77 protein-coding genes, 1 tRNA gene and 2 pseudogenes (1 of these 80 only partly in view) are annotated in these 84,403 nt (G+C 61.0%); 41 read left to right on the forward strand and 39 right to left on the reverse strand.

The genetic code is table 11. The features are described 5' to 3' along the window. Positions 1-1,968, forward strand: partial view of a bifunctional lysylphosphatidylglycerol flippase/synthetase MprF gene (gene mprF, locus ACZ9BX_RS19685; protein WP_476219737.1) — the 3' portion only. The gene continues 636 nt to the left of window position 1, outside the view; only the last 1,968 of its 2,604 coding nucleotides appear in the window; its start codon lies beyond the left edge, outside the window; the stop codon is at positions 1,966-1,968. Next, on the forward strand, positions 1,965-3,344 hold the full coding sequence (locus tag ACZ9BX_RS19690) for a virulence factor family protein (protein WP_476219739.1): 1,380 nt from the start codon (positions 1,965-1,967) through the stop codon (positions 3,342-3,344). The genes mprF and ACZ9BX_RS19690 overlap by 4 nt, the downstream gene beginning before the upstream one ends. Here the strand turns inward: ACZ9BX_RS19690 and ACZ9BX_RS19695 are convergent. The 7 genes from ACZ9BX_RS19695 to ruvC all read right to left on the reverse strand — a co-directional run bounded on the left by ACZ9BX_RS19695 (position 3,341) and on the right by ruvC (position 7,218). Then, the gene (locus ACZ9BX_RS19695; RefSeq protein ID WP_476219740.1) at positions 3,341-3,904 is read right to left on the reverse strand and encodes a DinB family protein; all 564 of its coding nucleotides are present in this window, start codon (positions 3,902-3,904) and stop codon (positions 3,341-3,343) included. The two genes, ACZ9BX_RS19690 and ACZ9BX_RS19695, sit on opposite strands and share 4 nt — an antisense overlap. Positions 3,905-4,046: 142 nt before the next feature. Next, entirely contained in the window at positions 4,047-5,087 is a 1,041-nt protein-coding gene (ruvB, locus tag ACZ9BX_RS19700; RefSeq protein WP_027508100.1) for a Holliday junction branch migration DNA helicase RuvB, read from the reverse strand. Beyond that, complete coding sequence (locus ACZ9BX_RS19705; RefSeq protein WP_476219742.1) at positions 5,084-5,356, reverse strand: hypothetical protein; 273 nt, start codon at positions 5,354-5,356, stop codon at positions 5,084-5,086. The genes ruvB and ACZ9BX_RS19705 overlap by 4 nt, the downstream gene beginning before the upstream one ends. Beyond that, positions 5,353-5,967, reverse strand: coding sequence for a Holliday junction branch migration protein RuvA (ruvA, locus tag ACZ9BX_RS19710; RefSeq protein WP_476219743.1), 615 nt, complete (start codon positions 5,965-5,967; stop codon positions 5,353-5,355). The genes ACZ9BX_RS19705 and ruvA overlap by 4 nt, the downstream gene beginning before the upstream one ends. Before the next feature lie 11 nt (positions 5,968-5,978). Then, entirely contained in the window at positions 5,979-6,392 is a 414-nt protein-coding gene (locus tag ACZ9BX_RS19715) for a type II toxin-antitoxin system VapC family toxin (RefSeq protein ID WP_476219745.1), read from the reverse strand. Next, entirely contained in the window at positions 6,392-6,643 is a 252-nt protein-coding gene (locus ACZ9BX_RS19720; protein ID WP_027508104.1) for an AbrB/MazE/SpoVT family DNA-binding domain-containing protein, read from the reverse strand. The genes ACZ9BX_RS19715 and ACZ9BX_RS19720 overlap by 1 nt, the downstream gene beginning before the upstream one ends. Before the next feature lie 62 nt (positions 6,644-6,705). Beyond that, the gene (gene ruvC, locus ACZ9BX_RS19725) at positions 6,706-7,218 is read right to left on the reverse strand and encodes a crossover junction endodeoxyribonuclease RuvC (RefSeq protein ID WP_027508105.1); all 513 of its coding nucleotides are present in this window, start codon (positions 7,216-7,218) and stop codon (positions 6,706-6,708) included. A gap of 234 nt (positions 7,219-7,452) precedes the next feature. Between ruvC and ACZ9BX_RS19730 the strand changes: the two genes are divergently transcribed. Both ACZ9BX_RS19730 and ACZ9BX_RS19735 read left to right on the forward strand, forming a co-directional pair. Continuing rightward, a complete protein-coding gene (locus ACZ9BX_RS19730; RefSeq protein WP_476219749.1) occupies positions 7,453-9,780 on the forward strand; it encodes a methyl-accepting chemotaxis protein in 2,328 nt (775 codons plus the stop codon). 115 nt (positions 9,781-9,895) lie between these two features. Then, the gene (locus ACZ9BX_RS19735) at positions 9,896-10,897 is read left to right on the forward strand and encodes an LLM class flavin-dependent oxidoreductase (protein ID WP_476219751.1); all 1,002 of its coding nucleotides are present in this window, start codon (positions 9,896-9,898) and stop codon (positions 10,895-10,897) included. 57 nt (positions 10,898-10,954) lie between these two features. On the opposite strand, the gene ACZ9BX_RS19740 is transcribed toward ACZ9BX_RS19735, so the two are convergent. Continuing rightward, entirely contained in the window at positions 10,955-11,701 is a 747-nt protein-coding gene (locus ACZ9BX_RS19740) for a YebC/PmpR family DNA-binding transcriptional regulator (RefSeq protein WP_476219753.1), read from the reverse strand. A 175-nt stretch (positions 11,702-11,876) separates the two neighbouring features. Between ACZ9BX_RS19740 and ACZ9BX_RS19745 the strand changes: the two genes are divergently transcribed. Continuing rightward, a complete protein-coding gene (locus ACZ9BX_RS19745) occupies positions 11,877-12,380 on the forward strand; it encodes a pyridoxamine 5'-phosphate oxidase family protein (RefSeq protein ID WP_476219755.1) in 504 nt (167 codons plus the stop codon). Between the two features lie 40 nt (positions 12,381-12,420). Here ACZ9BX_RS19745 and ACZ9BX_RS19750 read toward each other — a convergent pair whose 3' ends face one another. From ACZ9BX_RS19750 to ACZ9BX_RS19775, 6 genes are all read right to left on the reverse strand, one after another. Continuing rightward, positions 12,421-13,260 (reverse strand): MBL fold metallo-hydrolase, encoded by an 840-nt coding sequence (locus ACZ9BX_RS19750; RefSeq protein WP_476219757.1) that lies wholly within the window; start codon positions 13,258-13,260, stop codon positions 12,421-12,423. A 135-nt stretch (positions 13,261-13,395) separates the two neighbouring features. Continuing rightward, complete coding sequence (locus tag ACZ9BX_RS19755) at positions 13,396-14,220, reverse strand: TIGR00282 family metallophosphoesterase (RefSeq protein WP_132562546.1); 825 nt, start codon at positions 14,218-14,220, stop codon at positions 13,396-13,398. A 3-nt stretch (positions 14,221-14,223) separates the two neighbouring features. After that, complete coding sequence (locus tag ACZ9BX_RS19760) at positions 14,224-14,820, reverse strand: 5-formyltetrahydrofolate cyclo-ligase (protein ID WP_476219759.1); 597 nt, start codon at positions 14,818-14,820, stop codon at positions 14,224-14,226. Between the two features lie 70 nt (positions 14,821-14,890). Continuing rightward, entirely contained in the window at positions 14,891-15,799 is a 909-nt protein-coding gene (locus tag ACZ9BX_RS19765; protein WP_476219761.1) for an NAD-dependent epimerase/dehydratase family protein, read from the reverse strand. Next, entirely contained in the window at positions 15,796-16,644 is an 849-nt protein-coding gene (locus tag ACZ9BX_RS19770; RefSeq protein ID WP_476219763.1) for a glycosyltransferase, read from the reverse strand. The genes ACZ9BX_RS19765 and ACZ9BX_RS19770 overlap by 4 nt, the downstream gene beginning before the upstream one ends. A 2-nt stretch (positions 16,645-16,646) precedes the next feature. After that, the gene (locus ACZ9BX_RS19775) at positions 16,647-17,867 is read right to left on the reverse strand and encodes an NAD-dependent epimerase/dehydratase family protein (RefSeq protein WP_476219765.1); all 1,221 of its coding nucleotides are present in this window, start codon (positions 17,865-17,867) and stop codon (positions 16,647-16,649) included. A 115-nt stretch (positions 17,868-17,982) separates the two neighbouring features. Between ACZ9BX_RS19775 and ybgC the strand changes: the two genes are divergently transcribed. From ybgC to serA, 20 genes are all read left to right on the forward strand, one after another. Continuing rightward, positions 17,983-18,438, forward strand: a complete 456-nt coding sequence (ybgC, locus tag ACZ9BX_RS19780) for a tol-pal system-associated acyl-CoA thioesterase (protein ID WP_476220076.1) — start codon at positions 17,983-17,985, stop codon at positions 18,436-18,438. A gap of 393 nt (positions 18,439-18,831) precedes the next feature. Then, entirely contained in the window at positions 18,832-19,551 is a 720-nt protein-coding gene (tolQ, locus tag ACZ9BX_RS19785; RefSeq protein WP_027508117.1) for a protein TolQ, read from the forward strand. Positions 19,552-19,569: 18 nt separating this feature from the next. After that, positions 19,570-20,025: a protein TolR gene (tolR, locus tag ACZ9BX_RS19790; protein WP_022715756.1), complete on the forward strand. Its 456-nt coding sequence runs from the start codon at positions 19,570-19,572 to the stop codon at positions 20,023-20,025. An 8-nt stretch (positions 20,026-20,033) separates the two neighbouring features. Further along, positions 20,034-21,161, forward strand: a complete 1,128-nt coding sequence (locus ACZ9BX_RS19795) for a hypothetical protein (RefSeq protein WP_476219768.1) — start codon at positions 20,034-20,036, stop codon at positions 21,159-21,161. A 21-nt stretch (positions 21,162-21,182) separates the two neighbouring features. Then, positions 21,183-22,493 carry a Tol-Pal system beta propeller repeat protein TolB gene (tolB, locus tag ACZ9BX_RS19800; protein ID WP_476219770.1) on the forward strand — a complete coding sequence of 437 codons (1,311 nt, stop codon included), beginning with the start codon at positions 21,183-21,185 and terminating at the stop codon, positions 22,491-22,493. Between the two features lie 156 nt (positions 22,494-22,649). Beyond that, on the forward strand, positions 22,650-23,180 hold the full coding sequence (gene pal / locus ACZ9BX_RS19805) for a peptidoglycan-associated lipoprotein Pal (RefSeq protein ID WP_476219772.1): 531 nt from the start codon (positions 22,650-22,652) through the stop codon (positions 23,178-23,180). Positions 23,181-23,340: 160 nt separating this feature from the next. Next, positions 23,341-24,357, forward strand: a complete 1,017-nt coding sequence (gene ybgF, locus ACZ9BX_RS19810; RefSeq protein WP_476219774.1) for a tol-pal system protein YbgF — start codon at positions 23,341-23,343, stop codon at positions 24,355-24,357. Between the two features lie 11 nt (positions 24,358-24,368). Continuing rightward, complete coding sequence (tilS, locus tag ACZ9BX_RS19815; protein WP_476219776.1) at positions 24,369-25,835, forward strand: tRNA lysidine(34) synthetase TilS; 1,467 nt, start codon at positions 24,369-24,371, stop codon at positions 25,833-25,835. A gap of 98 nt (positions 25,836-25,933) precedes the next feature. Beyond that, complete coding sequence (ftsH, locus tag ACZ9BX_RS19820; protein ID WP_132562528.1) at positions 25,934-27,865, forward strand: ATP-dependent zinc metalloprotease FtsH; 1,932 nt, start codon at positions 25,934-25,936, stop codon at positions 27,863-27,865. A 244-nt stretch (positions 27,866-28,109) separates the two neighbouring features. Continuing rightward, complete coding sequence (gene glmM, locus ACZ9BX_RS19825) at positions 28,110-29,462, forward strand: phosphoglucosamine mutase (protein WP_476219779.1); 1,353 nt, start codon at positions 28,110-28,112, stop codon at positions 29,460-29,462. A 130-nt stretch (positions 29,463-29,592) separates the two neighbouring features. Next, positions 29,593-30,843, forward strand: a complete 1,251-nt coding sequence (locus tag ACZ9BX_RS19830) for an RNA-guided endonuclease InsQ/TnpB family protein (RefSeq protein ID WP_476219781.1) — start codon at positions 29,593-29,595, stop codon at positions 30,841-30,843. Between the two features lie 264 nt (positions 30,844-31,107). Beyond that, positions 31,108-31,494 (forward strand): c-type cytochrome, encoded by a 387-nt coding sequence (locus tag ACZ9BX_RS19835; protein WP_132568723.1) that lies wholly within the window; start codon positions 31,108-31,110, stop codon positions 31,492-31,494. A 131-nt stretch (positions 31,495-31,625) separates the two neighbouring features. Next, positions 31,626-32,450 carry a cytochrome c oxidase subunit II gene (locus ACZ9BX_RS19840; RefSeq protein WP_132568722.1) on the forward strand — a complete coding sequence of 275 codons (825 nt, stop codon included), beginning with the start codon at positions 31,626-31,628 and terminating at the stop codon, positions 32,448-32,450. A gap of 32 nt (positions 32,451-32,482) precedes the next feature. Continuing rightward, positions 32,483-34,258 (forward strand): cytochrome c oxidase subunit I, encoded by a 1,776-nt coding sequence (ctaD, locus tag ACZ9BX_RS19845; RefSeq protein WP_476219784.1) that lies wholly within the window; start codon positions 32,483-32,485, stop codon positions 34,256-34,258. Continuing rightward, positions 34,255-34,962 (forward strand): cytochrome c oxidase subunit 3, encoded by a 708-nt coding sequence (locus ACZ9BX_RS19850; protein ID WP_476219786.1) that lies wholly within the window; start codon positions 34,255-34,257, stop codon positions 34,960-34,962. Before ctaD ends, ACZ9BX_RS19850 begins: the two co-directional genes overlap by 4 nt. Before the next feature lie 10 nt (positions 34,963-34,972). Then, positions 34,973-35,695, forward strand: coding sequence for a heme-copper oxidase subunit III family protein (locus tag ACZ9BX_RS19855; protein ID WP_476219788.1), 723 nt, complete (start codon positions 34,973-34,975; stop codon positions 35,693-35,695). An 8-nt stretch (positions 35,696-35,703) separates the two neighbouring features. After that, a complete protein-coding gene (locus ACZ9BX_RS19860; RefSeq protein ID WP_476219790.1) occupies positions 35,704-36,036 on the forward strand; it encodes a cytochrome C oxidase subunit IV family protein in 333 nt (110 codons plus the stop codon). A gap of 217 nt (positions 36,037-36,253) precedes the next feature. Next, entirely contained in the window at positions 36,254-37,084 is an 831-nt protein-coding gene (locus ACZ9BX_RS19865) for an outer membrane protein (RefSeq protein WP_476219792.1), read from the forward strand. A gap of 181 nt (positions 37,085-37,265) precedes the next feature. Then, positions 37,266-38,444 (forward strand): phosphoserine transaminase, encoded by a 1,179-nt coding sequence (locus ACZ9BX_RS19870; protein WP_476219794.1) that lies wholly within the window; start codon positions 37,266-37,268, stop codon positions 38,442-38,444. Positions 38,445-38,528: 84 nt separating this feature from the next. Continuing rightward, a complete protein-coding gene (serA, locus tag ACZ9BX_RS19875; protein WP_132568713.1) occupies positions 38,529-40,124 on the forward strand; it encodes a phosphoglycerate dehydrogenase in 1,596 nt (531 codons plus the stop codon). 86 nt (positions 40,125-40,210) lie between these two features. Here serA and ACZ9BX_RS19880 read toward each other — a convergent pair whose 3' ends face one another. Together ACZ9BX_RS19880 and ACZ9BX_RS19885 are read right to left on the reverse strand one after the other, a co-directional pair. After that, entirely contained in the window at positions 40,211-40,711 is a 501-nt protein-coding gene (locus tag ACZ9BX_RS19880) for a YidB family protein (protein ID WP_476219796.1), read from the reverse strand. 124 nt (positions 40,712-40,835) lie between these two features. After that, positions 40,836-43,037 (reverse strand): heavy metal translocating P-type ATPase, encoded by a 2,202-nt coding sequence (locus tag ACZ9BX_RS19885; RefSeq protein ID WP_476219798.1) that lies wholly within the window; start codon positions 43,035-43,037, stop codon positions 40,836-40,838. 70 nt (positions 43,038-43,107) lie between these two features. Here ACZ9BX_RS19885 and ACZ9BX_RS19890 point away from each other — a divergent pair, with 70 nt between their 5' ends. Then, the gene (locus ACZ9BX_RS19890; protein ID WP_476219800.1) at positions 43,108-43,530 is read left to right on the forward strand and encodes a MerR family transcriptional regulator; all 423 of its coding nucleotides are present in this window, start codon (positions 43,108-43,110) and stop codon (positions 43,528-43,530) included. Between the two features lie 45 nt (positions 43,531-43,575). Here the strand turns inward: ACZ9BX_RS19890 and ACZ9BX_RS19895 are convergent, their stop codons facing one another. The 3 genes from ACZ9BX_RS19895 to ACZ9BX_RS19905 are packed head-to-tail and all read right to left on the reverse strand — an operon-like array spanning position 43,576 to position 45,815. Next, positions 43,576-44,247, reverse strand: coding sequence for a phosphoribosyltransferase (locus tag ACZ9BX_RS19895; protein ID WP_476219802.1), 672 nt, complete (start codon positions 44,245-44,247; stop codon positions 43,576-43,578). A gap of 2 nt (positions 44,248-44,249) precedes the next feature. Further along, positions 44,250-45,581, reverse strand: coding sequence for an erythromycin esterase family protein (locus ACZ9BX_RS19900; protein ID WP_476219804.1), 1,332 nt, complete (start codon positions 45,579-45,581; stop codon positions 44,250-44,252). Positions 45,582-45,608: 27 nt separating this feature from the next. Further along, positions 45,609-45,815, reverse strand: coding sequence for a hypothetical protein (locus tag ACZ9BX_RS19905; protein ID WP_027508139.1), 207 nt, complete (start codon positions 45,813-45,815; stop codon positions 45,609-45,611). 251 nt (positions 45,816-46,066) lie between these two features. Here ACZ9BX_RS19905 and ACZ9BX_RS19910 point away from each other — a divergent pair, with 251 nt between their 5' ends. The 4 genes from ACZ9BX_RS19910 to ACZ9BX_RS19925 all read left to right on the forward strand — a co-directional run bounded on the left by ACZ9BX_RS19910 (position 46,067) and on the right by ACZ9BX_RS19925 (position 50,905). Continuing rightward, positions 46,067-48,145, forward strand: coding sequence for a putative bifunctional diguanylate cyclase/phosphodiesterase (locus ACZ9BX_RS19910; RefSeq protein WP_476219806.1), 2,079 nt, complete (start codon positions 46,067-46,069; stop codon positions 48,143-48,145). A gap of 86 nt (positions 48,146-48,231) precedes the next feature. Continuing rightward, positions 48,232-49,332, forward strand: a complete 1,101-nt coding sequence (locus tag ACZ9BX_RS19915) for a mechanosensitive ion channel family protein (protein WP_476219807.1) — start codon at positions 48,232-48,234, stop codon at positions 49,330-49,332. A gap of 165 nt (positions 49,333-49,497) precedes the next feature. After that, positions 49,498-50,697, forward strand: a complete 1,200-nt coding sequence (gene mnmA / locus ACZ9BX_RS19920) for a tRNA 2-thiouridine(34) synthase MnmA (RefSeq protein ID WP_476219809.1) — start codon at positions 49,498-49,500, stop codon at positions 50,695-50,697. 131 nt (positions 50,698-50,828) lie between these two features. Then, positions 50,829-50,905 (forward strand) — tRNA-Met (locus ACZ9BX_RS19925). A 151-nt stretch (positions 50,906-51,056) separates the two neighbouring features. On the opposite strand, the gene ACZ9BX_RS19930 is transcribed toward ACZ9BX_RS19925, so the two are convergent. After that, positions 51,057-51,269: a hypothetical protein gene (locus ACZ9BX_RS19930; protein ID WP_476219811.1), complete on the reverse strand. Its 213-nt coding sequence runs from the start codon at positions 51,267-51,269 to the stop codon at positions 51,057-51,059. An 894-nt stretch (positions 51,270-52,163) separates the two neighbouring features. On the opposite strand from ACZ9BX_RS19930, the gene ACZ9BX_RS19935 reads away from it, so the two are divergent. After that, positions 52,164-52,370 carry a hypothetical protein gene (locus ACZ9BX_RS19935; RefSeq protein ID WP_476219813.1) on the forward strand — a complete coding sequence of 69 codons (207 nt, stop codon included), beginning with the start codon at positions 52,164-52,166 and terminating at the stop codon, positions 52,368-52,370. 191 nt (positions 52,371-52,561) lie between these two features. After that, positions 52,562-52,897 carry a hypothetical protein gene (locus ACZ9BX_RS19940; protein ID WP_087005591.1) on the forward strand — a complete coding sequence of 112 codons (336 nt, stop codon included), beginning with the start codon at positions 52,562-52,564 and terminating at the stop codon, positions 52,895-52,897. A 318-nt stretch (positions 52,898-53,215) separates the two neighbouring features. On the opposite strand, the gene ACZ9BX_RS19945 is transcribed toward ACZ9BX_RS19940, so the two are convergent. Beyond that, positions 53,216-53,773, reverse strand: a complete 558-nt coding sequence (locus ACZ9BX_RS19945) for a histidine phosphatase family protein (protein WP_476219816.1) — start codon at positions 53,771-53,773, stop codon at positions 53,216-53,218. 211 nt (positions 53,774-53,984) lie between these two features. Between ACZ9BX_RS19945 and ACZ9BX_RS19950 the strand changes: the two genes are divergently transcribed. From ACZ9BX_RS19950 to ACZ9BX_RS19960, 3 genes are all read left to right on the forward strand, one after another. Continuing rightward, positions 53,985-54,194, forward strand: coding sequence for a CbtB domain-containing protein (locus ACZ9BX_RS19950; protein ID WP_027508197.1), 210 nt, complete (start codon positions 53,985-53,987; stop codon positions 54,192-54,194). A gap of 12 nt (positions 54,195-54,206) precedes the next feature. Next, positions 54,207-54,941, forward strand: a complete 735-nt coding sequence (locus tag ACZ9BX_RS19955; protein ID WP_476219818.1) for a CbtA family protein — start codon at positions 54,207-54,209, stop codon at positions 54,939-54,941. A gap of 114 nt (positions 54,942-55,055) precedes the next feature. Further along, complete coding sequence (locus ACZ9BX_RS19960) at positions 55,056-55,670, forward strand: hypothetical protein (RefSeq protein ID WP_476220078.1); 615 nt, start codon at positions 55,056-55,058, stop codon at positions 55,668-55,670. On the opposite strand, the gene ACZ9BX_RS19965 is transcribed toward ACZ9BX_RS19960, so the two are convergent. Next, positions 55,655-56,317 carry a sulfite oxidase-like oxidoreductase gene (locus tag ACZ9BX_RS19965; RefSeq protein WP_476219819.1) on the reverse strand — a complete coding sequence of 221 codons (663 nt, stop codon included), beginning with the start codon at positions 56,315-56,317 and terminating at the stop codon, positions 55,655-55,657. The genes ACZ9BX_RS19960 and ACZ9BX_RS19965 overlap by 16 nt on opposite strands. Before the next feature lie 152 nt (positions 56,318-56,469). Between ACZ9BX_RS19965 and ACZ9BX_RS19970 the strand changes: the two genes are divergently transcribed. From ACZ9BX_RS19970 to ACZ9BX_RS19995, 6 genes are all read left to right on the forward strand, one after another. After that, positions 56,470-58,302, forward strand: coding sequence for a sensor histidine kinase (locus ACZ9BX_RS19970; protein WP_476220079.1), 1,833 nt, complete (start codon positions 56,470-56,472; stop codon positions 58,300-58,302). Further along, on the forward strand, positions 58,299-59,627 hold the full coding sequence (locus ACZ9BX_RS19975; RefSeq protein WP_027508202.1) for a sigma-54-dependent transcriptional regulator: 1,329 nt from the start codon (positions 58,299-58,301) through the stop codon (positions 59,625-59,627). Before ACZ9BX_RS19970 ends, ACZ9BX_RS19975 begins: the two co-directional genes overlap by 4 nt. 199 nt (positions 59,628-59,826) lie before the next feature. Continuing rightward, complete coding sequence (locus ACZ9BX_RS19980) at positions 59,827-60,810, forward strand: tripartite tricarboxylate transporter substrate-binding protein (protein WP_476219821.1); 984 nt, start codon at positions 59,827-59,829, stop codon at positions 60,808-60,810. Between the two features lie 198 nt (positions 60,811-61,008). After that, on the forward strand, positions 61,009-61,470 hold the full coding sequence (locus ACZ9BX_RS19985) for a tripartite tricarboxylate transporter TctB family protein (RefSeq protein WP_027508204.1): 462 nt from the start codon (positions 61,009-61,011) through the stop codon (positions 61,468-61,470). Between the two features lie 9 nt (positions 61,471-61,479). After that, on the forward strand, positions 61,480-62,985 hold the full coding sequence (locus tag ACZ9BX_RS19990; RefSeq protein WP_476219823.1) for a tripartite tricarboxylate transporter permease: 1,506 nt from the start codon (positions 61,480-61,482) through the stop codon (positions 62,983-62,985). Between the two features lie 85 nt (positions 62,986-63,070). After that, positions 63,071-64,240 (forward strand): M20 aminoacylase family protein, encoded by a 1,170-nt coding sequence (locus tag ACZ9BX_RS19995; RefSeq protein WP_027508206.1) that lies wholly within the window; start codon positions 63,071-63,073, stop codon positions 64,238-64,240. 119 nt (positions 64,241-64,359) lie between these two features. Here the strand turns inward: ACZ9BX_RS19995 and ACZ9BX_RS20000 are convergent, their stop codons facing one another. From ACZ9BX_RS20000 to ACZ9BX_RS20080, 17 genes and pseudogenes are all read right to left on the reverse strand, one after another. Beyond that, positions 64,360-66,147, reverse strand: coding sequence for an adenine deaminase (locus tag ACZ9BX_RS20000; protein ID WP_476219824.1), 1,788 nt, complete (start codon positions 66,145-66,147; stop codon positions 64,360-64,362). Beyond that, positions 66,144-67,065: pseudogene (locus ACZ9BX_RS20005) on the reverse strand (nucleoside hydrolase). The gene ACZ9BX_RS20000 and the pseudogene ACZ9BX_RS20005 overlap by 4 nt, the downstream one beginning before the upstream one ends. A gap of 5 nt (positions 67,066-67,070) precedes the next feature. Beyond that, on the reverse strand, positions 67,071-68,093 hold the full coding sequence (locus tag ACZ9BX_RS20010) for an ABC transporter ATP-binding protein (RefSeq protein WP_476219826.1): 1,023 nt from the start codon (positions 68,091-68,093) through the stop codon (positions 67,071-67,073). After that, a pseudogene (locus ACZ9BX_RS20015) lies at positions 68,086-68,866 on the reverse strand (ABC transporter permease). The gene ACZ9BX_RS20010 and the pseudogene ACZ9BX_RS20015 overlap by 8 nt, the downstream one beginning before the upstream one ends. After that, positions 68,863-69,690 (reverse strand): ABC transporter permease, encoded by an 828-nt coding sequence (locus ACZ9BX_RS20020; protein WP_476219828.1) that lies wholly within the window; start codon positions 69,688-69,690, stop codon positions 68,863-68,865. Before ACZ9BX_RS20020 ends, ACZ9BX_RS20015 begins: the two are co-directional and overlap by 4 nt. Positions 69,691-69,763: 73 nt before the next feature. Further along, positions 69,764-70,786 (reverse strand): ABC transporter substrate-binding protein, encoded by a 1,023-nt coding sequence (locus tag ACZ9BX_RS20025; RefSeq protein WP_476219830.1) that lies wholly within the window; start codon positions 70,784-70,786, stop codon positions 69,764-69,766. Further along, the gene (locus ACZ9BX_RS20030; protein WP_476219832.1) at positions 70,783-71,832 is read right to left on the reverse strand and encodes a LacI family DNA-binding transcriptional regulator; all 1,050 of its coding nucleotides are present in this window, start codon (positions 71,830-71,832) and stop codon (positions 70,783-70,785) included. The genes ACZ9BX_RS20025 and ACZ9BX_RS20030 overlap by 4 nt, the downstream gene beginning before the upstream one ends. A 164-nt stretch (positions 71,833-71,996) precedes the next feature. Beyond that, positions 71,997-73,439, reverse strand: a complete 1,443-nt coding sequence (locus ACZ9BX_RS20035) for an efflux transporter outer membrane subunit (protein WP_476219833.1) — start codon at positions 73,437-73,439, stop codon at positions 71,997-71,999. 158 nt (positions 73,440-73,597) lie between these two features. Beyond that, positions 73,598-76,702, reverse strand: coding sequence for an efflux RND transporter permease subunit (locus ACZ9BX_RS20040; protein WP_476219835.1), 3,105 nt, complete (start codon positions 76,700-76,702; stop codon positions 73,598-73,600). A gap of 47 nt (positions 76,703-76,749) precedes the next feature. Continuing rightward, positions 76,750-77,970 (reverse strand): efflux RND transporter periplasmic adaptor subunit, encoded by a 1,221-nt coding sequence (locus tag ACZ9BX_RS20045; protein ID WP_476219837.1) that lies wholly within the window; start codon positions 77,968-77,970, stop codon positions 76,750-76,752. 156 nt (positions 77,971-78,126) lie between these two features. Continuing rightward, positions 78,127-78,729, reverse strand: a complete 603-nt coding sequence (locus ACZ9BX_RS20050; protein WP_087005906.1) for a TetR family transcriptional regulator — start codon at positions 78,727-78,729, stop codon at positions 78,127-78,129. 111 nt (positions 78,730-78,840) lie between these two features. Then, positions 78,841-79,785 carry a phosphoribosylaminoimidazolesuccinocarboxamide synthase gene (locus tag ACZ9BX_RS20055; RefSeq protein WP_476219839.1) on the reverse strand — a complete coding sequence of 315 codons (945 nt, stop codon included), beginning with the start codon at positions 79,783-79,785 and terminating at the stop codon, positions 78,841-78,843. 75 nt (positions 79,786-79,860) lie between these two features. Then, entirely contained in the window at positions 79,861-81,606 is a 1,746-nt protein-coding gene (locus ACZ9BX_RS20060) for an SLC13 family permease (RefSeq protein WP_476219841.1), read from the reverse strand. 102 nt (positions 81,607-81,708) lie between these two features. Continuing rightward, positions 81,709-82,404, reverse strand: a complete 696-nt coding sequence (locus ACZ9BX_RS20065) for a phosphoribosyltransferase (protein ID WP_476220080.1) — start codon at positions 82,402-82,404, stop codon at positions 81,709-81,711. Between the two features lie 5 nt (positions 82,405-82,409). Continuing rightward, a complete protein-coding gene (locus ACZ9BX_RS20070) occupies positions 82,410-83,216 on the reverse strand; it encodes a pseudouridine synthase (protein WP_476219843.1) in 807 nt (268 codons plus the stop codon). Between the two features lie 178 nt (positions 83,217-83,394). After that, positions 83,395-83,601 (reverse strand): hypothetical protein, encoded by a 207-nt coding sequence (locus tag ACZ9BX_RS20075; RefSeq protein WP_476219845.1) that lies wholly within the window; start codon positions 83,599-83,601, stop codon positions 83,395-83,397. A 150-nt stretch (positions 83,602-83,751) separates the two neighbouring features. After that, positions 83,752-84,090, reverse strand: a complete 339-nt coding sequence (locus tag ACZ9BX_RS20080) for a hypothetical protein (RefSeq protein ID WP_476219847.1) — start codon at positions 84,088-84,090, stop codon at positions 83,752-83,754. Positions 84,091-84,403 lie beyond the last annotated feature (313 nt).

Raw genomic sequence — 84,403 nt, forward strand, 5'->3', positions numbered from 1 at the left:
GCAATCCGCCTGCCGGATTCGCGCACGTGGTCGCGCCAGTTCCTCGTGACCGCCTTCGATATCGCGACTTCGGCCACGGTTCTTTATGTTCTGCTGCCGCAAACGGCGATCGGCTGGCCGGTGTTTCTTGCAGTCTATGCGATTGCCGTCGGGCTCGGGGTGCTAAGCCATGTGCCGGCTGGGCTTGGCGTTTTCGAGACCGTGATCATCGCTGCGCTCGGGAGCGCCGTAAATGTCGATGCGGTTCTCGGTTCGCTGGTCCTCTACCGGCTGATCTATCATGTGCTGCCGCTTCTGATCGCCGTGCTTGCGGTGTCGGCGACCGAATTTCGGCGCTTTGTCGATCATCCGGCGGCTTCCAGCATCCGGCGCATCGGCGGACGGCTGACGCCGCAGCTGCTTTCGGCCCTGACGCTCCTTCTGGGCGCCATGCTGATCTTTTCGAGCGTCACGCCGACGCCGGATCAGAATCTCGAATTCCTCGCCAATTATCTGCCGCTGCCGATCGTCGAGGGCGCGCACTTCCTCTCCAGTTTGATGGGTCTGGCGTTGGTCGTTGCCGCGCGCGGTCTCGGTCAGCGGTTGGATGGCGCCTGGCTGGTGGCGGTCATCGCCGCGGTCGCCGCGCTGGCGCTTTCGCTGCTCAAGGCCGTAGCACTTGTGGAGGCGGTGTTCCTCGCCTTCCTTATTTTCAGCCTGATTGTCAGCCGCCGACTATTCACCCGTCATGCCTCGCTGCTGAACCAGGCGCTAACGGCATCATGGATGACGGCGATTGCCGTGATCTGCGTCGGCGCTGTCGTCATCCTGCTCTTCGTCTACCGCGATGTGGAATACAGCAACGAGCTCTGGTGGCAGTTCGAATTCACCGGCGAGGCGCCGCGCGGGCTGCGCGCCATTCTCGGCCTCACGATCATCTCCTCGGCAATTGCGATCTTCAGCCTGCTGCGCCCCGCCGCCTTCAAGCCGGAGCCCGCGACGGAGGAGGCGCTCCGGCGCGCGGTCGAGATCGTCAGGACGCAGAATGATGCCGACGCCAATCTCGTGCGCATGGGCGACAAGAGCATCATGTTTTCCGAGGAGGGGGATGCTTTCATCATGTATGGCCGACAGGGCCGCTCCTGGATCGCGCTCTTCGATCCCATCGGGGCAAAGCACGCGACGCCGGAACTCGTCTGGCGCTTCGTCGAGGCAGCGCGGGCGGCCGGCTGCCGGGCGGTGTTCTATCAGATTTCTCCAGTACTTCTCTCCCACTGCGCCGATGCGGGGCTGCGTGCCTTCAAGCTCGGCGAGCTGGCCGTCGCCGATCTGACGAACTTTGAAATGAAGGGCGGCAAATGGGCGAACCTGCGGCAGACCGCAGCGCGCGCGCAGCGCGACGGGCTGGAGTTCGAAGTCATCCCGCCCGAGGCGGTGCCCGGTATCATCAATGACCTTGCGGCGGTTTCGAATGCCTGGCTCGAACATCACAACGCCAAGGAGAAAGGCTTCTCGCTCGGCGCCTTCGAACCGGGCTACGCAAGCGCCCAGCCGGTCGGCGTGTTGAAGAAGGATGGCAAGATCGTCGCTTTCGCCAATATTCTGGTCACCGAGACGAAGTCGGAAGGCACGATCGACCTGATGCGCTTTTCGCCGGAGGCGCCCAGGGGTTCGATGGACTTCCTCTTCGTGCGGATCATGGAATATCTGCACGGCGAGGGCTACACGCACTTCAACCTCGGCATGGCGCCGCTTTCGGGCATGTCCAAGCGCGAGACGGCACCGGTCTGGGATCGCATCGGCAGCACGGTCTTCGAACACGGCGAGCGCTTCTACAATTTCAAAGGCCTTCGCGCATTCAAATCAAAATTTCATCCGCACTGGCAGCCGCGCTATCTTGCGGTCTCCGGAGGGGGCAATCCGATGATTGCGTTGATGGACGCGACCCTTCTCATCGGCGGCGGATTGAGAGGAGTCGTCAGGAAATGATCAGAGGATATATTCTCGCAGCCGCATGCGTGCTTGCGCTGACAGCGCCGGCTGCCGCTGCCGAGGAAACCACGCAGAGTTTCGAAGCCGGGCTCATTCCCTCGCCGCACATCTTCCTGCCGGACGGCGACGTCACCGGCGCGGTGATGCTGATTTCGGATGGCGCCGGCTGGGGCGACAAGGAAAAGGCGGAGGCCGACAGTCTGGTGCAGGAGGGCACTGTCGTCATCGGCGTCGACTTCCCGTCCTATATGGATGCACTGCGCAAGTATGATCTCAGCGAGAACGATGGCTGCATCTATCTGGTTTCCGACATCGAGTCGCTTAGCCAGCAGGTGCAGCGCGCCGCGGGCAACAGCGCCTATCATCTGCCGATAATCGCCGGTATCGGCGAGGGCGGCGCATTGGCGCTGGCGATTGCGGCGCAGACGCCGGATGCGACGATCGGCCGAACGCTGGCTGTGGATCCGGTCGCCGGCATTCCTCTGACCCAACAGCTCTGCACGCCGGCCTCGAAGAAGACCGTCGACGGCAGGATGGTCTACGGCCTTGCTAGAGGCGGCCTTCCGAACCCGATCATTGCCGCCTTCACCTCCGCCGCGCCGGAAGACGGACGCATGCATGCCGAGGCACTGAAGAAGGATCATCCGGAAATCGAGATTCGCGATGCCGGGGATGATGCCGAGACGACGCTTTCAGACATCTTGGAAGACCTGATCGCGGCCTCCGGAAGTACAGACAATCCGCTCGGACTGCCGCTTGCCGTGCTTGATGCCAAGCCGTCCATGGACACCATGGCCATCATCTATTCCGGCGATGGTGGCTGGCGCGATATCGACAAGGAAGTGGGTGCGGCGCTGCAGAAAGAGGGCATTCCCGTCGTCGGCGTCGACTCGCTTCATTATTTCTGGTCGGAGCGCCAGCCCCAGGAGACGGCCGACGATCTGGCGAAGATCATTGAATTTTATCGCAAGCAGTGGAAGGTGAAGCACGTTCTTCTGATCGGTTACTCTTTCGGAGCCGATGTCGTGCCTGCCACCTACAACAGGCTGAAGGCTGCCGACAAAGCGGCGATCGCCCAGGTGTCGCTGCTCTCGCTGTCGCATGAGGTGGACTACGTGATTTCCGTCATGGGCTGGCTCGGCCAAAAGACCGAGGGTGCTGCCGGCGACCCGGTCGATGATCTGAAGGCCATCGGCCCAAAGCTTGTGCAATGTATCTACGGTAAGGACGACGATGACGAGGTCGCCTGCCCCGCACTGAAGGATAGCGGCGCCGATGTCGTCGAGCTGCCGGGCGATCATCACTTCGACGAGAATTACGATCTGCTGACTAAGACGATCGTCGACCGTCTGAAATCGCAGCTTGCCGATTAACGCATCAGCGTCTCTTCGCTCCAACCCAGAGCGGCTATCTCGGCGCTGCGAAACGTCGCGTCGTCGTTGACGATGAACTCGTCAAGCTGTGGCGGCTTCACACTAGTTCCGGCGAGCATCGCATGCGCTTGGCCGCGATGATGCGTCTGGTGCTGGAAAAGGTGGCTCAGCACGTCGTCCGCCCGCTCTTTCTGGACGCGGCCGGCGCGCTGGAGATCGATGACGGCCGCAAGCCTTTCCGGTGTCAGGGCTTCGCAGAATGCCACGAGGCGCTGATCGACCTTGCGCTGCTCGGCAGCAAGCGAGGCGGCCGTATCGAAGGGCTCGTCGACTTCCCAGGCTTTCGGACCAAGAGTGCCGCCCTCGAGCGCATCGACATAGAACCAGTCGACGGTGATGATGTGGTTCAGCGTCGACTTGATCGAGGGAAAGAAGCTTACGCGCTCCGCCTCGAACTCCCCGGGACGCAGGGACGCGCAGGCGGCAAGTAAGCGACGGTTCGCAAGCGCATTGCTATAGGCAAGCTTGCGCAACACCCGGCACGGATCGAAACTTGGCATCGCGCATCCTCCTCTTCAGGTTCTTTCGAATACAACTTGGGACAGTTCCTCGGATCGCGATTGCCGCCGCCAATGAGATGAGGTGGCGCGGCGCCCACGACACTGCCGCCGAGAATCTTCATAAACCCCGTCGGGTGATCACTCAATCGCCTTCCTGAAACAGCCGGAACTGTGCGGCTTCGAGGTCCTTCGGGGGCTGCATACCGAGATGTTTCCAGGCCGTTGCGGTCAGCACACGGCCACGCGGCGTGCGCTGGATGAAGCCCTGCTGGATCATGTAAGGTTCGATGATGTCCTCGATCGCGTCGCGCGGTTCAGAGAGGCCAGCGGCGATCGTTTCGATGCCGACCGGGCCGCCGCCGAAATTGACGGCGATCATGTTGAGATAGCGCTTGTCGAGCTGGTCGAGGCCGACGCTGTCGACGAGCAGGCGGGTGAGCGCCTCGTCGGCGATCTCGCGGGTGACGGCTTCGGCCTTGGCGACTTCGGCGAAATCGCGCACGCGGCGAAGCAGCCGGCCGGCGATGCGCGGCGTGCCGCGGGCGCGGCGCGCAATTTCGCGGGCGCCGTCGTCGGTCATCGGCAGATTCATGAGGCGGGCGCCGCGGCGCACGATCAGTTCCAGTTCTTCCACGGTGTAGAAGCTCAGACGCACCGGAATGCCGAAGCGGTCGCGAAGGGGCGTCGTCAGGAGGCCGAGGCGCGTGGTCGCGGCAACGAGGGTGAATTTCGAGAGATCGATCTTCACCGAGCGGGCGGCCGGGCCTTCGCCGATGATGAGGTCCAGCTGGAAATCCTCCATCGCTGGATACAGGATTTCCTCGACGGCCGGGCTCAGGCGGTGGATCTCATCGATGAAGAGTACGTCGCGCTCTTCGAGATTCGTCAGCAGCGCCGCAAGGTCGCCGGCTTTCGCGATAACCGGGCCGGACGTGGAGCGGAAGTTGACTCCGAGCTCCTTCGCCATGATCTGCGCCAGCGTCGTCTTGCCGAGGCCCGGCGGCCCCACGAAGAGGACATGGTCCAGCGCCTCGCCGCGGTTCTTGGCGGCTTCGATGAAGACCTTCAGATTCGCTCGCGCCTCCGCCTGGCCGGTGAACTCGTCCAGCGACTGCGGACGCAGCGTCACATCCAGATCTTCGCCCCGCTTTTCCGGCGATATCAGGCGGGCAGGTTCGGTCATGCGAGAAGTTCCATTCCGGGAATCGCCCTAGCAGCCTTGCGATCAAATGTGATGACTTTCCGGCAACCGTCCCGGAGACCTGCCCACACGACGAGATAATCGGCGAGATTCGTTTCCGGGGGGCTCTGCGCCGCTACCAATATATTCAGTTCATCGGCATGCTCAACGACAACTTCAGCGGAAGCCAGAAGCAAGCGAAGCATCTCAATGATCTGCGGTTGCGGGTAACTCAAACCATCATGGCAAGAAACCGGGTTTTCGCCAATCACCGCGCCAATTCCCTCAATCCCAACCTGATCAGTTTCGCGCTGTCAGCACCTTCGCCTGCCGTTTTCATCGCAGCAGCAACAGCATTGGCGGCCTGGTCACGCGAATAGCCGAGATTCGTCAACGCAGAGACGGCATCGGAGACGGGTGCCGAAGCGACACCTTCGCCAAGTTCCTGCTTGAGACCGATATTGATCGCCTCGCCGGCAAAGGCGGGGGCCTTGTTCTTCAACTCGGTGACGATACGTACCGCGACCTTCGGGCCGACACCCTGAGCGCGGGAGACGGCCGTTCTGTCCTGCAGGGCGATGGCATTGGCAAGTTCGCTCGGCGTCAGGATGGAGAGGATGGCGAGCGCCACCTTCGCGCCGACACCCTGGACGCTTTGCAGCAGGTTGAACCATTCGCGCTCCAACGCGGTCATGAAGCCGAAGAGCTTCAGCTGGTCTTCACGCACATAAGTCTCGATGAAAAGCGCGCAAGCTTCTCCCGGCGAACCGAGCCTCGACAGCGTGCGGCCGGAGCAATTGGCGACGTAGCAAACGCCGTGGACGTCGACAAGTACATGGTCGTCGCCGATTTCGTCGATGGTGCCTTTGAGCTTGCCGATCATGAAGAGGTCCGTCAGGGATGGGTTTCGGGTGTAATGAGGTCGAGCGATGGGAAATAGGAATGGTAGCCTTTGGAATCACGGGTCAGAACCGTGTAGCCGCGGATCGCCGCATGCGCGCCAATTAGAAAATCGGGAAGAATGCTCTCACGCTCGCCGCCTGATTTCCGATAGACGCGGAAGGCGGCGGCGGCCGCAAACGCAGCGGCCCAAGGCAGATTCTCGCGGCGGAATTCATCCTGCGGCAGCAGGCGATCCACTTCGTCCATATCGCGATAGCGCACGGAAAACTCCGAGTAGATGATCGGGTTTATCAGGACCGGACCGCGCTTGAAGACGTCCAAAGCACGCTGGCGTGACCAGCCATGCCAATCGGATGTCGGGATCGCAAGGTCGACGAGAACGTTGGTGTCGATCAACGTTGCCATCAGCGGTCCCGCGTCATCGACATAAGTTCTTCGGCATCGATTGCCTGGTCGCCGGTTCCTTCAAGCCGATCGAGGGATTGCATGAAGCGATCGAGACGACCGCGATCTTCCAATTCCTGCTTTCCATTCTTTGGTGCAAGAATCAACTTTCCACCCTCAACCGAAAAGATCACCTCGCTGTTTAGCTCTATACCTGCAAGCTCACGCAGGTCGCGAGGGATAGTGACTTGGCCCTTTGAGGTAACGCGCATCTGATTGCTCCACTGATGCGGTAAGAATTATCATTACTAATAGAACAAGGCAAGAACGCATGTCAGCCGGCCACTGCCGCCAGGCGCATCCTGCTGCTGCCGCGGTTATGGGCATGGCAGATGGCGATGGCGAGCGCATCGGCGGCGTCGTTGCCTTTGAACTCAACTTTCGGCATCAGGATTTTCAGCATCATGTGGATTTGTTGCTTCTCACCGTGGCCCACACCGATGACGGCCTTCTTGACGGCATTGGGTGCATATTCCGATACCTGCAGCCCGGCGCGCGCCGGCACGAGCATCGCAATGCCGCGGGCTTGGCCGAGCTTCAGGGTCGCAACCGCATCCTTGTTGACGAAAGTCTGCTCAACGGCTGCCTCATCCGGCTTGTAACCATGCACGATTTCGGCGAGTCCGTCGTGCAACTGGCAGAGGCGGGAGGCGAGGTCCATGTCGCCGTCGGAGGTCACTGTTCCGGAGGCCACGAAGCGCAGCGAATTGCCGAGCGTGTCGATAATTCCCCAGCCGGTGCGGCGCAGACCGGGATCGATGCCGATGATGCGAATCGTATTTTGCATAGTTCACCTTATTGCGGTTGCAAAATAACTGCCACCAATATGTGAACAAAGCAAAAACATTCCCTCTTTTGTAGGAGGCCGTTTACCACGAATTAAATCCGATGCCTGAAATCTAGTCCCTTCAAATGTGAGAGGAGCTGCCTTTTGCAAAAGGTTAAGGCTCCCCGTGTTCTGTTTTCGGTCAAGCTGGCAGGGATTGCGCTGCCGGCAAGCCGCTCCGGAAGGGTTGTTGTCATGGCTCAGAGATTTCAGTCCCTGTCCTTTAAGGTTATCGCGACATTCATCCTGCTCACGGCACTGGCTGTGAGCGCGATCAGCGTTCTCGGCTATTTCACCAGCAGCCGCATCTCGGATGCGCAGGCTCTGAAGGCCAAGGAAAGTGTTCTCATCTTCCGCGGCGACATGCTGCAGGACCAACTAGGGCAGCTTGAGAACCAGGCGAGTTCCATTGCGCGCATAGAGGCGCTGCAGATGTCGATCACCAGCCTGAAAAGCGGCTGGAAGACGATCGAAAAATCGTCGGGCGACGCGCGAGGCGACCTCAAAAAGGTGTTCATCACCAACAATCCGAATCCGGCGGATCAGCGTGAGAGGCTGATGAAGCCGGAAGGGCCGAGCGGCTTCTACTACTCGAACCACGAGAAGACCCAGGGCGAAGTCGCCCGCGACCTAGAGAACACCGCCTTCAGCGACTTGCTGATTGCCGATCTCGACGGCTCGGTTCTCTATTCCTACAAGAAGGACGATAATTTCGCCGAGAACCTGAAGGCCGATCCATGGAAGGCGACAGGTGCGGGTATTGCATTTGCAAAAGCGGTCGAGAACACGGCCAAGGCGACGGACAATTCCGCGCCGACTGCATTCTCGGGTCTGCGGGTCGATTCCTCCAGTGGCAAGTCGGCGATCTTCTATGCAGTGCCGATCATCAAGCTCGGTCAGGCGAAGGGCATCATCCTTTTCAAGGTGCGCAATGATATCATCACCAGCATCCTGGCAAAGGGTATAGTTTCCGGCAGCACGGCTCAGGCTGCCATTATTTCCAGTGACGGTTCTGCGGTCGGGCTCAATACCGAAGGCCGGCTTGCGACGCTTGACACGGCGCCGTTCACCTTCGTGAAGGACGCGCTTGCAAGCAGCAACGGCATGACAGTCGACGACTTTGCGCGCCCCGACGGCACCGCCCGGGCCTATGTCCGCTCCATCGCCTATCAGGGCGAGCGGTTCCTCGTCGTCGAAAGCGTGCTCGTCAGCGAGCTCAATGCTGGTTCGATCGAGATCGCGACGCTGCTGACCATGATTGGCCTCGCAGCGCTTGTCGTCATGGCGATTGCCACGGGCCTCATCACCAAGTTGCTCTTCTCGCCGCTTGCGCGCCTTGCCTGCAATACCCGCGAGGTGGCCGGCGGCAAGCTGGATGTCGAGATCGGCAGCCAGAACCGTCAGGACGAAATCGGCACGATGGCCAAGGCGCTTGCCCGATTCAGGCAATCACTGATCGAAAGCCGCGAGCTGGAAGCGGCAAGTGCTGCAACCCGCGCCCGCGCCGAGCGCGACCGTCAAGAAAACCTTGCTCTTCGCGAAGCTGAAGCGAAAACCTTGCAAGATGTCGTCCAGGCTCTGGATGAGGGTCTGCATCATCTGGCGAACGGCGACCTTGCCTACCAGATCGAGACGAGTTTCCCGAACGAGCTTGAAGGCCTGCGCGTCAACTTCAACGAGGCGCTCGCCACGCTCAGCGAGACGATGACGGCGATCGGCGGCAACTCCATGGCAGTGCGCTCCGGCTCGGAAGAGATGCGGACCGGCGCCGACGACCTTGCCCGACGCACCGAGCGCCAGGCTGCGTCGATCACCGAAACGGCCAATGCGATCGATGCGATCACCCAGTCCGTTCGCGTCCAGATCCAACGCGCTGAACAGGCGGAGCGCATTGCCCGCGACGCGAAAAAGGAGACCACCGGCTCCGGCGAGATCATGCGTGAGACCATTGCGGCGATGGAGGCGATCCAGTCCTCATCGCGGCAGATCAACACGATCATCTCCGTCATCGACGACATCGCATTCCAGACGAACCTGCTGGCCCTCAATGCCGGCGTCGAAGCGGCCCGCGCCGGTGAATCCGGCAAGGGCTTTGCGGTCGTTGCGATGGAAGTGCGTGAACTGGCGCAGCGTTCATCGAGCGCCGCCAAGGAGATCGCGAGCCTGCTGCAGAAATCGACCCATGAGGTTGAGACGGGCGTGTCGCTTGTCGAGCGGGCAGGTGTGGCGCTGACGGGCATCGGCAGCCATGTCGAGCACATCAATGGCCAGGTTCACGAGATCATGGAATCGACCCGTGAAGAGGCGGATACGCTGCGCCAGATCAACAAGGCCGTTTCCGAACTCGACTCGATGACGCAGCAGAATGCCGCGATGGTGGAGGAAACGACAGCCGCGATCCACCGCCTTGCGGCCGAGGCCGTGGAGATGGACCGCCAGCTCGGCAATTTCACGCTGCCGCACGATCATCATCATCACGGCGCCGAAATCCACATTCTTCGGCACCGGCGGCACACGGCTTGAAATAGCGAGATCGAGGGTCGGGAAACCGGCCCTTTTTCTTTGTCCGCGGGATTTGGAATGAGCGATTCCAGAACCTACATAGACCTGTCCTTCCAATCACCGGCAGGTTTTCTTTATGGTTCCCTTTTCCATTCTCGATCTTTCGCCCGTTGCCGAAGGCACGACGATCCAGCAATCCTTCGAAGGCTCGGCGCGCATGGCGCAGAAAGCGGAGGAGTGCGGCTACAAGCGCTTCTGGCTGGCGGAGCATCACGGCATGCCGGGTGTCGCGAGTGCCGCGACTGCGGTCGTCATCAGCCATGTCGGCGCCGCGACAAACCACATTCGCATCGGCTCGGGCGGAATCATGCTGCCCAACCATTCGCCGCTGGTGATCGCCGAGCAGTTCGGCACATTGTCGGCGCTTTTTCCGGGCCGCGTCGATCTCGGGCTCGGTCGCGCTCCCGGCACGGATATGCGGACGGCGCAGGCGCTCCGTCGCAATCTGGAGGCGGGCGCCCACAATTTCCCGAACGATATCGTCGAGCTGCAGCAGCTACTGGGTGAGCCGGTTGAGAACCAGGCGATCCTTGCCGTTCCAGGCTACAGTTCGCATGTGCCGATCTGGCTGCTTGGCTCCAGTCTTTATAGCGCCCAGCTGGCGGCGATGCTCGGCCTGCCCTATGCCTTCGCCTCGCATTTCGCACCGGATTTGCTGCTCGATGCGATCGACATCTACCGCAGCAAGTTCCAGCCTTCGGCCTCGCTCGACCAGCCTTATGTGATGGCCGGCGTCATGGGCTCCGTCGCGCCGACGGATGAGGAAGCGCAGTATCATTTCACCTCCGCGCAGCAGCAATTCGTCAACCTGCGCCGCAACGTCCGTGGTCCGTTTCCGCGGCCGGTCGAGGACATGCAAGGCTTCTGGTCGCCGATGGAGAAACTGAATGTCGAGCACACACTACGCTACGCGGTCGTCGGTTCACCGAAGACGGCAGAGGCGAAGCTCACCGAATTCCTGAAGGAGACCGGGGCGGACGAGGTCATCATCTCCATGCCGATACACGACATCGAGGCGCGGTTGAGATCGGTCGAGCTGTTTGCAGGACTGAGGAATTTCATGAGAGTTGCGGCTTAAGACAAAAGACCCGCCAGCGTTTCCGCAGCCGGGTCTTCAATTCGTTCGTTGGAATGCTCAAGCCGAAAGCTTGGCGAGCACTTCCTCGGAAACCTCGAAGTTCGAATAGACGTTCTGCACGTCGTCGTCGTCGTCCAGGCTGTCGATGAGCTTCATCAGCGACTGGGCCTTTTCCTCGTCCACTGGCACGCTGTTCTGGGCGCGCCAGACGGCCTTGACGGTTTCGGCTTCGCCAAGCGTGCCTTCCAGCGCCTTGGCGACTTCGCCGAGGGATTCGAAGGCGCAGGTGATGGTGTGGCCTTCCCCGTCGGTCTCGACGTCATCGGCGCCGGCTTCGATCGCGGCTTCCATGACCGTGTCGGCATCGCCGGCCGATAGCTTGTAGGTGATCTCGCCGACGTGATCGAAGGAGAAGGAAACCGAGCCTGTTTCGCCGAGCGCGCCGCCCGCCTTGGTGAAGATTGAGCGGACGTTGGAGGCGGTGCGGTTGCGGTTGTCTGTCAGCGCCTCGACGATGATCGCCGTGCCGCCTGGGCCATAGCCTTCGTAGCGGACTTCGTCGTAGTTCTCGCTATCGGCGCCTGCCGCCTTCTTGATGGCGCGGTCGATATTGTCCTTCGGCATGGACTGTGCCTTGGCGTTCTGGATTGCTAGGCGCAGGCGGGCGTTCATCGTCGGGTCGGGCAGGCCGGCCTTGGCTGCAACGGTGATTTCACGCGCGAGCTTGGAGAACATTTTCGACCGCACGGCATCCTGACGGCCCTTGCGATGCATGATGTTTTTAAACTGTGAATGGCCAGCCATGGCACCCCTGTTCACGTCTCATTGTTCGGAATGGACGGCCTTATAAGAGCGAAGCGGACCGCATTCAAGGGAAAAGCAGCTTGTTCCTGAGTCCCTGGGTGGGCGAAAAGCTGCGGAACAAAGCGGCAGACGTGACGTTTGAAGGCTTGAAAAGCCCGAAGGGAAGGGGAAGGCCATGGCAAGCTTTAGCGAAGCGCGCGAACATCCGGCACAGCAGCTTTGGGATCAGGTGAACGATGTTTCGGCAGGAATGCTCGGCATCGATGGCGTCGACATGCACATGCAGCCGATGGCTCCGCATGCCGATCCGAAGACAAATACCATCTGGTTCTATACAAAATCCGATGCCGACATTGCCCGCGCCGTCAAACCGGGAACGCGTGCGCATTTCTGCGTCATAGGCAAGGATCACGACTACCACGCCAGCCTGGCAGGCAAGATCGAGGTCCGGCCGGATCCTTCGAGGATCGGGCAGTATTGGAATTCGGTCGTTGCCGCCTGGTACGAGAACGGCAAGAAGGATCCGAAGCTGACAATGCTTGCCATGCATGTGGACGATGCCGAGATCTGGGTTTCGATCGGCAGCAAGCTGAAGTTCGGCTGGGAGATCGCGAAGGCCAATCTCAGTGACGACAAGATGCCCGACGTGGGCATCAAACGGCATCTGCAATTTGCCTAATGCCGACAGAGCCCAGAGGTCTCAGGCTTTCTGGTCTCCTCTATAGAGCGCCCTTCATGACATAAATGAGCGGCTTCCTGGGGAGGGATCGCATGGAAACGGTAATCGTGTCGTCAGGCGCATAGCTGATGTCGAAATCCTTACCGAACATCGACACAAAGCGCTCGACCGGCGGGCCGCGGCGGTGCATCGGCAGGATCAGCGACGAGCGCAGGCGCTTGATGACGCGGCTCATGCTGTCGGCGCCCATAGTCAGGCCGCCGTCGACCGGCACCATGACGATATCCAGGCGGCCGATCTCGGTATAGTGGGCATCGGTCAGTTCATAGTGTAGGTGACCGAGATGGCCGATGCAGAGGCCGGCGATCTCGAAGATGAAGATTGAGTTTCCATCGTTCTGCGGCGCGCTGTAGCCGCCGCGGATATCCGTCGTGACGTTGCGGATATAGGCATCGCCGATCATCAGGTCGATGTCTGCCTTTTCGCCGGGCACATCGCTCCAGCCATGCAGCACGTGCTTGATCGCCGGATCTGGCGTCAGCGTGTAGTGCGTTGTGTGCGCCCGGTTCATCGTCACCACGTCAGGCGTCACGACCGGCCGGTACCAGCCGTTGAAATCCGTTGCGATGACGATGCCGCCCGGCGTTTCGATTTCGAAGGTGGAATGCCCAAGGAAGGTCAGCTTGACATCCTCGCCTTCCGAAACTGCAGGCATGATAGGCGCGTCGCCGGAAAAGCTCACGAATGTGGCCTTGGGGGTTGCCTGGGCGATCGCTTGGCACTGACTGACGGGTTTGGGTTCGGTTTGTGCGGCCGCCGCGCGGGGCAGGGCAAAGGGCACGAGGCATGCGATAGCGAGGATAAGCAATTGCGGCTTCATGCCACCCCTCCGGCGCTTTCACGGTGCGCCGAGGATGCGGCAAGGCACCGCGGCGGTCCAGATGGAGAGCGCTCACAATTGCGTGTTGGGTGGATGGGTGGCGTGCCGTGCCGCGTAATGAGGCGTGCCGTTCGCCTACCGCCAGAATTCCGGAATCGTCTCCGCCAGCCGCGGACCAATCCGCAGCGGCGCGATCTTTTCCGCAAGCCCGGTGGCATCGGAAATCTCGACGCCGACGCCGCAGATCGTGGCAGGGCCGGTGGCGGCTTCCATACGTCCCTTCGGCATCTTGGAGATGAAGCGGTTCAGCGGCTCTTCCTTGTCCATGCCGAGCGAAGAGTCGTAGTCGCCACACATGCCGGCATCCGACATATAGGCCGTGCCGCCGTTCAATATCTGATGGTCGGCAGTCGGCACATGCGTATGCGTGCCGACGACGAAGGTGGCGCGGCCGTCGACGAAATGGCCGAAGCACTGCTTTTCGCTCGTTGCCTCCGCATGGAAGTCGAAGATGATCGCATCGGCCTGTTCCTTGAGCGGGCAGGCGTCGAGGATCGTCTCGGCGGATTTGAAGGGATCGTCGAGCTCCGGATGCATGAAGACGCGGCCCATGATGTTTGCCACGAGCACGCGTGCTCCGTTTCGCGCATAAAAGAGTCCCGAGCCGCGGCCGGGCGTTCCCTGCGGGTAATTAGCCGGGCGGAGGAACTGATCGTGGCGGCCCGCAAAGGCGACCGCTTCCTTCTGGTCCCAGACGTGGTTGCCGGTGGTGACGACGTCGGCTCCCGCATTGATCGTCTCGAGGAAGATGTCTTCCGTGATGCCGAAACCGCCCGCGGCATTTTCGCCGTTGACGATCACGAAGTCGAGTTTTAGGTCGGAAACCAGGCCGGGCAGGCGATCCCATACCGCCGTCCGCCCCGTCTTGCCGACCATGTCACCCAGAAAAAGCAGACGCATTCCTTATCCGATCCAAGAAGCAAAAAAGCGAAGGCCGCTTTCTGTCAGGATGGCATCCAGGCTTATGTCATGCGGCTCGTCGGGCACATGTGCCACTTCCTGGCAGTCGAATGCAATGCCGATCAGCTTCGGACGCACGCCTTTTTGCCGCAGACGGTGGATTGCGCGGTCGTAGTGACCAGCGCCGTAGCCGATGCGGTGGCCGCGATCGTCGAAGGCCGACAGTGGCACGAGCATGATTTCCGGATCGAGAACCGCGGCCTCCGGTCCCGGTCCGGCAGTGCCGAAGCCTGTGGCAACGAGCGGCTCGCCACGCAGGAGCTCACGGAAGACGATCATCTGACGGTCGAGGATGGCCGGAACGCAGAGGCGGGCTCCGCGCGCCTGAAAGCGCGCCATCAGCGGCCGGATATCGGCCTCCGAGCGGATCGGCATGAAGCCCGAAATGATCGTGCCGGGATCGAAAGCCACGGCCTCGCCCGCGTGCTCCGCCATTGCCAAGCTCTTCTCGATACGCGCCTCAAGCGGGATTACGTCGCGCAGCGCGAGCCGTTCGGCACGCATCTGGGCTTTGAGTTCCTTGGATATCGTCTGCTGCATGGACCGGACCATAAACCGCTGGCGGGCCTTTGCAATCCCGTGACAGCGGCACTGGCTTTGGTGGAGCCGATTAGATTTGGTGAAATTTGCGTTGCTGCAATGCGCCTGTCAGTTGCCGGATCGTTTGCTCGAACAGCGCCTTGCCGCCCAGCAGCCAGCCAAGCGCCTCCAGTTTTTCGGTGCTCATCTGACCGACGGCAGCCTTGTCTGCTGAGGCAGGCAGAGGATTCGGGCAGCCGGTTTCCCGCTGCACGACCGACAGGATATCGCGGGTATCGGCGACGACGTCAGAAACATTGAAGACCTCGCCGGAGATGCGGGCGCTTTCCGTCTCCAGCATCAGCCGCACGGCGCGGCCGAGGTCGCGGCCGTGAACTTCCGTTCCGGCCCGGACGGGCGCCGGCCTGCCGCTGAGGTAATCGTCGATGAGGCCGGACCATTTGTTCGGAAGCAGGTCGCCGTAGACGCCGGTGGCGCGCAGGCTGGCCGCCGCGAAGCCCGGTCCGGCCAGATGGGCGAGCGCTCGCTCGCCGGCGAGCTTCACCTCCCCATAAAGCGTGTCTGGCTCCGGCAGCATGTCCTCTGTCAGGACGGTGCCGGGCGCTGCGTTCTGATAGACGGCACGACTGGAGATGAAGATACAGCGGCGGGTGCCGGCGCGCCTGGCGGTGTCGAAGAGCTTCACCGTGCCGTCAAGGTTCAGGCGGCTGAAGCCTCCCGGATCATCGCCTTCGCCGCCACGATATTGTCCGAGCAGGTGGCTGAAAGCGGCATGCACGAAGAAATAGGCGTCGTCGAAGGCCTCGATGTGTTCCTTGTCGGGATCGAGCGAAAGCGGGGCGAATTCGACGGGACGCGAGAACAGGCGGGGCAATGGCGCGCGGCGTCCGCCGATGATGACCGAATATCCGGCGGCAAGCAGCTCTTCGACGATATAGCGTCCCACCAAGCCCGTCCCGCCAGATACCAATACCTTCATGCCGTCTCCGGATTCGTCATGGCCGCAATATCCGGCAGGTCATTGCCGGCATGGACGGAGTGCCAGAACTCGATCAGCGGCTTGAGAATCGCCGCCTTCGGATGATCCTTCTCCCATGGCTTTTCATATTGGTAATGCAGGACTGAAATGCTCTTCCAGTCCCAAAGCGCGGGCATGGTGAACCATACATATTGCAGCATGTTGAAATAGACGGGCAGGCCGTGCCAATCCGGGAAGAAGGCCTGGAGGAAGGTCTGATCGGTCCGCTGCCAGAAGGCGTCGGGCTGGTCGAGCATGGTGAGCATCCGGCCAAACGTTTCCTCGGAAGGCCTCGCGACGAAGACGCCGGAATTCATGCGGCGGAAGTCGGCCAGTGTTTCATAGACATTGGGGGCGGCGGAAAATTCGGGGTAGCCGAAGAGCTTGTCGATATTCTTCAACACGATGGCATCAGCGTCGATGAAGACGACGCGCTCATATTCGGTCAACTGCCAGAGGCGCAGCTTGCAGAAATTGTCGAGCGGCGAATGAAAATCCGGCTTGCGACCCTTGGTGAAGGGGGCGGCGGAATGGAGCTGGCCGCGGGCATGACGCTCGTTGAAGGCATCGGAAAGCGGAAGGTGCGCGACTTCGATGAGGCGGCAGCCGAGATCAGCAAGTGGGGCGAGGGTGCTTCCCTTCACGCCGCCGGTATGCAGCACGACGATATCGGCCGCGGTCTTTGTGAGCCGGAGGGAGCGCGCTAGCGCGGTCGCGCCCATGACATAGTCTGCATTCGTGACGAGGGTGATGTAGGCATGGCGGGATGAGGGCGTTTTTTGTGGGTTGACGGAGATCACTTCCATACTCACGACACCGATTTCAGCCGCTTGCCTTCCGGGTCGCGGTTGATCGTGGCGGCGATGTCCTTCGTCCACGCAGAGACGGCGGGAACGCGGGAGCGATCGACGCGGTAGGCAAATTTCCTGGCGACGTCGACGATCTCGCTGAGCAGGCCGGCTTCGAGCGTGATCGGATCGAGCCCCAGATCGCGGAATTTCTCGTTCCTGACGATCAGATCGTTTTCCGGCGCTTCCTTGCGGGGGTTGGGAAGCCAGGCGATCTTTGCGCCGCTCATCCTGGCGATCATCTCGGCAAGATCGCGCACACGGTGTGTCTCAGTCATCTGATTGAAGATCTCGACACGGGAGCCGCGGGCCGGCGGGTTCTTCAGCGCAAGCTCGATGCAGCGGACAGAATCCTGGATATGGATGAAGGCGCGCGTCTGTCCGCCTGTGCCGTGGATGGTGAGCGGATAACCGATTGCCGCTTGGATGAGAAATCGGTTCAGCACGGTGCCATAGTCGCCGTCATAATCGAAACGGTTGATCAGTTGCGGATGGCGGCGTGTCTGTTCGGTGTGCGTGCCCCACACGATGCCCTGGTGCAGGTCGGTGATGCGCAGCGCGTCGTTCTTCGCATAGAACTGGAGGAGCAGCTGATCCAGGCACTTGGTCATATGGTAAATCGAGCCGGGATTGGACGGATAGAGGATTTCCTGGCTCGCCATCTCGCCATCTGCCGTTTCGACGCCGACGGTCAGGTAGCCCTCGGGGATCGCGGCGCCGACCGTCGAATAGCCGTAGACGCCCATCGTGCCGAGGTGGATCAAATGGGCGTCAAACTGCAATTCGACGAGTGCATTCAAAAGGTTATGCGTGGCGCTGACGTTGTTGTTGACGGTGTAGTTTTTGTGCCGGTCGCTCTTCATCGAATAGGGCGCGGCGCGCTGTTCGGCGAAATGGACGATGGCATCCGGCCGGTTTTCGGCAAGCCACTTCTTGAGAAGCTCGTAGTCCTTGGCGAGGTCGATCAGATTGAAATGGATGCGCCGCCCGGTTTCGGCATGCCAGATGCGGGTGCGCTCCTGAATGGAATCCATCGGCGTCAGTGATTGCACGCCGAGTTCGGTATCGATCCAGCGCCGCGAGAGATTGTCGAGAATGTGGACGTCATGCCCCGCGTCCGAGAGATGCAGCGATGTCGGCCAGCCAATGAACCCATCTCCGCCCATCACCGCAATCTTCATGGCATTGCCTCCTGTATGTTCATCCACTATCGGGAATACTTAAGAATTGTGACGATTGTTCAAAGCTAGGGCGTTGCTGCGCCTCGCCAACAGGCATGCGAGTTTGGAGAAAATTATGGCGGATAACGGCTTTTCCATTTCAGGCAAGCTGACGGAGACGGGGCACCAGCTGATCCAGCGCGTCTACTATGAAGACACCGATTTCTCCGGCTTGGTCTATCATGCGCGCTACCTGCATTTCCTCGAGCGCGGCCGTACCGACTATCTGCGCTGCCTGGGCGTCGAGCAGCGTGAGCTGATCACCGCCGACGAGGAAGGGCTTGTCTTCGTCGTTCACCGTATGGAAATCGACTTCAGAAACCCGGCGCGCATGGACGATATTCTCACCATCGTCACGTGCACCGAGAAGGCCGGCGGCGCGAAGATGGTGCTCAGCCAAGAAATCCGCCGCGGCGAAACGCCGCTTATCGCCGCCAAAGTGATCATCGCCGTCATCAACGCCAAGGGAAGGCCGCGCCGGTTGCCAGAGGCGTTGGCGAGGCGGATGCAAATCGAGACGCAAGACGGCTAAACGCGCGTTCCAGACATGCAGAATTGAGCAAACGCGGGCCTTGCAAAAACATGACTTTCATGTGAAGGAATTCAGCGCTGCAAGGATTGCGCGGCATTCCGTCGCCGGACTTCGGTCTCTTCGTGCCAAGCCGGGAAGAAAAATTCAGCTGGTTAAGCTTTGCCGTCATACTCTGGCACTAACGATCTATTAACCATAATAGTGTCTTACTTGGAAAGTCAGAGATTGTGCGGTGCACGCCTTCCTTTGACCAAATTTGACGGCAAGGAAGGCGGAAGAAGAGCTTTAAGCTTGACCAGGGCTTTGGGCGGCGGTCGCCAGACAATTCTTGCGAGATCACTTTCTGTGCCGCCCGGTCAAGCACCGGGCGTTTGGATTCGGGGATTTTGATAAATGGAACAAGTAGGATTGGCAGCAGCAACGGCCGACGTCAGCCTCTGGTCGTTGTTCATGCAGGCAGGCATCGTCGTCAAGCTGGTCATGCTCGGGCTGATCGCAGCCTCCGTCTGGACTTGGGCGATCGTCATCGACAAATATCTGGCCTATGGCCGCGCCCGGCGCCAGTTCGACAAGTTCGAGCAGGTCTTCTGGTCGGGGCAGTCGCTGGAAGAGCTCTACCGCACGCTTTCCGAACGCAACAATACCGGCCTTGCTTCGATCTTCGTTGCCGCCATGCGCGAGTGGAAGAAGTCCTTCGAACGCGGTGCGCGCTCGCCGATCGGTCTGCAGATGCGTATCGACCGGGCGATGGACGTGACGCTCGCCCGTGAAACGGAATTTCTTTCCGCCCGCCTCGGCTCGCTCGCGACGATCGGTTCGGCCGGTCCGTTCATTGGTCTCTTCGGTACGGTCGTCGGTATCATGACTTCGTTCCAGGCAATCGCCGGTTCGAAGTCGACCAACCTCGCGGTCGTTGCCCCGGGTATCGCCGAAGCGCTTCTCGCCACCGCGATCGGCCTCGTGGCCGCTATCCCGGCGGTTATCGCCTACAACAAGTTCTCCGCGGATGCCGGCAAGCTCTCTGGCCGCATGGAAGGCTTTGCGGACGAGTTCTCCGCCATCCTTTCGCGCCAGATCGATGAGAAGCTGCAGCCGCGTCAGGCCGCACAATAACCGACGGAGTACACGATTATGGGTATGGCTGTTGGAGGCAATAACGGCGGAGGCGGCGGTCGCCGCCGCCGTGGTGGCCGGAACAAGGGTGTTATTTCCGAGATCAACGTGACGCCGCTCGTCGACGTCATGCTCGTGCTGCTCATCATCTTCATGGTGGCGGCGCCGATGATGACCGTCGGCGTGCCGATCGACCTGCCGGAAACGCAGGCCAAGGCGCTCAATTCCGAAACGCAGCCGATCACCATTTCCGTCAAGAACGACGGCGCGGTGTTCCTGCAGGAAACGCCGATCCCGGCCGAAGAGATCGCCGCCAAGCTCGAGGCGATCGCGACCACGGGCTACAACGAACGCATCTTCGTGCGTGGTGATGCGACGGCGCCTTACGGCGTGATCGCCGATGTCATGGCGCGCATCCAGGGTGCGGGCTTCAAGAATATCGGTCTCGTCACCCAGCAGAAGAAGGACCAGTAGAAAGCAAGATGAAGACCAGTGTCGTCACATCTGCTGTTCTGCACGGACTGGTGCTCGCCGCGGCTCTGGTGACCATTGGTTCGCCGGAGTCGTTCAAGGTCGATGACTTCGAAGCGATGCCGGTCGATCTGGTGCCGGTCGAATCGATCACCCAGATGCAGCAGGGTGACAAGACGGCAAAGCCGAACGACAAGCCGGCACCGAAGCCGACTTCCAAACCTGCTGATGTTGCGGACGCCGAGAACCTCGGCGACAACAAGATCGACCTAAAGACGCCGCCGATCCCGAACGCGAAGCCGAACAACAACGAGAGCACCGCGGCACCGAAAGCCGTCGAGAAGCCGCTTCCCCAGAATGATCCCGTTCCCAACGAGGTGAAGGAGATCATGAAGGAGGATACGGTCGTCGATGAGCCGAAGGCGGTCGCGTCGATCCCGGAAACCAAGCCGGAGGTTGCACCGACCCCGCCGAAGCCGGAAGAAATGCCTGCCGAACCAGCCGAGCCGCCGAAGCCGGAAGCCGAGGCGCTGCCGGACAACGTTCCGACGCCGGTCGCCAAGCCGCAGGTGAAGCCGCCGGAGCAGAAGCCCGCGGAAAAACCGCCGGAAAAGGCGCAGGACCAGCAGAAGACGGCCGACAAGCAGCCTGACAAGAAGAAAGCCGACAAAGTGCAGGAGAAGGCGAAGGCCTCGTCCTCGAAGCAGAGCGATTTCAATGCCGACGACATTGCAGCGCTGTTGAACAAGCAGGATCCGTCGAACGGCGGCGCGAAGCGCTCGACGGAAGTCGCCTCGCTGGGTGCCAAGAAGTCGAACAATACCGGCTCCAAACTCAGCATGAGCGAGATGGATGCGCTGCGCAACGCGATTGCCGGCAACTGGCAGATCATTCCCGGCCTTGCGGACATGGACCAGGTCCGCATCACCGTCCACATGAAGTTGGACGAGAATGGCGAGATCATCGGAGACCCCGAGGTCGAAGCGACCGGCGGCAACGAATCCACGCGCCGGGCACTTGCTGGCGGTGCCTATCGTGCCGTCAAACGGTCTGCTCCGTTCACCAACCTTCCGAAAGACAAATATGACGCGTGGAGCGAAGTCATCGTGAACTTCGACCCCAGTCAGATGGCCCTTTAAATGCTGAAAGGCTTGTTCCTCATGACCAAGTGTTCCCTCTTCCGCGCCTTCATGGTGGCTCTCGGCATGGCTGCGACAGCGGCTATCGCGACGCCTGCACACGCGCTTGTCGAGATCAACATCAACAAGGGCAACGTCGAGCCGCTGCCGATCGCCATCACCGATTTCCTGCAGGGCGACATCGGCGCGCAGGTCTCTCAGGTGATTGCAGCCGACCTGCAGCGCTCCGGCCTCTTCGCGCCAGTCAACAAGAATGCCTTCATCGAGAAGATCTCCAATCCGGATGCAGCTCCGCGCTTCGAGGACTGGAAGGTCATCAACGCGCAGGCGCTCGTGACCGGCCGGGTTACGCAGGAAGGCGATGGCCGCCTTCGCGCCGAGTTCCGTCTCTGGGACACTTTTGCCGGCCAGCAGATGACCGGCCAGCAATTCTACACACAGCCGGAAAACTGGCGCCGTGTCGCCCATATCATCGCGGATGCGATCTATAAGCAGATCACCGGCGAAGAGGGCTATTTCGATACCCGCGTGGTCTTTGTCTCCGAATCGGGCACGAAGCAGCAGCGCAAGCGCCAGCTTGCGATCATGGACCAGGACGGCTTCAATGTGCGCACGCTGACGGATGGCAGCGACCTCGTTCTGACGCCGCGCTTCTCGCCGAACCGGCAGGAAGTGACCTACATGTCTTTCGCCAACCAGCAACCGCGCGTCTACCTGCTGCAGCTCGAAACCGGGCAGCGCGAGGTCGTCGGCAACTTCCCGGGCATGACCTTCTCGCCGCGCTTCTCGCCGGATGGCCAGAAGGTGGTGATGAGCCTTCAGCAGGAAGGCAACGCCAACATCTACACGATGGATCTGCGTTCGCGCACGACGACGCGCCTGACCTCGACGGCAGCGATCGATACCTCGCCGTCCTATTCGCCGGACGGCGGGCGCATCGTTTTCGAAAGCGACCGCGGCGGCAAGCAGCAGATTTACGTGATGAACGCCGACGGCTCCGGCCAGACGCGTATCTCGTTCGGCGACGGCAACTATTCGACACCGGTCTGGTCGCCGCGCGGCGATCTGATCGCCTTTACCAAGCAAGCCGGCGGAAAATTCTCGATCGGCGTAATGAAACCGGACGGTTCGGGCGAGCGCATTCTGACGACGGGCTTCCACAACGAAGGCCCGACCTGGGCGCCGAACGGCCGTGTCCTGATGTTCTTCCGCCAGCCGGCTGGTGCCGGCGGTCCGCAGCTCTATTCGATCGATCTGACAGGCTACAACGAGCAGGCCATCAAGACGCCGACCTACGCGTCCGACCCAGCCTGGTCGCCACTGCTTGAGTAGTGGATGAGCCGGATTTCGCCTTCTTGTCGCCGCAAAGTGCTGGAATTGGCCGATGCAGGGACAAATCAACAAATCATTAACCATACTTCTTGAACGCCGATTAACCGAGTACGGTTACAGTCCGGCAACCCTGATAAATCGCAAGGAGACCCGGCCATGAGCCGAATTCACACCCCGGCAATGAGCCGTATGCAGAGTTTCGCCCGCAATCCCGTCATGATCGCACTCGTTGCCGGTCTGGCGCTTGCTGGCTGCGCCAACAAGAAAAACATGGCCAACAGCGCTGGCGACCTGGGGCTCGGTGCAGGCGCCGCAACGCCGGGTTCGGCTCAGGATTTCACCGTCAACGTCGGCGACCGCATCTTCTTCGACACGGACTCGACCTCGATCCGCGCGGATGCTGCGCAGACGCTCGACCGCCAGGCACAGTGGCTCGGCCGCTACCCGAACTATGCGATTACCGTCGAAGGCCATGCCGACGAGCGCGGCACGCGTGAATACAACCTCGCTCTCGGCGCCCGCCGTGCTGCCGCCACCAAGGATTACCTTGCTTCGCGCGGCGTTCCGGCTCAGCGCCTGAAGACGATCTCCTACGGTAAGGAACGTCCGGTCGCCGTCTGCGACGATATTTCCTGCTGGTCGCAAAACCGCCGTGCAGTCACCGTTCTCGGCGGCGCTGGCATGTAACTGCCTGGAATATATTGTGCTTGCAAAGGCGGCTCCTTCGCGGGCCGCCTTTTCTTTTCGACCACACTTTGGCCAGACTCCGTTGCTTTTTGAAGGCAATTGGAAAAACTCCTGTTCGTGCCATCGAGGCGCGAAGAATCACTGGGACAGGACGAAACCTATGAAGAAACTTGTCGTGGCAGGCTTGCTCTGCCTTGCGGCCGTTACCGGAACCGAGCGAGCGGCTTATCCCGCTTCGTTTCTCGGCTTGAACCTTGGCGGCAAGCCTGCGCAGAGCCAGACGCAGACGCCGCCGCCCGTCAACGTGCAGAGCAGCAGCGCGGAAATGCGCGTGCAGCAGCTTGAAGAGCAGTTGCGCCAGCTGAACGGCCGCATCGAAGAAATGAGCTTCCAGATCCTGCAGATGCAGGAATCGCTGCGCAAGACGCAGGAAGACAACGAATTCCGTTTCCAGGATCTGGAAAAGAGCGGCGGTGCTGCTGGAGCGAAGGGCGGCACGAAGAAGAGCGAGGCCGATATGCAGCCCCCGGCTTCCGGCCAGGCCGATGCACGTTCCCAGCGCCAGGACGACGTCGCGACGATCATCGAAACACCGCAGGGAGCCGAAACGGCTCCCTCCAACGACGTTCCCGCGAACAGCGGTTTCGGCCAGCCTCCGCAGCAACTGGGTTCGATCCAGTTCGATCAGAACGGCAATCCGATCGGCGGCAGCGTGAACGAGAACGCGGAAGTCGGCTCAGCGCCGCTTCCGGACCTGAACGCTGGTACGTCGCCGCAGCAGACCGCATCTCTCGGCAGCGAGACCGATCAGTACAAGGCCGCTTACGGTCACGTCCTTTCCGGCGACTACGCGATTGCTGAAGAGCAGTTCACGCAGTATATCGCGCAGTATCCGGGAAGCGCCCGGGCTGCCGATGCCAATTTCTGGCTGGGCGAGGCGCTCTATTCCCAGGGCAAGTTCAATGAGGCCGCCAAGACCTTCCTGAATGCCCACAAGAAATACGGTTCCTCCGAGAAAGCGCCCGAAATGCTGCTGAAGCTCGGCATGTCGCTGGCGGCTCTCGATAACAACGACACCGCCTGCGCGACGCTCAAGGAAGTCACCAAGCGTTACCCGAAGGCCTCGCGCGCCGTCATAAGCAAGGTCGCGAGCGAACAGAAGCGCCTCTCCTGCTGAGGATTTCCGGTTTGTCTCCGGAAACCGTACTTTCGCCCGAGGCAGCGGCCCGCCGCTTTCTCTGTTCGCTTGCCAGCCCCACGCGCATTCTCGTCGCGATCTCCGGTGGCAGCGATTCGACCGGCCTGCTTCTTGCCCTTTCCGAAGCGCTGAAGGCCGAACCCAATTCGAAAATCTCCCTCTGCGCCGCGACGATCGACCACGATCTGCGTGCAGAATCGGCAGATGAGGCGCGTTACGTCGCAGCCTTATGCAAATCGCTTGATGTGCCGCACGCAACGCGTGTCTGGCGTGGCCCCAAACCAAAAACCGGCATCATGGCTGCCGCCCGCGAAGCGCGCTACGAACTGCTCGCGGATGCCACGGCAGAACTTGAAGCCAATCTCATCGTGACCGCACATACGCTGGACGATCAGCGGGAGACGCGGGCGATGCGCGGCGCGCGTAGCGATAGTCTTTCCATCGGGATCGCCGATGCCGTCCTCTTTGATCGCCGTATCTGGATTACCCGGCCGTTTCTGTCGTGCCTGCGCGCTGATATCCGGACATTTCTCTCGGCCCGAGCCGCTCCCTGGTTCGATGATCCAAGCAATGAAGATCTGAAATACGAACGCGTGCGGACGCGCGCGACATTGGCGGGTGAGGGCGCCCCGGAGCCTGAGGCTGGCGAAGCCGATGTCCGGCTGGAGCTTTCACGGCAAGCCGCCCTGTGGCTCGACCGTCATTTTACCCTTCCGTGCGAAGGGCTGGGTTGCGTGACGGAAAAGGGACTTGAGGCTCCCGTCGACGTGCTCCGCTATGCGCTTGGCCGTCTCGCGGCCGTTTTCGGCGGACAGCGCTTTGCGCCGGGCCGCAAACAGATGGACCGCATTCTTGGTTTCGTCAGCACCGGCGCGCCCGGACGCATGACCGCAAGCAGAGTGATCTTGGACCTGCGGCGCGATGGCCTTTACCTTGCGCGCGAAAGCCGCGGCATCTTGCCACTGGTCGTAGCGCCCGGGGAGTGCTGTGTGTGGGATGGGCGGTTTGAAGTCAGGAATGAATGTGGAGTGGCCGTTCAGATTGAAGCGGGTGCCACATACGATCCCTTATTCCTGTACTTGTCACAAGAATCCGGTGCACCCAAGTCCTTGGGCGCGAGAGACTCCTCTTCAAGCTCTGGTGCGTCATTCACCGCGCGGACGCGCGGTGGCTGGATCCCTGTGACAAGCACAGGGATGAGGGAGGAGCAGATAAAACGCCTCCCCAAGGCCGCATTGAAGCGCGCGATCGCCGCATCACCGATAGTGCTGCCGACCAGCGGCGTGTCCCTTTCGGCGGAATCGGCGCCATCGATCAGCGTCACCCCGTATTTCGCGCCTTTCGACCGCTTTTTGACACGATTTGATCTCATCTTTGCTGAAAGCCTCGCGGCGGCCTTTGGAACGGACCCCTATCCAAGCCCGCCTTTAGGTCTTATTGACGGAAAAACCATCTGACAGAGCGGATCGCCTTGGCAACGGCACAGCGCAACCCTATGTTAGAAGCCAAATAAGACGGCTGCCATGAGGCGGTTGTTGCAGTGCTGGGAAGTTCAATGAACCCTAACTTACGAAATTTCGCCTTGTGGGCAATCATAGCGCTTCTGCTGATTGCCCTTTTCAGCATGTTCCAGACGACGCCGGCGCAAACCGGCTCGCGAGACATTCCATATTCGCAGTTCCTGCGTGAGGTCGATGCGGGTCGCGTCAAGGAGGTCGTCGTCACAGGCAATCGTGTCTCGGGAAGCTATGTTGAAAACGGCACCACTTTCCAGACCTATTCTCCAGTCATCGACGACAACTTGCTCGAACGCCTGCAGTCGAAGAACGTCCTGGTTTCAGCGCGGCCGGAAACCGACGGTTCGTCGGGCTTCCTGAGCTATCTCGGCACGTTGCTGCCGATGCTGCTCATTCTCGGCGTCTGGCTGTTCTTCATGCGGCAGATGCAAGGCGGTTCGCGCGGCGCGATGGGCTTCGGCAAATCGAAGGCCAAGCTGCTCACGGAGGCCCATGGACGCGTGACGTTCGATGACGTCGCAGGCGTCGACGAGGCCAAGCAGGACTTGGAAGAAATCGTCGAATTCCTCCGCGACCCGCAGAAGTTCCAGCGCCTCGGCGGCAAGATTCCGCGCGGCGTGCTGCTTGTCGGCCCTCCGGGTACAGGTAAGACGCTGCTCGCCCGCTCCGTTGCCGGCGAAGCCAATGTTCCGTTCTTTACCATCTCGGGTTCCGACTTCGTCGAAATGTTCGTCGGTGTCGGCGCAAGCCGCGTCCGCGACATGTTCGAGCAAGCGAAGAAGAATGCGCCCTGCATCATCTTCATCGACGAAATCGACGCCGTCGGCCGCCATCGTGGGGCCGGTCTCGGTGGTGGTAACGACGAGCGCGAGCAGACGCTCAACCAGTTGCTCGTCGAGATGGACGGCTTCGAGGCCAATGAAGGCATCATCCTGATCGCGGCGACTAACCGTCCCGACGTTCTCGACCCGGCGCTCTTGCGTCCCGGCCGCTTCGACCGCCAGGTCGTCGTTCCGAACCCGGATATCGTCGGCCGCGAACGCATCCTGAAGGTTCATGCCCGCAACGTGCCGCTGGCGCCGAATGTCGATCTCAAGGTTCTTGCCCGCGGTACGCCCGGTTTCTCCGGTGCTGACCTCATGAACCTCGTCAACGAAGCGGCGCTGATGGCTGCACGCCGCAACAAGCGCGTCGTCACTATGCAGGAGTTCGAGGACGCCAAGGACAAGATCATGATGGGCGCCGAACGCCGCTCCTCGGCCATGACCGAGGCGGAAAAGAAGCTCACGGCCTATCACGAAGCCGGCCACGCGATCACGGCGCTCAACGTTGCCGTTGCCGACCCGTTGCACAAGGCGACGATCATTCCGCGCGGGCGTTCACTCGGCATGGTTATGCAGCTTCCCGAGGGCGACCGTTACTCGATGAGCTACAAGTGGATGGTCTCGCGCCTCTGCATCATGATGGGTGGCCGTGTGGCGGAAGAGCTGACCTTCGGCAAGGAGAACATCACCTCCGGTGCTTCTTCGGATATCGAACAGGCGACGAAGCTTGCCCGCGCCATGGTCACGCAGTGGGGCTTCTCCGACCAGCTCGGGCAGGTCTCCTACGGCGAGAACCAGCAGGAAGTGTTCCTCGGCCACTCCGTTTCGCAAACGCAGAACGTGTCGGAAGCGACAGCTCAGAAGATCGATAACGAAGTGCGCCGCCTGATCGATGAAGCCTATCAGCAGGCGCGCGATATCCTCACCGAGAAGCACGACGATTTCGTCGCGCTTGCCGAAGGCCTGCTTGAATACGAGACGCTGACCGGAGAGGAAATCAAGGCGCTCCTCCGCGGCGAAAAGCCTGCTCGCGACCTCGGTGACGATACGCCGCCGAGCCGCGGTTCGGCCGTGCCGAAAACCGGCATACGCCCGGCTTCCAAGGGCGACGAGCCGGAAGCAGGGCTCGAGCCTCAGCCGCATTGACGGAAAGCAACTTGAAGAAACAAAGGCCGGATTTTCCAGCAGGAGATCCGGCCTTTTTCCGTCGGTAACGGGATATAATCAATTTTCTTGGTAATTTACGTGATGGCGCCTGCGATTTGTGGCATGCCGCTGTCATAAGCAGGCCGCAATGGGGCTTTGTATTCGGGCGATTCGTCCCTTTGGCTGAATTTACTTAGTGCATTGCGCAGCCTACGTTGGGCGCGTTGAGAATGTAGAGGTCGATATGAAAAGACGTTACTTCGGCACGGACGGGATTCGCGGGCAGTCGAACATCTTCCCGATGACGCCGGATCTGGCGATGCGGGTCGGCATTGCAGTCGGAACGATCTTCCGCCGCGGCAATCACCGCCATCGCGTTGTCATTGGAAAGGATACGCGTCTCTCAGGCTATATGCTGGAAAACGCCATGGTCGCAGGGTTCACAGCGGCCGGTGTCGATGCCTTCGTTCTCGGTCCGATCCCGACGCCTGCCGTCGCCATGCTGACGCGTTCCCTGCGTTGCGATATCGGCGTCATGATTTCCGCCTCGCACAATCCGTACGAGGATAACGGCATCAAGCTCTTCGGTCCCGACGGCTACAAGCTTTCCGACGATATCGAGATGCAGATCGAAGACCTGATGGAGAAGGATCTCCACACGCAGCTCGCCAAGGCCGACGACATCGGCCGCGCCAAGCGCATCGACGGCGTGCATGACCGCTACATCGAGCATGCGAAGCGCACGCTGCCGCGCGATGTCACGCTACAGGGCCTGAGGGTTGCGATCGACTGCGCCAACGGTGCCGCCTATAAAGTGGCACCGGCTGTGCTTTGGGAACTCGGCGCCGATGTCGTTACGATCGGCAATGAGCCGAACGGCATCAACATCAATCTCAACTGCGGTTCCACCAGCCCGGTCGCTCTGCAGAAAAAGGTCGACGAAGTGCGGGCCGATATCGGCATCGCGCTCGACGGCGATGCCGACCGGGTCATCATCGTGGATGAAAACGGCGCGATCGTCGACGGCGACCAGCTGATGGCGGTGATCGCAGAAAGCTGGGCGGAGAACCAGCAGCTTCGCGGCAACGGCATCGTTGCGACTGTGATGTCGAACCTCGGCCTGGAACGCTTTCTCGAAGGCAAGGGGATGGGTCTTGCCCGCACCAAGGTCGGCGACCGCTACGTCGTCGAGCATATGCGCCAGCACAATTTCAACGTCGGCGGCGAGCAGTCCGGGCACATCGTACTCTCGGACTACGGCACGACCGGCGATGGTCTTGTTGCCGCGCTGCAGATCCTTGCTGCCGTTAAGCGTACCGGCAAGACCGTCAGTGAAGTCTGCCGCCGCTTCGAGCCGGTGCCGCAGCTTCTGCGCAATGTCCGCATTTCCGGCGGCAAGCCGCTGGAAAACCTGCAGGTGCAGCAGGCGATCGCCGATGCGGAAGCCGAACTTTCCAAGAACGGCCGCCTCGTCATCCGCCCCTCCGGCACCGAACCGCTGATCCGGGTCATGGCAGAAGGCGACGACCGGGCGCAGATCGAGCGCATCGTCAACGACCTGATCGGCACGATCTCGGGCGTCCGTACCGCCGCTTGATTCTGCCGCTGATCGGAACGTGTCCGCCGCAAACCTCGTCCTTCCGGGCGGGGTAAGGCGGACGGGACGCCGTTAACCATGTTCCGGTCCGGCATCCGCCGGCGCTTGCGGAACATATGAAGAACATCCTATGGTCGTTCCGATGAAGGAACGGCTGGGCTACCGATACAGGATCTACCCGGACGCGCGGCAGGCGCGGCTGTTCCGCCAGACCGTCGGCTGCTGCCGCCTCGTCTACAACCTCTGCCTCGAGCAGCGGAGCATGGCGTATGCGATGCCGTCCAGGCACCGCCTGTCCTCGTTCGACCAGATCAAGGAACTGCCGGGCCTGAAGGCCCATCTGCCGTTCCTCAAGGACGTTCCGAACCACTGCCTGCAGCAGGCGGCCGTCGACCTCGACAAGGCGTTCAAGAACTTCTTCAAGGGCCACGCGGCGTACCCGAAGGCGAGACGGAAGTTCCAGAACGAATCCTTCCGCTTCCCAGACCCGAAGCAGATCTCCTTCGGTGAGAAGGGAATCCTGCTGCCGAAGGCGGGCTGGGTGAAGCTCGTTCTCCATCGGCCCTTCCTCGGCGAGGTGAAGAACGTCACGGTCTCCGCCGACGGCGACCACTGGTACGTCGCGGTGCAGACCGAGCGTGAGGTCGACGAGCCTGCGAGCGTGCTCGACCTGCCGGATCTCGTCGAGCTCGGGGGCGACCTCGGCGTGGTCAACGCGCTCGCGCTCTCCGACGGCACGGTCTACGACCTGCCAAGAATGACCGAGAAGGAGAAGCGCAGGGAGGCGAACCTCGCCAGGCGCGTCTCGCGCCGCAGGAGGGGTTCGAAGAACCGTCTGCGGGCGCAGCGCGATCTCAGGCGGTTCAGGGCCAGGATCGTCCGGCGCAGACGGGACGCGAAGCATAAGATGACGACCGACGTCGTCAGTCGCTGCGACGTCCTCTATCTCGAGGACCTGAAGCTGAAGAACATGACCGCCTCGGCCAAGGGGACCGTCGAGGAGCCGGGCACCAACGTCGCGCAGAAGTCCGGACTGAACCGGGCGATCCTCGACGTGTCGCCCGGAGCGACGCGTCTGCAGTTCGAATACAAGATGCGCCGCCGCGGCGGCGCCGTCTTCTACGTCAACCCCGCACGGACGTCGCAGCGATGCGCCGAGTGCGGGCATGTCGATCCGAAGAACCGGATCGACCGCGACCGGTTCGAATGCGTCAGATGCGGCCACGCCGCCTGCGCCGACCACAACGCCGGCCGCAACATTCTTCATCTGGGCCGCAAGGCCCGAACCGGAGGACATCCGGGGATGGCCTGTGGATCGAACCTCGCTGGAGGTCGGAAGCAGGAAGAAGACGGTAGCAGTCAGGTCGCGCAAGCGGCCTGATCAAGACCAGAAGCTCCGGCCTTCAGGCCGGGGAGTAGTCACGATCGATCAAAGGCGGTGTATTGCGCCGGCTTTTTTTATGTCCGCGTCACCCGCTTCCGCACAATCTCATTGGATGAATTGACTTATCGGCGTGGAGGCATAGCTTTTTCTTGATCGCAGAAGTGTCACCCGCCTGCAGCGGCGACAATACGGCAAAGCCATATTGCGATACGGAGATGGCGCCGGCCGTCGTTTCAGGCAACCTGGGAGGATTGGGTTGTCATGCGGTATCGCGTTCTTTTAGCCGGCTTATGGGTTGCCATGCTTCCTGCTTTCGGCGTGAATGCCCAAGAGGGCGACGCCGCGGCGGGCGAGACGGTCTTCAAGAAATGTGCCATCTGTCATAACGCCGACACGGACAAGAATAAGGTCGGCCCGTCGCTGAACCGGATCCTTGGCAGGAAGGCGGGGACGCACCCCAGTTTCAGCTATTCTCCGGCAATGAAGAAAGCAGGCGAGGGTGGTCTGGTTTGGGACGAGGCGACACTGCGCGATTACCTGCACGATCCCAAGGGGAAAATAAAGGGAACGAAGATGGTGTTTGTTGGCCTGAAAGACGACAGCGAGATCACCAATCTCATCGCTTATCTGAAGCAGTTTTCCCAATAGCACAGAAACGCCCGCACAGGACCGCTTTCGCCGTCGTCATTGTCCACACGACTTGTTCGTGAGATAATGCTAAAAATACATCGACGGATTGCGGATTTCACCCAGGCGGGTCGCGGTTCAAGGAGCAGGCAATGGCTATCGTGCTGGTTCTGGTTCTGCTGGTCGTGGGATCCGTCGTGTTCCATCTGCTGAGCCCGTGGTGGTGGACGCCGATCGCCTCCAACTGGAGCTACATCGACGACACCATCATGATCACCTTTGCGATCACTGGTCTGGTGTTCGTGGCGGTGGGTTCCTTCATGGCCTATTGCGTGTTCCGGTTCCGGCACAAACCCGGAAACCGGGCCGCCTATGAGCCGGAAAACAGGCGGCTGGAGATATGGCTTGCGGTGGTCACCTCCGTCGGGGTTGCCGCGATGCTCGCGCCCGGGCTCGTCGTGTGGAACCAGTTCATTACCGTGCCCGCTGATGCGCACCAGATCGAGGTCGTCGCTCAGCAGTGGCAGTGGAGTTTCCGGATGCCGGGCGCAGACGGACGGATGGGGAAGGCCGATACCCGCGAGGTCAATCCGGAGAATCCCCTTGGCCTGAACAAGAACGACACTGCCGGCCTGGATGACGTGATCGTTGAGGGAGGCGAATTGCACGTGCCGATCGGCAAGCCGGTCAAGGTCCTGCTTCGCTCGATCGACGTCGTTCACGATTTCTATGTGCCCGAGTTCCGGGCAAAGATGGACATGATCCCCGGCATGGTGACCTATTTCTGGTTTACGCCGACACGGACAGGAACGTTCGAAATCCTTTGCGCCGAGCTGTGCGGCGTCGGGCATTCGCAGATGCGCGGAACGGTCATGGTCGATGAGGAGGTCGCCTACCAGTCCTGGCTGGAGGAGCAGACGACATTCACGCAGATGCTGGCATCGGGGGAAGCGCAGCCGGCAGAACAGGCGCAGTAGCCTATCGGAGGAACAGGGAGGACGGACATATTATGGTCGATATTCGATCGGGCGCCGGGGAGGTCATCCCGCCTGCGGAAGTCGAGGATGTGGAACTTTACCATCCGAGGAGCTGGTGGACGAAATATGTCTTCAGCCAGGATGCCAAGATCATTGCCGTCCAATATTCGGTGACGGCGATGTCGATCGGTTTCGTGGCGCTCGTCCTGTCCTGGCTGATGCGCCTGCAGCTTGCCTTTCCCGGTTACTTCGCTTTCATCGATGCGGAGCACTATTATCAGTTCATCACCATGCATGGCATGATCATGGTGATCTATCTTCTCACCGCGTTGTTTCTCGGCGGCTTCGGAAACTACCTCATTCCCCTGATGCTCGGTGCCAGGGACATGGTGTTTCCCTATGCCAACATGCTGAGCTACTGGATTTATCTGCTCGCCGTGCTGGTGCTGGTCGCCGGATTTTTCGCGCCCGGCGGACCAACCGGCGCCGGCTGGACGCTTTATCCGCCGCAAGCCATCCTGTCAGGCACCCCAGGTGGGCAGGACTGGGGCATCATTCTCATGCTCTCGTCACTGATCCTGTTCATCATCGGCTTCACGATGGGCGGCCTGAACTATGTGGTGACCGTGCTGCAGGGAAGGGCGCGCGGCATGACGCTGATGCGCATGCCGCTGACGGTGTGGGGAATCTTCACCGCGACGGTCATGGCGCTGCTCGCCTTTCCAGCACTTTTCGTCGCTGCCGTCATGATGCTGTTCGACCGGCTGCTCGGGACGAGCTTCTTCATGCCCGCCATCGTGGAGATGGGCACGCAGCTGCAGCAGGGTGGCGGCAGCCCTATACTTTTTCAGCACCTCTTCTGGTTCTTCGGTCATCCCGAGGTCTATATCGTGGCGCTTCCCGCCTTCGGGATCGTCTCGGATCTCATCAGCACGCATGCGCGGAAGAACATCTTCGGCTACCGCATGATGGTTTGGGCGATCCTGATCATCGGGGCGCTCAGCTTCATCGTCTGGGCGCATCACATGTATGTCAGCGGCATGAACCCAAATTTCGGCTTCTTCTTCGCCGTCACGACGCTGATCATAGCGGTGCCGACCGCGATCAAGGTCTACAACTGGGTGCTGACGCTCTGGCGCGGCGATATCCACCTGACGCTGCCGATGCTCTTTGCGCTCGCCTTCATCATAACCTTCGTCAACGGCGGCCTGACGGGGCTGTTCCTCGGCAATGTGGTCGTCGACGTACCACTGTCGGATACGATGTTCGTCGTCGCGCATTTCCATATGGTGATGGGCGTGGCGCCGATCCTGGTCATCTTCGGTGCGATCTATCACTGGTATCCGAAAGTGACCGGGCGCATGCTGGATGAGGTGCTAGGGCAAATTCATTTCTGGATCACTTTCGTCGGCACCTATGCGATCTTCTTTCCCATGCATTACCTCGGCCTCGTGGGCGTGCCGCGCCGCTATTACGAGCTCGGCGAAACGGCCTTTGTTCCGCCGTCCGCCGCCCCGCTGAATGTCTTCATCACGGTTGCCGCGCTGATCGTCGGCGCAGCGCAGATCGTCTTCCTTTTCAATCTGATCCGGAGCCTTTTCAGGGGCCGGGAAGCCGGCGGCAATCCGTGGCATGCGACGACGCTGGAATGGCAGACGCCGCAGACCCCGCCTGTGCACGGCAACTGGGGCAAGGAACTGCCGGTGGTCTACCGCTGGGCGTATGATTACAGCGTGCCGGGCAATGACCAGGACTTCCTTCCGCAGAATGATCCAGGCACCGGCAGGACGGCGGGAGCAGCCTCATGAGCGTCATGCTGATCTTCCTGGCTGTGATCGCGGTCATCGTTTTTTGGTGGATGGCTCAACACCGGCTGACCTCCAAGCCGTGGCTGGAAGTGGGGCTGGTGACGGATTCGTCCCGTGAAAAGCGGCTGGCGATCGAGCCCGCCCGTGTCGGCCTCGGCATTTTCCTCGCTGTGGTCGGCGCTCTCTTTACGCTTCTCATCAGCGCCTATTTCATGCGGATGGCGGCAACCGACTGGTGGGCGACGCCCATTCCGCGACTGCTCTGGGTCAACACCGCCATGCTCGCGCTTAGCAGCGCGGCGCTCGAATGGGCCAAGCTCGAGGCACGCCGCGACCGTAGCGACACCATGCGGGCCGCGCTTCTGTTGGGGCTGGCAACGGCGGTCCTCTTTCTCACCGGACAGGTCATGGCATGGCGGGAACTTGGCGCAGCAGGGTATGTATTGGCCGACAATCCCGCCAACAGCTTCTTCTACATGCTGACCGGCCTGCACGGCCTGCACATCCTGGGCGGTCTCGCGGTGCTCGGCCGGACGACGGGCAGGGCCTTCGACGGTCATTTCCCTGCCCGCAGGCTGCACCTCAGCCTCGATCTCTGCGCCGTCTACTGGCATTTCATGCTTTTCGTCTGGGTGGTTCTCTTCGCACTCTTTGCCGGCTGGGCGAATGATTTCGTCGATCTCTGCCGCCAGCTGATTTCGTGAGGGATGAAGGATGGCTGAATATACGCAAGCAGAAACCGGCGGAACGCTCCAGCGGCCCGAAGGCATTCGCGGGATCGCGGCGGATCTTTCGTCCGACCAGCGGGCGTTCAAGAACGTCTCGTGGGGGAAAGCCATGATGTGGATATTCCTCCTCAGCGACACCTTCGTCTTCGGCTGCTTCCTTCTTGCCTATATGACCGCGCGCATGTCGACGCCCGTCAACTGGCCCAATCCCAGCGAGGTCTTCGCACTCGAAATCGGCGGACAGGAATTGCCGCTGATCCTGATTGCCATCATGACGTTCATCCTCATCAGCAGCAGCGGTACGATGGCGATGGCCGTCAATTTCGGATACCGCCGCGAGCGCGGCCGGACGGCGGCCCTGATGCTGCTGACAGCGGTTCTCGGCGCGACATTCGTCGGCATGCAGGCGTTTGAATGGACGAAGCTGATCTCGGAGGGCGTAAGGCCCTGGGGGAACCCGTGGGGTGCTGCGCAATTCGGCTCATCGTTCTTCATGATAACCGGATTTCACGGCACCCATGTCACCTTCGGCGTGATCTTCCTTATCATCATCTCGCGAAAGGTCTGGCGGGGTGATTTCGACACGGAGCGGCGCGGCTTTTTCACCAGCCGCAAGGGCAATTACGAGATCGTCGAGATCATGGGCCTTTACTGGCACTTCGTCGATCTCGTCTGGGTATTCATTTTCGCATTCTTCTACTTGTGGTGAGGACAGCCATGGCACAGGCGCAAGCGCATTCCGGACAGCAGCACCCGGTCAAGCTCTATCTCCTAGTCTGGGGCCTGCTCTTCGTCCTCAGCACCTTCTCCTACCTCGTCGATTATTTCGGAATCCAGGGCTATGCGCGATGGGTCCTGATCTTGCTCTTCATGGTGCTGAAGGCGGGCCTGATCGTCGCCGTTTTCATGCACATGGCCTGGGAGCGGCTGGCGCTTGTTTACGCGATCCTCCTGCCGCCGATCCTGGTACTTGTTTTCGTCGCGATGATGGTTTCTGAGTCGAACTACACGATCTTCACGCGGTTGACCTTCTCCAGCGTTGGTCTCTAACATAGCTGCCTGTTGAATTTTAGATAATCAAGAATTGTTCGGCTCCAGCTTGGTCCCCTTAAATTCAATGGGCTCCACAGCCATGTTCTTTGGTAAAATATGTAGTTAATGTTTAGGGTTAAGCAGCTTTTAACGTTTCCGATTCATTATCCATGCAAAGCGTATCAGGTTGGCAGGGAGTCCGCTCTGCCAATGCAACTGGATTCTGGAGTGGATCATGAAAAGAAGCTTGTTCGGCATCTTTGCCGCATTGCTTGTCACATCAAATGCACTTGCGGCCGATCTAGCTCCTGTCGAGCCGGAAATGCCGCCGGAAGTCGCGGTGACTGAATCGACCGGCTGGTATCTGCGCGGCGATGTCGGTTACGGCTTCACTGACCTGCGCGGCGCCCGCTACTTCCAGGGCAGCAACGCCAACGAGATCGATTTCGAAAGCGCCGAGTTGCGTGATTCCTGGACGGTTGGAGGCGGTGTCGGTTACCAGGTGAACAACTATTTCCGGACGGATCTGACGCTGGATTATCTGACCAAGGCTGATTTCCGCGGCTCGACGGTCGGCCAGTGCGGTTTTCCGCTCGAAGCCTGCACCTCAAGGGACGTCTCTTCTCTGACGGCTTGGACGCTGATGGCCAACGCTTATGTCGACCTCGGCACCTACGGTGTCTTTACACCTTATGTCGGTGGCGGTATCGGCGGCTCCTACGTCAAATGGAAGAACCTGAGCAATGTTTCCTGCCAGGATGACGGCGGCGGTTGCGATGGCGAAGTAACCCATGGCGGCCGCGGCAGCTGGCGCTTCAGCTATGCGCTGATGGCCGGCGCTTCGATTGACGTGACCTGCAACGTCAAGGCGGATATCGGCTACCGCTTCCTGCATGTGGATGGCGGCAGCATGTTTGGCTACGCGAGCAACGGCGGTCCGGGCCGCGACAAGGGCTTCAACGTTCACGAAGCCCGCGTCGGCGCCCGTTACCTTTTCGGCGGATGCCAGCAGGCGAGCTACGAGCCGCCGCCGGAAATTCCGCTGCAGCAGCCGGTCTACAAGTAAGATTGATACCGCAATCCGAAAGCCGTCCTTTGGGCGGCTTTTTGATTTTGCCCCATCGCGCCTGCGTCAAAAAATCCTCAGCCTGCGACACTTCCCCGTTGACTATAACGAACGTCATCTATATCCACGGCGGCGGGACACTCCTCCCCAACGAGGAGCTATCTATCTGGAAGGATAGCACATGGCGAAGACCGCGAAGCCGGACGTACGTCCGCAAAATACTCATTTCTCTTCTGGCCCCTGCTCGAAGCGCCCCGGTTGGACGCTCGATGCTCTTTCCGACGCGGCTCTCGGCCGTTCGCACCGCGCGAAAGTCGGCAAGACGAAGCTGAAGCAGGCCATCGATCTTACCCGCGAAATCCTGGAAGTGCCGGCGGACTATCGCATCGGCATCGTCCCGGCTTCCGACACCGGCGCCGTCGAAATGGCGCTCTGGTCGCTGCTCGGTGAGCGCGGCGTCGATATGCTCGCCTGGGAAAGCTTCGGCGCAGGTTGGGTTACCGATGTCGTCAAGCAATTGAAACTCAAGGATGTTCGAAGGCTCGAAGCCGGTTACGGCGAGCTTCCAGATCTCTCCACCGTCGATTTCGACCGCGACGTGGTCTTCACCTGGAACGGTACGACTTCTGGCGTCCGAGTTCCGAACGGTGATTTCATCCCGGCCGACCGCAAGGGCTTGACGATCTGCGATGCGACGTCTGCCGCTTTCGCGCAGAACCTCGATTTCGCCAAGCTCGATGTCGTCACTTTCTCCTGGCAGAAAGTTCTCGGCGGCGAGGGCGCACATGGCGTCATCATCCTTTCCCCGCGTGCTGTCGAACGCCTACTGACCTATACGCCGGCCTGGCCGCTGCCGAAAATCTTCCGCATGACCTCGGGCGGCAAACTCTCCGAAGGCATTTTCCAAGGCGAAACCATCAACACGCCGTCCATGCTCTGCGTCGAGGACTATCTCGATGCGCTGCTCTGGGCAAAGCAGATCGGCGGCCTCAGGGCGCTGATGGCGAGAGCCGACGCGAATGCCAAGGTCATCGCCGATTTCGTTGCGGCCAACGATTGGATCGCCAACCTGGCTGCGAAGCCGGAGACGGCGTCGAACACGTCGGTCTGCCTGAAGATCGTCGACAAGGAAGTTGCGGCACTCGATGCCGACGGCCAGGCGAATTTCGCCAAGGGCATCGTTTCGCTGCTCGAGAAGGAAGGTGTCGCTTATGACATCGGCCATTATCGCGACGCGCCGTCCGGTCTGCGTATCTGGGCGGGCGCCACGATCGAGACCGCTGACATGCAGAAGCTGATGCCTTGGCTTTCCTGGGCCTTCGAGACGCAGAAGGTGACGCTTTCACAGGTTGCTGCCTGACGTGATCGCATCCGGCTCCGCTTAGTGAGCGGAGCCTCGCATTCCCATTTTACCATCGCTGAACACTTTTGAAGGAAGCCCCCAATGGCACCTCGCGTTCTCGTATCCGACGAATTGTCGGAAACCGCCGTCCAGATTTTCCGCGACCGCGGCGTCGAAGTCGATTTCCAGCCGCAGCTCGGCAAGGATAAGGACAAGCTCGCCGAAATCATCGGCAACTATGATGGCCTTGCCATCCGCTCGGCCACCAAGGCGACGGAAAAGCTGATCGCTGCCGCGACCAACCTCAAGGTCATAGGTCGTGCCGGCATCGGGGTCGACAACGTCGACATCCCAGCTGCCTCGCGCCGCGGCATCATTGTCATGAATACCCCCTTCGGCAACTCGATCACGACCGCCGAGCACGCGATCGCCCTGATGTTTGCCGTTGCCCGCCAGCTGCCGCAGGCCGATGCCTCGACGCAGGCCGGTAAGTGGGAGAAGTCGAAATTCATGGGTGTCGAAATCACCGGCAAGACGCTCGGCGTCATCGGCGCCGGCAATATCGGCTCGATCGTCTGTGCCCGCGCCATCGGTCTCAAGATGCACGTCCTCGCCTATGACCCGTTCCTCTCCAAGGAGCGCGCCGAGGAGATGGGCGTTGTCAAGGTCGAGCTGGACGAACTGCTCGCCAAGGCGGATTTCATCACGCTGCACGTGCCGATGACCGACAAGACGCGCGGTATCCTTGGTGCTGAAAACCTCGCCAAGACGAAACCCGGCGTGCGCATCATCAACTGCGCCCGCGGCGGCCTCGTTGACGAGGCAGCACTTGCCGAAGCGATCAAGTCCGGCCATGTCGCGGGTGCGGCCTTCGACGTCTTCGAAGTCGAGCCTGCCAAGGAAAGCCCGCTCTTCGGCCTGCCGAACGTCGTCTGCACGCCGCATCTCGGCGCATCGACCACCGAAGCGCAGGAAAACGTCGCCCTGCAGGTTGCCGAGCAGATGGCGGACTATCTGATCAAGGGAGCGGTTTCCAACGCTATCAACATGCCGTCGATTACGGCTGAAGAGGCACCGATCCTGAAGCCGTTCATCAAGCTCGCCGACGTTCTCGGCGCTTTCGTCGGCCAGGTTACCGATGAACCGATCAAGGAAATCGAGATCCTCTACGACGGCGCCACGGCGAACATGAATACCCGGGCGTTGACGAGCGCGCTGCTGGCCGGTCTGATCCGCACGCAGGTTGCCGACGTCAACATGGTTTCGGCACCGATCATGATCAAGGAAAAGGGCATCGTGCTCTCCGAGGTCAAGCGCGACAAGACCGGTGTCTTCGACGGCTACATCAAGCTCACGGTGACTACAGAGAGCATGACGCGCGCGATCGCCGGCACCGTGTTCTCGGACGGCAAGCCGCGCTTCATCCAGATCAAGGGCATCAATCTCGACGCCGATGTCGGCAGTCATATGGTCTATATTGCCAACACCGACGTTCCCGGCATGATCGGCTTCATCGGCACGACGCTCGGGGAAGCAGGCGTCAACATCGCCAACTTCCAGCTCGGCCGCGACAAGCAGGGTGGTGATGCGATCGCGCTCCTCTATGTCGACGGCCCGATCGGCGACGATGTTCTCGTGAAACTGACAGCTCACCCGGCAATCCGGCAGGCGAAGCATCTGGTCTTTCCGGTCGACTGAAAATTTCCTCCCAAGAAAAAATACCAAAGCCCGGCGCAGGGGACTGCGCCGGGCAAAGTTTTTAAATGGCTGGAATCGGACAGCAATCAGATCGAAAAGTTGGCGCTGTTCGGAATCTGACCTTGTGGTGTCAGGTCGTCGACGGCCTTTGGTAGGTCTTTCGAAAGGCGTCTCAGAATCTCGTCCTCGCTCAAGCCCGTCTTTGAGGTGAGTTCCCCGATCACGTCCGGGCCGAGCGCCTGCGAGAGCTGGCGGTCGTCGATCGGCTTGTTCGCGCCGGGCGATACCCATGAATCCGCCGTATCACCATAGCCGTTCTTGGTGAACTGATCGAGCAAGCCGCCAAGGCCGCCGCTCAGGACTCCGCCGGCGGAGCCGCCCTTGACGAGGTCACCAAGGCCGCCGAGGAGTCCGCCCAAGCCTTCGCCAGAAGACTGCGAAGGTGTTCCGGCAGTTTCCGTGCCAGCTGGCTGCGGTTGTGCGCCGTCCTGTGTCATCTCCCGAAGCGTTGCGGCAATCTTGTCGCGGTTCTGGTAGCCGACGACGGCAAGGATGCCGAGCAATGCCGTAAGATTTCTGCGGTCCATGATGTCCTCCCGTTGAGATTTGCCCAGACCTGCATTCGACAAATGCAGCCGGACTCGGGAATGCGCGGACCGCAATATGGTTCCCGCGTCATCGAAAATTCATCACAAGCTGTGGTTGGCTGCGCTATCGTACCGGCCGCAGCAAACGCAGCGCATTCATAGTCACCAGCACAGTGGCGCCCGTGTCGGCGAGGATCGCGGGCCAGAGGCCTGTGAGGCCGATGACGGTCGTGACGAGGAAGACCGCCTTCAGGCCGAGCGCGATGGCAATGTTTTCGAAGATGTTGCGCATTGTCCGCTTGGAAAGCTCGATCATCGCCGCCACGTCGCCGACGCGTCCATGCAGGACCGCCGCATCGGCAGCCTCCAGTGCCACGTCCGTTCCGCCGCCCATGGCGATGCCGACGTCTGCGGCCGCCAGGGCAGGGGCGTCATTGATGCCGTCGCCGACCTTGGCGACGACGAAGCCTTCGCGCTTCAGCTCGCCGACGATACGCTGCTTGTCTCCGGGCATGAGCTCGGCTCGGACATCGATATCAAGCTGTTCGCCGATCGCCTTTGCCGTGCGCTCGTTGTCGCCGGTCAGCATGACGATCCGGACGCCGGCATCGGTCAGCATCTTGAGACCAACCTTTGCATCTCGGCGCGGCTCGTCGCGCATGGCGATGAGACCAGCTGCTTTTCCGTCGACGAGGAGAACCGACACGCTTTTGCCCTGTTCGTTCAATGCAGCGATGCATTCCTCCTGTTCCGCCGTCAGCGCGCCCGTCGCGCGGGCGGCAGACGGAGAGAGAAGGTCAAGCCTTTCGCCGCCGACGCGTCCGGTCATGCCCTTGCCCGGAATGGCCTCCACCTCGAATGCAGGCGGTACGGGTACCTTGTCGCTCTTTGCCCGATCGAGGATTGCCAATGCGAGAGGATGGCTGGAGTTTCTTTCCAGGACGGCGGTGCGCGAAAGCACCTGAGCCGCCGTCAATTCGAAGGCCACGATGTCGGTCACCTTCGGCTTGCCTTCGGTTAGCGTACCGGTCTTGTCGAGCGCGACGGCGGTAATCTTGCCGAGTGTTTCCAGAACAGTGCCACCCTTCATCAGCAATCCATGCCGGGCGCCTGCCGATAGCGAAGCGGCGATTGCAGCGGGCGTCGAGATCACCAGAGCACAGGGGCAGCCTATCAGCAGGATCGCCAGTCCCTTATAGATCCATTCGTCCCAGGCGCCATCGGCAAGGAGCGGCGGGATGATCGCGACCAATGCCGCAGCCGCGACGACGCCCGGCGTGTAGTAGCGCGAGAAGCGGTCGATGAAACGTTCGGTCGGCGCTTTCGATTCCTGCGCTTCTTCGACGAGTTTGATGACGCGGGCGATCGTGTTGTCGGCGCTTGCGGCGGTTACCTTGACACGGAGCGCCGCATCGCGGTTCACCGTTCCGGCAAAGACCGTGTCATCGGTACCTTTACGCACCGGAACGCTTTCGCCTGTCACCGGCGCCTCGTCGATTGCGCTTTCGCCCGAGACGATGACGCCGTCGGCGGAAATCCGGTCACCCGGGCGGACGAGGATCACGGAACCAACGGCGAGGGTCTCCGCCGGTACTTCGCGCGTCTCGCCGTTTTGCTCCAGCAAGGCATTTTTTGGCACGAGCGTCGTCAGCGATTGAATGCTCGCCCGCGCCTTTCCGGCGGCCACGCCCTCCAGCAGTTCGCCGACCAGAAACAGGAAAACGACGGCCGCGGCCTCCTCTCCGGCGTCGATGACGATGGCGCCGATTGCGGCGATCGTCATCAGCATCTCGATCGAAAACGGCGTTCCGGACAGTACCGCCGTAATCGCGCGGCGGGCGATCGGCACAAGACCGATCAGCACGGCTGCAATAAAGGCGTAGGAGGCGATCGCCGGAAGCAGATGCCCCACAGCATAAGCCGCGGCAAGAGCCGCACCGGATGCGATCGTCAGCCGTCCTTTCCTGCTTTGCCACCAGAAGGCGCCCATAGGTCCATGGTCACTGCTATGAAGTTCTGTGGCTTCCTTTTCAGGATGCACATGTGTAGGGCTGGTGTGATCATGGTTATGGTCTTGCGCTGCGTGGTCGTGATCCGGCGCTTTCCCTGTCATCGGCACCACTGAGTAGCCGAGGCCGGTTACCTTTTTTTCGATCGCCGTCAGATCACTGGTCCCGTCGTGGCTGATGGTCATCGTGCCGGCGGTCACGGAGACGGAGACGTCCTCGACACCGGCAACACGGCGGACTGCCGTGTTGATCTTTGCCGCGCAGGATGCGCAGTCCATGCCGCCAACTTTGTATTTTGCCCGAGCCGCTTCAGCCATTTCGGATTCCTTGTTCTTCAGCAGCAATCTTCCTACATGCTCTAGCGACTAGAGGTGCAAGAGGAAAATCATGAAAAAGATCACGATCGGCGATGCGGCTCGCCAGAGCGGGGTGAAGGTTCCGACGATCCGCTATTACGAAAGCATCGGGCTGCTGGCGGTACCCAGCCGCAGCGAGGGCAACCAGCGCTCCTATGAGCCTGCCGATATCCGTCGGCTTGCCTTCATCCGCCATGCCCGCGAACTCGGCTTCGAGGTCGGTTCCATCCGAACCTTGCTGTCGCTGCAGGACGACCCCGATCAATCCTGCGCTTCGGCCGATGCGATCGCCAAGGCCAGGCTCATCGAGGTCGAGCAGCGCATCCGCAGCCTGATGGCGTTGAAAGCCGAGCTGGAGATCATGGTTGAAGGCTGCGGCCACGGCCGGGTGGACCAGTGCCGGGTCATCGAAGTCCTTGCCGATCACGGCCAGTGCATGCACCCACACCATTGAACTGGAATGCGAAGGAAACAAGCAAAGCGGAAGCGGTGAATCGTCTCAGCTTTTCGGGACGTCACCGTATTCGGCCGCCGCCGCAAGCAGCGCGGTGACTTCACTATCGCTGGTCTGGTCGAAATGGTCGTAGTGAAGGCTGACTGCCTGCAGGTCCTCAGGTGCGGACAGGCAGAAGATTTCATCGACTTCCGCTTTCAGCTCCTCGATTACCGTCCACGGTGCAACCGGAACTGCAAGCGTGACATGGCCCGCCTCCGCTTGTCGCAGTGCCTTTAATGCGGCCTTCACCGATGCGCCCGTGGCGATACCATCGTCGACGAGAATGATGCTCCGGTTCGCAAGCTCAGTCGGAGGGCGATCGCCGAGATAGATTTTCCGGCGCCTCTCTATCTCTTCGAGCTGGCGAGTTGCCTCCTTTTCGAAATAATCGAGCGACGCACCGCAAAAGGCGAAGACATCTTCGTTCATCACGCGTTGCGGATTTTGTCCGTCGACGACGGCGCCGATGGCGTATTCCGGATAGCCGGGAGCCCCGATCTTGCGGACAAGCAGAATATCGAGGGGTGCGTGCAGGCAACGCGCGAGTTCGAATGCGACGGGAACGCCGCCGCGCGGTAGACCGAGCACAACCGGGTCATCGCTTCGTGAGCCGATGGCTTCGGCGAGCTTTCTGCCCGCGTCGGCGCGATTGCGAAAGCGTGGGGTGTTCTGCATGATCACAGTCCGAACGGATAGGTTTCGGGTACGCCTTGCGGACGCACGGCGGCAAGCGGATTTACGGCCTTCGTTTCTTCAAACCAAAGGTAGCAGTCGAACTGCTCCGGAAGCACTGCTTCGAAATAGTGGCTGTAGAATTCGCTGTCCGGCCTGTAAACGACGCCGATGGCGCGCTCCAGCCGCCGTTCCGACAAGATTTCGCGCACTGCCCGATCCCGGGTTCCCCGCAGATCTGTCAGCGATCTCGGTATCGCGGTCTGCCGGAAAACACGCTCGTAAGAGTCCGGACGCGACGGGATGACGATCTTGATCTTCGCCGGTTGATCCCAATCATCGGCGGCGGCTACCGTACCGCGGTCTGTCCCGAAGCCGACGAGAAGGGCCTCGTCGCCATAAGCAATCCGGGCAAGCTCCCCGATGTTGAACTGGCCATCCCAGCCCATGGCGGTCGCAGCGGCGTTGCCGATGTGCGAGTTGTGGGCCCACACGACGACCCGTGCGTCTGGCCGGTGTTCCATCAATCTCTGGAGCGTTTCGAACATGTGCTTGTCGCGCAGATTCCAGGAATCGTTGCTGCTCCGGTACATCGCCCGGTAGTAGTGTTCGGCCGTCGCGACGATACGCGCATTTTGAGCCGCATCGAGAAAGTCCTCGCCGTCAGCGGCGGCATAGTCGAGCTCGCGGGTGAGCAGTTCCTGCAATTGGGCGACGACGGCCGGTTCGCATTCCTCCTGAACGCCGGAAAGGATGGCACGGGCATAACCCGCGGGCCGCTCCTGCCAAGGCGTCAGGCAGGCGTAACGGCGGCAGGCTTCCATCGCCTCCTCAGGGTCGATGCGCTGGAGATAATCGAGCACTGCCTTGATCGAGCTGTTCAGCGAATAAATATCCACGCCACGGAATTCGACGCGCCGGTTCGGCTCAAGGCTCTCATTATAGCTGCGCAGCCACGAGACGAACTGCTCGAATTCGGCATTGCGCCACATCCAATCCGGAAAACGTATAAAGGACTCGGCATCGTAGATCCGCGCGTTCCGATGACGCACATGGCGGTCGATACGCTCTGCATCGGGCCAATCGGCTTCGACGGCGATGATGTTGAAGCCGTGATTTTCGATGAGGTTACGGGTTATTGCCGCGCGCGCCCGGTAGAACTCCGCTGTGCCATGCGTTGCCTCGCCGAGGAGAACGACTTTCGAGCCGTCGACGTAAGGATCGAAGAAAGCGCCGAATTCGATCATATTGGCGGGATCAGGCAGGAGCTGGCATGCATGGCGGATGGCATGCGCGACGCCGTCCGCTTGATTCGGTTTAAGCTCCAGGAGAGTCACGTGAGCCTCCTTTCGAAATATGATCTTCTATTTGTTCGTACGGCCGCGATGGCGGGGATCAATACCGCCCTGCGGTGTTGTATCGTTCGCAACGTCTCCTTCGACGGTATTCTCTCCCCGCAGCGTCTCATCGTCCGGCGGCGTGGAAATGCCGCGCGAGCGACCGATGCCAGGATCGTCGGTCAGATCGCGGTCGCTCGGTTTGGTCGTCTTGGGATGCTTGGCCGAGGTCATGATCAGCTCCCTTCATCTTCGCGGCGATTTGCGAAGCGGCTGGTTTTGCCGCGTTGCAGTCTCAGGGTTCTCCCTAGAAAACAAACTGCTCGGCGGATTGTTCCTGAGGCTATGAAATGGCTCCCGACTGCCTAATCAGCATGCGTCCGCCTAAAGTTTAGGCGATCTATGATTCTGATTTTATTTAGTTTTTCCCCCTATAAACAGCTCGATATTTTCTTTGAACGCATTCATTGCCCACGGCCGTAACCTTGAAAAAGTCCGCTGAGATCATAGTCCCGAATGACGATTTCCGTTCCCTGTTTAAGACGCATCCGTCACCGATGTGGGTCTATGATCCGGAAACGTTGCACTTCCTGAACGTCAACGATGCTGTGCTGGACCTTTACGGTTTCGCGCTGGATGATTTTGCTGCCATGACAGTGCTCGATATCCGGCCAGCTGCCGAGCGAGCGCGCATGCTGAAGGCTGTCGAAACGCGCACCGACATCGAAAAGGCTGAGCGCTGGACGCATCTCAAGGCCAATGGCGAGACCTTCGAAGTGCTGACCTACGGACGCGAGGTTCGCTTCGACGGAAAGAGCGCCATCCTGGCGATCGTGCAGGACCGCACGGAGGTCAACGCCGCCAAACGCCAGCTGACGGATACGCGCTCGCTACTCGACAGCATTGTCGACAACCTTCCGGTCGGTGTTTTCGTCAAGGACATGGCGCAGGACGGCCGCTATATCCTCTTCAACGAGGCCTGCAGCGTCATTGTCGGCCGCGCGACGGACGAGGTGCTCGGCAGCACCGACCGCACGATCTTTCCGGCGGCGCAAACGGCGATCCTCCGCGAGCAGGACAGCCGTGCCTTTGACGCCGGCGGAACGATCAGCTTCGAAGAAACAATCCATGGGCTTGATGGGGTCAAGCGTATCCTGAGGACGGCGAAAAAGGCGTTGCCGGCTCCCGAAGGCAGTCCGCCGCGCTATCTGCTCGGTATCTCACAGGACGTGACGGAAGAGCGGGCCTTCGAAGCGAAGCTTGCCCACATGGCAATGAACGATTCGCTGACCGGCCTGCCGAACCGGGCGGCCTTCGCCCAGCATATTGAATTGCATGCTGCCGCAGCGACGGAGGCTTCTCCGATCGCGCTTCTTTATCTCGATGTCGACCATTTCAAGCACATCAACGATAGCAAGGGACACGCCGCTGGCGATACGCTTCTGTGCCAGGTTGCGAAGCGCCTTTCCGCGTTGGCGCAGGAGAACGATCTCGTCGCCCGCCTCGGCGGTGACGAATTCGCCCTTGTCCTGAAGCTTGCGGAGGTTGGCCGCGCCGAGCGATTTGCCGAACAGCTTCTCGCGCTGCTTTCCGCGCCTTTCGATCTCGATGGCGTCAACGAGCATGTCACCTGCAGCATCGGGATTGCGCTGGCACCGGAGCATGCCGAGGATGCCGATGTACTGATGCGCCATGCCGATCTTGCGCTCTATGCCGCGAAGGCGAGCGGCCGGTCGACCTATCGCTTCTATGAAGCCGAGATGCGGCTCGAAGCAGAGCGGTGGCACCAGTTGAGCATCGAGCTTCGCGATGCGCTGGAGAAAAATCAATTCGAATTGCACTATCAGCCGATCGTGAGACTGGAAGACGACGGTCTTGCAGGCTTCGAAGCGCTCATCCGCTGGCACCATCCGCTGCGCGGCCTGGTGGCGCCCACGGAGTTCATTCCGATCGCCGAGGAAACGGGGCTGATCGTTCCGATCGGCGAATGGGTGCTGCGCGAAGCTTGCCGTACTGCTGCTTCGTGGCCCGGTCATCTGAGGATCGCGGTCAACCTCTCAGTCAGCCAGTTCCGCCACAATAGCCTTCTGTCGACCGTTGTCGCCGCCCTTGACGGCAGCTGCCTGCCGCCGGAGCGGCTGGAAGTAGAGATCACGGAGTCCGTCTTCCTCGCCGATGTCGAGCTGAGCCTGCCATTGCTGCGCGCATTGAAGGAGCTCGGCATTCGTATCGCGATCGATGATTTCGGCACCGGCTATTCCTCCTTCAGCTATCTTCGCGCCTTTGCCTTCGACAAGATCAAGCTTGATCGCAGCTTCGTGGCCGGCATCGAGAACGATGCTGGCAGTCTCGCCATCATCCGAGCAGTCGTCGGCATCGGCTCTGGCTTCAATGCGACAACGCTTGCCGAAGGCGTCGAAACAAAAGAGCAGCTCAAGAGGCTGAAGCAGGAGGGCTTCGGAGAAGCCCAGGGTTATCTGCTCGGTAAGGCCATGCCACCAGCGCGCGCCGAAGAATTGATCTACGGTACGGCCTCAAAGCGGCGCATCGCCGTCAACGGTTGAAATTGTGCATCCTTCGCAGCCTTGCGTTGCTCCCTGTATGAATTTTTGCCCTTTTCCATATTGCACAGCACCCTAAGTGCCGCTTCATGTCCGACCTTGTGAATGATATTCGCGCCCACGGCATCTGGCTGCCCGATTGGGTGGCCAGCATTCTCATCTTTGCTGTCGTAGTGGCGCTCGCGCTTTTTTTCCATCGTGTGGCTTTCCGGCTCCTGAAACACCTCGTCGCCTCGCGCGATCTCTTCTGGCGGTCGCTGGTTTCCCGGCTTGAGGGCATGGCGCGGCTGGCAATTCTGGCTGCGGCGCTCGGCTTTGCCGCCACGGTTTCGCCGCTCACGGAATATCAGGCCTCGACGCTGCGACACGTGCTGCTGATCGTCTTCATCATCCTGGTTGCGTGGATGGTGAAGACCGCCAAGCATATCTGGATGACGGTCTATCTGCGGCGCTTCAAGCTGGACGCCGAGGACAATCTACTCGCGCGCAAGCATGTCACACAATCGCGGATCATCGAGCGGATCGCGGATATGATCATCGTCGTCGTGACGATCGCGGCCTGTATGATGACCTTCGACGCGGTTAAGCAATATGGCGTCAGCCTGCTCGCATCCGCCGGCGTTGCCGGCATCGTCGTCGGCCTGGCATTGCAGCCGGTCCTGAAAAATCTCTTCGCCGGCATACAGCTTGCGATCACACAACCAATCCGCATCGACGACGCGCTTCTGGTCGAGGGCGAATGGGGCAATGTCGAGGAGATCACCTCGACTTACGTCGTGGTGAAAATATGGGACTGGCGCCGCCTCGTCCTGCCGCTCAGCTATTTCATCGAGAACCCTTTCCAGAACTGGACGCGCGAAAGCGCATCGCTGATCGGCACGGTCATGATCTATCTCGATTACAGCGTGCCGGTCTCCGCGATCCGCGCCAAGGTGGAGGAGACACTGGCCGGCTCCAAGCTCTGGGACCGGAGAGTGATCAACGTCGCCGTCACCGATTTCAGGGAGAGCGTCATGGAAATCCGCATCCTCGCCTCCGCCTCGAATTCCGGGCGAACCTTCGATCTGCGCTGCGAGATCCGCGAAAAGCTGATCGATTTCATCCAGCGCGAATATCCGCAAGCCTTGCCGCAGGTCAGAGCGGTGCTGGAGGGCCGGGAGGAGAGAGGGCGCAAGGCGGCAGCGGAATAGCCCGGCGCGGTCCTGCAAATCCCCGCCTCTTGCGCAAAACCCCAATCCTTTCTATATCCACGGCCACGAAAGCCCGGCGGACGAGCCCGCCGGAAGAGCAGGAAATCCACCGCATTTGCAGGGCAAACGGCGGAGCAAAACAAGCACTGAATTGGCAGCACCCCCGTGAACACACTGGATTTTGACAAGAAGCCGGAAGATACGCGCGTTGTCGTCGCCATGTCGGGCGGCGTCGACAGTTCCGTCGTCGCCGGTATCCTGAAGCGCCAGGGCTACGATGTGCTCGGCATTACGCTGCAGCTTTACGACCACGGCGCGGCCGTTCACCGCGCCGGCTCCTGCTGCGCCGGACAGGACATCGACGATGCGCGCCGGGTCTGCGAAACGCTTGGCATTCCGCATTACGTGCTCGATTACGAGAAGCGCTTCCGCGACACGGTCATCAATCCTTTCATGGAAAGCTATGTCGCCGGTGAAACGCCGATCCCCTGCGTGTCCTGCAATCAGACCGTCAAGTTCGCAGATCTTCTGGCGACCGCCAAGGAACTGGGTGCCGACGCGCTGGCGACAGGCCATTACATCCGTTCGCGGCCGAATCCGGCGTCCGGCAATCCCGGCCGCCGCGCGCTTTACCGCCCGGCCGATGCCGATCGCGACCAGAGCTATTTCCTGTTCGCGACCACCCAGGAGCAGATCGATTATCTGCGCTTCCCGCTCGGCGGGCTGCCGAAGGCCGAGACGCGCAGGCTTGCCGAAGAGATGGGTCTAGCCGTTGCCAAGAAGGCGGACAGTCAGGACATCTGCTTCGTGCCGCAGGGCAAGTATTCCGATATCATCACCAAGCTGAAGCCGAACTCGGCACTTGCCGGCGAGATCGTGCATCTCGACGGCCGCGTGCTCGGAAGCCATGACGGCATCCTGCACTACACGATCGGGCAGCGCCGCGGCATCGGCGTTGCGACGGGCGAGCCGCTCTACGTCGTCTTTCTCGATGCGCGCTCGCGCCGCGTCATAGTCGGACCGAAGGAGGCGCTCGAGACGCATCGCGTCTATCTTCGTGACGTCAACTGGCTTGGCGACGAGCCGCTTTTGGACGCCGTTGCTGGCGAGGGGTTTGCCTGCTACGCCAAGGTTCGCTCCACCAGGGCACCGGCGCCCGCCGTTCTGCGTGCTGATGCAGATGGCATCTATGTCGACCTGACCGTCGGCGAGGCCGGCGTGGCACCCGGCCAGGCCTGCGCGCTCTACTCGGCGCCGGGCGACGACGCCCGCGTCTATGGCGGGGGCTTCGTCGAGCGTTCCGAGCGCGAGCCGGCGGCCGAAGCCTCGTTGAAGGCCCTGCTTTCCCGCCCTGTCGCCGCCTGAACCCGACGCAAAACGGCATATTGTAAAGCCGCCGTTTTCTTGATGTCACCTGCTTGACACCAAGCCGGACCGCACCTTATAAGCCGCTCATCCCACGAGCCGTCGCTTTGCGAACGGCATCGTTGACCAGTGGCGGAGTAGCTCAGTAGGTCAGAGCAGAGGAATCATAATCCTTGTGTCGGGGGTTCAAATCCCTCCTCCGCTACCACACGTCCTTGGTCCATACCGGAGACATCGGTAACAGGTCGTAGCCTGTAGCCGGTCGCGAAATTCCGGAAATTTGACGCTGGTTCCGGAATTTTCGAAAAAGCATTTCCCGCCAGCGGTACAAGGCAGGTGCTTAATCTACGGGCCGGTTGTTACTGCTCGATCCGCATACAACGGCCAAGAGCCTCCGACAGCGCTTCAGGCGAGTGTTCGCCTGAGATCACCAGACCCACTGCTGTCGTCATGGCTACGCGGCCGCGGCCGCTCTCTATCAGGACACGATGATCTTCGCACCACTGGCGAACCACTGTTGTGACCAGCTCGATTTCATTTTCATTGAGCGGAAGAAGGTCTAGAAGAGACATCTATAGCCCCTCCAATAATGGCAAGAGCGCAACGAGTCTCTCAACCGGTCTCAGCCGTTAAACTCGGGGCCGGCAAGGCAGCATACGCCCGCCATGTCGTGATGCAATACGTTCATAGCGCACAGGAACCTTTTGATGCGCTTTGCATTTATCATCTGTCGCGCGACGAGCTCGCCCGTTAATCGCGGCTGGCGTCCGTACCCCGTTCGCCCAGCGAAGTCGCGTGATGCCTGTGCTGTAGGATCCAGACAACCGCAGCCAGGATGCGGCAGGGCTCGTCTCAAACCTCTCAATGGCGAGCCCGGTCGTTGTCCCGCGGCAGACAAATTCGTCATCTTTGTGAATGTCCTGGCAGAGCGGTCAGCCCTCCATCACATAAATCGTGGCGTCGTCCTGCTTATCGCGCAATCCCTTGTAGGAGGAATGCCGCCCGATGCGCGGGAAGCCTTCAGTTCGCATGCGCAATAATTAACGGAATGCCGCAGAGGTGTCGAGCGCGGGCTACAATGCTGAGGCGATCTTTGCATCGCACGTGGCTTTCGTGTCGGTTGATGAATTAAGCCATCGGACGACTTTGGAACTTTCAACCGCCTCAAATGTTGAGCAGAATGGATCGTGCGGCCAAGCTCTCCTGTAACCGTGCTTCCCTCTTGCACGTGGCTGTGCGGTCCGCCTCAATCTCCGAGTATCGGTATGATAGGGTACGGAAACCATGGTCCGTATGATGCGTTCCCGACGTTCCTCTTTGTCAACAAATAGCCCCGATTCGTTGGGGCTCTTTGTGGTGAAGGAGCGAAGTGATTACGCGCACCGAAACTCACGCGAGATATAAACTTCTGGCTCGATGGACACTACTCGGATGGCATCACCTATCGAGTTGAGCAGGATTGCCCAGTGGTAGATGAGCTCGCATCGATCTCTGCCAACATGAGTAATTTTCAATCGGTTGCCATCATGATTGATGACGTCCGGTGCTTCCTCCCTGAGAACTGGGAAACCTATCGTTACCCCGATATTTCACAGTTGATCGACTGGGCGAAGCAAAGGGAATTCTATTGGCGAATAGAGCACGATATTTTCATTATGAAAAATCGTGTTTGACCCCTTTCGCGCGTCGCGCGGGCGCCAGGGAGCTGTCTTCTACTCCCGCGCCGCCTGCGCTTGATGAGCGCCATTGTCACCCCGGTATGATCAGTTCCCTTGCTATTTCTTGCTTCCCCGGGTTGATAGGTGCTTGGAACCAAGCGGGTGGCATTTTCGTTTTCCTTTCGGCGTTCAAGAAAGGAAATCCAATGCAGGTCGTCGGAACACAGGTTATCCCCCTTGGGGGCGGGAAGGCTGGCTTTACGGTCGAATTCGTCGGCGACGGCGGCGAGGTCGTTTCCGTCCAGTTGAGGAACGATGCTGAACGCTCGCTCAATCGCCAGAATGCCATAGAAAAGGCGAAAGAACTGATGAGCCAGATCGCATCCGTCAAGACGCCGGAGGGCGGGACGATGAGCGTCAAGCTGAGCGCGCGCGCGTCTCACGATCGTTTGACGCTCGAGGAGCAGCTTGACGAGGGGCTCGAGGATACGTTTCCGGCCAGCGATCCAGTGTCGGTGACGGGCACGACTATCAAGCACTAAAATGAATGTCCTGGTAGTTCTGAAATTCCCGTTCGATAGAGACTTAAAGAAAAGGCGAGCAGTTTGACAACTGCTCGCCTTTTCTGCCTATGTCATCAGCAACGGAACGCTGATGACAAGGCCGACGAGAATAACGGCGGTCGCGATCCGCAAAAGACGCATGCGCCGTGTACGCTCCCCACTCCAATCATAGGTCATGGCCTGTCTCCTCGGGGCAAGGACTTAGCGCCCGGTAAACCGGGTTCAATAGCTATGACGCAACTTGCTTGCGTAAGGCTGATCTAATTTAATGCTTGAAAAATTAGCGAAATAACGACTTCAGCCGCCGAAGCGAAGTACCCAGCGGCTGCCATTATGGGTCATGCGGATGACGGATAAGGGTTCGATATCCACAAGCCAGAAAGAGGAGAGCGGGGCCTTCAGCACGTTCAGGATAGCAGTGCGTATGAGCGCGGCATGACTGACGGCGACGACATGGCCGCCGAGCGCTGCTTGCATTTCCATCCATTTGGCCGGCCGCTCTGCGAGTTTACTGATGCTTTCGCCGCCATGCGGTGCCGATTCCGGGTCGCTCATCCAGGCGAGCAGGTTGTCGGGCTCCTGCGTCTGCAGGTCGGCGATCGCCGCTCCGCTCCACCGGCCGTAATCGCAGTCGGCAAGCAGCGAATCGGGAAGAGAGCTGAGCGAGAGCGCTTCTGCGGTTTGGCGCGTGCGCAGCGCCGGACTTGTGAGGACGCGATCGGCCCGCTGTAGCTGACCGGCAATCGCCCGCGTCTTCGCGACGGCGTTTTCCTCAAGCGGTTCGTCTAGCGGAAAGCGGCCGCTACGGCCGGCGCTCGTCAGGTCGTGGCAGATCCAGGTGAGCCGGGTATGCACGTTCCTTTGTTCTCCGGAAATGCGATGGGGAGCCAGATGAAGTCTCGTTGACAGTTCTCCGCGCGTAGATATAACGGTCATGTTGCGGGTTTGGAAGCCGGTGAAAATCCGGCGCGGTCGCGCCACTGTGACCAGTCTGCGAAAGCAGGCTGGAAGTCAGACCCTACCGTACAACGCTCTTTCTACTGAACGCGTCTTCCAGGAGGAAAACATGTCTGACACCACTTTCGCGCCCGTCGCAGCACCAGCGCCGATCCCGGTAGGGGAAATCCTGCCTTGGGCGATCTTCGGCGGCCTGCTGATGATCATCGCCATCTATTTCGTCGGCACGGAAGAGGGCGCCATGGCGCTGTTTTCCGGCGGCTACGTCCACGAATTCGTGCATGACGGCCGCCACCTTCTCGGCTTCCCCTGCCACTAAAGGACGACAGACATGGTTGGAACTCTTTTGCTCCGTGGCATGCTCGCGGGGGCGGTCGCTGGCATTCTGGTGTTTGCCTTTGCCTATACATTCGGCGAGCCGCTGGTCGATCAGGCGATTGCCTTCGAGGAAGCCGCTGCCCGGGCCGCCGGCGAAGCTGCCGAGCCTGAACTCGTCAGCCGTGCCACACAGGCCGGTCTCGGCCTCTTCACCGGCGTGATGACTTATGCGATTGCTGTCGGCGGCCTCTTCTCGCTCGCCTTCACCTTCGTTCACGGCCGTTTCAGCCAGCTCAGCGCCCGTGGCACAGCCGCGGTGATCGCGCTTGCCGCTTTCGTTGCAATCGTCCTCGTTCCTGCGGTCAAATACCCGGCCAACCCGCCGGCGGTCGGCAGTCCGGATACGATCGGCGTGCGCACCGAGCTTTTCTTCCTGATGATCGTCGTTTCCGTTGCCTCGCTCATCGCCGCGGTGGCGCTGGCGCGCAATCTTTCGGCACGTTTCGGCATTTGGAACGCTGCGATCCTCGCGGGTGCCGCCTATCTCGTCTTCATTGGCCTCGTTCAGTACATGCTGCCGCCGATCAACGAGATACCGGAGTATTATTCGGCGACGGTGCTCTGGCGCTTCCGCACGACATCGCTCGGCATGCACGTCATCCTGTGGGCGGCGCTCGGGATCGTCTTCGGAGCGCTAGCCGAACGCCGTCTGGCGCTACGGGCGGGTATGCGTCCGGCGTTCCGGTGATCCGGACTTAGTGCGTTGCCTCTTAGTGGGCTCTTCAAAAGAGAACTCCTCATTCCTGTGACGAACACAGGGATGAGGGAACACTTGGCAACATTGCGGCGATCTCGTCCGCCGATGGGGGCGAAGCGATGGGTGGCAAGACTAAGTCTGACGGCACTTTTTTTGTCCGTCACCGGCAGCGCACTCGCCCACAGCAGCAACTCCGCTGGCAGCCATGCCGGCATCCCGATCCCGGAAATCTCGCATGGCGAGATGGCGGTGATGGCGGAATACCGGGATCGGATCATCGATCTTGCCTCGCGGGCGACCGATACCAACGAGCCGTTCCGGCGGGTGCTGAACTATGCGCGGATCCAGTATTCCTACTGCTTCTGGGGCCGAATGCCCGGCAGCGTGACGGACGAGCGCAGCCCGTTCAACGAATGCGCCCATGCTTATCTCGCGGCAACCAAGGCCGTGCTGATCGCCATGGGCGACATGCCGCGGGAAGCCGATGCGGCATCGGCGATCATTACAGATGCCGATGCCGAGATGGTACGGCGCGGACTTTCGCTGATCACCTGCCGCTTCAGTGGCGAGACATTCAACACGGCGAATGTCGTGCGCCCGCGCTGGAGCGAGATTCCGATGCACGCGGCAAGCATGGCGTCGCTATCGGCGCTTATGGGCATTCTCTTAGGCGTGTTCTTTGCGGCCAAGCGCCTGCTTAGCGGTCAGTCGGCCGAATAGCGCTGCTCGCGCCACGGGTCGCCATACATGTGGTAGCCGTTCTTCTCCCAGAAGCCGGCGTGGTCGGCGGGGATGAGGTCGATGCGGCAAAGCCACTTGGCGCTTTTCCAGAAGTAGAGATGCGGCACGACCAAGCGCATTGGACCGCCGTGATCGCGCGTCAGCGGCCGGCCTTCCCACGACGTTGCAAGGATGGCTTCTTCGGCTGCGAAATCGGCGAGCGGCAGATTGGTCGTATAGCCGTCATGGCTCGTCAGCATCACGTAATTGGCTTCCGGCTTCGGCATTGCGAGATCGAGGAGGTCGCGTGTCGAGACGCCCTTCCATTCGTTGTCATAGCGCGACCATGTGGTGACGCAGTGAATGTCGCTGATCTTCGTGCTTTGTTCGAGCGTCTGAAAGGCGGTCCAGCTGAAGTCGAGCGGCGTTTCGACGAGCCCGCGCACCTCCAGCCGCCATGTGTCCAGTGAAATAACCGGCTGCTGGCCGAGGTCGAGAACCGGCCAGTTCTTGACGAGATGCTGGCCGGGCGGCAGACGCTCGGTTTCCGGACGGCTGATGCGGCCGGTGAGAAACTTGCCCTCGGCAGCCCAGCGGCGCTTCGAGGTGGTGAGTTTGCTGTCGGCGGGGTTCTGCTCGTCGCTCATGCAGGGTATCCTCATCGCGTTGGCGCAATAGGATATCCAGGCCCCGTGCGAGTCAAGACAATCCGCCTCTTGGAAATCCGGTATCCGGTCATTAGACTTGACGTGTCGGGTATGCCTCTCGGGGGAGGAGGCGCAAAGGGGAGGAGCCGGACCTGTCGTCCAGACACAGGCTGATATTCGCGCTGTTTTCGGTGCCGTTTGTCGTCTTCGCGTTCTTCTATTATGGCGGGGCGGTGGCGACGCGCGCCTATATGGGCGAGGCGTCATCCCAAGGCGGAACGGCGCTCAGGTTGGCGGTTTCCGCGCTCAGCGGCCACCTCAACCGCTATGAGGCGCTGCCGGCGTTGATTGCCGATCACGACAACATCAAGGAACTAGTCAGCCGCCCGGACGACCAAGTGTTGCGCGATGCGGCGAATCTCTATCTCAAAGAGATCAACGGGCTTCTGAAATCCTCCGATATCTATGTGATCAAGCCGGATGGCGAGACGATCGCGGCAAGCAACTTCGACCTGCCGGCCAGCTTCATCGGCGAGAATTTCAGCTACCGGCCCTATTTCCAGGATGCGCTTGCCGGGCGCCAGTCCCGGTTCTATGCGCTGGGAACCACCTCACTGAAACGCGGATATTATTTCGCCTCGCCGATCCATGCGGATGCCGAAATCCGCGGCGTTATCGTCTTCAAGGTCGATATCGACATGATCGAGGCTTCGTGGGGCGACGGCGAATACCGCATCTTCGTGTCGGATCCCGAAGGCATCATCTTCATGTCGGGCAAGCCGGATTGGCTCTATAACGGCATTTTGCCGCTGACGGCAGACCGCATCGCGCGCACCGGAGCGTCGCGCCGCTACGCGAACGCGCGGTTGACCGCGCTGCCGATCACGCGCAGCCATTTCGAAGAGCATGAGCTGATGTCGCTTGTCGAAGAAGGCATGCAAAAGGAATACCTCGTGCTCTCGCACTATATGCCGGCCGAGGACTGGACCGTGAACGTACTGATGGATACCGGTTCCATCCGCACGCAGGCGCGCACCGCACTTGGCGCCGTCTTCCTCATTCTCTGCATCGCCGGGCTGGCGATCGCAATCTTCCGGCAGCGGCGGATGCGGCTCAACGAGCGCATGCATCTGCAGGCGGAAGCGCGCAACGAGTTGGAGCGGCGCGTCGAGGAGCGCACCGCCGACCTTGCCCGCGTCAACAGCCGTATCGAAGAGGAGATCGCCGAGCGGCGGCTGACCGAGCAGCAGCTTCGCCAGACTCAGGCCGATCTAATCCAGGCAGGCAAGCTCGCCGGGCTTGGCCAGATGTCGGCGGCACTCTCGCATGAGTTCAACCAGCCGCTTGCCGCAGCAAAGACCTATACGGACAGCGCGGCCGTGCTCCTGGATCGCGGGCGGACGGCGGAGGCACAGGACAATATCCAGCGTATCGGCGGGCTCATCGACCGCATGGCATCCATCAGCAAGCATCTGCGCAACTTCGCCCGTAAGCCGAACGAGAAGCTCGGCCCGGTGCCGCTTGATGAAGCGATCCGCGATACGCTGGAGATCATCGCCTGGCGGCTGAAGGCGGCAGATGCCGACTTGCGGGTCGATCTCGGCCCCCGTCCTCCCGTCGTCCGTGCCGGGTCCGTACGCCTGCAGCAGGTTCTGGTGAATGTGATTTCGAACGCGGCCGACGCCGTTGAAGGTCTCGAAGACCGGCGGATCGAGGTGACGGCCCTGGAGGAGAAGGGCAAAGTGGTGCTGACGGTACGCGATCATGGACCGGGCGTGCCGGCGGCGATCGCCGAGCGCATCTTCGATCCCTTCTTTACAACCAAGGGCGTTGGCAAGGGACTGGGGCTCGGGCTTTCGATTTCCTACAATATCATCAAGGATTTCGGCGGCAGCCTGATGGCTGCCAGTCATCCGGAAGGAGGTGCCGTGTTCCGCATCGATCTGCAATCGGCGGCCGGTATGATGCCAGAGGCGGCGGAATGAGTGAGCAGAAGATCTTGCTGGTGGACGACGAAGAGGAGCTGCGCCGGTCGACGGCGCAGGCACTGGAGCTTTCGGGCTTCAGCGTCGAGACGTTTTCCACCGCCGACCATGTGCTGGAGCTGATCGGCTATAGTTTTGCAGGGGTCGTCGTCAGTGATATCCGGATGCCCGGCACCGACGGCATGACGCTGATGCAGAAGATCCGCGAGATCGACGTGGAAGTGCCGGTTATCCTCGTCACGGGCCATGGCGACGTGCAGCTGGCGGTAAAGGCGATGCGCGAGGGCGCTTATGATTTCATCGAAAAGCCGTTCACGCCGCAGATGCTGGCGGGAGTGATAAGGCGGGCCATGGAGCGCCGCAGCCTCGTGCTGGAAAACCGCGTGCTCAGGGCCGTTGCCGGGAAACGCGACGATATCGAAGCGCGTCTGCCGGGCCGCACGCAGGTGATGGTGGATTTGCGCTATCGCATCCGCGCGATCGGGGCGAGCGATGCCGATACGCTGATTGTCGGCGAGACGGGAGCGGGTAAGGAGGTCGTCGCGCGGGCGCTGCATGACATCAGTGCCCGGGCGAGCCGGCCGTTCATAGCCATCAACTGCGCGGCGCTGCCCGCAAACCTGATCGAGAGCGAACTTTTCGGCCACGAAGCCGGTGCGTTTCCCGGTGCAGTACGGCCTCGCTATGGCAAGTTCGAGCACGGGCGCGGGGGCACGATCCTGCTCGATGAAATCGGGTCGATGCCGTTTGATTTGCAAGCGAAATTCCTGCGCGTGCTGCAGGAGCGGGTCATCTCCCGCCTCGGCTCGAACGACATCGTGCCGCTCGACGTGCGCTTCATCGCGACCAGCAAGGTCGATCTCGAAGTCGAAGTCGCTGCGGGACGCTTCCGCGCCGACCTTCTCTACAGACTGAATGTCGCGACGCTGCACGTACCGGCACTGGCGCAACGGCGGCCGGATATCCCGCTGCTGTTCCTCCAACTCGTCCGCGAGGCGGCCGCACGCTACGGCCGTGACGAGATGGCGGTACCACCCGAGGTGATTTCCGACATCGCCCAGCGGGATTGGCCTGGCAATGTGCGCGAGTTGCGCAATGCCGCGGACCGCTTCGTGCTCGGCCTCGACGGCGAGCGGCAGTTGGGCGAGGTCAGCGGCCTTGCCGATCGAGTCGCGGAGTTCGAGCGTAGCGTGATCGCCAGTGCGCTTGTAGCGCATGGCGGCAGCCTCAAACCGGTCTACGAGTCGCTGCAGATTTCCCGGAAGACACTGTACGAAAAGATGCAGAAATACGGGCTGGACAAGAAGCTACTCGTCTCCGAGTAGGCGAATGGGTGGATTTCCACACATCATCAAACCCGTTTGTTTCCGAATCGACCCATGCTGCGCCGCACACGTGAGGAATTCGCGCGAAGGGGAGGGCGGGGCTGATTGCGGTAGCAGGTTCAGGACGTGCTAATGGCCTTATTCGCATTGGCGCGTGGGAAGCGTCGGTGGTATTTTGTTTTCATCAGGGAGGAAAAAGATGAAAATCCTGAAAGCCATGCTTGGCATGACGGCGGCCGTTGCCGTCTCGCTTCTCGCAAACGGCGCATCCGCGCAGACCTATCCAGAGCGCACAATCACGATGGTCGTGCCCTTCTCGGCCGGCGGCCCGACCGATACGGTTGCCCGCCTCGTTGCCGAATCCATGTCCAAGGACCTCGGCCAGCAGATCGTCATCGAAAACGTCGGCGGCGCGGGCGGTACGCTCGGCGCGGGACGGGTGGCCGCAGGCAGCCCGGATGGCTACACCATCCTCCTGCACCACATCGGCATGGCGACCAGCGCCACGCTCTACCGCAAGCTTGCCTATGAGACGCTCGGCGCCTTCGATTATGTCGGCCTCGTCACCGAGGTTCCGATGACGATCGTTGCCCGCAAGGATCTGGAGCCGAAGGACCTGAAAAGTCTGATCGATTATGTGAAGGCGAACAAGGATACGGTGACCTACGCCAATGCCGGCATCGGCGCCGCCTCGCATCTTTGCGGCATGATGTTCATGAGCGCGATCCAGACGCCGTTGACGACTGTCCCTTACAAGGGCACCGGCCCGGCGATGACCGACCTTCTCGGCGGCCAGGTCGACATCATGTGCGACCAGACGACCAACACGACGAAGCAGATCAAGGGCGGCACGATCAAGGCTTACGCCGTCACCTCGCCGAAGCGTCTCGACGTCCTGAAGGATATCCCGACGGCCGTCGAAGCCGGTCTGCCCGGTTTTGAAGTCGGCATCTGGCACGGCATCTACACACCGAAGGGTACGCCGGCAGAGGTCAACGAGCGTCTGTCGAAGTCGCTGCAAGTGGCGTTGAAGGACCAGAACGTTGCAGCTCGCTTCGCGGAACTCGGCACTGCGCCGTCGGCGGAAGCCGACGCTACGCCTGCCGCCCTGAAGGCGAAGCTTGAAGGCGAAATCGCTCGCTGGAAGCCGGTGATCGACGCTGCCGGCGAGTATGCCGACTGAGGCGTAGTGCCATTTGGCCCCCTCACCCTAACCCTCTCCCCGCTGGGGAGAGGAGACTCTGGTAAGCATTCGGCATGACTTCCGTGAGCGGGAACAGTGCCACACGTCCCTTCTCCCCGGCGGGGAGAAGGTGGCGGCAGCCAGATGAGTGAGAACCACTTGCGCTGAGGGAAACCATCTCCAACCCACGGAGACACCATGAAATCGGTTAGTTTCGATGCCACCAATGTCATCTGCGGCGCACTGCTCGTCGCGACCGGCGCATTTTTTGCGATCCAATCCTACAGTCTCGATTTGGGGACGACGCTCCGCATGGGCCCGGGCTACTTCCCGCTGCTGCTTTCAGCGGTGCTGATCATTCTCGGCGCGGCCGTCTTTGTTCAAGCGATCCGCGCGCAGGGCGAGCCGATGGGGCCGCTTGCCTGGCGCGGCATGCTGTTCATCCTGCCTGCGCCGATCTTTTTCGGGCTGACGGTCCGGGGGCTGGGATTCGTGCCTTCGATCTTCCTGACCGCTTTCATTGCCTGCTTCGCCTCGCATCGGATGACGGTGCTCCGCGCGATTTTGCTCTCGGCTCTGCTGACGGCCTTTTCCGTCGGTGTTTTCAGTTACGGTCTCGGATTGCCGTTCGAGCGTTTTGGCCCCTGGGTCCGGTTCTAGGAGGCCGCGATGGAACTTTTCAGCAATCTGGCACTCGGTTTCGCGACGGCGGCAACGCCGGCCAATCTTCTCTTCTGTCTGATTGGCGTTCTGCTCGGTACGCTGATCGGCGTGCTGCCCGGCATCGGCGCCACGGCGACGATCGCCATGCTTCTGCCGATCACTTTCCAGCTTGAGCCGGTGTCTTCGCTCATCATGCTCGCCGGCATTTATTATGGCGCGCAGTATGGCGGTTCGACGACGGCGATCCTGATCAACATGCCGGGCGAATCCTCCTCCGCGGTGACCGCCATCGACGGCTATCAGATGGCGCGGCGCGGCAGGGCGGGGGCGGCGCTTGCGATCGCAGCGCTCGGTTCCTTCTTCGCCGGCACGGTTTCGACCTTCCTTGTCGCGATCTTCGCGCCGCCGCTGACCGATATCGCCCTGCGCTTCGGCGCTGCGGAATATTTCTCGCTGATGGTTGTCGGCCTGGTGTCGTCGATCGCGCTGGCCCACGGTTCCGTCATCAAGGCACTGGCGATGGTGGTGCTCGGGCTGCTGCTGGGCCTCGTTGGCACGGATATCTATACCGGCACACCACGCTTCACGCTCGGCATCCGCGAATATGCGGACGGCTTGAATTTCGTGGCACTTGCTGTCGGTGTCTTCGGCATCGCCGAAATTCTGCGCAACCTGGAAGGGGAGAAGAACCGAACGGTTGTGATAGCAAAGGTCTCCGGCCTGCTGCCTTCACGCGAAGAATTCAAGGAGATGATCGCGCCAGTGCTTCGTGGCACAGCGATCGGCTCGGCTCTCGGCATCCTGCCGGGCGGCGGCGCGATCCTCGCGTCCTTTGCCTCCTATACGGTCGAGAAGCGGATCTCGAACAAGCCGAAGGAATTCGGCCAGGGTGCAGTTGCCGGCGTCGCAGGCCCAGAGTCGGCCAACAATGCCGGCGCGCAGACCTCGTTCATTCCGCTTCTCACACTCGGCATCCCGGCCAATCCGGTGATGGCGCTGATGATTGGTGCGATGATCATTCAGGGGATCGTGCCGGGACCGAACGTCGCGACCGAGCAGCCGGCGCTCTTCTGGGGCATCATCGCCTCGATGTGGATCGGAAATCTGATGCTCGTCGTCCTCAACCTGCCGCTGATCGGGCTCTGGGTGAAGCTGCTGACAGTGCCGTATTACGTGCTCTTCCCGATCATCATGGCCTTCTGCTCGATCGGGGTCTACAGCGTCAATTCCAACGTCTACGACCTCTATGCCGTCGCCTTCTTTGGGTTCATCGGCTACCTCCTCGCCAAGCTCAGATGCGAGCCGGCGCCGTTGCTGCTCGGTTTCGTGCTGGGTCCGCTGCTCGAAGAAAACCTGCGGCGGGCGATGATCCTTTCGCGGGGCGATCCGATGACCTTCGTTTCGAGGCCGATCAGCGCGGTCCTTCTTGCGATCGCCGCGGCAGTCCTCATCGTCGTCTTCCTGCCGAGCGTGAAGAAGAAGCGCGAAGAGGTCTTCGTCGAGGAGGGTTGAAGTTCGCCGCTCTTTGTTGAACAAAGGATAACCCGACGCGGGCGCCGTTTTGGCGCCCGTTTCGCATGACAGGACATCCAGGCCCATGAACATCCCCGCACGGATCAAGGACGATCTGGCCTTTCTCACATCGCTGCGCCGCGATCTGCATGCCCATCCGGAGCTCGGCTTCGAGGAGGAGCGCACGAGTGGCATCGTGGCGAAGCTGCTGGAGGAAGCGGGCATCAAGGTGCATCGCGGCCTTGGAGGCACGGGGGTCGTTGGCACACTGCAAGTGGGAAACGGCACGCGAGTGATCGGCCTTCGCGCGGATATGGATGCGCTCGCGATGCCGGAGATCGCCGAGCGACCGTACAGATCGACCATGCCCGGCAAGATGCATGCCTGCGGACATGATGGACATACCGCCATGCTGCTCGGCGCGGCGCGTCATCTGGCGGCGAGCACGGGCTTTTCGGGCACCGTGCATTTCATTTTCCAGCCGGCGGAGGAAGGCAGAGGTGGTGCAAGGCGGATGGTGGAAGAGGGGCTTTTCGAACTCTTCCCTTGCGATGCCGTCTACGGTCTGCACAACCTGCCGGGGCTTGCCGTCGATGAGATTGCGGTGGTCGAGGGGCCGCAGCTTGCCTCTTCGGATAGCTGGCGCATCACCTTTCGCGGAACGGGCACGCACGGCGCAAAGCCACATCTTGGACGCGACCCGATTACCGCAGCAGGCACATTCCTTGCCTCGCTGCAGACGATCGTCGGCCGTGTCGTCGACCCGCTGCAGCCAGCCGTCGTAAGCGCATGTTCGCTGCAGGCGGGTGACCCGAAGGCGCTTAACGTGATCCCGGACGTGGTCGAGATCGGCGGGACCGCGCGGGCCTATTCCGCCAACGTGCGCGACCAGCTTGAGCAGGAGATCGGCCGCCTCGCTGAGGGTACGGCGGTGATGTATGGCATTGCCGCTGACTATCAATTCGAGCGGCGCATTCCGCCGGTCGTCAACGATGCCGACGCGACGCAGCGGGCGGTGGCTGCCGCACGGGCAGTGTTTGGAGAGAAGGTGCGCACCAGCTTTCCGCCTTCGACGGCTGGGGACGACTTCGCCTTCTTCGAACAGAATGCGCCGGGCTGTTACGTGTGGCTCGGAAACGGGCCTGCCATTGATGGCGCTTTGCACCACAATACCGCTTATGACTTCAACGATGATGCGCTTGGGTATGGTGCGGCCTATTGGGTGAAGCTGGTAGAGCAGGAACTGGTGGCGTAGGCAGCTTTGCGGTAGCCCCTCTTCTCCCCAGCGGGGTCCGAAGGACGGATCGAGACCGTTGGCTCGACCCTGGTCGGCCCAAAGGGCCGGATGAGGGGGAGCGGTAACTCCCGCTTCAGCTACAAAATTTCCAACACGGGTCCCTCGAGCAGCTTCCCGGTCAAAACATCTGCAATTCCCCGATCCGTCTGATGCGGACCGGCGTTGCAGGCGAGCGTTGCGCCGAAGCAGGCCTTGAAGACGAGGTAGGGTGGCTGCCAGTCGACGATCTTTTCCATTGCCTTGCGGATGTTGCGGAAGGCGGAGGCGGCGTCCTCCAGCGAAATTTCGGTGACGAGGCCGGAAAGCGGCAGGGGGAGCACTGCTTCGATCTGGCCATCCCTGGCGACAGCCATGCCGCCACCGGCGGCGATGACGGCGTTAGCGGCAGCCGCCATATCCTGCGTATTGCCGCCAAAAACGGTGAGGTTGTGGCTGTCGTGCGAGACCGTGGTGCAGAAAGCACCCCGCCATTCACCCCAGCCCGTCAGGAACCCAATACGCGGGCGGCCATCCGCCTTGCCATGGCGATGGGCGACGGCGATCATGGCGCTGCCCGGCGGCGGCACGACGAAGCCGTCTTTCACCTCGGCTTCGGCCTCGCCCCATTGCGTGAAGCGCGGTTGGTCGATGGTGGCGACGCGGACGCGGTGGCCTTTCGACGGCATTTTGAAATCGTCTTCGCTCAGCGGCGAGAGTTTCACAGAATTGACGAGCGGCGTCGCGTCGAGTGAATGGACCGGCGACGTGAGCCTGCCGTTCTGTGCCATCACGCGGCCGTTGGCAATGACCGTGCGAGCCTTGAAATCCTGCAGGTCTTCGAAGAGGACGATATCCGCGCGGCGCCCGGCGGCGATCAGCCCGAGGTCGGTGCGCTTCAGCCGCTGGGCGGCATTGAAGGTCGCGGCACAAAGCGCCCATTCAGGCTTCAGACCGTAGCGCACCAGACGGCGGATGACGTCATCCAGGCCGCCATCCCTTTCGAGCTCATCCGGGAAGACATCGTCGGTGCAGAGCGTCACCGTCGGTGGCATGTGGCCGATGCCGTTCAGCGCTTCGACGAATTCTTCCAGGAGATGATCATGCGAACCGCGAAGCTCGATCGTCATCCCGGCGGCGAGCTTGGAAAGAAGGTCGGCGCCGGAGGTCAGCTCGTGATCGGAGGTGATGCCGGCCGCCATGAAGGCGTTGAGGTCGGCGCCTTCCAGACCCCGGGCATGGCCGCAGACGAGCTTTCCGGAGGCGAGGCCGGCATTGACAATCGCGCTCATGCGCGGATCGCCATCGATGACGCCGCGCATGTTCATGACTTCGGCGACGCCGCCGAGCGCCGGCGAGCGCAGCATCCCGGCAACCACCGGAGCATCAAAGTCGGCGCCTGCCATTTCCAGATCGGGCACCGAAGGCACGCAAGATGGTGCGAGCAGGATCATGCGCAGCGGCAGAACGCGGGACGCCTCGATCGCCCAACGTACGCCGTCAAGGCCTTGCACATTGGCGAATTCGTGCGGATCCCAAAGGATCGTCGCCACGCCGCGCGGCAGGACCGCCGCGGTATATTCGGCGGGCGTTACCATCGAGCTTTCGATATGCATATGCGTATCGATCAGGCCGGGTGTAACGAACGTGCCACTGGCATCGATGATTTCGGTCGCGTCGGTGCGGCTGCCCGGCGCATGCACGCTGGCGATCAGCGCACCGACGAGGCCGATGTCCGCATCGCGGAAGCGGCTGGTGACCACGTCGAGCAGTTTGCCGCCGGCGATCAGCACGTCGAATGGAGCCGCACCCCTCGCCGCCGCAACGGCGCGGGCGCGCAGCGAAGGATCATTGATATCTGCGGGTTCCCGGCCAAGTTCAGCGTTCATTTGCGGGCCTCATTGAGCAGGGCTGCGAGGATGATGGTGCGCGCCCTCTCGGCATCGATATCAGCAGCGAACTGGGTGTTGAACGTGGCATGCGTGGCGCGCGTTTCGACGACCGTGCGGCCGCGGGTCAAAGACCCTGCCAGCTCGACATCGATGCGGGCAGCGCGGAAGCTCACCGCATCCGGTGCCACGAAGGCGACGGCGGCACACGGATCATAAATCGCCATGGCCGGGCGGCCGCGGCTGGTGCCAATGCGGATATAACCGGCAAGCATGTCGGCGAGCAAGTCGGCGTTGGCGCCACCCGCGGCACGTATAGGCTCGACGTCTTTCGGCTCGGCGAGCACCTTGCGGCAGAGGTCGAGATCGACCATGCGCAGCGGCAGGCTGTGGGCAATGACGATCGCGAGCGCTTCGGGATCGGCAAAAGCGTTGAATTCCGCCGAGGCCGTATGATTGCCAGCGGTGACGCCGCCGCCCATCCAGGTGAGTTCGGTGATGCGGGCGGCAAGATCCGGACGTGCGAGTGCTACGGCCGCGATATTCGTCAGCGGGCCAAGGGCCAGTATGCGCCGCGGACCGTCAGCCTCAAGCCAGGCGGCAGAGCGCGGTGAAGGCGTCGCTTTGCGGAAGTGCCGGGGCGTTCGGCAGGCCTTTGCCAATGGTGGGTATACCGGTATCGCCGAGGATTGCCTGTGCAGTTTCGAGCTTCCCAAGAACGGGCTGAGCGCGGCCGGTATGGATGGGGAACTTCCAGCCGAAGGCTTGCGCGGCGCCTGCGGCATTCGCCTGCACCTGCGGCAGCGGCGTATTGCCGAAGACGAGCGAGACGCCGTCGATCTTGAGTTCGGACTGACCGACCACCAGAATGGCGGCGATGTCGTCAAAACCTATGTCAGTATCGATCCAAACACCCATGATCGTCACCCGAAACGCGAGAGGGTTGCCGCCGCTGCAAGCGGCAGGTCGAAGGAAAGTGCTGCGCCCATTTCGTGAGGCGGCCGGCTGGCATCCACCTCGGCCTTGATCGGCCCGAGCGGCGTATCCAGCAGATATTCACGCGTGCCGCCGGCAAAGGAGGTGCCGCGCACGGTGCCCTGGAAAGGACCGGAACCAAGGGCGACCGTGCTCGGCCGCCAGGCGAGCCCTGCTGCCTGCGGGGGAGAAGCGGGGAGTTCAATGGCGCCGTTCGGTGTGACAAGCCTGCCGTTTTCCAGCTTGAAGACATTCTCGAAGCCGACGAAATCGGCGACGAAGGCGGAGACCGGCTTGTTGTAGATTTCCTCCGGCGTGCCGATTTGCTCGACGCCGCCGTTCAGCATGACCACGATACGGTCCGCAAGTGCCAAGGCCTCCACCTGGTCGTGGGTGACGAAGATCATGGTGACGCCGGTTTCCTTCTGCACGCGCTGCAGTTCGGCGCGCATTTCCAGACGTAGGCGCGCGTCGAGGTTGGAGAGCGGCTCGTCGAGCAGCAGCACCTTCGGCTCCATGACCATGGAACGGGCAAGCGCCACGCGCTGCTGCTGGCCGCCGGAGAGTTCTGCAGGCTTGCGATCAGCGAACTTGGCAAGGCCGACAGACTTGATGCCGGCGCTGACCTTCGCATCGAGATCCTTGCCGCCGATGCCCTTCAAGCGCAGGCCAAACGCGACGTTCTCATAGACCGTCAGATGCGGGAACAGGGCATAGGACTGGAAGACGAGGCCGACGGCGCGCTTGTTGGCCGAAACGTGGGTGATGTCGACGCCATCGAGATTGATGTGACCGGAGGCAGGCGTGAGCAGACCTGCAATGGAGCGCATCGTCGTCGTCTTGCCGCAGCCCGACGGGCCGAGCAAGGCGACGAGTTCGCCTTTGCCGACCGAGAGGTCGAGGTCCTTCACCGCGATGGTATCGCCGTAGGCCAGCGTCAGCTTTTCTAGTCGAAGATAGGCATCATACATAACGAGAGAATCCCAGGAAGCGTTCGGCGAGGAAGACGATGCCGATGGAAAGGAAGGCGAGCAGCGAGGAGAGCGCTGCAATTGACGGATCGTAGGTGGTTTCCATGTAACCCAGCATGTCGATCGGCAGGGTGCGGACGCCGGGGCCGGACCAAAAAAAGCGAGACTGGCACCTGGTTAAAGCTGGTGACGAAGCCGAGAATGAAGGCAGCTAGGATGCCGCCGCGGATATTCGGCATCACGACGCGGAAGAAAGCGCCAAGCCGCGAGGAGCCGAGCAACACGGCGGCCTCCTCGATGTCGGAGCGCAGATTATTAAGGCTCGCGGAGACGACGCGCACGGCATAGGGCAGGACGAGCGCCGTGTGAGCGAAGAAGAGCGCCAGCGTGATGTTGAAGCCGAAAGGCACCACGAGATAACGCAGCATGGCAAGGCCGACGATGATGCCCGGTACGATGATCGGTAGGGAGACCACGGTGCGGACCGTTTCACCGAAGGGCAGCGAATAGCGCGACAGAGCGTAGGCGGCCGGAATGCCGAGCACGAGGGCGGCGAGCGTTCCGAAGACGGCGAGCAACATCGACATCGAAAAGCTGTCGCGGAAGCTCTCAATGGTGAATACCTTGAACACCCAGCGAAGCGAAAGGCCCTGCGGTGGAAAGGAGAGCGTATCCCCGGCCGAAAGCGACGCGGCGATGATGATCAGGAACGGCCCGATCAGGAACGTGAGCACGAGGAAAAGCACGATCGGCGGGAAAAGGCGAGCGGTCATCGCTTGTTCCTCGCGGTTGCCAGGCGCTTCAGCAGGATGTTGGCGGCAAAGCTCATAACGATCAGCATGAAGGCGATGACGCTTGCCGAAACGAAGTTGTTGGCGACCGAGACCTGCTGGTAGAGCAGCGTCTCGAGCATCAGCACCTTGGAGCCGCCGAGCACGGCGGGCGTGATATAGGCGGTGAGCGAGCCGGTGAAGACGAGGGTTCCGCCAACCACGAGGCCTTCACGGGTTAGCGGCAGGATGACCTTCCAGAAGACCTGGAACCAGTTGGCACCGAGCACGCGGGCCGCCGGGATCGCATCCTTCGGCATGTTTTCAAGCGCGCTGATCAGCGACAGGATCATCAACGGCAGGAAGAGCTGCAGCAGGCCGATGAAGACGGCGGTCTCGGTGAAGAGTAGGCGTAATGGTTCGCCGCTGAAACCCATGCCGGTCACTACCTTGTTGACGATACCGGTGCGGCCGAGGATGACGATCCAGGCATAGGTACGGGCAACGGGGGAAATCATCAGCGGCAGGGTGATGAGGCCGATCATCCGTCCCTTGCCTTTGGGCGGCAGGTTGACGATGACGAAAGCCGCGGCATAGCCGATGACCGCGGAGACTGCCGTCACCTCGAGACCAAGCTTGAAGGTGCGGATGAAGACGGTGCGGTTCAGCGTGCCGGAGAAGAAGTCGCCATAGGCGGAAAGCGTCCAGGCGCCTTCCAGCCGAAAACCTTCCGAAAGCAGGATGGCAACGGGCACCAGAAAGACCATGGCGGCAAAGACTGCTGCGGGCAGGGCGAGCGCCAGAGCTTCTGCTCGGTTCTGAAACATGATGCGTCTTTCGATTGGCGGGAGACAGCGGGAGAATGGTCCCGGTAGACCGGGACCAGATGTCACGAGCGCGTTACTGGCCGACCTTGACGTTCCACTCTTTGAGCCACGCGTCTCGATTGTCGAGCGCTGCGGCGGACGGAATGAGCTTGAGGCTCTTGGCGGTGTCCTCGCCATAAGTGAGGTTGTTTGCGGCGGCTTCGGAAACCTTCACGTCCTTGTTGGCCGGGCTATCGATCAGCTTTTCGGCAAGTTTCGTCTGGATGTCGGTCGAGAGCCAGAAATCCATGAACTGCAACGCCAGATCCTGGTTCTTCGAGCCCTTGGTGACGACCATGACGTTCATGCCACCCGTCTGGCCTTCCTTCGGCGTTGCCCAGGCGACCGGAACGTCGAGCTTGGTGAATCCCGCCCAGGAGAAACGGCCGATCGGGGCTGCCCAGATTTCCTCTTGCTGCATCAGCTGTACAAGCTGCGAGGATTTTTCGTAGAAGGTGACGATATCGTCCTTCTTCTCGCCGACAGCTTCGATCGGACCCTTGAGGTCGGCCGTGTCCTTGCCGAGCGCCAGGCCGAGCATGTAGAGCGCCGGCGGTCCCTGATTGGTGGTCACGTTCGGGAAGGCGACGTGGCCGACATATTCCGGCTTCAGAAGATCGGCCCAGGACTCGATCTTCATCTTGTCGGAACGGTAGGCGATCGACGTGGCGTAAAATGTATAGCCGACGCTCATGCCGTCGCTGTTCGGGTCCTTGGCGAGATCATAGAGCTTGTCGAAATTGGTGAGCTTGGAAGTGTCGATCTTGTCGATCAATCCCTTGCGGGAGGCCGAAAGCGCGTCTGCCATGGAGACGACCGCCATATCGACGACCGGGTTTGTCTTGTTCGCCTCCAGCTTGGCCAGGCGCTCGACGCTGTTGCCCGTCTCGACGACGAGCTTGCAGCCGCATTGCTGCTCGAAGGGGTCGTAGACCAGCGTCTTGAAGTCGTCCTGCGCAAAGGCATAGACGGAAACGGTAAGCGTCCGCTCCTGCGCCATGACGCCGAACGGGACAAGCGCGAGCAGCGCTGCCGATGCGATGAGGGATGTCTTCATGTCAGGAGTTCTCCATCTGCAGGTTTTCTTGAACCGGGGCTCACCGGCCCGGATGATTGGCGGGCAATCAGTTGCATGGGCACGCGGTCATTCTCCGCGGTTACGAGTGCGCCCTCCCGGGTGCTGTTTGTTTTTATGCTGTCGAGCAAAGCCGAAACGGCGATCGCGGCGATTAGGTCCATGTCCATTTTTACCGTGGTGAGCGCGGGTGTTATCACCGGAGACCAGATGAGGTCGTCGAAACCGGTGACGCTGGCCTCGGCAGGCACATCGATACCGTCGCGCTGCAGCTCCGTGAGTGCTCGCAGCGCCTGAAGATCGGACAAGGCGGCAAAGGCGGTGAACCCCTCCTCGACCTTTTTTGCCAGGCCGAGAGGACAGCCACTGCCGGCACGGTGCTCGAGCTTTTCGATCCAGAGCGTTTCGGCGCTCATGTCCGGGCGAAGGCCCGAACGGATGCCGCCCGACCGGTCGTTCTGCACGTTTGATTCCGGATTGTTGCCGATGATGAGGATCCGCTTATGGCCGAGATCGGCAAGGTGGGCGGCGATTAGCTGGCCGCCCTGCCAGTGATCGGCGGCAACCGTATTGCCGGGGGTTGATGCCGTGTCGATGACTGCCACAGGACAGCTTGCCGCGGATATGCGCGTTGCGCGGCGGGGCACGATGACCATGCCGTCGACGCCGCGCTCGACCAGCCGGTTGATCGCCTCCGTCTGCGCCGAGACATTGCCGCGCGAATCGGCGATCAGCACGCCGTAACCGGCAGAAGCGGCTGCAAATTCGATTGCCTGCGCAATCTTGGGAAAGAGGGGGTTTGCGATATCCGGAAGAACGAGACCGAGCACGCCGCTTCGGCCGGTGCGAAGCGCCCGCCCTGCCTGGCTTGGAACATATCCAAGTTCCGCGGCATGTTCCCTGATCTTTCCGGCTAGCTGTTCCGAGACGCGCCCCTTGCCGGAAAGCGCGTTCGACACCGTTGCGACGGACACGCCAAGCGACGTGGCAATCCTGCTGAGGTTCGGTGCCGGGCGCAACTGAGCCATGGTTTTCATAGTGCTTTGATTAATCGTTTAATCATACCTACCTGAGGCGTGGTGACTTGTCGAATCCATTTTATGGGGTGGCGCGATTGCACACGGGAATTTTCGTGAAGCAATAAAAAAGCCCCGCATTGCGGGGCTTTTTATCATTCGTAGAAATGGCTTGCTCAGCTCTTTGTGGGTCCCTTTGCCACGGCGGCGGAGACGGCGTTGACCTTGCCGCCCGGGGCATAGCCGCCGCCGATGGCGACGTTGAGCGAGACGTAGTCCTTGGCCATCTGCTGCACCGAAGCGGCAAGACTTGCCTGGGCGAGCGACACCTGGCGCTGGGCGTCGAGCACGTCGAGCAGCGAGGAGGCGCCGTCCTTGTAGCTCGCCGTCGACAGTTCCAGCGATTCCTGCGTCGTCTTGACCTGGGCGCGCAGCGCTTCCACCGTCTGGGCGTCGCGGCGTACCGCCGACAGCGCGTTCTCCACCTCTTCGACGGCGTTGAGCACTGCCGCCTTCCAGGCGAAATAGGCGGTTTTGGCGTCCGACTTGGCGATGTCGACATTGGCGCGCAGGCGGCCGCCGTCGAAGATCGGCAGGCTGAGCGTCGGGCCGAACGACCAGGTGGTCAGGCCGCCGCCGCTGCCGCCGGCCGGGTTGACCCAGGTCGGCGAGATCGCGCCGGAGAGCGAGATCGACGGATAAAGCTGCGATTGGGCGACGCCGATATTGGCGGTCGCCGCCGCCAGATTGCGCTCGGCCACGCGGATGTCGGGACGGTTGCGGATCAGGTCGGCCGGAATGCCGGAGATGATGCCGGCACGGTAGATCGGCTGGGAAGCACCCTTCTGCAGCTCGGCCATCAGCGCCGACGCCGGCAGACCGAGCAGCGTGGCAATGTGATGCGCCGAGACGCGGAAGTTGGTTTCGAGATTAGGGATTTCGGCCTGCGTCGACTGCACCAGGCCCTCGGCCTGGACGACGTCGAGCCTGGAGGCTGCCCCGGCTTCCAGCTGGAACTTGGTGAGGTCATAGGTCTCCCGGCGCGATTGCAGGTTGGCCTTCGACAGCGCAATGCGCTCCTGGAAGAAGCGGGCGTCGATATAGGTCGAGACGAGGTCCTGCAGGAAGGCCAGCCGGGCGACGTCGGCGCTGGCATAGGCCGAATCGAGCGAGGCAAGCGCGCTTTCCTTGGAGCGGCGGTACTGGCCGAAGAGGTCGAGCAGCCAGGAGACGTTGGCGTCGCCGCCGGTGGTGTTGGTGGCGCCCACCCGGGTGCGCTCCGAGCCCATCTGGCCCGATACCGTGTGCGAGGCGCCGACCACCAGGCTCGGCAGCGAGCCGGCGCCGGCAACCGTCACATTGGAGGACGCCGAATTGATGCGCTCCATCGCCTGCAGCACGTCGAGGTTCTGGTCGATGCCGCGCGCCACCAGGCTGTCGAGCTGCCTGTCGCGATAGGCCGACCACCAGGCCACCGTCGCAACATCGCCGATCTCCTTCTTCCCGCCCTCGCCGAACTTTGCCGGCAAAGGCATCTCAGGCGGCGTGTGATCCGGGCCACTCACGCAGCCTGCAAGCAAAAGCAAAAGTGCCGGTGTGGCAAAACGAAGAGATACCATTCATTTCTTCCTGTAACTCGACCAAGTCTCAATTCTTGCCAAAAGCATCATGCTTTGCCGTCGGCCGCGCTTCGTCCCAACGAGGTACACCATGCCGAAGCAGTCCGCGGGCAATGTATCAACGAGTCTTTCATTCTGGCAGTGCATTTTTATCACACTCACGCCACAATTTTCCGGCGGCGGGAGAAGAGGCGGCGGATGACGACGAAAAAGGACGGCACGAAGAAAATCCCGAGCGCAGTCGCCGCGAGCATGCCGCCGAGGACACCGATGCCGATAGCGTTCTGGGCTGCGGAGCCCGCGCCAGTTGCGACGGCAAGAGGCACGACGCCCAGAATGAAGGCAAGCGAGGTCATGATGATCGGACGCAAACGCAGCCTTGCCGCCTCCAGCGTCGCCTCGAAGAGGCCCATTCCGGTCTCCATCCGGTCCTTGGCGAATTCGACGATCAGAATCGCGTTCTTTGCCGCCAGACCTATCGTCGTCAGAAGACCGACCTTGAAGTAGACGTCGTTCGCCTGCCCGAAGAGGGTCGCGGCGGTCAGCGCGCCGAGTACACCGACAGGCACCGCCATGATGACCGAGAAGGGGATCGACCAGCTTTCATAGAGCGCTGCGAGGCAGAGGAAGACGACGAGCACGGAGATGGCGTAGAGCATCGGCGCCTGCGAGCCCGAGAGCCGCTCCTGATAGGAGATGCCCTGCCAGGCGACCGTGTAGCCGCCGCCGAGCTTCGCCGTCAGGGTCTCCATCTCGTTCATCGCATCACCGGAGCTGACACCCGGCGCCGAAGCGCCTTCGAGCGGGATTGCGCTCACCGCGTTGAAGCGGGCAAGCGTCGGCGCACCCTTGACCCATTCCGTCGTCGTGAAGGCGGAGAAAGGTACCATTTCACCCGAATTGTTGCGGGCGTACCAGTGGTCGAGATCGGTCGGCTGCATCCGGAAGGGCGCGTCGCCCTGCACGTAGACCGGCTTGATCTCGCCGTTCAGCGTGAAGTCGTTGACGTCGCGGCCGGTAAAGATAACGGAAAGCATCGCATTGACCGCGGAGATATCGACGCCCATGGCACCAATCTTCTCCTGATCGATGACGATCTTCATCTGCGGTTCGACCTCCTTGTTGTTGCTGCGGAGAGCAACCACCCTGCCGCTGGCACTGGCCATCTGGATCAGCTGCTTGGAGGCGGTATCGAGTGCCGCCGTGCCGTGTCCGCCGGTGTCGACGAGATACATCGAGAAGCCGCTGGATACACCGAGACCCTGGATCGCCGGGGGCAGCAACGCAAAGACCTGTGCTTCGCGGAAGGTGAAGAAGGTCTTCAGAGCGCGCGTCACGATCGCCTGCGCGTGCTGATTGGGATCGCTACGAAGTGAAAAATCCTTGAGCTTGGTGAAGACGATCGCGCTGTTCTGGCCGGAGCCGTTGAAGCCGAAGCCGAGGGCGCCGAAGACCGATTCGACGGCGTCCTTCTCGTTTTCGCGATAGTATTTCTCGACCTTCTCGACGACCGCCTGCGTTTGCTGCGTGGTCGAGCCGGGTGGTGTGGTGACGATCGTCAGCAGAACGCCCTGGTCTTCCTGCGGCAGGAACGAGCTCGGCAGGCGCGTGAAGAGATAGGCACAACCGGCGCCGACAAGCAGGAACACCAGCATGACCCGGATCGGACGCTTCAGCAGATAGCCGATAGTGCGGACATAGCCGTTGGTCGACCGCGTGAAGTTGCGGTTGAACCAGTCGCCGATGCGGTGCTTCTTGTGTTCGCCGACGGGTTTCAGCATGCTCGCGCAGAGCGCCGGCGTCAGCACGATGGCGACGAGGGCCGAAAGCAGCATGGCCGAAACGATGGTGACCGAGAACTGACGGTAGATGATGCCGGTGGAGCCGCCGAAAAAGGCCATCGGAATGAAGACCGCGGTCAGAACGAGCGCGATGCCGACGATGGCGCCGGTGATTTCGCCCATCGACTTCTCGGTCGCCTCAAGCGGCGACAGCTTTTCCTCCGACATGATGCGCTCGACGTTCTCGACAACGACGATAGCGTCGTCGACGAGAAGGCCGATCGCAAGAACCATGGCGAACATGGTCAGCGTGTTGATTGAATATCCCGTTGCCGCGAGAATGCCGAAGGTACCAAGCAGGACCACCGGCACGGCGATGGTCGGGATCAACGTCGCGCGCAGGTTCTGCAGGAAGACAAGAAGAACCACGAAGACGAGAACGATCGCTTCGATGAGGGTGTGGACGACCTTCTCGATAGACAGTTCAACGAAGGGCGTCGTGTCGTAAGGATAGGTGATCTCGACGCCTTCCGGCAGGCCGCGGCCGATCGTGTCGAGCGCAGAACGAACGCGCTCTGCGGTGTCAATGGCGTTGGCGCCTATCGCGAGATTGACGGCGAAGCCGCTCGACGGCTGGCCGTTGTAGCGCGATGAGCCGCCGTAGTTTTCCTGGCCGATTTCGACGCGCGAGACGTCGCTGAGGCGGACGGTGGAGCCGTCCTTTTCCACTTTCAGAATGATCCGCTCGAAATCTGCGACCGTCGTCAGCTGGCTCTGCGCCGTGATCGTCACGTTCAGCTGCTGGCCTTCGACGAGCGGCTGCGCGCCGAGGGAGCCGACAGAGACCTGCGTGTTCTGTGCCTCGATGGCGGAGGTCACGTCGCTTGGCGTCAGCTGGTACTTCTGCAGCTTGAAGGGATCGAGCCAGACGCGCATGGCGTAGCCTGAACCGAAGATATTGATGCTGCCCACGCCTTCGAGGCGCTGGATCTGATCTTCGATCTGATTCGACAGGATGTTGCCGAGATCGACGGAATTCCGCTTTCCATCGGTCGAAACCAGCGAACCGACCAGCAGGATACTGGACGTCGAGCGCGTGACGCTGATGCCGGCATCGATGACGTCGTCGGGAAGCTGCGATTGAACGAGCTGCAGCTTGTTCTGGACCTGAACCTGCGCGATGTCCGGGTCGGCGCTTGTTCCGAAAGTCAGCGAGATGCTGGCCGAACCGGTCGACGAGGTCGACGTCATGTATGTGAGATCGTCGAGGCCGGTCATACCGTCTTCGATGATCGTCGTCACCGATTTCTCGACGGTTTCGGCACTCGCACCGCGATAGGTTGCGTTGATGCGCACCGTGGTGGGCGCGATGTCCGGATATTGCGAGATCGACAGCGTAAAGATGCCGAGCAAGCCCGCGAGCATGATGGTGATCGCAATAACCCAGGCAAAAATCGGGCGTCGGATGAAAAACTTGGCCATCAAATTATTCCTGTGCGGCTTGGGTCAACGTTCGAGGCGGGCGCGTCTTACTGCGCGGCCGGCTTCTGGGCGTCACCGGCCGCTGCCTGCTCGGCAGCCACGACCACACCGTTTTCATTGATCTTCATCGGGACGGGCGTGACCGGCATGCCCGGCGCAATCGACTGCAGACCGCTTATGATCAGCTGATCGCCATCCTTCACGCCGTCGGTCACAAGCCAGGAATTATTGGAGGGCGAGGCGTTTTCGAAGACACGGGTCTCGACCTTGCCGTCAGCGGAGATGAACTGCGCCGTCAGGCGTCCGGTTGCGTCACGGCTGGTGGCGAGTTGCGGCAGGGCATAGCCGACTTCGGCGCCGAGTTCGACGGTTGCGCGGACGTACATGCCCGGCAGAATGACGAGATCCGGATTTGGGAAGAGCACGCGGATGATGAAGGTGCCGGTCGTCTCGCTGACGATCTGCTTCGACATATCCAGCTTGCCCTTTTGGGCGTATTCCTTGCCGTTTTCCAGGATGAGCCGGAAGGCGACATTTCCGCCTTCGTCCCGAACTGTGCCGGATGCCATGGCATCGCGCAGCCTGAGGAGATTGGTGCTCGATTCCGTCAGCGAAACGTAGATCGGGTCAAGCTGGCGGATCGTCGTCAGCGCCGTCGTCTGGTTGGCGGCAACGACGTTACCCACGTTATAGATCGTCTGGTCGATGACGCCGTCGAACGGGGCAGCGATCTTCGTGTGGTCGAGATCGATCTGCGCAGCGGCGAGGGCGGCCTTGGCCGATTCGACCTCGGCATGCGCCTGGAGAAGAGTGGTCTTTGCCGTTTCGAATTCGATCTGCGTTGCGCCGCTGCCGACGAGACGCTGGTAGCGGTCGAAATTGCTCTGCGCGCTCGGCACGCTGGCTTCGGCCTTGGCGATTGCGGCCTTGGCCTGTTCGACGGCCGCAACATAAGGCGCGTCTTCGATCTGGTAGAGAAGGTCGCCTTTCTTGACTTCGCTACCTTCCCTGAAGGCGATTTCGCGAATGATACCACTGACCTGCGGGCGGATATCAGCCGTCTGATAGGCCTCGGCCCGACCCGGAAGGATCGTCGTGACCGGGAAAGTGTCCTTCTCCAGCGCCAAGACGCCGACCGGGGCTGCCTGCTGTGCCGCCGCTCCAGGCGCACCGGTGCCGCCGGCCTGGTTGTTGCCGTTGTCGCTGCAGGCCGTGAGTAATGCGCCAAGCAACAAAGCTGAAGAAATGATGAAGCCACGCCGTATCATGCTGAAGTCCCTTGCGGTTGGCATTTGCGGATCGGATCATCGGCTCCATCGAGGAGCGCTGCCCCCATATAAGGAGCGTGATTACCGGGATTCAAATACCCTTCGATCCGAACTTACGAAAAGATTTCCGAAGTGACGTAATTCAATGATCGTCACTTAGCAAGCGCTATTTTGCAGTGCAGTATCCACAAAACAGACGATCTCCTCAGCCCTGTGTACGAGTGCATCCTTATCGTCACGGGCGATCAGCACGGGGTGCAGCACCGATGCAAGGACATCGGCAACGGTATGGGCGGCGCGACGGGGATCAGTACATTTATAACGGCCTGAGCTAACCCCGTCGCGGATGATTTCTTGGAGTTTCTGCTCGATTCGCTCGCGGTAGCGATTACCCGCTTCGAGCTTCGCCTGAACTGTCGTCAGCACCATTTCAAAGATGTAGGGATTTTCCTGAATGTCCTTAAGGTGGCTGTCGAGAAGCCGAAGCACGAAACGCAGCAGTTGCTCTTTCGGCGGCAGATTTCGGTCGAAAGAGCCGAAGCGCTCGGTAGCGCTGCCGAGATGCCGCTCGGCGATGGCATCGACGAGCGCCACTTTCGAATGAAAATGCTTGAAGACATTTGCCGGCGACATGCCGAGGGAGGAGGCGATGTCGGCGATCGATACGGCGACGAAACCGCGCTGGCGGAACAGCAATTCGGCCATCGACAGAATGTCTTCCCGCGTTTCCTCGGCCTTGCGCCGCGGCCTTCGTGCCATTCGTTCCCCCGCTGGCCTTTCCGGCCGGCACCCCTTATTTGCCAATGCTAGCGCCTTCAGGCGAAAACCCGCAAGCGTAGAGGCTGCTTTCGGGCGGTTCGTCCCGGACTTTTAAGGGAAATAGCGCGCAAGGTTGCGCCGGACACGGGCAACCGGGGTTTCGCCGCTGTTATCCGGCACGAAAGACCGGGCGGTAATCGCCTCATAGGCCTTGATGTAAACCTTCGAGGTCTGCTCAATCAGTTCGACCGGGATCTCGGGGATCTCATCTTTATAGGGGTCGCAACGCTCGGCGACCCAGGCGCGGACGAAATCCTTGTCGAAGCTTGCAGGGCGCGTGCCCGCTTCGAAGGACTGCTGAAAGCTGCCCGCGAGCCAGTAGCGGCTGCTGTCCGGCGTGTGGATTTCGTCGGCGAGGATGATATTGCCGTCCTTGTCCGTTCCGAATTCGTATTTGGTGTCGACAAGGATGAGGCCGCGCTTCGCAGCCATTTCCTGGCCGCGGGCGAAAAGCGCGAGCGCGTATCTGGAAAGCATTTCCCACTGTTCCGCTGTCAGCAGCCCGCGGCTGACGATCTCGCCAGGCGTCAGCGGCTCGTCATGGCCGCCGTCGAATTCCTTGCTGGTGGGAGTGATTACCGGCTCGGGCAGGCGCTGGTTGTCACGCATGCCGTCCGGCAGGCGCATGCCGTACATTTCGCGCTCGCCCTTCTTATAAAGAGTGAGGATCGACGTGCCGGTGGTGCCGGCGAGATAACCGCGGACGACGACCTCGACGGGCAGGATGTCGAGCCGCTTGCCGATGACGACATTCGGGTCCGGATAAGCGATGACATGGTTCGGGCAGATATCCTTCGTCGCCTCGAACCAGTAGCGCGCCGTCTGCGTCAGTACCTGGCCCTTATAAGGGACACAGGTCAGGATGCGGTCGAAAGCGCTGAGGCGGTCGGTGCTGATGATGATGCGGCTGCCATCCGGAAGGTCGTAATTCTCGCGCACCTTGCCGCGGTAATAGTTCGGCAGTTCGGGGAAATGGGCTTCGGAGAGAATTCGCACGGGCAGGGCGGTCCTTTATCGCTCGGGTTCATCCTTGCTCTAGTTTCATTCCGGGGGATGTCAAGCAAATGGCGTTCAAAGCCAGATCAGGGCAACAAGAAGAACGGTGAGAAGATAGGAAGCAACAGCCAGGGGACTGCCGGCGCGCAGGAAGTCTGAAACGCGGTAGCTGCCGATGCTCATCGCCAGCGTATTGTTGTGGTGGCCGAAGGGCGTCAGGAAATCGAGCGATGCACCGGCGGCTACGGCAATCAGATAGGCCGCGGGGGCATGATGCGCCACCTCCGCGAATTCCAGCGCAACGGGGCTGAGCACGATCGCCACCGTCGCGTTGTTGACGAAAGGAGTGAGTGCCATGGCGATGAAAAGCAGGAGTGCGATTCCGGCAAGCGGCATCGATATCGGCACGAATAGGCTCAACCAGTCGGCGATCATCTCGGCCGTGCCCGTCGTCGCAACGGCCGACCCGATCGGGATCATCGCGGCCAGCATGATGACGATCGGCCAGTTAATGTCCGCCATGGCCTGACGGATGTTGAGATAGCCCATCAGCGCAAGAGCGAGCACGACAGCCGCAAATGCGATCTCCGGGCGGGCGGGACCGGCAGCGGAAAGCATCACTCCAGCAGCAAAGATCACGAAGGGCGGCCACGCATTCGACACCGCTTCGCCTGCGGGCTGGGAGGCGAGCGGCAGGCACTCGCATTCTTCAAGCGCTTCGGCGACCGCCTCGGCCGGGCCTTCGAGCACAAGGATGTCGCCGATCGAGAGCTGCAGATCCTCGAAGCGGCCCTCAATCCGTGGCGACCGCATGGAGAGTGCGGCAACCGCGACGTTCCGGCTTTTGAAGACCTCCAGCGAGCGGATGCGCGAGCCGACCAGCGTGCTCTCCGGCATGACAACGGCTTCAATCCGGGTGAAATCCGGCTGCAATCCGTTCAGATCGATTTCCGGAACGAGCGCCGCCGAGGCTGCGAGATCGGCAAAGACCGTGTCGGCGCCTTCGGCAAGCAAGGTATCGCCTGCCGCGATGGTCGACTGATCGAGCGGACCGAAGACGAACTGGCCGCTGCGGAGCAATGCGTGCGGCTGGATTTCAAAGAGGCGGGGGCAATCGAGAAGCCGCACGCCGGCAAGCGGCGAACCCTCAGGAATGCGCCGTTCCGTCACGATGCGCCGCCGGGCTGGCGGCGCAGCGGCAGGCTGGTCGTCCGCTTCCGGAAGCAGAAGCGGAACGAAGGCGGCCATCAGCAGAATTCCGGCGATCGCGACGGGGAGGCCTACATAGGCAAAGTCGAAGAAATGAAAGCCGGCGCCCGTTGCCTTGGCCAATGCATCGCTGACCAGCAGATTGGCCGGGGTTCCGATTAGCGATATGAGGCCGCCGAGAAGTGCTGCGAAGGAAAGCGGCATGATAAGCTGACGCTGCGGGATATTCATGGCGCCGCTGATGCGGATCGCGACGGGCAGCATGATCGCGAAGGCGCCGATGTTGTTCATGAAGATCGAGATGAAACCGGTGATCACCGAAAGGCTGGCGATGACCGCGAAGCCAGATAGTCCGATGGCGGCAAAACGCACAGAGAGGCTATCGAACAGTTTGGCGTGAGCGAGTACCTGAACGATCAGCAGAATCTCGATGACTGTGATGACGACGGGGCTTGCGAAACCGGCGAAGACCTGATCGGCGTGGTAAAGCCCGAGCACATATCCGGCAAGCAGGCCGCCGATCGCCACGACCTCGATGCGGACGCGGTTCAGCGAGAACAGAATGAGCATCGCCGAGAGAAGGATCAGCAGGGATGCTTGCTCGAACGTCATGGGTGGGCTCGCGTTTCAACCGTCAGCGGAATGTAGCCATTCGAAGGGGGCTGTATAGGGAGGGCGCGAGGAAAGGTCGAACAATCCTCATGTTGCGCACGATCAGGCGGTGGGCGCGCGCCAGCGGCCCTCTGCCGTCCTTTCGAGCAACGGCGTCGCGAAGACGCCGACAGTGCGATCGGGCCATTGGGCGCCTGTAGCGGCAAGCTTCTCCCGCCAGCGTCCGGATTGCAGCATCGCTGCGGCAATGACGGCTGGCTCGATGCCGCAGGCCTCCACCAGTTGCAGACCGGAGACGATCGAGCTGCCGCTGGAGATGACATCGTCGATCAGCGCGACACGGCGGCCCTGAAGCAGCGGCAGCATACGCGGGTCTATATAAAGACGCTTCTGCTGCTCCGGCGTGGTGATCGACGACAGGGAGACCGAAAGGTCGTCGCGATACCAGAATTTCCGGGAGGTTCCGAAGGGCACGTAACGCGCGTGTCCGAGCTTTTGCGCAACGGCGGCAGCAAGGGTCAACCCGAGCGTCGGCAGGCCTGCGACGATGTCGATGTCGAAGTGCTCGATCTTTGCCGCCAGTTGCCCGGCCAGCGCATCGAGCACGGCGAAGCTCGCCTGGTTGACGATGAGCGAGGCGAGCGCGTGTTCGCCGTCGGCAAGCACCCGGATCGGCAGACGGAGCTGGCGGCCGTCCTCCAGTTCCGCAACATAGAATGAGGTGAAATCGCCATCCGTCGGGAAGCTGCCCGGCGGATGGAGCTCCTGCCAGAAATCATGCGGCGTGATGTCGTCCATCTGCATCAATTCCGCCCTGTTCTTTCCATGCCCGCCCGCCGCTTCAGGTCGCGCAGTTCCGCCTCGGTCAATGCACGGACCGAGCCCTTCGGCAGTTCCCCGAGATCAAGCCCGCCGATCGCAACCCGCACCAGCCGCAGGCACTCGGCGCCCGTGGCTTCGAGCATGCGGCGAATCTGCCGGTTGCGGCCCTCGTCGAGTTCCACCTCAATCCAGGAGTTCCTATCGCCGCTCCGCAGGAGCCGTGCGGCCGTCGCCGTCAGCACTTCGCCGTCGTTCCGGATGCCGTATGTCATTTCGGCGAGCGATTCCGCATCCATGATGCGGTCGACCTGCACATGGTAGGTCTTGGTCACATGGGTGATCGGATCGAGCAGGGCCTGCGCGAACTCAGTATCGTTGGTGAAGAGCAGCAGGCCTTCGCTTGCCTTATCGAGCCGGCCGACCGGCGAAAGATGCGGAATGTCGAATTCCTTCAGACAGTCATAGACAGTCGGGCGCCCTTCTGGATCGTGCCGGGTCGTCACAAGCCCGCGCGGCTTATTCAGCATCAGGTAGATTTTCGCCTCGGCGGCGATCGGTGCGCCGTCGACTTCGAGTTTTGCGGATGAAAGATCGACCCAGGCGTCAAGATTCCGGATAATCCGCCCATCGACCGCAACACGGCCTTCGGCGATCAGGCGCTCGGCCTGGGTACGGGAGCAATAGCCAAGCTTCGAAAGGGCGCGGGGCAGGGTGACCCGCTTGCCACCGGCATCCGCGTCGGCTTTCCCGCGTTCATGCGATTTCTGCGGTGGGCGCCGCTCCCTCACTCAGCAGTCCTTGTTTGATTGCGATGCCGCTTTCTTTGCACGAACGGCAGATAGATACCAGCGAAGGCGGCGGAAACTAAAAGGAATAATGGAGGGGACCGCGCGTGTTGAAGGGCAGGCGAACAGGGTCGTCCGCGACGGCGGCTCCGTTCATGATATTTTTTAAAGCCTGCCGGCCTTACCGGCAGGCGAGGTAGCCTGCCAGCTCCTGACGATTGACCACGATGCCTGCGGCGGCTTTTACCGGATCAGGATGGGTGTAGGTCAGGCTCGGCATTTCGGGTAGTTCGAGTGCCTGGCGCATGTTCATGATGCCAACTGCATGGCGACCGTTCGCGCCGTCGACGCTGACCTCGATGATACAATGCGCCTTCTTGTTTTCCATGGTTTATCCTCCCTCATTATTATGATCGTCCTCATGTCATTAAAAATTGGTTTTTCTAAGACGTAAGTGTTTATGGGCCCTACCGAATTCCGGGTCAGGGGCCCTTCAAAAAGTCATCTTTATTGTGCATCGCGGCAATTGTCCTGACCGCTACCGCCACCAATGGCGCGGCTCTTGCTGCTGATAACCGCTCATCAGGTAGCCGGCGAGGAATCCCAAGGCGCCGGCGAGCGCCAATGCGGTTGTCGTTGCTGCCGCATGTTCGCGCGCAGCACCTGCTGCGGCTTTGCTCTCGGCGCGGAGCTGGGCAACGGCGTTCTTGGCACGAGGGAGCGATTCATCATAGGCTTTGCCGGCGCGATCGCGTACTTCGTAATAGGCTTCGGCGCCCTGAGCGGAAATCATCTTCTGCAGGCGCGACACTTCCTGTTGAAGCGCAGTGATGTCTTTGCTGACGGATGCACGGATGTCTTCGGTATTGGTAGGCATATCGGTCTCCTTTCCTGCAATGGAAGAAAAACACGAAACGCCGCATTAGGTTCCGATTTCGGGCGATATCGGCCACGGTCGCTGTTTCGGGCTGATCTTTACCGTTGATTGACGATAAATCCGCCTTTCACGGCTGTTTTTGAATAATTTTTGGCCGGCAGACAGGTGGATTTTCGCGATTTTTGACCAGTCGATAAAGATTTCCTTCAATGAAGCGCGGTGAAAAGCGGGCCTGTGAATAATTCTGCCTTAAAATCCCTAGTGAAAACAGACTGTTACAAAAATGTCAAAAAAGTTGGATTGGTGGTGTTGA

It is taken from the genome of Rhizobium sp. USDA 3886, from assembly GCF_056279785.1.

Coding starts and splice junctions, on each gene's coding strand:
- ACZ9BX_RS19690 (WP_476219739.1), top strand. CDS start 1,965: ATGATCAGAGGATATATTCTCGCAGCCGCATGCGTGCTTGCGCTGACA.
- ACZ9BX_RS19695 (WP_476219740.1), bottom strand. CDS start 3,904: ATGCCAAGTTTCGATCCGTGCCGGGTGTTGCGCAAGCTTGCCTATAGC.
- ruvB (WP_027508100.1), bottom strand. CDS start 5,087: ATGACCGAACCTGCCCGCCTGATATCGCCGGAAAAGCGGGGCGAAGAT.
- ruvA (WP_476219743.1), bottom strand. CDS start 5,967: ATGATCGGCAAGCTCAAAGGCACCATCGACGAAATCGGCGACGACCAT.
- ACZ9BX_RS19715 (WP_476219745.1), bottom strand. CDS start 6,392: ATGGCAACGTTGATCGACACCAACGTTCTCGTCGACCTTGCGATCCCG.
- ACZ9BX_RS19720 (WP_027508104.1), bottom strand. CDS start 6,643: ATGCGCGTTACCTCAAAGGGCCAAGTCACTATCCCTCGCGACCTGCGT.
- ruvC (WP_027508105.1), bottom strand. CDS start 7,218: ATGCAAAATACGATTCGCATCATCGGCATCGATCCCGGTCTGCGCCGC.
- ACZ9BX_RS19730 (WP_476219749.1), top strand. CDS start 7,453: ATGGCTCAGAGATTTCAGTCCCTGTCCTTTAAGGTTATCGCGACATTC.
- ACZ9BX_RS19735 (WP_476219751.1), top strand. CDS start 9,896: ATGGTTCCCTTTTCCATTCTCGATCTTTCGCCCGTTGCCGAAGGCACG.
- ACZ9BX_RS19740 (WP_476219753.1), bottom strand. CDS start 11,701: ATGGCTGGCCATTCACAGTTTAAAAACATCATGCATCGCAAGGGCCGT.
- ACZ9BX_RS19745 (WP_476219755.1), top strand. CDS start 11,877: ATGGCAAGCTTTAGCGAAGCGCGCGAACATCCGGCACAGCAGCTTTGG.
- ACZ9BX_RS19750 (WP_476219757.1), bottom strand. CDS start 13,260: ATGAAGCCGCAATTGCTTATCCTCGCTATCGCATGCCTCGTGCCCTTT.
- ACZ9BX_RS19755 (WP_132562546.1), bottom strand. CDS start 14,220: ATGCGTCTGCTTTTTCTGGGTGACATGGTCGGCAAGACGGGGCGGACG.
- ACZ9BX_RS19760 (WP_476219759.1), bottom strand. CDS start 14,820: ATGCAGCAGACGATATCCAAGGAACTCAAAGCCCAGATGCGTGCCGAA.
- ACZ9BX_RS19765 (WP_476219761.1), bottom strand. CDS start 15,799: ATGAAGGTATTGGTATCTGGCGGGACGGGCTTGGTGGGACGCTATATC.
- ACZ9BX_RS19770 (WP_476219763.1), bottom strand. CDS start 16,644: ATGGAAGTGATCTCCGTCAACCCACAAAAAACGCCCTCATCCCGCCAT.
- ACZ9BX_RS19775 (WP_476219765.1), bottom strand. CDS start 17,867: ATGAAGATTGCGGTGATGGGCGGAGATGGGTTCATTGGCTGGCCGACA.
- ybgC (WP_476220076.1), top strand. CDS start 17,983: ATGGCGGATAACGGCTTTTCCATTTCAGGCAAGCTGACGGAGACGGGG.
- tolQ (WP_027508117.1), top strand. CDS start 18,832: ATGGAACAAGTAGGATTGGCAGCAGCAACGGCCGACGTCAGCCTCTGG.
- tolR (WP_022715756.1), top strand. CDS start 19,570: ATGGGTATGGCTGTTGGAGGCAATAACGGCGGAGGCGGCGGTCGCCGC.
- ACZ9BX_RS19795 (WP_476219768.1), top strand. CDS start 20,034: ATGAAGACCAGTGTCGTCACATCTGCTGTTCTGCACGGACTGGTGCTC.
- tolB (WP_476219770.1), top strand. CDS start 21,183: ATGACCAAGTGTTCCCTCTTCCGCGCCTTCATGGTGGCTCTCGGCATG.
- pal (WP_476219772.1), top strand. CDS start 22,650: ATGAGCCGAATTCACACCCCGGCAATGAGCCGTATGCAGAGTTTCGCC.
- ybgF (WP_476219774.1), top strand. CDS start 23,341: ATGAAGAAACTTGTCGTGGCAGGCTTGCTCTGCCTTGCGGCCGTTACC.
- ftsH (WP_132562528.1), top strand. CDS start 25,934: ATGAACCCTAACTTACGAAATTTCGCCTTGTGGGCAATCATAGCGCTT.
- glmM (WP_476219779.1), top strand. CDS start 28,110: ATGAAAAGACGTTACTTCGGCACGGACGGGATTCGCGGGCAGTCGAAC.
- ACZ9BX_RS19830 (WP_476219781.1), top strand. CDS start 29,593: ATGGTCGTTCCGATGAAGGAACGGCTGGGCTACCGATACAGGATCTAC.
- ACZ9BX_RS19835 (WP_132568723.1), top strand. CDS start 31,108: ATGCGGTATCGCGTTCTTTTAGCCGGCTTATGGGTTGCCATGCTTCCT.
- ACZ9BX_RS19840 (WP_132568722.1), top strand. CDS start 31,626: ATGGCTATCGTGCTGGTTCTGGTTCTGCTGGTCGTGGGATCCGTCGTG.
- ctaD (WP_476219784.1), top strand. CDS start 32,483: ATGGTCGATATTCGATCGGGCGCCGGGGAGGTCATCCCGCCTGCGGAA.
- ACZ9BX_RS19850 (WP_476219786.1), top strand. CDS start 34,255: ATGAGCGTCATGCTGATCTTCCTGGCTGTGATCGCGGTCATCGTTTTT.
- ACZ9BX_RS19855 (WP_476219788.1), top strand. CDS start 34,973: ATGGCTGAATATACGCAAGCAGAAACCGGCGGAACGCTCCAGCGGCCC.
- ACZ9BX_RS19860 (WP_476219790.1), top strand. CDS start 35,704: ATGGCACAGGCGCAAGCGCATTCCGGACAGCAGCACCCGGTCAAGCTC.
- ACZ9BX_RS19865 (WP_476219792.1), top strand. CDS start 36,254: ATGAAAAGAAGCTTGTTCGGCATCTTTGCCGCATTGCTTGTCACATCA.
- ACZ9BX_RS19870 (WP_476219794.1), top strand. CDS start 37,266: ATGGCGAAGACCGCGAAGCCGGACGTACGTCCGCAAAATACTCATTTC.
- serA (WP_132568713.1), top strand. CDS start 38,529: ATGGCACCTCGCGTTCTCGTATCCGACGAATTGTCGGAAACCGCCGTC.
- ACZ9BX_RS19880 (WP_476219796.1), bottom strand. CDS start 40,711: ATGGACCGCAGAAATCTTACGGCATTGCTCGGCATCCTTGCCGTCGTC.
- ACZ9BX_RS19885 (WP_476219798.1), bottom strand. CDS start 43,037: ATGGCTGAAGCGGCTCGGGCAAAATACAAAGTTGGCGGCATGGACTGC.
- ACZ9BX_RS19890 (WP_476219800.1), top strand. CDS start 43,108: ATGAAAAAGATCACGATCGGCGATGCGGCTCGCCAGAGCGGGGTGAAG.
- ACZ9BX_RS19895 (WP_476219802.1), bottom strand. CDS start 44,247: ATGCAGAACACCCCACGCTTTCGCAATCGCGCCGACGCGGGCAGAAAG.
- ACZ9BX_RS19905 (WP_027508139.1), bottom strand. CDS start 45,815: ATGACCTCGGCCAAGCATCCCAAGACGACCAAACCGAGCGACCGCGAT.
- ACZ9BX_RS19915 (WP_476219807.1), top strand. CDS start 48,232: ATGTCCGACCTTGTGAATGATATTCGCGCCCACGGCATCTGGCTGCCC.
- ACZ9BX_RS19930 (WP_476219811.1), bottom strand. CDS start 51,269: ATGTCTCTTCTAGACCTTCTTCCGCTCAATGAAAATGAAATCGAGCTG.
- ACZ9BX_RS19940 (WP_087005591.1), top strand. CDS start 52,562: ATGCAGGTCGTCGGAACACAGGTTATCCCCCTTGGGGGCGGGAAGGCT.
- ACZ9BX_RS19950 (WP_027508197.1), top strand. CDS start 53,985: ATGTCTGACACCACTTTCGCGCCCGTCGCAGCACCAGCGCCGATCCCG.
- ACZ9BX_RS19955 (WP_476219818.1), top strand. CDS start 54,207: ATGGTTGGAACTCTTTTGCTCCGTGGCATGCTCGCGGGGGCGGTCGCT.
- ACZ9BX_RS19960 (WP_476220078.1), top strand. CDS start 55,056: ATGGGGGCGAAGCGATGGGTGGCAAGACTAAGTCTGACGGCACTTTTT.
- ACZ9BX_RS19965 (WP_476219819.1), bottom strand. CDS start 56,317: ATGAGCGACGAGCAGAACCCCGCCGACAGCAAACTCACCACCTCGAAG.
- ACZ9BX_RS19975 (WP_027508202.1), top strand. CDS start 58,299: ATGAGTGAGCAGAAGATCTTGCTGGTGGACGACGAAGAGGAGCTGCGC.
- ACZ9BX_RS19980 (WP_476219821.1), top strand. CDS start 59,827: ATGAAAATCCTGAAAGCCATGCTTGGCATGACGGCGGCCGTTGCCGTC.
- ACZ9BX_RS19985 (WP_027508204.1), top strand. CDS start 61,009: ATGAAATCGGTTAGTTTCGATGCCACCAATGTCATCTGCGGCGCACTG.
- ACZ9BX_RS19990 (WP_476219823.1), top strand. CDS start 61,480: ATGGAACTTTTCAGCAATCTGGCACTCGGTTTCGCGACGGCGGCAACG.
- ACZ9BX_RS19995 (WP_027508206.1), top strand. CDS start 63,071: ATGAACATCCCCGCACGGATCAAGGACGATCTGGCCTTTCTCACATCG.
- ACZ9BX_RS20000 (WP_476219824.1), bottom strand. CDS start 66,147: ATGAACGCTGAACTTGGCCGGGAACCCGCAGATATCAATGATCCTTCG.
- ACZ9BX_RS20010 (WP_476219826.1), bottom strand. CDS start 68,093: ATGTATGATGCCTATCTTCGACTAGAAAAGCTGACGCTGGCCTACGGC.
- ACZ9BX_RS20020 (WP_476219828.1), bottom strand. CDS start 69,690: ATGTTTCAGAACCGAGCAGAAGCTCTGGCGCTCGCCCTGCCCGCAGCA.
- ACZ9BX_RS20025 (WP_476219830.1), bottom strand. CDS start 70,786: ATGAAGACATCCCTCATCGCATCGGCAGCGCTGCTCGCGCTTGTCCCG.
- ACZ9BX_RS20030 (WP_476219832.1), bottom strand. CDS start 71,832: ATGGCTCAGTTGCGCCCGGCACCGAACCTCAGCAGGATTGCCACGTCG.
- ACZ9BX_RS20035 (WP_476219833.1), bottom strand. CDS start 73,439: ATGGTATCTCTTCGTTTTGCCACACCGGCACTTTTGCTTTTGCTTGCA.
- ACZ9BX_RS20040 (WP_476219835.1), bottom strand. CDS start 76,702: ATGGCCAAGTTTTTCATCCGACGCCCGATTTTTGCCTGGGTTATTGCG.
- ACZ9BX_RS20045 (WP_476219837.1), bottom strand. CDS start 77,970: ATGATACGGCGTGGCTTCATCATTTCTTCAGCTTTGTTGCTTGGCGCA.
- ACZ9BX_RS20050 (WP_087005906.1), bottom strand. CDS start 78,729: ATGGCACGAAGGCCGCGGCGCAAGGCCGAGGAAACGCGGGAAGACATT.
- ACZ9BX_RS20060 (WP_476219841.1), bottom strand. CDS start 81,606: ATGACGTTCGAGCAAGCATCCCTGCTGATCCTTCTCTCGGCGATGCTC.
- ACZ9BX_RS20065 (WP_476220080.1), bottom strand. CDS start 82,404: ATGGACGACATCACGCCGCATGATTTCTGGCAGGAGCTCCATCCGCCG.
- ACZ9BX_RS20075 (WP_476219845.1), bottom strand. CDS start 83,601: ATGGAAAACAAGAAGGCGCATTGTATCATCGAGGTCAGCGTCGACGGC.
- ACZ9BX_RS20080 (WP_476219847.1), bottom strand. CDS start 84,090: ATGCCTACCAATACCGAAGACATCCGTGCATCCGTCAGCAAAGACATC.